Below are 115343 nucleotides of genomic sequence, written 5' to 3'. Positions count from 1 at the left end.
ATTTGCATTTGGTTGGAGAATGAATGAGGAAAACTTCATGAAAGCGATTTCGTGGATTGATAATTTGAAACTTCGTTTATCTTGGGGTATCAATGGAAACCGGAGTATCGGACGTTATGCTGCTTTGGCAAATTTGGATTCGGAGAAATATCTGCATAACGGAAGTACAGTTATTGGGATTTATGCCACTCGTCTTCCCAATGAAAACCTGAAATGGGAGAAGACTGAAGCATATAATATAGGCTTTGACTTTGCAATTCTGGGTAATCGTTTGAATGGAACAGTGGAGGCTTATTATATGTCTACAAAAGATTTGCTGTTAACCCGCTCTTTGCCGGATATTATTGGTTTTTCCGGAGTAACAACTAATTTGGGAGAAGTTCGTAATAAGGGTTTTGAACTGTCCTTAAATTCAGTTAATATCGATCATAAGAATTTCAGATGGTCTTCTTCTTTCATTGCTTCTCTTAACCGGAATGAAATTGCCCATCTGTATGGTGAAATGGTAGATGTGCTGGATAAAGATGGAAATGTAATAGGACAGAGAGAAGATGATGATATTCAGAATGGATGGTATATTGGACATGCTTTAGATGAAATTTATGATTATAAAATTTTGGGAGTATGGCAAGAGAATGAACGTGAAGATGCTGCCAAGTATGGTAAAGAGCCGGGTGATTTTAAAATATGGGATGTAAATAATGACGGAGAATATCTTCCGGAAGATGATAAAGTATTTCAAGGATATAAGCGTCCTCGTTTTTCATTCGGTATTGGTAATACGATGGAGTTCTTTAAATGCGTGGACTTTTAATTCTTTATTCGCTCAGATCTTGGACATAAGTCTTCTAATAGTCATTATTCTCATCCAACAGATTATTATTATGACCGCGTAAATGCTTATAAATATGATTATTGGACTCCGGAGAATCCTACCAATGAATTTGCACGCTTAGGTTCGAATACAAAATCTCCGTCATTCAATGTTTATAAAAACCGTTCGTATGTACGTTTGCAAGAAGTTTCGTTAGCTTATAGAATACCTAATAAGATATCTTCTAAATGGAGCGTCTCTAATGCTCGTGTTTATATAAACGTTTCTAATCCTTTATTGATAACAGGATGGAATTATTGGGATCCGGAATCCTTATCTCCGGCACCGCGTACGTTTACTTTTGGTATTAATTTCTCATTATAAAAGTATAGATATGAAAACACAAATAATATTAAGGAAGGTACATTATGCATTCTCTGCATTTTTGTGTACTGCATGTTTGGTTTCTTGTAATGATTGGCTAAAGCCGGAACCTTTGTCATTCTATTCTCCTGAAAATACCTATGTGACGAAAGAAGGATTAGAGGGCGCTTTGGTGTCTTGTCGTGCAATGATACGTCCGGAGTTTATAGGCAATAATTCTTATGCCTGCACAGAGTTGATGACTTCTGATGTTGCTGTAGCTGGCAATATCGTTGCTCAAACTTTAAAAAACTTTGAAATTCAGCTAAAGCCGGGTGCTTATGGAGATTCTCAGATTGGTACTTTCTGGAGTAAAGGCTATAGTGCTATTCAGAAAGCAAATACAATAATATCTCGTGTACAGGCTGCGGATGAGATAACTGAAAATGATAAAAATACAATTCTGGCTGAAGGGTATTTTCATAGGTCTTATTGGTATTATAAACTGGTGAATCAGTTTGGAGATGTACCCTTTATTGATAAAGAAGTCACAACTCCTAAATTAGATTTCTATTCGCATACACGTAGTAGTATTTTGAAACGTTTACGAGAGGATATGATGTTTGCCACCCGCTATCTGCCGGAGAGTGCTCCTCATGGTGCTGTTTCCAAGGCAGCAGGAAATCATCTGCTAGCTAAAATATGTTTGGCATGTTGTGATTTTGACGGAGCTGTCGCTGCTACTACTGCTGTCATAGATCATAGTCAACATAAACTGATGGAAAAAAGATTCGGGGTCAATATATCGGATGCTCAATATAATATAATAAGTGATCTTTTTAATCGGGAGAATATCAATTCTTCTGAAAATCTGGAAGGCATCTTCCTGGTTGAGGATAAACGATTGACGGAAGGGGGAACCTCTACCGGGTCTTATCGGATGAGAGATCTTGTACCTTGCTGGTGGAATGCAAATACTAACAATGATCCGGATGGTAAACGTGGCACAATGGATAAAGCGGCAGGGCAACCCCAAATAGGACAAGTGGGACGCGGAATCGGTAGAATCAGGACGACTAATTATTTTAACTATGAAATTTGGGACTCCAAAGAAGATTATCGCCATACAGCTCCGAATTGGTTGAATATGGAGGATATGGTCTATAATAATCCGGCATCTAAATATTATGGTCAACCTTTACAAAAAAAGTATTGTGTAGATACTATCTATGCTTGGAGTCCGATGATGCATTACAAGACTTTTGTACCTGAAGATAATAAACCTGATACTCCTCAGGGAGGATATACAGATTGGTATGTATTCCGTTTGGCTGAGACCTATTTACTGAGAGCTGAAGCTTATTATTGGAAAGGAAATCTGGATGCAGCCATGAATGATATTAATAAAATCCGGATGCGTGCTAATGCAAAAGAGCTAACGAACTCTCAGCAAGTAACTATTGAATATATACTGGATGAGCGTGCTAGAGAATTGTTTTTTGAAGAGCCTCGGAAGACGGAATTGACTCGTGTGGCTTTTATCATGGCAGAAAAGGGATTGAATGGGTATTCACTTAGCGATATTTCAGAGAAGAATTATTACTATGACCGAATGATGAGATATAATAACTTCTTCCGTGAAAAGATCAATCATAATGGCATCAATATTTATACCATTAAGCCTTATCATATATTATGGCCTATACCGGAGAATGCGATTGCTTCTAATTCCAGAGGTCGTATAAATCAGAATTTAGGATATCCGGGAGCCGATCAGAATGTACCGGCGCTTGAAGTTGAATAATAAATTATTTAAAATCATGAAGAAAATTTTAGTTCTGTTTTTGTTTTCAGTAGGTTGTAGTTTATATGCTCAGCAGTTTTCAGCTGACATGAAGAAAACTGATATTATGAAAGTCTGCGATGCAGTAGCCAAATGGCAGATCAATCATCAAAAAGAGGTGAAACATCATCCCTTGGATTGGACAAACGGTGCATTATACCGGGGGATAACCGAATGGGGGAAGGTCTCCGGCAATGAGACATGTTATGACTTTGTACGTGAAATTGGTGAGAAATACAATTGGAATATGTGGGATCGTGTTTATCATGCAGACGATATTTGTGTGGGACAGGCATTTATTGAAATGTACCGCAAACTGGGAGATAAACGGATGTTGCAGCCGGTGATGGAGCGGGCATATTATGTGGCAACTCATCCTTCGAAAGCCCCTTTGTTGAAAACGGATGCAGTGGGAACTTTGGAACGCTGGTCTTGGGCGGATGCATTGTTCATGGCACCGCCGGTATATGCGGCTCTGTATACAATGACAGGGGATGATGTTTATTTGAATTATATGAATAGTGAATATAAAGAATGTGTAGATTCATTGTATGATGAAGAATATTCACTTTTTTATAGGGACAATAAGCGAATTCCTATGCGTGAGAAGAACGGAGCCAAACAATTTTGGGGACGTGGTAACGGTTGGGTGTTTGCCGGACTTCCTTTGATTATAGATAATCTCCCAATAGATTGTGACTCGCGTAACTACTATATTCAACTGTTTGTGAAAATGGCTGAGGCTGTACGTAAAACCCAATGCGAGGGCGGTGACTGGCGCACAAGCTTGCTGGATCCGGATTCTTACGATATGCCTGAGAATAGTTGTTCTGCTTTTATGTGCTATGGAATTGCGTGGGGACTCAGAAATGAATACCTGGCAAAACGTACTTATAAGCCTGTGCTTGAAAAAGGTTGGAAGTCATTAGTCAAAGCCGTACATACAGATGGTAAGTTGGGATATATACAACCTGTAGGGGCTGCTCCCAAGGCTGCAGGACGTGATGCTACTGATGTATATGGTGTCGGTGCTTTCCTATTGGCTGGCAGCGAATTATACAAACTGATTAAGTAGTTGATCCCCCTTCCCTGCCCATACGTTTCTCTATTAATAAAACTATATGGATGTGGAAGGGGATTTTTTTCTTATGTGTTGGCGGGAGATTCTGTTATCGTCCGAACTGTATGGCGAAACCTATATTGAAGAACGTAATATTGTTCTTGAACCAACTGTGATCTATTCCGTCATCATAATCATCCGGATTGTAAAGTCGGGCATCCGGATTGGCAAACCAGTCTGCCGTCAGAATATCGGCACGAAACACTCCGGATATTTTTTTCGAAATATAGAATTCGTAACCCATGCCGATTGACAGGCCGCAATATCCTCTATTGAAAAGAAATCCTTTCTTGGTATTTCTCTGGTATGTACGCTCCTCGTAGTTCATATAACCGATACCGAATGAAAGGAAAACACCTTGATTGCCATTACTCCATAAGTAACGGTAGGTGATGTTGGGATGTATGTAATGTAAATGCATCTTATCCGGAGAATGAGCAATTCTCAGGTAATCATACTGAAGTCCCAAAGCGAAATTCGGCATGAAGTAATAGCGTCCTTCAGTCGTTAGGTTATATCCCGCACGATTTCCGTTTTTGTTAAAGAAGTCATTACGATTTCCATCTACATACGGCAAGGTCAGTCCTCCTCCCAATGATACACTAAATTCTTGCGGTAAAAGATCTTGTGCTTGCAAGAGTGAGTTTGTGCAACTCAGGGAGACAATAAGGAAAATGATGAATTTTTTCATGCCTGATTCGTATTTATCGTTTTACATATAGTTTGTCAATCAAATCTTGCCGTCCGATGCGTCGCAATTCGTTGATGATATTCTTCCGTTCTTCCGGTTTATACCAGAAGAAGAACTGACGTTGAGCTAACTTTTCCCGTGGAGTTTTGGCACTAAATACAGGTTCCAGAGTATAAGGGTGGAAGCCGGTGTACCATGCTTCGGTGGCCACAGTCATTGGGGTAGGGGTAAAGTCTTGTACCTGTTCCAGTTGGAAGTCAAGACGTTTGGTAATGACGGCCAGTTCTGCCATATCTTCTTCCCGGCAGCCGGGATGGCTGGAGATGAAGTAAGGGATGAGCTGTTGCCGCAATCCTTCTTCGCGATTGATGCGGTCGAATATCTTTTTGAATTCCTGGAACAGGCTGAATGAGGGTTTGCGCATGATGCTCAACACTCGTTCGCTGGTATGCTCTGGAGCTACTTTCAGACGTCCACTGACGTGTCGGGCTATCAATTCACGGGTATATTCAGCAGTGCTTTTATTGGTTTCCGGATCTTTGCTCCGATGCAATAACAAGTCATAGCGTACACCACTTCCGATAAATGACTTCTTGATGCCGGGCAGTGCATCCACAGCATGGTAAATATCAAGTAATGGGCGATGACTACTGTTCAGATTCGGGCATACTTTGGGATGAATACATGACGGACGCTTGCACTTCTTACAAAGGGCTTCATCATTCCCCCTCATGTGGTACATGTTGGCCGAAGGGCCTCCAAGGTCGCTCAGGTATCCCTTAAAGTCAGGGAGTTCCATTAATGCTTTCACCTCTTTCAAGATACTCTCTTTACTACGGCTGACAATGAATTTTCCCTGATGCGCCGAGATAGTACAGAAAGCACAGCCACCGAAGCAGCCGCGGTGGATATTAACGGAAAACTTGATCATGTCATAAGCCGGAATACGTTTGCCTTTGTATTTGGGGTGAGGCAACCGAGTATAGGGCAAGTCGAAGGAGTGGTCAAGTTCTGCTTCCGTCAGCGGAGGATAAGGCGGATTGACAACGATAGTCAGGTCATCCACTTCCTGTGTAATGCGTGAGGCTGCATATTTATTGCTCTCTTCTTCAATATGGCGGAAGTTGGCAGCTTGTTTTTTCTTATCTTTCAGACACTCTTCGTGAGAGTAAAGGCGGATATCTCCTTCTTCCGGCACAAATTCCGCTGTCTTGCAAAGATAGGCTATTTGTGAGATGTCATATTGCAGGGGCAAGCCGGTATCAGCCTGCTGCTGCATTCTTTTTGCCAGTTCCACAAGTGGCTTTTCTCCCATTCCATAGATCAGTAAGTCGGCTCCACTATCTACGAGGATGCTTTTGCGTACTTTATCCTGCCAGTAATCGTAGTGCGTCAATCGGCGCATACTTGCCTCAATGCCTCCCAAAACAACCGGAATGTCGGGATAGAGTTTTTTCAGGACTTGGGTATAAACGATGGACGGATATTCCGGTCGCATATCCGGGCGGGCATCCGGTGTATAGGCATCATCACTACGAAGACGCTTGTTTGCCGTATATTTATTGACCATAGAGTCCATGCAGCCGGCACTGATACCGAAGAATAGGCGGGGACGTCCCAACTTTTTAAAGTCACGTAAATCGTCTCGCCAATTGGGTTGAGGCACAATCGCTATGCGCAAGCCTTCCGCTTCGAGGATGCGTCCCACGACGGCAGCCCCGAAAGAAGGATGGTCCACATAAGCATCTCCGCTGAACAGAATAACGTCCAGTTCGTTCCATCCGCGCAATTCCACTTCTTTTTTGGTTGTGGGCAACCAATCAGTCAGTCGATATTCTTTCATGCTGCAAAGATACGCATAAAATGAGGTTCAACCAGAAAATGTGCAATTTTTACATTTTATGTGTTATTATATTAAGTACTGTATCATAATTAAATGATAATTTAGGGGCGTGAATTGATACGCGGATTACGCGGATAAAGCAGACTAACGCGGAGTTAAGTGCTATGCTGTACAAGTCATCTGCGGATGAAAAATTAGGATTCGTGTTCGTCTGTCTATTCCGCGTAATCCGCGTATCAATTCACACCGCTAAATGCCCATTTATAGTACAAACTAATAATGAATATCTACTTAGAAAAATAAGTTGGTACATCAGATAACTTATCTTCCACCAAACATAGCGTAGCTTTAAAATCTGCTGTTTGTTCTCCATATTTACTTCCATTAGTAGAATTTATTTGTCAGTTATCGTTTTGTGCAGAGATATGAGATAATGATGTCTGGATTGAGATTTCCCCATCGTGCGGTGCTTGATGAAAAAGAATGCAAGGAATCCTTATTAGGAAAATGCAAATAGAAAGCGTATGTGGAAAATAAAAAGGATATTGCGTAGTGATGCTCTTATAAAAGATTCAAAATATCCGTTTAAGGTGCGTTTTCAATCAAATAGACTTTTCGGAAACGAACGGAATATACCGGAAAGTAGCGGATAAAACCTTTTTCAGAGGAAACTTACGCTCATATTTCGGGTAAAATAACCTTTTATCCGGTAGGGCTACACCCTTTTAGGCATATAGCTACACCCTTTGGGGTACATGGTTACACCCTTTTGGGCAAATGGTGTAGCCCTTTTTTCAGCCGCACCCCTCCTATATTTAGATCCGTTTCCGCTGCGGGGAACGGCAGTTTCCCCTCATGGAAACTCGCGTTTCCCTTAATGGGAACGCTTGTTTCTCCTGCAGGAAACGCTTGTTTTCCACCGTGTAAAAGACTATAATTGACTTGTTGAGAGAACTGGAAGGCATGTTTAAAGTGAAACTGTTCAATAACCCTTCAGTTGATTTGATCTGTGAAGCCTCCTTGCAACCTATTATCATGTATTCTGAACATCAGCGCATCATTCAGGTAATGGCAAACCTGATTCATAATGCGATTAAGTTTACCAAATCAGGTGAAATACGCTTTGGTGGCCACATGAAGGAAACGGATACCGTTCATTTTTATGTGTCCGACACCGGGATTGGAATACCGGAAGAAGAGCAACAAGAAATATTTACCAGCTTTAAGAAGTTGGATCGTGAAGTGCCGGGAACTGGTTTAGGCCTGACGCTTTCGCAAACTATCATTCGAAGCCTGGGAGGCAAGGTAGGGTTGGAATCTGAGGTAAACAAAGGGTCTACATTTTGGTTTGAAGTGCCTTTGCTTATGCGATAGGGCCTACTATTTACTTTATGCGGAAGGAATCCAAAAAATTGATAACATCCGGGTGATTAGCTTCGTCCCTGTATCGAAGTAGAACCTGAAGAATATATAATTTGCGTTTGATATAAAATGCACGGCAAAGAAATGTACGGTAATTAATCCCGTTTATTCCGGTGTAAGTAAAAGCTATGCCTTCGGGATTTCCGGATTTCATTTCTTCTTTTTTGAGTAGTTTACCTTGGGAAGTGGCATTGATAATCATGTGCATCAATTCTCTCCAGAAATACTCTTTTTGTTCGGAAGATATTTCTTCTGGCAGTTGGTCTGTATTGTAACATATTTCAGATATTTCATATACCTCTATAGGAGATACACTTACCTGAGAGATTACCTCCAGTTCTCCCATATATCCTGTTTCGGATTTCTTTGGGGCTTCGCCAGAAACTACTACATGATATTTGATTCCAGCTTCCGGAGAATCTGTTTTTTGAATCTTAGGGGTGAAGGGAAAGTTCATGGTATAGCTTAGGCTGTCGGTACTGATGCTTTTGATCTGATTATTATAAAGAGTTATCTGGAAACTGCGTATGAATTGTATCAAGTCAGCATTATATTTTTCATCTTTTTTGCATATAACTTCTAGTGTGTAAACTTTGTTCTTACCCGATCCTATGTAAAAATGAGTGTATTCTCCGGTCTTACTTTGCAGTACATAGCAATTGAATGGAATCATTCTTCCTTGCATGATATCCTTTTCTATGAGTCGCAATCCTTGACTATGAAGTTTAAGAGTTGTCAGTTCTTCTTCTTTGTATTCGGCATAAGTGCTGTCAGTCGGGTTAGAGGATTCCCACACCGTGATTTGATATAATTTATTAGGATGATCTTTTTCGTTTATAATATTTTCAAAGCTATAACACGTAGATTCTCCTTCAGTCAGAGTACTTGCTGTAGGAGTCTGATAAAAAGAAGCTATAAATCCTAATTTGTCCATCTTGACAAGATGCCGTTCGGGAATATCTTGTGCGCTTAATGGGGTGGCTACAATTATTATCAGGAGTGGAAGGAAAAAATAGAGTGTTTTCATGTTTCTGATGTATTAGCTTGAAGTATAGTCGAATAAAAAAGACGGGAAACATCACTGTAATGTATCCCGTCTGTGTTTGTATAGGGGCATTGAAATTTCTTTTATGAAAAAAGTTGCGGATTAACTATTACATCTTGAACTGCAAGATCATCCGTTCTTCGTCGTATATTTCTCGGAAACCAATGCTCTGTTCCGCGAGGTATTCCTTCAAATCCTGGAAAGCCTCAGCGTTATTCATAATAATTTCCAACCTCTCACCCGGCGCGGTTTCGCACATAGCTTTGACTGCCGGGATGAGAGGACTGTAAAGTTTTTGACCACAGGTATCGATTGTTTTCATTTCATGATTCCTCTTCTATGGGTTCCTGCTTGGAAAGCCATTCCAGATAGAGCTTGATCAACTGTTGTAATCCGAAGGCTTTCATGTTGTTGTGGTATATCACGTCGATGCAGAGGTCGAGCAGATCTTTGCTGTCCTCCTCTTGTGATGCGATGAGGGAGCGGATATTCAGTCTCAGTTTCTCCAGAACAGACTCGTCTACAATGCCGTTACTGTCAATAAGATGACGGAAAAGGCCGTATTTCTCAATAGTAGCCAGATTTTCTTCGGATATTTCTAAACTGCGGGTACCGCTGGGGTTTGCTTGTATAGTGTACATAGTTTTTTTATGTTTTAAAGGTTTATACTCTGAGAGCAAAGATAAGTTTTTCACCACAGATTATGCATACTTTCATTGATTATTCTTCCTTTTTTTATTTTTATTTGCGTGAATCTGTGGTGAGGAATTGCAGGATAGAGGCCATGATAGCATTACGATCCATTTCCTTCTCGATACTTTCAAAAGGAAATCCCATGACGAAGGTGCGGTAATTGCCCTGATAAGCAATGGCAGCACTTTGATTGCCGGAATTATACGTGAATACGGGGAAAGCACCACCTGTAGGAAGAATACATTCCGGGGCAGTTACGGGATAAGCATATTCGTTGGGCAGGCGGGGGATACTGAATGTACGTCCCAACCCACTGATATTTCCTGAATAGCTGTCGGTGATAGATTGTCCGTAGGCGTATTTCAAAAGATTCTGTGTAAACTCCCGGTCGCCTTGCGAGTTATTCATATCGCTACCGATGTAGGAACCGCTAATAAGTAGATTACCACCGGACTGACAGTATGATGTCAATGCGCGTTGCATGGGGGAAGAAAAGGTTTTATAATACGTGTTACGAGCCGGGTTACTTTGACGATCTTCTTTCTCTAGTCCAAGAATGTAATCCACAATATTATAAACCTCCAATGGGACGCGCCCGTTTTCTACAGCTTCATCGCTGCATGATACAAAGCTATAATTACCGGCTGCTTGTATTGCTTTTCCGTGTATGAAAGAGTAGTCGAAGGTATTTCCGGCAATTTTTAATCCTTCCCACTCGTCGCTGCTGCGTCCCAACTCCTTTCCCGTTTGCTTGCGGGAGAATTCGGTTTGAGCGCCGCAAAGAGAAATGTCATATAGATAAGGTACGCCCGGATCTTTTGTTAAATCAAATCCGGCTTCAATAGGAGTATCGATGACTGCTGGTCCACTGATACGGTCGAAGCCGTTGACAATCAGTATACGTCCTTTTTCCTTCTTGGCTTTATAAGCAGCAAGAATCTCGGACGGAAAACTTTCTCCCCCCCGATTGGCTGCGGTTACTTTAAAAGAGTAGACAATACCCGGTTCTATTTTGGCTGTATAAGAAGGGCTGCTGACACGTACGCCATTATCAAATCCTCCGCGTCCGATGCGGGTATAAACAATGTACTCACGTGGTTTGGCTGTAGGTTCCAGTTGATCCTCCTCACCCTTCCAGGAGAGTTCCAATGTATTCTTTTTATCGCCGAAGCGGATGGAAAAGTTGCTTACGGGAAGTGGTTGCACTACATAATCCTTGCCATGCTGATTGCAAAGGTATTGCAGAATAGCTTTATAAATGGAACGTCCTACGGTAAACTTAAAGTTGGGGTCGTGACCGAGGCGCATATCGGCAAAGTTCTGATGTGAAAGCAGTTCGATGATAGTAGAAGGCACTGCCGGAAGGCGGGTTTCACTATAATTACGGTCCCATAAGCTACGGCGTGTCCAGTCTATGGCATAGTTGGAGCGGATATCCCGCTGGAGTTGGGTGAGTATGATATCGGAAAGGTCACGCGAGGCATACCGATTGGTACCACCAGCAAGCAATCCTTTATTGAATTTGGTAGTATAGATGCCGAGTGTTCCGACAATTTTGTCTTCTTTGCTGGTACCGGCATCGCTGTGTAATGCCATTGCCATTTCGAAGGGTACTCCCAGTCCTTGCTCTTCTGGGTTGAAGATGGAACCTCCCGACAGATAATTAATCATTTTGGAACGAGAGTTTATATCATCGGACATATCATCTTTCCCTTCACGTCCACTATAAACGGGGTAGGGCATACCTGCCCATTGTGCAAAATAGCGGGAGCCTTCCAGATATCGGGGTAGTCCGCTGGTTTCTCCACCACGTGCGATATTTCCCATTCCTCCACCAAAACGTACGGCATCGGCACAGACAACGCCTTTTTCTTTGCTTTCATTACTTAGTACTACCATGCCGTAATCGTTTTTGCCTTTATCAAAAGCAAATGTTCCAAGATATACCCAGGTGCCTCCTCCGATTTGTTGGTTCACTTTGAATTCAGTGACACCTCCGTTGTGAAATACGAGATATTTGGCATCGCTTACACTGTTTGGCAGAGTTTGATAAGACACATATACGGCATATTCCCCCGTTTCAGGAATGTCAGGCACCCATTCGACAAAAGCCTTGTCCTTTTTCTTTTCGGTTTGGGCATAGCGGGCTGTCCCGGTAATGAAAGGATTTTCGTTATCTTGATATACTCTTTTCTGTTGGGCAAATCCTGGTTGGTTTGTCTGTTGCCAACGTGCTTTCCGGCTTTTGACTTCTAAATAGAGGGAGCCTTGTCCGCCATATCCATTCAGGCTTCCGTCATTGTCGACGATGACTTCCTGTTTTTGTGTATCCCGTTCACGGGGGGTGAATACATTGGCTCCGGCATTTTCCAGCATGGGTATGAGGTAGGGTAAAATGAATGATTGTGTGAACTGGTCTTCTGTTGTACAAAACAGGCGTGGACGTTGCCATCCCCATGTATTTTTGTCGTTGATATAATATTTTCCATGACTTTGCCAAAGGGCGATATGTCTTCTTTCCAATCCACGGGTAATTTCGTATGGACGTGAGATGCGGGTTACCCACGGATTGCTTTTGTATTCCAGCTTATTAAATAGACGTGTTTTGTCTTCCTTCCCTTTCCGGTAAAGATTTGGAATGAGGTCTTCAATGCTTCGTCCGTTTGCAAAAAGGGTTATTTTGAAATAACTTATCGGTCCTGGCAAGATTTGTCCCAAATGCCGATAAATGGCATCTACTGTTACTGGTCGTAAGGGCTGGTAGGCAAAGCGTTCGTTTGTATAGATGAGCAACCTCTTTTTTCGGAAGTCGATACGGAAACTGTCCAACTTGTAAGTACCTATATTTATCGTATTGGTGGTATATTCTTTAAAGAAAGCTTGTAGCCGTTCTTCTACATTTTGTTCGATTTCTTGTGCCGGAAGAAGTGTTCCATACAACAAAAGTAAGATGCTGGTTAGAATTATTTTTTTCATACTTATGGAATGTTCAAGTTTGTAATGTCTGCTTCTATGTGGCAGTAGTACATACAAAAGTACATAAAAGAAGATTGCATTGTTTATTGAATTGCTTTCTTTTTGATATATTTTGCAAATCTGTATTTCAGAAAACGTTCCCGATGATTTAGTTGTAAATTATTTGGTTTGGTAAAGATTCGGTATTTGCAATGTTGTTGAATTCATACATAATACTTATGAAAAAAATATAGCATTGCTTGGTTGAAAACGCGCAGACAGAAATGCATCCTTTTTTTTATCCTTACATTTTTTCATGAAATCGTTTCCGATGATTTATCCCTGTTTCTTTGAACAACCTGTTTCAAATCCTTAGTTTTGTCTTGCCAGCCAGTTTCCGGCTGTAATTGTATAATCACTAAATTACCAAAATTTATGCAGAAAAAGACACTACTCCCTCAATCAGTTCACAAATTAAAACGAATTTGGATATTATGTTTGATAAGTCTGTGCATTGCACCATTAAATGCGCAAACTTTATACAAAATTGAGATGCCCAATTACATCCTGCAAGCATCAGGCACAAACACAGAGACTTTGTACATCAAAAACAAGGAATCTGAAAACCTGATTCAACTCGGAAAACTAAAGTTCGGATGGACACCTGCCATCACAATGGAAAATACATGCAGTTATGAAATCATTGAAGTAAACGGATATCAGGCCATCCGCGCCACCTACACTTTTCCTTCATCTGTACCTTCTTCCATTACACTGACCGGAACCTTCATTGCACGTCCCGACCGGGTAGACGTCCAATATTCGGTTTCCGGTGTTCCTACCGGATATGTCACCAACTGGGGAGGCTCACAATTTCGCTTCATACTCTCCAACAAGGCAAATACCCAAATATTGCCAGAGGCCAAACTCGGCTTATGGCAACGGGATGTGCAAGGAGGATTGCCCATTGAAGCCGCAGATTCCAATTTCTTCCCATTCCTCGTAAAAGATAAAATAATATGTCTGGCCTATGGTCCTGAGAATAAGGCTAATTCCAGTTGGAAGGACGACTGGTACAGGCATACCGTCTTAATTGATAATAAAGACGGTTCCTATTCCACGAAGTTCTCCGTACTGGTGGCTTCTTCGGACTGGCCGTACGAAGCCATCTGTGCCCAATGGAAAGGACGTCCCTTTGCATTAACTCTCAGCACCGATAAACCTTACAATTGGTGGGAAAATGCATCCGGAACATTAAGTGTAAAAGCAAATCTGGCCAACACTTCCCAAGAGAAGAAAAATTGTACACTCAAATATTGGATCAGAGACTATGCCGGAAATTATGTTGTCAATGAAAGCCGTTCACTTACTTTAGAAGCCGGTCAGCTACAGGTCTATCCCATTGAGTTCACCCCCGAAAGCGAAAGAGAAATCTACTTTATAGAGGCTTCCATCGAGGATGAAACTGGCAAGGAGCAAGTATTTCACAGAACGAATATAGGGCTCCTCCCCCCACACGAATTCACATCTACTTCTGATGAAAACATCATGGGACTTTCCGCTTACTGGGCTATCCCCGACTCAACAGAATTGAAACGGTTACTCAACAGAATGGGGGTCAGATGGGTAAGAAACGGAATTAACAGCAGTTTCAAGAATATTGAAGCAATGTATCATAACAATATCGACTGGACAAAAAAGTGGAGTGATACAGAACGAGATAAACAAATCCGAACCTGCTTCCAAGAAATAGTGAAGAACGGAAACAAAATTTGGGAGTTCGGCAATGAACTGAATATGAGTTCTCCTGATATAGGTGGAGCCGGTGAAGGTATCGGAAAAGCACTATTGGCCGAGTCTTATGTGAAATGGTTAAAAGCTATCCGCAAGATACAGTCGGAAAAAACGGAATGGCAAAAAATTAAAATTATATCTTTCGGTTTTGCCGGTACTGACGAAGTATTCCTGGAAAAACTCGTCACACTAGGAGGTTGGGAATTGCTGGATGGAATAGCACTTCATCCAGGAAGAGGTAACTTTACTCCCGATTATCCTGTAACAGTTCCATGGAATGAATTTGAGAAACCTTCTTCAGGATATCAATACTGGAATTACTACGGTTCCATCCGTATTCTCAAAAACTTCATCAAAGCACATGGAAATGATAAAGATTTATACCTGACGGAAATCTACGCACTTGACTTTCCGAACCATTCATGGAATGACACTTCCCGCGAATCAGCCGAGAACGTGGTCCTCTCATTTGCACTTGCCGCTGCTGAAGGAGTAAAGAATGCACTCTATTACCAGCTATTCAATTCAGTATGGAACAATCAATTAGGCGTGAGAGAAGACAACCGTGAATATTTCTTTGGTCTAATCAACCGCGATCTAAGTTTCAAGCCTTCCCTCATGGCCTACTGCAATATATCCGAAGCGTTGGATGGGGCTCGTTTCAAAGGATGGATCAAGTTTAGTGAAAATAATCCTTTCAGCAAAGGAATCATGTTCGATACGCCTAAAGGTCCTATGAGTATTATTTGGGATAGAATAGAAGGCGATATACTTCCACGTCCCAATGGGAACAGTTCTCCGGAACCTTGGATCAGTTCATGGAATATACAAACGGAACTGACTTTGCCCTGCAAAGAAGAAAGCATTACGGTATTGAATGCCATCGGACAAAAAGAATCAATCCCGGTGAAAGACCATAAAGCTACAATAACTCTAACTGGAGCTCCTGTTATTATTTACGGCATGGATGCCTCTCAGATGCAGCTTCACGGAGATGCCCCGACCAGCATAGAGAACCTTTATGTCAACGGGAAAGATCTACGAATAAGTCCCAATCCAGTAAAGGATCGATTGTTCATCAAAGCTAATTTTCATTCGGACATCGAGCAAATGCATCTCTCTATATATAATGTAATCGGGCAGCAGATTGTAAGTCAATCAATTCCTGTATCAGGTAATACCTTGGAATACAGCATAAACGTGACCGGAATCAATGCAGGAATCTATTACGCAGTCTTCGACATAAATGGTGTCGAACGTATAACCAAGAAGGTTATCAAGCAATAGAACAGTTTATATTATCCTTAAGATAGAAGTGTTACACAAAGCAATCTTTTTGCTTGGCTAACACTTCTATCTATCTTGTGGGTCATGCCCCATATGCCTCGGTGTTAGGTCACTTTCTGAACCATTTATCTGCAAACTTCACATACTGTTTCCAGTCATATTGAGTGATGTCGTGCCTGCCAGAACGAATGTGGTAGGCGATACTACCGTCTTGTAGAGGAGTATCGCTTGGAGGCATCTCTTTGGCATCTAGCCCCTTTGCTCCGAATATAAACTCATATACCGGAGTAGCATGTACTCCGGATAGGAATTCTCCTTTAGGGTCGGCCCATTGATCTTCGGTGGCGCTGGCAATATAAACTGGACGTGGGGCTAAAAGAGCTATCAACTCATGCTGGTCAAAAGGAAGCGTGTTCTCTTTGCTGTTGTATTTCCGGAAGTTGCGACAAAACCAATGGGGAAACTGTTGGTTGACGGCTTGAATGGTTTCTCCGATTGCACGTCGGGAAAGGGCGGCCCCTCCGCAACCAGAGCAATTGGAGATAATCATAGCAAAACGTTGGTCTGTGGCTCCTGCCCATAAGGCGGCTTTACCATGCCGTGAATGTCCGAACACGGCTACTTGGGATGTGTTGATATCTTTGTCTGTTTCGAAATAGTTCATCGCACAGCTCATGGCCCATGCCCACGCGGCTATGGTTCCCCATTCGTCGTTAGCCGGATGATGTTGTCCTTTTTTGTAGAATAGAGGGTGAACTCCATTTTTAAATGCATCATCAAAATCGGGGTCAATGTCTCCGCGATAGATAGTGGCAAGGGCGTATCCGTTTTCCATTAGCATCTCAATGGGCCATCGGGCAGCTGCAATGCCTCGGGGAGGCAGTCTCTTCCATAAAAATTCTTTTTGTTTTTCGGGAGTTGGATAGGATATACCGGGATCTAGGCTGATGGTATGGTTACCTTTGAAGTTTAATCCGAAGAATAGAGGAACTGCTCCTGAACGCTTGTTCGGAATATATATGAGGACTGTAAAGTAGTGTTTGTCACTTTTTGTCAGGTAAACCGAAACTTCCTTACGTGTAGCTATACCGCCTAACGCATTTTTGTCTTCTGTCAGAATTTTGAAGTGCATATCTTTCGGATGTTTAGGTGCTTTGCCGAACATTTCCGTTTCGAAGAGTCGGAGTAGTTCCGGCCTGCGTTTTTGGTTCCATTGTTTCAGGGTATTTATAGTGCTTCCGTTTTTCATTATCAATGGATTAGGTAGGTCGTAATTCGGAATGTTTTCTTCTTCATAATTTGCTTTAGAAGCAAGATATCTGAAGATAGTGTCTTTAGGAAGACTTTCAGCCAACACCGTAAGTACAAAACACTGTAAGAAGCACAATATTCCTGTAATCTTTTTTTGAGTATTCATAGTAAATAGTTTATATTATTCTTAATCTTTTAAACTTTATGGTATCCTTGATTAATGATAAAGCTGAATTCGTGATGCATCTATTCCGTATATTACGCAAGGAGCACCAGTCAATTCTATAGTTACTTGATTATCGGTAGTAGGCACTATCTGTTTTTGTCCGATGGCATTCAGTAAGGTGACCTCTGGAACATTGCTTGGCAATGTCAGTCTCTTTTTTGTTTTCCATGAGCTTACCCAAGGTTCCGGAAAAATATCTCCGTTGGGATGAGTCAGGATATTTCCTTCTGTCCTGTCCCAAAGTACAGCCATGCTTCCCCGAGGAGTATCAAATAAAATTCCTCTGCTGCACGGATGCTTTTCGTCCATCCGTATCCAGCCTTTGAATGTGGCTTTATCCAATACTTCAGCCGTGTTGCAAAAGGCCATCAAAGAAGGCTTGAAGCTTAAATCTCGGTTGATCATCCCAAAGAAATACTCCCGGTTAGTGGCATTTACTCCTAAATGGTCGAACCATACGGAGTTAAATAGCTGATAGTAAAGCGCATTCTTTACTCCCTCTGCCGCTGCAAGCGCATATGATAATAATAAATTCTCCGCCGCCTCGCGAGGGGTGTCGTTCCATGAATGATTGGGATAATCAAGCGCATATATTTCGGTGAGGTACAAATCTTTGTCGCCTCCATGCTTTTGTATGAAGTTCTTGACTACTCGGATAGAACCGTAATAATTCCAGTATTGATATCCGAAAGCGGGCTTCTTGAAATCTTCCCAAGGAGCGATTACCGGAAAATCAGGTGTAAAATTACCTCTGCCCGGATGCAATGCGATTCCGTCCAGTAAGTCCCATCCTCCTAATTCTACAATCTTTTCCAGGAAGACCTCATCTGCACCTGCTATTCCGAATGAGATAATCTGAATGTTCTGCCATTCAGTTTTTTCTTTTTGAACTTTGCGTATGGCTTTCAACCACTCTATATATGCTTCGGCCAAACTAGCCTTACCAATGCCTTCACCGGCACCGGCAATGTCCGGTGAACTCATGTTCAGTTCATTGCCAAATTCCCATATTTTGTTCCCATTCTTCACAATCTTTCGGAAAAAGGAACGTATCAATTCTTCCCGCTCTGTATCTTTCCATTTCTTCTTCCAGTCTATGTTATTGTGAAATGTGGCTTCTATGTTTTTGAAACTGCTGGTGATTCCGTTACGTACCCATCGGACTCCCATCCGGTTTAATAAACGTTTTAGATTCATGGAATCGGGAATGGCCCAATAGGCTGAAAGCCCCATAATGTTTTCATCGGGTGTGGCTTTAAACTCATGAGGAGGCAATATAGCCAGACTTGTCCTCGAGAAAATCTGTTCTTTTCCGTTTTCATCTTCAACGGAGACTTCTACAAAATAAATTTCCCGTTCTGTGTCTGCTGTAAATTCAATGGGGTGAACTTGTACTTCTCCTGTTTCTAAGAAGTATTTTTTGGAGTCATTCACTATGTAATTTCCGTCATAGTCACGAATCCAATACTTAAGTATGCATTTTTGTGGAACTGGTGACGTATTGATGATTTTAGCTTGTACGCCGATTGGAGCAGTTGCGTCCTCCCACCAGTTATAGACTTTCTCTGTGGTGAGTGTTAAGGCAAATGGACGTTTCTGCCATTTTGCACTGATAGCTTCGTAAGGCCATCCATAAGGAGGAAATAGGATTGAGAACTGAGTGAAATAGTTGCCGTCTTCTTGACGAGGTAGAATCGTATGTCTGTAGTCCTCGCTTTGCCAATTTGAGTCGACTTTGTTATCGGCTCCATAAGTAAGGCAAAGCAAGCGGTTTTTTATCAAAAACGGGAATATTTTGGCATCGGCTGTTTCTAACGGAAGTCCTCCTTTAGCATCCCGCTGCCATATCCCCAATTTGGCTTCCGGAAGTTTTTGAGTACCGGCGTTTTCGGGCAGGCAGAAACGGAACTGACATCCTTTCCAGTCAGCCTTATACTTTTCGGGAACTCCTGAAAGCAAATACTGTACGTCCACCCGGTCTTGATGCACTATGAATGTACCTGTAAGTTTCATCGAAGTCGGTACTGATGGAGGAAAAAAATAATGGATACGAATGGCACTTGCCCCATTCACCTCAGTTATTTCATATTTACAATTGTTTTTGAGTTCCAGTTGAGGCCACTGGCCAAGTTTCAGCTCGCCAAGTTGTACTAATGTCTCCGATTGTTTGTTTTGCAACAGCAACCTTCCTTTATCTTTGGATGCTATTCTTAAAATATAATTGGAAGATTCAATCTTATAGTTTGCCAGCATTTCTATGGGTGTTATACAGAAATTGATTATCAACAATAGTAACCATTTTCTTTTCCATTCGGCAAATGAAATGTTATATGAAAGCTTGTACATATCTTTATGCTTTGTAAATTATAAAATTTACCCCTACTACAAATATATGTGGCAGGGGTAATTCTTCATAAAAGTGAATATCCACGATTAATCTTTCATGAACTGACCTTCTTCGGGTACCTGCAAGGGAGTTACATTATTTTCACAACCTAAATAACCATTATTTTGATTAATGTGCCCATTGGTGTTGGCTCTGATATCTTTGTTAGGAATAGGCCATAACATGTGATGAACACTCATGGTGTATTCAGCAAATCTGTTCTTTACACCTTTGTTATAGAAATTGTTATGTTGACTGATCCAGTCGAACCAGAAATTGTATCCGGCATCTTTCAAGTTGCTGGCTCCCTTTGGACCACATAAGTTTTCCATTTTGTAGGTACGTCCGTTGAATATTTCACAAGGTTTACCTGTCAGTGCGTATGTATAAGCGATACGAACCAATGTAATGTGACGATGTTCTTCGTAATAAAGTTCACGTGCACGTTCGTTCAGAATTTCACCGATATTGATGTTTTGAGCAGTCAGCGGATCGGCGCCTGCACGGTTACGGACTACATTCAGCATATTGGCTGCTTCACTCAGATTATCTTTCCAATAATAGCATTCGGCAAGCATCAGGTAAACTTCGGCACTACGCATCAGGTAAATAGGGCTTGAACCACCTTTCCATTGACCGCTACCTGCTGTCGGATCCGGAATATAAACTTTGTAGTGCGGCCATGAAAACCAGCAGCGGATTGAATCACCGCAAGACATATTCACTGGTTTTACTGCCTTCTTTCCATACCAGGGATCATTAGCTTTCTTCAGGGCCGGGTCATTATAAATTAGGTCTTCCATACGTCTCCAGCTATCGTGGTTGTAGCGGCCACGTAAGTCATTTTTCTCTTTCTCTGTCCAGATGGTATATTGGAAGTAGTTGGTGGGGCGTACACGGGCAATGCCTCGTCCATATGTTTTGTTCACGTCTTCCACAATGCCGGCTGTAACGTCTTTGCTGTCGGGAGTGACGGCGAAACCAGTTTTACCACTCGGAGTTTTTACTACGTTATTATTCCACATAGGAACACAGTTAGCCATGATTTCTGTTTTTGCAGAACCTGTGCCACTGGCATTATTCGGTTCGGATACACCATATAATATACCTTCTGTGTTGGCCGGATCACTTTTGGCTTCTACGCTATGCAGATCAAACATCAGGTTGGGATGATTGTTTTTAGTGGAAGTAAAACGGTTGACCATCAGTGGGTGTTTAGCTACGATTTCATTTCCAACTTTGATAGCATTGTCGAATTCTCCCAATGACATATAGACTTTCATCAACAGTACGCCACAGGCCGATTTTGTGGTGTGTCCACGGTCTACTTGTTCGGGTACCCATTGGTATGCAAATTCCAGTTCTTTTTTCATACGACGCAAGATGCTCCAACGGTCACATGTATTAAAATCATACCGTGGGTATGTGACTTCGACATCAATGAAGGGGACATCCCCGAACTGGTTGATTAGTCGCCAGTATCTGTAACAACGTTGGAAGTAACCTGTACCTAATACTTTGTTCTTTTCAGCTTCATTCACGAATTTTGTATCTTTCATACGTGAAAGTACTACATTCGTATATTTTATTTGATTCCAGTTCTCATCCCAGTTATGTGATGTCAAATAGGAGTTTTCTGCATTATTAAAGTTCGCATCCGGCATTAATTGGCGATCCATATCCTGCAAGGGGCCTGCTTTATCAGTCGTTCCGCTGATGCAGAGGTCGGAGAAGATAAGTTCACAAGTATATCCACTTCCGTTTCCAAAGTATTCATGACGCATGGAACGCTCGGCTGCTGCCAGAGAAGTGAGCAGACCGTCAGCATCAACGTATGCATTTTCAGGAGTGAGGAAAGAGAGGGGTTTAGGTTCCAACCAGCTTTCGCTACATCCGGTTAGTAGTGCCGTACATAAAGCGGCACCACTGATAGTTTTGAATATTCTGTTCTTTTTCATTGTTCTTTCAAATTAGAGTGTAAAGTTAATACCGAAATTGAATGTTCTTCCCATTGGGCTGTTTGATTCAGGATCCCAGCCGTCGTAATGAGGAGCAAAGACTGCTACATTATGAATGGATGCGTTGAAGCGTAAATCTTGGATACCCACAACTTTTGTCCATTTTTGTGGCAGGCGATATGAAACTGTGATATTGTCCAAACGGATAAATGACTTGTTTACATAATGTGTTCCTAAATTCTTTGAACCGATACGTGCATAGTCATTAATCGGATTTTCCGGTGTCCAGTAAGGCTGATCGTAACTGCAACTGATAGAAGCATCTAAGTTATTGTTGGCGGCATCAGCATATGAACCATGGTGTCCCCATAAAGAGTATAACATGAATGAAACATCCAAATCGTTGAACAATTGGAAATTGTTACGTAATGTCCAGCGGAAGCGGGGAGTCGTATATTTCTGATGTCTCTTGTCATCCTGATCCAATTTCCCATTTTCATTGAGGTCCAGATATTTAAAGTCACCCGGCTGACAACCATATTTTGCAGCTTCTTCAGCTTCATCTTGTTGCCATACACCATCTCCTATATAATCCCAAATGCGGTCTGGGTCCTCACCAATAAACCATTTGTTAGTGATATCATCGTCTTCCACCTGACCGATGATATTACCGTCAGCATCAAGAATATTCTTCATGTTACCGTACAAGTGCTTAATCTTACGGCGGTTGAGTGAAAAGTTGCCTGTAGCACTCCATTCAAAGTTTTTGCGTCTCATGATGTTGGCATTCAATGTTAATTCAAAACCTGTATTCTGGAGTTGTCCCATATTACTCAATACTTTGCTAAATCCAGTGATAGGTGGAATGGCACGGTCCATTAGTAAATCATTGGTCATTTTCTTGTATACTTCGATAGAACCACTTAAAATATCTCCGAAGAGTCCGAAGTCCAAACCTATATTATATGATTTAGCACGTTCCCATTTTAACTTGCTATTTGGCATTTTTTGGTTCAATGTATAAGTTGTGGTATAAAACTTACCACTTCCATCGATCCAACAAGTCGGATTAGAAGTCAGTTCTGCGAGAGCGGCATAGATACCAATGTCTCTATTTCCATTTTCACCCCAAGAGAAGCGTAATTTACCATAACTTAGCCATGAGGAGGTTTTCTTCATGAATTTTTCTTCTGTGAATACCCATGCCAAAGCAACGGCAGGGAATGTAGCACGTGGGTTCATCATACCGAAAGCTGAGTAACCGTCACGACGAACAGAAGCAGTCAACATATATTTATTGCTAAAGGAGTAGAAAAGACGTCCCATCAAAGCATCACCAGTAGTGTATTGGTCAGTACTCAATGCAGTAGGATTGTTGCCCAAGTGGATACCATGATAGCCTAACGCGTCACTCGGATTGTATCCTTTGTTAGTACTCTTAGTCATCCAACTTTGTGATTTTTCGGCGTTGACTAGGAAAGTAGCTTCTACTTTATGTTTATCGAAGAATTCATATTTCCAGTTGAAGACATTGTCTACCTGCCAGTTGAAGGCTTTATTATGCTGGCGGAAGGAGGAACCACCTTCTCCTGCCCAAGCATCATTCTTGGCTGATTTGTGCTCAAAACTTTCGTTCCAGGCCAAGCGCGGAGTAAAGTTCATCTGGTAAGAGAAACCGAATGGTAAATTCAGGCGTCCGTAGATAGTTCCGTCCAGATTCATGTATACCTGTTTCTTATCTGTATATTTACGGTCATAGAATGGGTTGGCGATGGTGTTTGAACCATTAGGATAGTGCTGGTTAGCACTTTCTGGATTGTTAACATCATTACTACAATACGGAGAAAACCATGTCAAAGCTTTAGTATCGACAGCAATAGCACTTTCGTCACGGCTGGAGAAGTTCATATTCAATCCCACTGTGATATACTTGCTGACATTGGATTCCAGATTCAGGCGGGTAGTGAAACGGCTAAACGCATCACCATCTTTGATACCTTCATTGTCCATATAGCCAATGGACCAATAGTATTGGTAATCTTCACCTTTTTTGCTAATGCTGACGTTGTAGTTTTGTTGTACTGCATTGTTTAACATCAAATCTTGCCAATTGGTTAGTTTACCATTGAAATAATTATTGATTTCAGGGGTAGATAGGTCCAGACGTGACAACCATTTCGTTATTAGTTCTTCTTCTGATACAGACGTAACTTTATCCTTCTGGTCATAATTGTACCAGTCTACTTTATCTATTCCATTAAGCTTCCTTGGATCGGTATACATTCCCGGATATTGTTCAAGGTATTCATCCGTTTGCCTACCGATTTCGTATGCTTGACGGAAATCAAGAAATTGCTCGGCGTTTCTGAGTTTGCGGCTCTTAATAGGAGTGACTAATCCCCAACTTGTATTGACGTTAATCACAGGCTTGCTGCCTGCTATACCTTTCTGTGTAGTGATAGCAATGACTCCGTTTGCTGCTTTTGCACCATATACAGCAGCAGAACTGGCATCTTTCAGTACGTCGATTGAAATGATGTCGTTGGGGTTCAATTCGCTAAGTTCGCCATTATAAATAACTCCGTCTACAACAAGTAACGGTTGTGAACCGGCTTTTAAAGTACCTTTACCACGTATAAGGAAGTCGCCGCCACCTTTTGCTTCGTTGTTGACTGAGATGTTCAGACCGGCAGCATTAGCACGCAATAAGTCGTGCATATTACGGGGCATTTCTGCTTTTAAGTCGGTCGGACGAATGTTTGAAATAGCACCGGTTAAATCCTTCTTTTTAGCTGTACCATATCCGATAACTACAACTTCGTCAAGTGCTTGAGCGTCTTCCTGCATTGTAATGTTCAGATTGCTTTGCTGCACTTTGACTTCCACATCTTTGTATCCGATATAAGAAAGAACCAGTGTTTGGCCGTTTTTTGCGGTAATGGTAAAGTTACCATTCATATCTGTGATGACACCGTTATTGGTACCTTTTACCATGACAGTAACGCCAATAAGGATTTCTCCCTTGTTATCTACTACATGCCCTTTTATTGATATATTGCCCGTTTGTTGTTCCATAGCAACACTATGAATCTGCGTTGAAAGGGATGTCGTAATAAAGGGCTGACCAGCTTGTACTGTGCCAATGCCCAACAAAGCAGTCAGAACTACTGATTGGGCCAGACGATAGCATCGTGTGTGACCTTGCTGCCACATGCATGGATGTGATAAATTGTTTTTCATATAACTGAATAATAATTAGTATTTAGATATTTATTAGGCTTTTACTGATTGCAACTTTATGATTTTCAACCTCAAAATTGCTGGATAATAATGTTGTTTCTATTCTGCTCATTTTAGATTTGTTTTATGTTATATATTGAGTTACACATGCAAATCTCTGAAATAATATGATAACTTATGCAAAGAATGATGAAAATCATCGGGAACGATTTTGTAGGTTTTTAATGTTAATAGCTTGTTATATAGTTGATTATTCCTATATAAAAACATACTTTTGCATACCTTGCACAGAAAGATGGTTAGCTTTAGTTAAGGAAAACGTTCCCGTCGATTTTGCAGATAATGATTCTATATTATTCTATAATATTGTGATATTTGTCATGTTGTTGAACTTTTAAGTAATTAATATGATGATATATTTATTCCTTTTTTGTAAACCTCGTCTACAGCGAACAATCTTATTGTCAGTTTTAGTTTTTTATTCTTTAGTGCTGTGTGCGCAGTCTTTGGATTATGAAAGAATGAACCCTCATCCTCGTTTATTATTAACGCAAGGAGGAGAAGAAGCTGTGAAGAGGTCAATAACATGCTTCCCATCGTTATTGAAGGTTCATGAGCGTATTTTGAAAGAATCTGATGAGATACTCATTCAACAAATGGCGGAACGAGTTATGGAAGGGAAGCGGTTGCTGGGTGTTTCCCGTTTGGCATTAAAACGGATTTTCTATCTTTCATATGCCTATCGCATGACGAAGGAAGAAAAGTATGCTTATCGTGCGACACAAGAAATGCTTTCGGTAAGCCGTTTTCCAGATTGGAATCCATCTCACTTTTTGGACGTGGGAGAAATGGTGTTAGCATTATCCATAGGTTATGATTGGCTTTATGAGTATTTGGAACCGGAAATACGTTCTATAGTACGTGACGCAATTGTAGAAAAAGGTCTGGATGCCGCTGCTCCTGATGAATGGTTTTACAGAGCGGTATCTAACTGGAATTCTGTTTGTAATGGTGGTTTATTGTGTGGTGCGCTTGCAGTTTTTGAGGATGTGCCGGATAAGGCAAAAAAAATTATAGAGAAGTGCTTGTTGACTAATCCTAAAGCTTTAGTGGCTTATGGACCGGATGGAGGATATCCGGAGGGCTTTCATTATTGGGGATATGGTACCAGTTTTCAGGTGTTACTTATTGCTGCCCTTGAAAGTGCATTGGGGACAGATGCCGGGCTATCCGAATATCCCGGTTTTTTGGAATCAGCTCGCTTTATGGAATTTATGACAGCTCCAAGTGGCGAATACTTTAATTTTTCGGATGCTGTTAATGGAGTGAGATGTAATATGATGATGTTTTGGTTTGCTAAGAAAATGGGGGATTTATCTTTACTATGGTTAGAAAATCAATATTTAGAGGATCCTTCAGTTAGTTTTGCAGAAGATCGTTTATTGCCCTGTCTGTTGATTTTTTGTGCTCATCAGGATTTGAGTAATATACAACCGCCTTCCTGTCGTTTTTGGCATAATGGTGGAAAGACACCGGTTTTTATTTATCGTGGCGGATGGAATAGTAAAAAAGATAGCTATCTGGCCGTAAAAGGAGGTTCTCCCTTAACTTCTCATGCGCATATGGATGCCGGTTCGTTTATTTATGAAAGGGAGGGAATACGCTGGGGGATAGATCTCGGTATGCAAAATTATTTAAGTTTGGAGAGTAGAGGAGTAAATTTATGGGATCAGTTTCAAGAAGGCCAACGGTGGGAAGTGTTCCGTCTTGGTAATATGGCACATAATACGCTTACGATAAATAATAAGCGGCATTTAGTGAATAGTTATGCTCCCATAAGCAGAATATATAAAAGTGAAGATAGGAAAGGGGCAGAAGTAAATCTTACAAGCGTTTTTGCTGATGATATGGAAAAAGTTGTCCGCATCATTTATCTGAATGAAGAAGATGATCTGATTGTGAAAGATGAACTGGTTACGGGAGAAAAAGAGGCTTTGGTAACTTGGATTATGGTAACACCGGCTGAAGCAAAAATCATCGGTAAGAATCAAATAGAATTGGCTAAGGATGGACACCGAATGTTGCTTACCGTGGCTGCACCGGATGATGTTGAAATGAAACTTTGGTCAAATGCCCCCCTCCATGTTTTTGATGAACCTAATCCGGGAAGTATGCGTGTAGGTTTTGAAACTTATCTTCCTGCAAACCGGAAGAATTTGTTGAAAGTGACATTAAATCTTATCAGATGAATTATTTGTTAATTAAATTATAAAAAGGATTTATGAAAAAGAAATGGCTCTTATTAAGTTTAATTGGTTTCCTTGTTTCGTGTTCGAAACAGGAATCAATGGATGCATTGACGGCACGTGTATTTACCGTTGCTGAACAGCAGTATTTGACAATGGATACTCGTTTGGAAAGTACTACTTTACCGCAGTCCATAGCTCCGGACAGTACATTCAAATCTTCGACAATTTATTGGTGGTGTAGCGGGTTTTATCCCGGTTCACTCTGGTATATTTATGAGTATACTCAAAATGAAGCCGTGAAGACATTGGCCGAAAAGAATACGTTGAAACTGGATCCTATTCAATACGTAACCAATGACCATGATGTAGGTTTCCAGTTAAATTGTAGTTATGGTAATGGTTTTCGTCTCACGGGAAATGAAGATTATAAGAAAGTTCTTTATCAAGGGGCACAATCATTGGCGACCCGCTTAGTTCTGTAACTGGAGTAACCCGAAGCTGGGATTTCTTGCGCCGTGGTTGGAAATACCCTGTTATCATTGATAATATGATGAATTTGGAATTGCTGATGTTTGCATCGAAAACCTTTGATAATGATACTTTGGAATATATAGCTCGTACACATGCAAATACTACCCTTAAAAATCATTTCCGTAAAGATTATTCTTCTTATCATCTGGTAGATTATGATCCTGAAGATGGACATGTGCGTAGCCAGCAAACAGTACAGGGTTATGCCAATGAATCATCATGGGGGAGAGGGCAAGCCTGGGCACTTTATGGCTATACAATGATGTTTCGCATGACCGGAGATGAAAAGTATTTGGAACACGCAGAAAATATTGCCGATATGCTTCTTTCACGTCTTCCGGTTGATGGTATTCCTTATTGGGACTTTGATGCTCCTAACGGTAATGAATATCGCGATGCTTCAGCCGGTGCAATAATGGCCTCTGCTTTTGTAGAGCTGAGTGGTTTTGTTACAGATGAGAAAACAGGACAAAATTATCTCTCAATAGCTGAAAAACAACTTCGAACTCTAGCTTCACCTCATTATCTTGCTGAACCGGGAACTAACTGTAATTTTATTCTAAAGCATAGTGTCGGTAATCTTCCGGAAAATAGCGAAGTAGATGTACCGCTTTCTTATGCCGATTATTATTTCTTAGAAGCATTGTTGCGTTATAAAAAGGCTGTGGAATAAGCTTGTAAAATCCTTTCTCTCGAAGAGTGGGCTTGTTTAAGGTTAACGCTTCGAGAGAAAATGCATTTAACTCCTGTTCTTTTCCTAATATATATCCGCCAGATATGCACGCTTTTTGCAGGGTTATGAACACAATCCAACTCCTGATCCGCATAAATAATATTAAGTTTCAGAGGTTAAGCCGCCGCATCGCCACTTTTATCCCTTTTCGCTGCGACGGTTAAGGAAAATTGTAGTAGGTACTTATTCTTTCCACCATGGAGAAAGTTTCTTTCCATCACGGGGAAACTTTCTTTCCACCATGGTGGAAAGAAAGAAACTCCACGGTGGAAAGAATAAGCGTTCGGATGGAAAAGGCTAACCGTTGGAAGGGAAAAAGCATAGGAATGCCTAAGAAAGGAGTTAGCTATTGCATTTAGTTCATTTCTGACGGGTTATGAATCAATTTCAACTCTTGATTCGCATTAATATGAGATTATGCTGATGCACGTTTAGTATGTTGTTGTTTTAAGATGATAGCGATAGGATTTGGACGATAATGTAGCTTCTTAGCTAAAGCCTGTACAGCCTTTCTGGTGTTCAGGCTAATATCTTTTTTATTGGCTAATGCGCGTGATATGGTAGATGGTGCCAGATTGAGTTGGCGTGCCATTTCTTTGATGGTAATTTTAGGTTGTTTACTGACTTCCGTATTATTCTTATGGCATTGTTTAAGTTTCACTGCCATGATATTGGGCTTGTAGTTTAATTTGGTGGCCAATTCCATTACGATTTCTTTTGTCTGCGAATTTACATCCCACTGGTCTGCCAAAGCTCTGGATACAGTGGAAGTAGAAAGATTTAGTGCTTTAGCGATTGTTTTAAGTGTTACTTGAGATTTCATGGTATTTACTTTATTAGGGTTAATATTATTTTCTTTATTGTTGCTGCAAAGTTAGAATGCAATGAATTTTAGGACTTTACGACATGTCTCAGAAACTCCCGGATTTGTGTCATTAAGGAATAAAAGGTATATTTGCAGCATGTTTAGCCGATATATATTATTGATATTATTCTTTTTTTGTTGGTCGAGTGGAAGTGCTCAGCTTTTGACTGACAAATTGTTCTTCGAACATTTGACTACCGAGGACGGACTTTCTCATAATTATGTGCAATCCATATATCAGGATAAGGATGGTTTTATCTGGTTGGGAAGTGATAATGGTTTAAACCGTTATGACGGACAGCATATCGATATTTTCAGTACTAATACGCAACCCACTCTTGGAGGTAATAAAATACGCCGTATCATTCAGGACAGGGATAAGAATTTATGGATATTGCATGAAAACGGTTTGGACAGGATGAAATATTCTACTCAGCAAGTAAAAAGTTTCCTGTATGACAAGAACCAAAGTAGTCGTTGGGTTGGGATTGGAGTTGATAAGGGAGGGAGCTTTGTAGCCTATACGGAAAAGAAAATATTCAGATATGATATGGAGAAAGATACTCTTGTGGTTCTGCAAGACGCTCCGGAGGAATATCGATATTCTGCATTTGTGCAGGCTGGTGGGAAATATTACGTAGGCACTCGCCAACATGGCATTATTGTATATGATGAAAACTGGCAATTGCTTGAGCATATTTATCCTAGGTCTATAGAGAAAGGTCCCTTGACTGACGGATTGATAAATGTGTTGCGGGTGGATTCAGAAGGTTGTCTTTGGAGCGTGATTGTAGGTATATGTATCAACAAATATAATCCTCAGACCAAGGAAGTGAAAACTTATAAGCTTTCTTCTACATCTCTCCTTAATAAAGAGATCAGAGATATCATAGAGTTGAATAAGGACTATATGTTGATTGGTACTTTCAATGGCCTGTTTAGGCTGCATAAGGATAATATGGAGGAGGTGATAGTAGAAAAAGGGGAAATCGGAGAAGAAGGAGGTCTGAGTTATTATTCCATATATTCTTTGTTTAAGGATAGGCAAGGAATAGTGTGGGTCGGTACATATGCCGGTGGTGTGAACTACAGTCACAGCTATAATCAGCGTTTCAGATTCTTTGCTCCTTCCCATTTGGCAGGACGCTTCAGGATGGCAAAAGAAGATGCTGATAATAATATCTGGTTCGCGACAGAAGGTAACGGCTTGCTGCGTCATCGTCCGGAAACAGGTCAGGTAGAATCCTTCTGGCTGAATGAAAACAAGCACCACAATGATAATATCATTAAATCAATCTGTATATCGGGTGATACAATCATGTGCGGTAATCAACGGGGAGAAGTTTATAATTATTCTATAAAGAGGAATAAGTTTTCATTATTGCGAAAGTACGATAATACAAATATATTGTATATCTTCAAAGACTCCAGAGAGCATTGGTGGATATCTGTACAGGATCAGGGCGTTTTCTGTCTAGATATGGACTCCGTGCAATTTCCATGCTCGAATTATATTGATGAAATAGATCCCGGAATACTTGTGTTTGCCACCCAGAAGGAAGGATTGTATGTCTATGATCTGAATATAGGACAAAAGAAACAGATAAGCGCGGCAGATTTGGGAGTTCCTGCAGATAAATCGCTTAGTATAACTTCTTTTTGCCGGGATTCGGAGCATAACCTATGGATGACGACTGAGAGACAGGGGCTCTTATCTGTAGATAAACATTGGAAATTGCGAAAGCAACATTTGTCGCATACCAAGGTTCATTCGGATAAACTTTATTTTGTTGCAAAACAGAATGAAGAGAGGTTATGGGTAATTGGTGCACACAAGTTGTATTTGTTCAACTTCAAAGAAAACCAATTACATACTTTTGATAATAACAACGGTTTGCGTCTGACCGATATGGATGCTTCCAGTCTGATAGATTCAGCCAATCGTTTTTGGATATTGGGTAATACCGGATATGTAATGGTAGATAACCGGAATTTTATGTTGAATGATACGCCGGCCTCTGTGATTCTTACTACGTTGCGTATTAATAATAAATTGCAAAGACCTTGTGATGGTTCTGTGTTAGATAAATGCTTGGCTGAGACATCTGTGTTATGCTTAAAACACAATCAGACAAACATTTCGATAGCCTATGCGAGTGATAACCATATATATGGTAATAGCGACCGGTTCTTTTATAAGATGGATGGAGTAGATCCGGATTGGGTGGATGCGGGTAATCGTCGTGAAGTATTCTATAGTAATCTTGCTCCCGGTAACTACCTTTTAAGGATCAAAGCACTTAATAATGATGGAACGATAGGACCGGAAACTCATTTGAAAATTGAAGTGCTTCCCCCTTTATGGGCGCGTTGGTGGGCATTTGTTATTTATGCTGCTATTATTTTCTACATATTGCAACGCTATATTGCCTATAAGCAAAGGAAACAACGGTTAGAGCACGAACTGTATCTCAAACAAATAGAAAAGGATAAATCTGAGGAGTTTAACCGGGAATTGCAGACTTTTTTTACGCAAGTGGCGCATGAATTCAGGACTCCGTTAACTTTGATTTTGAATCCTTTGGACGAGATACAGAAAAAGATAATACATGTTTCCGGAGTAAAAGAAGACTTGCTGTTAATCCGTCGTAATGCCAAACGATTACTTACGTTGGTAAATGACCTGATGGATTTGAGGAAGATAGAGAATGGGAATGGGGAACTGGAACTATCTTCTTTTAATTTTAATGATTTTATTCAGGAGATTTACTACTCTTTTCAGGTTACTGCCCGGCAAAGAGATATAGCATTGCAGCTTTCTCTGCCAGAGACGCCTATATTAGCTACATTTGATAAGGACGCATTAGAGAAAGTGTTCTTTAATTTATTGTCCAATGCTCTGAAGTTTACTCCGGAGGGAGGAACTGTTATTTTGGCTGTTTCCTTGATTGAAGGAGAGAAGCCGAAAATACACATTGAAGTGAAAGACACTGGAGTTGGAATATCCAATGAGGATATAAACAAGATATTCAAACCTTTTGCACTGTCTCATCAGGATTTGCATGGACAGATGGGAGGTAGTGGAGTCGGTCTGACTATAGCAAGAGCTATTGTAGAAAAACATCAGGGAACTATATCGGTCAGACGTAGGGAACCGCATGGTACTTGTTTTTCTATTGATTTGCCGTGGAGATATGATAAATGTTATGAAATGGCAGTTCAAGGCACATTGGATGAGAGTGAAGATGCAGTAGACGATGCTTCTTCTTTTAAAGTTACTTCGATTTCTGAGACGATTTTGTTGGTAGATGATAATATTGAAATTCTGACTTATCTTCAGAAAGAATTGTCGAGAAACTTTAAAGTTGTTACAGCTCAGAATGGACGTGAAGCACTGGAGGTATTAGGCAAAAAAAATGTGTCATTAGTAGTGAGTGATGTCATGATGCCTGAAATGGATGGCATGGAATTATGTACGTATATTAAAGAGAACCCTTCTCTTTGCCATCTTCCTGTCATATTGCTGACTGCAAAATCCATGACGATATATGTTGAAGAAGGCTTCCAGGCCGGTGCAGATGACTATCTTGTGAAACCTTTCAAAGTCTCTACCCTGATAGTCCGTATTAATAATATTCTGAGCGGTCGGAAGAAATTGAAGGAGATTTATGGAAAACAACTCTCTTTAAAGAGTGTAGGTATTGAGTTGGAACCTGCAGATAAATCTTTTGCTGAACAATATGAAGCAGTAGTGAAAACACACCTTTCTAATCCTGAGTTGGATGTGGAAATGTTATGTAAGGAAATGGGAGTGAGCAGGGCTAAGTTATATCGTAAGGTAAAGGCTATTACTAATCTTTCTCCGGCAGAGTTGATTCGTAATATCCGTTTGGAATGTGCTGCTGAAATGCTTCGTACTTCTCAACAGACAGCAACGGAAATTGCTTATCAAACAGGATTTGGCAGTTATAATCATTTTGGTGATTATTTTAAGAGTGTTTATGGTGTTTCTCCTAAAGTATATAAGGAGAAGTATAAGAACACTTAATTTATTCGTTTACAGAGTCGATTGCAAAGATTTGGAAATGTATATTCAGGGATAACAAGATCGTCTAAATAAACTGCACCTCACAATTTTAAACTGCCCCAAAAAGTCAGATACGAAACCTTAGGAGCAGTTCTGTTAAAAAGATAATATCATTTGATTCTTTAGCGATGTGAAATAGATAATGCTTACCAATTATCTGTACGGAACAGGCAAGCCGGTAAGCCGTCCTTATTATAAAGATTTCCGTCCGGATTATTTTCCCAGTTATAGCGTACGGCAACAGGATTAGGGACTTTCGGACTCCAAATAACAATTCGGTTATCTTTGAGTTCTCCCAGCGCCCAGTGGAATTTTTTGTCTTCTCCTGCGATGGCAAAACCTTGCAGACATCCATATCGGCTACGTATTTCTAAACCGGAACCTGTATTTTTGAATGTAATTATGACTTTGTCACCATTGATTTCCATGCGTTCAAACATGGGGCTTTCACTGACAATATCTGAATACCCGTACTCGTAATGTAACGCTTGTAATGCTGCTCTCATACCTACCTCTTGTTTGTTGCGGGGATGAAGGTCATAGGGGTCTCCCAAGTCACTGGTTACGATGAGATGGGTTCCAGGAACTGCCAGAACTTTACTTTGAGCATCTCGCATTTCCGCCCAAAGTGGTTTCTTGTTGATAGAATCGAAGTTGGGAAGCTGGATGATATAAAACGGTAATTCTGAATTCCAGCGGTTACGCCAATCTCCAATCATACATGTGAGCCAATCGGTATAAGGTTCTGCATTTCCTACATTATTTTCTCCCTGATACCAGAGAACTCCCTTAATGGAGAAGGATAGCAGCGGATGGATCATTGCATTGTATACCAATGATGGATAATCATTACGCTTTGCTTCCTTATTTTTTCGTGTAAGGTATTCTGTAGGGGGGAATAGTTTCTCATTTTTGTTATATCGATCGAGTCGTTTTTGTGGCAGTGTATTGGCAGCTTCCAGACTTGTCCAGGTTTCCACGATTGTACCGCCCCATGATGAATTTATAATACCAATAGGTATGTTTGTTTCCTCATAAACCTTTTTAGCAAAGAAATAAGCAACTCCGGAGAAACGGCCTACGTTTTCAGGTGAACATACGAGCCATGTTGCGCTGATTGTATCTTTAGGGGATAATTCCATGCGGCGAGGTATGTTTAAAGTTCGGATTTGCGGATAATTGGCATTCTTTTTCTCCACTTCCGCATTAGTGACGTTATTTACTACCCATTGCATGTTAGATTGTCCGCTACATAACCATACATCTCCGATAAGAATATCCTTGATGCTTATTGGGTTTTCTTTTCCGATGATTTGTAGTTGGTAGGGGCCGCCAGTTTCCAGAGCTTTCAGATTCACTTCCCAGTATCCCTTGCTGTCGGCTTTTACTGTTTGTTTTTGCTCTGCGAATAAGATTTGTATTTTCTCCTTTGGATCAGCCTGCCCCCATATATGAATAGGTTGGTTCCTTTGTAGTACCATTCCATCAGAATAGATGGCTGGTAATGTAACTTTAGCTTGTACGCTTAAAGAAACAAATAGAAAAATAAATAATAAATGTTTCATAGTGAATTGTTTTTGTGCGAAAATAAGTGAATACTATAACATATACAATAGGTATACAGATGAAATTATTGGAAACGATTTCGTATTTCATATTTTAGATAAATATCTTATATATAGCTTTTTAATGTAATATTGAATTTGCAAACGTTCCCGATGATTTCATACATAAACACAAACCTGATTTCAGTAAATGTCTATATTTGTGACGTATTATTTAATTTAATATTAATCAAAATATCACTTAAAACCAATAAATAGATTTATGAGAAGATTTTGTCTGACACTTACATTTCTGAGTGCATTCCTGAGTTTTAGTATAGCTCAGAAACAATATCAGTTAAAGTCACCGAATGGTAAGCTTGAATTAAGTATCGAAGCCGGTGATAAAATTTGTTATTCCTTAAAACATGCAAATACTGCGATTATTGTCTCTTCGCCTATTTCTATGTCATTAAGCAATAATAAAATATTAGGCGTGAAGTCTAAAGTTAAGAATGTACGTAGGCGTGTGGTTGATGAGAATATCACTACTGCCATCTACAAACGGAGTGAGATAAGAAATCGTTGTAATGAGCTGTCTCTTACTTTCAGGGACGGATTCCAATTAGAATTCAGAGCCTATGATGAAGGAGTTGCATATCGCTTCATCGTTACGGAAAATAAACCTTTTAATGTAATAGCTGAAGAAGCTACATTTAATTTTGACGATGATTATATGACGTATATTCCTTATGTGAGAGGAGGAAAGAATAAAAAGGTGGAAGCCCAGTTCTTCAATTCTTTTGAGAATGTCTATACACATGTCAATCTAAGTGAAATGGGTACTAATCAATTGGCTTTTACTCCGGTTGTTGTGGAATTGAAAGATGGAAAGAAGCTTTGTATTGCAGAATCAGACGTGGAGAGTTATCCCGGCATGTTTGTTCGCAATGCGAATCAGTCTAATTCTTTGAAAGGTGTTTTTGCTCCGTATCCGAAAGAAACGATACAAGGTGGACATAATAAATTGCAAAAGCTGGTTACTGCAAGAGAAGATTATATTGCGAAGTGCTCCGGCAGACGAAGTTTTCCCTGGCGCATTGCTATTGTATCTTCTGATGATAAAGAACTCCTTGATAATGATATGGTTTATAAACTGGCTGCTCCCTCCCGATTGGAAGATACTTCATGGATTAAACCTGGAAAGGTGGCTTGGGAATGGTGGAACAGTTGCGGGTTGTCCGGTGTAGATTTCAAGGCTGGTGTGAACAATGTTACCTATAAAGCATATATTGATTTTGCTTCTAAGCATGGTATTGAGTACGTGATTTTGGATGAGGGCTGGGCCGTAAATCTAAAAGCTGATTTATTTCAGGTTGTGCCGGAAATAGATTTGAAAGAGTTGGTTGCTTATGCTGATTCTAAACATGTAGGGCTGATCTTGTGGGCCGGTTACTATGCTTTTGAACGTGATTTGGAAAGAATCTGCAAGCATTATTCAGAATTGGGCATTAAGGGCTTCAAGGTAGACTTCATGGACCGTGACGACCAGGCAATGGTTGATTTTCACTATCGTGGGGCTGAGATAGCTGCAAAATACCATTTAATGTTAGATTATCATGGCACTTATAAACCGACAGGAATGAATCGTACTTATCCGAATGTGATTAATTTTGAAGGCGTACATGGCTTGGAGCAGTTGAAGTTCTCTGGCAGTGAGAAGGTGGATCAGGTTACCTATGATGTGACTATGCCTTTTATTCGTATGATAGCGGGACCTGTAGATTATACCCAGGGTGCAATGAAAAATGGCAATAAACGTAATTTTCGCGCTGTTAATGAAGAACCTATGAGTATGGGAACTCGTTGCCGCCAGCTGGCTGAATATGTAATATTTGAGGCTCCGCTATCCATGTTGTGTGATAGTCCTGTTCTCTATGAACGTGAATCTGAGTGTACCTCTTATATTTCAGATATTCCGACAGTATGGGATGAAACAAAAGCCTTGAATGGAAAAATAGGAGAATATATCTCAATGGCTCGTCGTAAAGGAGATGTTTGGTATGTGGGAGCGCTGACTAATTGGAAAAAGCGTACAATGAAATTTGATTTGTCATTTCTGGGTGAAGGGGAATGGACAATTGAACTTTATAAAGATGGTATAAATGCAGATAAGATAGCTTCTGATTATCGGAAGTCTGTTATCTTTGTTCCCCAAAATCGTAAGCTAACGGTGAATTTGGCAGAAGGGGGCGGATGTGCAATGAAAATTTATAAAAAGTAATAGAGAAATACTTATGAAGGAGAAATTTTTAGGTTGGATTTTATTTCTGATAACGATCTGTAATGGCCAGTACGTTGGTGCTCAGGAGTTACTGACGAATGTATATGGTAGACAATACACTTTTTTGAATGGGAAGTGGAATGCTATTATTGATCCTTATCAGCAAGGTCGGCGAACCTCTATCTATAAGAACAGACCTTTAAGAAATAAGGCTGATTTTAAAGAGTATGAGTTCGAAGGAGGGCTACGTTTGAATGTGCCTTCCGACTGGAATTCGCAGCTTCCAGAACTTAAATATTATGAAGGTACGGTGTGGTATGCCCGTAAATTTGAGGTGAGTAAAAATCAGGATGAGAACCTGTTTCTCTACTTTGGAGCTGTGAGTTACCGTTGCCGGGTCTATCTGAATGGAAAAGAGATAGGTAGTCATGAAGGTGGATTTACGCCGTTTCAGTTCAATATCACTGATTTGGTAAAAGCAGGAGAAAACTTTCTGGCTGTGGAAGTGAATAATACTCGGACGGTAGATGCAATTCCTGCGCTGTCATTTGACTGGTGGAATTATGGCGGCATAACGCGTGATGTGATGTTAGTACGTACTCCTAAAGTATATATCAGCAATTACTTTATACAACTGGATAAATACAAGCCAGATTATATTCATGCAACCTTACAACTGTCAGAGCAGCAAGCGGGCCAGAAAGTGAGAATTGAAATTCCTGAACTGAAAATCGCATCTGAAGTGCAGACTGACGGACAAGGAATGGCGAAAATATCTTTCCGTGCTAAGAAACTGGAACGTTGGTCGCCCCAAAAACCTAAACTTTACCAAGTCACTGTTTCCACTGCAACGGACCATGTGAAAGAGAATATAGGTTTTCGTAATCTTAGTGTGAAAGGGACGAAGATTTATTTGAATGACACTCCGGTCTTTATGAAAGGAATCAGTTTTCATGAAGAGATAGCGCAACGCCAGGGAAGAGCATTTTCAGAGCAGGATGCTGTAGCATTACTTTCTGAAGCAAAGGAGTTGGGTGCTAATTTAGTGCGTCTAGCGCATTATCCACAAAATGAATATATCGTTCGTCTAGCTGAAAAGATGGGTATTATGTTGTGGGAAGAAATTCCTATTTGGCAAGGAATTGATTTTAAAAATGCCGAGACGCGTATGAAGGCGCAAAAAATGTATACGGAAATGGTTATGCGTGACAGGAACAGGTGTGCCTTGACCTTCTGGGGAGTTGCCAATGAAACAGCTCCTTCCGAAGCCCGCAATGCCTTTCTGAAGAGTCTTGTCGAACACTGTCACGAGATGGATACTACTCGTCTGATAACAGCAGCTTTCGATTTGCCGAAGCTGAATCCTGAAACGAAGGCTTTTGAAATGAATGATTCTTTTATCGAAGAGTTGGATGTGGTGTCGATTAATAAATATATGGGGTGGTACCATGCCTGGCCGTCAGATCCTTCGGAAGTACGTTGGAATGTGGCTCTCGGTAAACCGTTGATTTTCTCTGAATTTGGTGGTGAAGCCCTTTACGGGCAATCGGGAGATTCTACTTTAACAAGTTCATGGAGCGAAGAATATCAGGAAAAGCTGTTCAGAGATAATTTGGAGATGTTCAGCCGTGTGGAAAATCTGGCTGGTATTTCTCCTTGGATACTATTTGATTTCCGTTCTCCGTATCGTTTTCATCCTACGAATCAGGAAGGTTGGAACCGGAAAGGGCTTATTTCTGATCAGGGATTCAGGAAAAAGGCTTGGTATGTGATGAAAGAATTCTATAATAATAAGTGATAATATGAAAAAGAATAGTCTTTTGTGTGCAATAATTCTAGGGATTATGGCAACTTCCTTGTCTGCTCAGACAAGGAAGAAGGATTATACCCATCAAGTAGATTCTGTACTGAATCTTATGACTTTGGAAGAAAAAGTCGGGCAAATGATTCAGTATTCCAATAATAAGCTTCTGACCGGACCTTCTCTTGACAGTCGTAATCATACGGAAGAAATCAAACGTGGTGAGGTAGGTTCTATTTTTAATATATTGACTGTAGAGCGTGCAAGGCAATATCAGGATTTGGCTATGCAGTCCCGTTTGAGGATTCCGTTGATTTTTGGTTTGGATGTTGTACATGGGATGAGGACTATTTTCCCGATACCGATGGCTGAAGCTGCCAGTTTTAATCTGGAATTGATAAAAAAAACAGCCAGTGTGGCGGCGGCGGAGACTTCTGCCCATGGGATTCACTGGACGTTTGCTCCCATGGTTGATATCTCCAGGGATGCCCGTTGGGGGCGTTCGATGGAAGGAGCCGGTGAAGACCCTTGGTATGGTAGTCAGGTGGCAAAGGCTCGTGTAGAAGGTTTTCAGGGTACCAATTATAATGATAGAAACACTGTGCTTGCTTGTGCGAAGCATTTTGCTGCTTATGGAGCGGCGGTAGCAGGTAAAGATTATGCCGAAGCTGATATCTCGGAACATACACTTCAACAAGTATATTTACCACCATTCCGGGCTGCAGTAGAAGCCGGAGTGGGCACTTTTATGAATGCTTTTAATGAGATAAACGGTATTCCTGCAACGGCCCATAAGCCTCTTTTAAGGGATGTTTTGAAGGGAGAATGGGGATTCACAGGCTTTGTAGTCAGTGACTGGGGTTCTGTTAGTGAGATTGCCAAACACCGGATGGCAAAAGACAATAAAGATGCAGGACGTCTGGCTGCTATTGCAGGTTGTGACATGGATATGCATTCTATGACTTATGCCAGGCATCTGGTAGATTTAGTGAAAGAGGGCGCTGTAGACATTACTTTGATTGATGATGCTGTAAAACGTATCTTAACGGTAAAATTCGAATTGGGCTTGTTTGATGACCCTTATCGTTATAATTATCGTGAGAAGGAAATCGGAGACAAGAAAGTGAATGCGGTTCACAGGAAAGTAGCCCGTGAAGCTGGAGCCGGTTCAATCGTCCTGCTGAAAAATCAGAATGTTCTGCCTATTGCGTCAACCGTACGTAATATAGCTTTAATCGGTCCCTTGAATAAGGCTAATAAGGATATGCTGGGGAATTGGTCTGCCATTGGCAAGGCAGAAGAGGTGATTTCTGTTTTTGATGGTTTGAAAGCTGCTTTTTCCAAGGCTAAGGTTACCTATATAGAAGGTTATGATTTGGAAACGAATGAATTGAAACCATTACCGGATCTTTCTGGTTATGATGTGCTTATTGTATCGGTAGGAGAGCGTGCCATAGATTCCGGAGAAGCGAAATCGAAAGTTGATATTAGTGTCAATGCCAATCAGCAGTTGATGGTGAAACAAATAAAGGAAAAGGCCGGGAAACCTGTTGTAACTTTGGTTATGGGTGGCCGTCCGTTGATTTTCTCCGATATGGAACCTTATACCGATGCCATTCTTGTGACTTGGTGGTTAGGTACGGAAGCTGGTAATTCTATAGCAGATGTGCTTACTGGTAGCTATAATCCGTCTGGTAAATTGCCAATGACATTTCCCCGTCATGTAGGTCAGTGTCCGATATATTACAATCATAAAAGTACAGGTCGTGCTTGGACACCAAACAATCCGTGGGTAAGCGGTTATATGGATGAGAGTGTGAAACCTGCCTATGCATTCGGATATGGTTTGAGCTATACAACTTTTGAAATTGCTGCTCCTGTGATATCAAAAAAAGAATATAGGTCAGGAGAGTCAGTGGTCGTGACTACTTTTGTTAAGAATACGGGAAAGTATACGGGCAAAGAAACCGTCCAGCTTTATTTGCAGGACGTTGCCAGTTCCGTGACCCGTCCGGTTCTTGAATTGTGTGGAATCCGGCAAATAGAATTGTTACCCGGAGAAACCCGGAAGATTGAATTTACTCTGTCAGAACAGGAACTGGGGTTCTTTAATGCAGATAGACAGTTCGTAACAGAGCCGGGTAGCTTTAAACTTTTTGTCGGGAACAGTTCGGATAATTTGAAAGTTACAGAATTTGAACTTATAGAGAAATAAATGGCATCACATATGATACGCTATGTTTTTGTACTTTTACTTTTCATTTTCATTTTTACTTTGGGATTGAAAGCCGATGATTTATCCATCATCAGGCAGAAGTATATAGAAAGTATATTGTATAAAAACAAATCAGAACAGCAGCTAATACGGCTGATGTGTCAGACTTCGCATGAAAAGATCGTCGGTGATCAGATGGTTGTAGAATTGATGGAACGTTGCCCGATAGAAGTCGGGTACGTTCGTCAATTATTATCAGACTTGAGTGAGGAGGGTAGTTGGAGTGACCTTGATTTTACTAATAGCAAGGCTGCCAGCTGGCTTCCGCGGATCCATGCAGCCCGTGTGCTTGAGCTGACTAAAGTTTATAGTAATCCGGAGCATGATTTTTATAAATCGGCTGAGGTTGCAGAGGCTATCCATAAAGCCATAGGCTATTGGTTTCGAATGAAGCCGATAGCTGCCAATTGGTGGTATAATGAAATTGGTATACCTAAAGTACTGGGAGCTGTGTTTATCTTATTTGAAGATCAATTGTCGACGGAAGAAAAGAAACACGCTATAGAAGTGATGAGTCAGGCAAAGATAGGGATGACAGCTCAAAATAAGGTTTGGTTAGCCGGCAATGTGTTGGTGAAAGGTTTGTTGCTGAATGACCTTCAACTAGTGTGGAAAGCAAGGAATGTTATAAACGATGAGATCAAGATGGCTTATGGTAAATCAGAAGGAATTAAGGTTGATTATAGTTTTCATCAACATGGACCTCAACAGCAGGTCGGGAATTATGGTGCAGCTTATTTGGCTACTATGAGTTTCTGGGCATATATTCTTGATGACACTTCGTTGGCATTGGATGAGGAGCGTTTTCAGATTATAACTAACTATACTAATGAAGGTGTACGGAGAATTCTGTGGAAAAACAAGATGGATGTAAATAATCTCGGAAGACAGCTTTACAAGCAGGCACAGCGAAACAAAGCTTTTTCGAGTTTGTTCTCTGCCAATATGTTGGCGCAGGTGAATAGTAAAGACAGTAATACCTATCAGCTCTTGATTGATGAAAACCTTGGTAATACTCCAACTTCGTTGTTAGGGCAGTATCATTTCTGGAAATCAGATATGACAATCCATCGTTGTCCCACTTGGATGGCATCTGTGAGGATGGCATCGGACAGGGTGATTGGTACAGAGTCGGGCACTGATAATGTAAAGGGGTATTATCTGGCAGACGGTGCTCTCTATACTTATGTGGATGGTGATGAGTATACGGATGTATTTCCTTGTTGGGATTGGCGTAAAGTGCCTGGTGTAACTTGCTATCAAGAAGATAAGGCTGTCCATGTGATGGGATGGCTTGAAAAGCAAAATAAAGGTTCGTTCGTAGGAAATGTGAATGATGGCGTTATTGGTCTTACCTCGATGGATTTAGTAAGGGATGGGCTTTATGCTAGAAAAACATGGATTTTTACACCGGATTATATCTTGTGTTTAGGAGCGGGCATTCGTTCGGATAGCAGTTATCAGGTGAATACTTCTGTAGAGCAGGCTGTGCTGAGAGATGATTTACTACATCTGCATAAAGGGAAGTGGGAGGTTGTGAAGGATTTGAATTTTTCTTGTGAGAATCCCCAGCGCTTCTTTCATCGTCAGACCGGATATATTTTACTGGAAGGTAAAGGGCGTATGTTTTCTGAACATCGTACGAATTTCTGGAATGATATCATGAAGATATATCCTAAAAGTGAATTGCAGACAAAAGATGTATTTACTATCTATATAGATCATGGGATTCTTCCACAAAATGATTCATATCAGTACATAATATTGCCGGCTACCACTCCTAAGCAAGTACAACGCGTTGATTTATCTTCATTCAAAATAATCAGTAATACTAGTCAATGTCAGGCTGTCCAACTGGATCAAGATACATATTTACTTGCATTGTATGAAGCCGGAAGTATTTCCTTGTCCGGTAAACTAAAGTTTGAAAGTGATAAAAAAGGGCTTTTCATTCTGCATACTTATAAGAAGGGGTGGAAAGTATATGCTTCGGACCCAACTCAGACAGAAGCATTTATGGAGGTGACATTTAATGGGGACAAGAGAAAAATCAAATTGCCCGAAGGCGAATATAAGGGAACTGTTGCCATATCCTCCAAATAACCTGTTGAATGAGTCATGGTAGTGAAGAAAATCTTGGTGAGATAGAAATCACACGAAAATGAGGCTGATGAGAATGTTAAATGGAAAAAGGTTGCAGTGTTTTATCACTGCAACCTTTTTCTCTTTATTTCTTTGTTATTGATTTACAACGGAATATATTCTACGAATGCCTCCATTGCTTCGTAAGATGCCAGACCAAGACTGTCATACAATGCAGCAGTACCACGGTTGCGGTCTTCGCTGCGTTGCCAGAACAGACGTTCATCGTTGCCCAGGAACGGTGCACTTTCCATCTGAGACTGGTGTTTCAGGATAGAGTTACGTTTGGCACGGAGTTCTTCAGGACTGATAGGCACTGCCATTTCAATGTTCTCAATTTCCCATTCAGCCCATGCACCGCGATACATCCAGATGCGGCAGTCTTTCAGCCATTTTGCACCTTCTTCTTTTTCCAGGTCGATAGCTGCAAATACGGCATCGGTGCAGACACGGTGTGTGCCGTGCGGGTCGGCAAGGTCGCCGGCAACGAATATCTGGTGAGGTTTCACTTCACGCAACAGGTTACGTACGATTTCCACATCAGCTTCAGTCAGCGGACCTTTCTGAATACGACCGGTTTCATAGAACGGCAGATCAAGGAAATGACAATGATCCAGTGGGATGTTATTGTATGTACAGGCGGTGCGTGCTTCACCACGACGTATCAAACCTTTAATGGTAAGAATATCGCGTGTGTCGATGTCACCGTCTTTTTTCTCTTTCAGGAACTTACGGATCTCTGCATACTTGTCGGTAATCACTTTGTCTTCGCTGTTATTGAAGATTTGATTGAAACCGTTGATAAAGTGCAGGAAACGGATTACTTCTTCGTCACCTACGGCAATGTTACCGGAGGTTTCGTAAGCCACGTGTACATCATGCTTTTGCTCTACCAGACGACGGATGGTACCTCCCATAGAGATAACGTCGTCATCGGGATGCGGAGAGAATACAACGACCCGTTTCGGATACGGTTTTGCGCGTTCGGGACGATAAGTATCGTCTGCATTCGGTTTGCCACCCGGCCAGCCGGTAATGGTATGTTGCAGATCGTTGAATATTTTGATATTTACATTATATGCAGAACCGAACAGAGCCAACAATTCACTTAAACCGTTTTCATTGTAATCCTTATTGGTAAGTTTCAGGATAGGCTTTCCTGTCAGTTGGCACAACCATACGATGGCACTGCGGATCAGTTTGTCGTTCCATTCACATGAAGTCACTAACCACGGACGGTGAATGCGTGTCAGGTTGCCGGCAGCAGAAAGGTCGATAATTACATGGGCATTATTGTGCGTTTGCAGGTAAGATGCCGGAATAGTATCTGTTACTGCACCTTCTACACACTCTTTTACCATTTTGGCCTTATCATCACCCCATGCCATCAAGAAGATTTTCTTGGCAGCCAGAATGGTGGATACACCCATTGTGATAGAGCTGATCGGTGTGCTTTCAATGCTTCCGAACATTTTGGATGCCTCGTTGCGTGAGTCATTGTCCAGCAAAATGAGGCGGGTAGTGGAGTTTAGACGGGAACCCGGTTCATTGAAACCGATGTTACCTACACGACCAATGCCGAGTAATACGGCATCCAGTCCGCCAAAGCTTTCGATGCGCTGCTCGTACAAACGACAATATTCGAAGATAGTATCTTTGGGGATAGTACCGTCCGGACTGAAAATATTCTGCTTGTCGATGTCTACATGATCGAGGAACATTTCTTTCAGGGCATTCAGGTTGCTGTTGATGGCATCTGCTGTGAGCGGATAATATTCGTAAAGGTTGAATATGATAACATTGCGGAAACTCAGGCCTTCTTCTTTATGCATTCGGATGAGGGCTGAATATACATTGCGGGGAGAATTACCGCCCGGCAATGCCAATACGCAAAAACGTCCGGCTTTTTGTTTGTCGCGAATCAGTTGAGCTATTTCGCAGGCAATGTGGTTTGCACCTTCCTCTGCTGATTCGTAGATGTCAGCGGGGATTTTCTCCAGTCGGGTCAATACCGACCTTTCAAATGCATTCTCAGGCCTGTAATACCTGGGGGAGACTCTGTTGAGAGTGATTTGAGAACTAAGATTGGTTTTCATAACTAAATTGGTATTAATAAATTGATTAAAGCTTGTCGCTTCTATGATTTAACAAATATACGAAAAACAAAGTTCACTCATTTAATGGTGTCGGGGCTGTTTTTCGGAACAAGGTGTTTTTTTCTGACACTGTTTCGGGATACAAATGTAGGCACTTTTTGGTAACTATGTACTCACTTCTTTTAGGTATTTTCATTAAAAAGACTAAAATGGAATCTTTTTGTACAAATACATAACCTGTTCGGAGAGGCAGAGATGGGTATGCGTGCCTATTTTTAAAGAGGGTTAATATAAAATGTAGTAGTTACTGTATTTCCTGCACTATCTACCGCTGTCAGCGAGTGTTTTCCGGGTGTGGGTTGCAAAGAAATCTTATGGAAATCCTGCGTCTGCGTCAGATAAGTATTATCAAGATGCCAAAAGATGGTGGTAGCGGGATTACCATGGGCCAGTTCGGCAGTCATATATCCTGGGCTTCCATCCATCTGTTTGGGTAATACAATCCGTGCATTCATGGGCGGGTAGATGAACTGCATTGGTTGGAGGGCATCTTCTCCGCAACCCGGCTTGAAGGGAGGAAGCGGACTGTATTCCGGATGATGTTGTCTGTAATACCATTCCCAGACGGGCGGCAAAGTGAACCAGGATTTCTGGATGGTAGGTTCCAGATTAGCACAATTCTCATAGATACGGTGAGTCTCATCGGCTGAGAGAGTGATGAGGTGATGATAAGGGCAAGCTTCCGTCTTTAATCCGGCGGGAAGAATCAATAAGGTGTCTGTTTCTTCGCAAAATCGGCCTTTCAGGTGCCCGGATTTCCGGCATACTTCAGTCTTAACAAAGACATTTCCCGGACGTTTGAACCATTGTGTAGGAGGAAGCAGGCTGAATATATCAAACAGAACCGGGCCGGCTGTCCGTGCTCCTACAAGACCGGGCTTGCCTTCTCCGGTGGCATTACCCACCCATACACCTATGGCATAGTGAGGAGTGACGCCTACAGCCCAGGCATCGCGGAATCCATGACTCGTTCCGGTCTTCCATGCGATGGGATGCATGGAAGGGATGGATTTCCAGTCTATTTCTTCGGGACGGTTCACTTCGGTTAGAGCATTGAATGTTTGCCATACGGCTCCCGGTTGAAAAATATCCGTTGTCTTTGCAGAAGTGACTGCCTCGGAATTTTCAGAATCTGAAAGCAGTAAACTACATTCCGTTTGTGGAAGTTGCAATAAACTCCGTCCCATGTATGCGTATGTATTGGTTACATCCCATAGGGTGGCTTCCGCTCCGCCTAAGATAAGTGATAAACCATAATGGGAGGCGGGGCGGTTGATTGTCTTCAAACCTATTTGCCTCAGGAAAGTGTGAAACTTGGGAGCACCATATTTTTGCAGCATCGTTACTGCCGGAATGTTTAGTGAACGAGCAAGTGCTTCTGAAGCAGGAACAGCACCTTCGAACTGCAAACTGAAGTTTTGAGGTGTAAAGCCATTAATATTAATGGGTATATCAGGCAGTAATGTATGAGGCAGCAGGCTGCCTTCCTGCAACATGGCATAATATAGAAATGGTTTCAGAATACTTCCCGTGCTTCTGGGTGCCTGAATTACATCTACCTGGTTACCGCTTTGTTTCCGTTTGAAGTTTACATTGCCGCAATAAGCTACTACCTGATTGGTCTGGATATCGATTACCAGAATAGCCAGGTTGCGTATATCACTCCGGTTAAATTCATTACTCCAACGCTCGGCTGCGTTCTCTATCTGGGTTTGAATACCTCTGTCGATGGTTGACACAGAATATTTCCCATTCCGTTCCTGATAGAAGCGACTGACTAGATGAGGGGCTATTTGAGGGAGAGGATGAGGCTCATCGGGTAATGGTTCGCTGATAGCCAGTTCGTAAGTGGAACTATCTATAATCTTTCGTCCATATAATTGTTTCAGCAGACGGTTTCTCTTATTGAGCAATGATTGTCGTGATTTGGAAAGGTGAATCATGGCGGGTGCATTTGGAAGTACCGCCAGCATAGCTGCTTCCGCCCAGGAAAGTTCTTCGGCCGAATGTCCGAAATATCGCCAGGCAGCGGCATCGAGTCCTACTACATTTCCTCCGAAAGGAGCGTGTGAAACGTACATGGACAAGATTTTCTCTTTTGAAGCACGAAATTCAAGTCGGGTGGCCAGGATCATTTCTATGAACTTTTCTCCAAAAGTACGCGATTTGTTTCTTGCCAGACGGATTGTTTGCATGGTGAGGGTACTTCCTCCACTTACAATGCGCTTATTCTTTAGGTTTTGGTAGGCGGCTCTGCCCGTGGAGACAGGATTGACTCCCCAATGGTGATAGAAATGCCTGTCTTCGAAAGTGATGAGACATTGCTTTATTTTCTCCGGAGTAGTGTTCCGGGGCGGAAAACGCCATTGACCGTCAGATGCAATGCGTGCGCCCAGTAATTCACCGTTCCGGTCAGTGACAACGGTGGAGTAGGGCACATGGAAAAGTTGCCGGGGAAGACAAAAGATATAGGCTATCACCAGAATTGTAATAAGTATGAATATTACTTTTCTGGTGATAGACAGTTGTTTGAAGTACTTTATAATCTTAGCTCCCATGAAACGAACTTAACGGCTGACAGTCGTTCTTCCCGCCTTGGTTCGTGCCTGTGCCGAACCGTCATACATGGCTTCGCACTGGATAGCCGGTAAAATGAAATTACCTGCATACGTAGCTTGCAGTCTTATGGTGAACTTTTTCAGCTCGCTGCGACGCAAGTCGAAATAGGTCAATATACGGTCGTCACGAATATCCTGGTAGGTATACTCACGGGTAGGTGTCGCTTCCGGAGTCATCAACCGGTCATTGTAAATCTCCCAACCTGACGGCAGGATATGTGTTAATGCCAGATTACTGTAAGCGGTGGTTCCACTGATATTACCTACGGTGATGACTGCCATAAAGTCTGTTCCCTGCTTGATATCATCTATGGATATCGTCGCTCCGTTCATATCCGTATATTTTACGTCCAGGCGGAGGTTATTGGATATTGCGGGTAACGTGTCATTAAGTAATTGCGTGCGTGTAATGAGGTCCACACTTAATGCACCTTTACCTTCATTCTTTATTATAATATTACCCGAAGCCGGTGAAGTGGACAGTTCCTTTGTAAATACAGCCTTGGCTGATTTTACTACGGGTTGCTGTTTCCCGTTCCAGGTCCAAGTGAAGTCCAGAGTACCTGAAAGTTTCTCAGCCAGACGTCCCATCGCCATCAATGAGAAAGCAGTGGACTGTGTACTGAACCAATTCTCTTCGGCCAAATTCTTGGATACCTTCTTCGCCTGTTGCAATGCCGCCTGGTCGCGGTTCATCAGGAGTAAAGTTTCCAGTATCATAGCTTCGTCACGATCATACGAACCGTAGATGTAGTTCTGTGAAGAATAGGGGGCAATGGTGGTTTCCGCCTTAAATACCAATTCTTCCGCCGGTTTCATCTTACCCGTCAGGGCATAAGCGGCTGCCAGTCTCCATTTGGCTTGCAGAGGCAGGTTAGCTTGTTCTTTCATCCGGTTCATGGCACCCTGCTCAGGTGCACCGGCTAATGCCAGTGTGTACAACCTGTATGCCTGTTGCACTCCCGTTTGCCAGTAACCCCAACTGTCATCTTGATCCGGCATCCGCCAGTTCTGGGCAGCAGCACGTTGGAAGCGTTTCCACTTATTCAGTACATTCGAGTTGACAGCGTAGCCTTTCTCCTGTGCCAGTATGAGGAACATGCCCGCATAAGAAGTAATCCACTCATCAGCACTGGCATTCCCCGGCCAGTATACAAAACCGCCATTCGGAATTTGGCGTGCATAGAGTTGCCGTATCGCTTCCTGTACGTTAGTTTTAATCTTTTGAGCTTCTTCCTCATCCACAGCTTTAAACTGGCTGACGAATAATAGCGGTAGAGCTTTGGAAGTCAGCTGTTCCGTGCAATGATGCTGATAATTATACAGGTAGTCGAACCTGCGGCTGATATCTACCGAAGGAATGCGTGAAACTTCCAGCAGCATACGGCTGCTTGCTGGAGAAGCACCATTCAATGCATAAGGAAGTGTTACACTTTCTCCTTTTTCCACCCATTGACTGTTACGGAAGGTCACTGCCGGATTCGGGTTCCGGACTTCGATTTCAATGGTCTCTTTCGCCTGCTGGCTGCCACCGCTGGCAGTGATATGTATCGTTGCTTTTCCTGTTTTATTTCCGGTCTTTATCTTAAAGTAAACGAGTTGGTCACCCGGTTGACTGAAAGTAATAGATTGTTTATTGGGATCGATTACCTGCACACCTCCACCTGAAGCCTGGATGGATACCGATACACTCTTCACTTCCTTCTCCATGGCGAAAACATTCACCGGAACGGTAATCTCTTCTTGTGTGCTCAGCACACGGGGTAGTGTGGACAACAACATCAATGGTGTCCGCACGAAAGAAGTCTTTTCCGCTTTTCCGTATGCTCCGTCTTGCCCCGCTACCACCATCGTACGTACAGAACCTACGTACATCGGTAGTTTCAGCGTGTGCGTCTTCTGTTTTCCTTTATCCAGATAGAACGGACCGATAAATTTCACTACCGGCTTAAAGCGGTTCGCTTTTGCATCGGCCGGTTTCAATGTCTCATCACCGCCCGTACTGAACAATGAACTGTAGCGTCCGGCAGATGCTCCGAGTACATCGTCATACATATCCCAGGTGCGGATGCCCAATGCTTCGCGGGCATAGAATTCATTCCACGGATCGGGAGTCTTGAAATTAGTCAGGTCGAGTAATCCGTCGTCTACAATGGCCAATGTGTAGGTCATCTGCTTGCCGCTTTTTTCACTGACGGTAACGGTGAAGTCCGTTTCCGGCCGCAGCACTTCCGGCATTTTAATTTGCGGTTGCAATATTGTTTGTTTATTAGTCACCAATACCGGAACCACACCGTACATACGTATCGGCAAATCGTTCACTGTCTGTGCATGAGGTTGCAACAGGCTGATGTGCAGGTAAACGTTCGGCGCCATTTCCGGAGTCACTTTGAAAGAATACTTTGTGTCTCCGTTGTTGGAAACTTCAATCCATTCACGTTGCAGAACGGTTGAACCGTTTTCCAGGGCTACCAATGCACGTCCTCCCGCAGCGGCAGGAATGATGGCTGTTGCCGTTTCACCTATTTCATACGAGTCTTTATCCAGAGAGAAAGCAAGCATTTTAATGCCGCTGGGGTCTGTCTTGCTTGAACGTCCGCGCCAATCCGGCCAGTCTATATAAACAGTTCCACCGGTGGCATGCCCACTTTCCTTATCTTTTACATAAACCAGGTAACGTCCCCAGTCCGGATAATTTACCCGGAATTTGAAGGTTGCCTTTCCGCCTGTAGTCTGTATATTGCCACTGGCTACGGGAGTGATGGAGCTACTGTTGACGTATGTTCCGAATGATTCGTCCCGGTTTTCCCACCACCAGCTCCAGGAGATGCGGTAAATCTTATATTCCAGATTGGAGCGGTTCACTACTTGTCCTTCTGCATTTACGGTGACAATGTCGAATACATGATCTTGGTCTGTCTCGATGTATTTTCCTTTCGGCTGGTTCAGATTAATACCCACATAAGATGAGAATGGAGAGAACGGAATGCTTTGCGTGTAAATACTGGCATCTCCTCCCGGTTCGAATACACGGCTGGTTAAGGTTGCATTCAGCATTCCCGGGGCATTGGTGGCAGCCGGAAGTTTCAACATAAAGTTGGCTTTTCCTTCCGCATCCAATGTTCCGTCGAATACATCGTTTTTCACAGTTGTAAATTCGGTAGCCGGATTATTGAATATGTATTGCCCGTAGTTCTTAAATTGCGTATTTACTTTTGACAGGGACATTTCCACTTTGGTTTTCAACCGTGAAGCTGTGGCGCCTGTCAGCCATGTGGAAGTAAGCATTACGGGCATCTCTTTGGTGGAGGCTTGTATCACTTTCTCCGGCAGTTTCAGATTAATTTTCAGGCGGTTTGGCTTCACTGTTTCTATGCGGAGGCTTTTGTGGAAAGCGGTTCCACCTACTTTGACGTAAGCATTCCATAATCCCGTCGGGTCTTCGGGGCGTGTCGGCAGGTCAAATGTGTAGAAACCGTTTACACCTTGCGTAGAGATCATTTTGGTATAGAATTGTCCTCTCGGATTATACAATTCCAATGCTACGGGGTGTTTATCCGGAATCCTTTTTTCACGGTCTTCCATAATAAAGCTTACATGCAGCGTATCTCCCGGTCGCCATACCCCTCTTTCGCCATAGACGAATCCCTTCAATCCTTTCTGAATGTCTTTTCCGCCTACATCGAACCGGCTGACAGATTGTTCTTCGCCATCTGCCACACGAACGTAAGCTTTCTGCTTCTCTACTTCGGTTACCACAATGAAAGGAACACCTTGCGGAGTGATTTCCGTAAATCCTTCACTATTCGTTTCACCGGTTCCGATGACTTGCAACTGGAAGTTGTAAACAGTTACTTTAGCTTTCTCCATCGGTTTGGTATCTAGGATATTGCTTACGGCAATCCATAGCTTGTTCAGTGAATTCCGTTTTACAATCATTCCTATATTGGAGGCAAATACGTTGCACGATGCTGCCCGGTCAGAGTCCATATAGTAGGAGGGATGGCAAGGATTGTTACGTTCCCGCCAGTTATACTGACTCCAGTCCATCTTTATGTTACCATTATAGTAGAAATAAGTTTCCGGGGTATCCCATTCTGCTTCATTTTCTTCGAAAGTACTATTTCCGCTGACTTTCGTCAATCCCTCTGAAACAGTATTGTCTGCAAAGCTCATCACTTGTTTTTCTGTCCCGCTGCAAGGATAAGCAGAGTATTCTTGCCGGAAAGAAAGTATGACACGGTAGATAGCACCCGGTTCCTGCCGAATCAGTCCGGCAAGGTCTATTGAATAGTCTTCCCATCGGTGTACATCTTTTGTGCTGTCCTTACTCAGCCACAATGTGTTTTGGTAAACCAATCGTCCGGAACGGCGCAGTTCACTGGCGGATGAAAGCGTATTGGTCTGCATGAACATCAGTACATTGTTTTCAAAAATACGGATCACGCTTAAATCTACCGCATAGAGATTGACTGCCCGGAACGGGATGATCAAACTTTTGGAGTCGGGCAGGATAGCGGCTGATGTAGACATACTCACTTGTGGTTTCAGATTCAGTTCGCTGAATGCGATGGAGTGTGATGTTCCGAGCGATTTATCCCGGCTGTTTTTCACTCCTTCATGTATCTTCAAAGTCAGTTTGCTCAGTTGGTTGGCTTCAAAGTAGATGTATACTTTATTATTCTCCACTTGAAATATAGAAGATGATACTTCGGGGATTTCAATCAATCCGTTCAGGTCTTGTGTGGTAGAAACAGGATCGGAGAATACTATTTCAATTCCATTTTCCGGTTCGTCAATGCGTTTGGCAGAGAGGAAACGGAAATCATTCTTGGCAGGGATCAGTACGTTTTCTGCCAGTTTGCGGTCGATTCCTGCAGGACTGCCATTAGCGGTGATTTCCAACTGATAGTCTTCTGCTTCGCGAATGACACCGGCTATTTCAAACAGGTAGCGTGTCGGATGATCTGTCGGAGTGATACTGACCGGATAGCTTTGGCCGTTTCCACCTTTGGCAGAGAGCATTTTCTCAACTGCTTCTTTGGAAGTGGCATCACTGAAACGTACTTCACCTTTCAGCGTCACCAGGTCGCCATGGCTATCTACGTCGATGGTTGTCAGCGGTTCAACATATAGTGTGAAATTGGGCTCCTGTACTCTGAAAGAGAATTTGAATTCTTTCAGGCGACTGTCCACTTCTACAAACCGACCTAATTGGAATGTACCTTCATAGAATTCTCCCGGCTTTAAAGTTCCTGGTTCAGGAACGAATTCAATCGTATTGTTGCTGACCCAATAGGCTTTACCCTTCAGAGATGGGGAGAAACTGAATGGATTTTCTTTCAGTTCATTGTTCAAATCTACCATAGGCTGATCTTGTGTCAGTTCTATGCGTATATTCGAAGTCTGCGAGATAACTCCTCCCGTATATGCATTCACAAAAGGTGCATACTCGGCAGAAGGAACAATATCCTTTTTGCTGTTTGCGCAAGAGGAAAAAACTGCGATAGTCAGTAACAGAAAGAATAGCTTGTCAGCTATACGGTGTTTAGTTCTCATTCGTTCCATAATCTAATTGAAAAAGCGTCCGCATCTTTCCATGCGGGAAATTTTTGTCTAAATTCTCTCAGTACAGAGAGGTCGAGAGTTGCGGTGGTGGTTCCTTCTTCATAGTCGGGCACGCTGGTAAGCAAATCGCCCTTTGGCGAATAAATGACACTGCCGCCACTATATGGCATTTGATTTCCATCCGTACCAATGCGATTGACACCGCAAACATAACTAATATTTTCGAGTGCACGGGCTTGCAACAAAATATCCCACACCCGACGGCGGGGAACGGGCCAGTTGGCAACGTATATCAGAAGATCATATTCATTATTTACGTTCCGGCTCCATACCGGGAAGCGAAGGTCATAGCAGACCAGCAGCAGTATATTCCACCCTCGGTAGGAGATGACAGGGCGTTGGCTACCTGCTGTAAAATGCTCCGTTTCCTGGCCCATGCGAAAAAGGTGTCGTTTATCGTAGTAATAAGCTTCTCCTTCAGGAGTCAGGAAAAAAGCACGATTGTAGCAGGGGAGGGCTTGGAGAGAGGTGCTGCTTTCATCACAGGCTATGTAACTGCCCGTAATAGCCAAATGGAATTCTGCTGCCCACTGACGCAGGGTGGAAATTGTTTCACCTGATACCGGCTCAGCCAGTCTCCGGCTATCCATACTGAAACCGGTAGAGAAAGTTTCGGGCAAGACAACAATCTCCGCTTCTCCACGGAGCTTTATCAGCTTTTCCCGGAGCAAGCGGAGATTTTCTTGTTTATCTTCCCAAACAATATCTGTTTGTAATAGAGTTACACGCATACTATAAAAATCTGTTTTAGTCCTATCCATTGAAGGAAGAGAATTCTTCCTCCTACCAAGTCCGTGTCAAGGCCGTACCAAGTCCATACCAAGTCCGTAGTTATAGATACGGAGCAAACACGGACTTGATATGGTTCGGGTCATATCCGTATAATTTGCGTAATCCTGCAGTTGAAACTTAAATGTTTCCTAAAGCAAAGTTTTTCGGGTTCTTTCCTTTGAAATCTTTATAATAGAGCTTTACCTCGCGCATATCCTTTTCGATATCTCCCGACGGCATGATCGCCTTTGTCGCAGAAATCGTTTTGGTGGTATAATCAATACCTATCATTACAATAGGCACTTGCGCTTTCAATGCAATAAAATAAAATCCTTTTTTCCAATTCGGATTTGCCTTACGGGTGCCTTCCGGTGTAATGGCAAGCTGGAATTTCTTGCTTCTGGCGAATCTTGCCGCCATCTGGTCTACTAATGATGTTTTACGTCCCCGATCCACCGGTATGCCACCCACGGCTTTGAATATTAGTCCCAGCGGAAAGAAGAACCATTCTTTTTTCATCATGAAGCAGGTTTTCCGCCCGATAGCTCCGTAAAATAGTTTGCCGATAAATAAATCCCAATTAGATGTATGAGGTGCTGCAGTTATCACACATTTATCATAATCCGGCACCGTCACGTTTGTCTTCCATCCCAAAATGCGATAGTAGATAAAGCTATATATTGCTTTTTTCATTCCCGGTGCTTACTTCAGATTACCGATAGCGTCAATAATTGCGTCTACTTCCTTATTGAAGTCTTCGCGGAATTTCTTGTAGAAACCTTTTACATTTCCCGGCTCGGTATGGCTGATGCGGCTGATAAATTCATCTTGCATACTTAGGATTTTACCCATCAGTTCGTCAGCTTTTGCTTTATCGGTTCCGGGTACGTATAAGCTATTTACCAAACACTCCATGAACAGTTCACCTGCGATATAATTGACGTTTTTCTTAAGTTCTCTTCTACTTGCCATAATCTTTACGTTTTAAGTGAATAAATTGAAATATTTCCGGTAAAGATAAGTACTTTCCACGGTATAAACCAACATTTCATATTTTTTTTGATGTGCGCTTCCTTTCATAATTCAGAAAAAAACACGAAATTTGCGACGCTTTTGAACGAAACTTTACTAACACCTTTAAATAATTAGATAAAATGACAAAAAGTGCATTGCAAATTGCAAGGGCTGCTTATCAGCCCAAACTTCCGAAAGCGCTGAAGGGTGCCGTTAAGGCGGTAGCTGGAGCAGCTACTCAATCTGTAGCCGATCAGGAAGCTATCCAAAAGTTGTTCCCTAATACGTACGGAATGCCTTTGATCAAGTTTGAGGCTACTGACGAAGTGGTTAACTTCCCTGCTATGAATGTGGGCGTTATCCTTTCCGGTGGTCAGGCTCCCGGCGGTCACAATGTGATTTCCGGTATTTTCGACGGTATCAAGAATTTGAATAAAGACAGTAAGTTATATGGTTTCATCCTTGGCCCCGGCGGTTTGGTAGATCATAACTATATGGAGCTGACTTCAGACATCATTGACGAATACCGTAACACAGGTGGTTTCGATATCATCGGTTCCGGTCGTACCAAATTGGAGAAAGAAGACCAGTTTGAAAAAGGTCTGGAAATCCTGAAGCAACTTGATATCAAAGCATTGGTTATTATCGGTGGTGACGACTCAAACACGAATGCCTGCGTACTGGCTGAATATTATGCAGCTAAGAAGTGTGGAGTACAGGTAATCGGTTGTCCGAAGACTATCGACGGTGACTTGAAGAACGAAATGATTGAAACTTCTTTCGGTTTCGACACTGCTTGTAAGGTTTACTCTGAAGTTATCGGTAACATTCAACGCGACTGTAACTCTGCTCGCAAATACTGGCACTTCATCAAGTTGATGGGACGTTCTGCTTCTCACATTGCATTGGAATGTGCTTTGCAGGTGCAACCTAACGTTTGTATCGTATCAGAAGAAGTTGAGGCAAAAGATATGTCTTTGGACGATGTCGTAACTTACATTGCACAGGTAGTAGCCAACCGCGCTGCTCAAGGCAACAACTTCGGTACAGTTTTGATTCCTGAAGGTCTGATTGAATTCATCCCGGCTATGAAACGTCTGATCGCTGAGTTGAACGACTTCCTTGCTGCCAATGCTGAGGAATTCTCTCAGATTAAGAAATCTCACCAACGTGATTATATCATCCGCAAACTGTCTCCGGAAAATTCTGCTATCTATGCCAGCCTGCCCGAAGGCGTTGCACGTCAGCTGACGCTGGATCGCGACCCGCACGGAAACGTACAGGTATCTCTGATTGAAACAGAAAAACTGTTGTCGGAAATGGTGGCTACTAAGCTCGCTGCATGGAAAGAAGAAGGTAAATTTGTTGGTAAGTTCGCTTCTCAACATCACTTCTTCGGTTATGAAGGCCGTTGCGCTGCTCCGTCTAACTACGATGCTGACTATTGCTACTCACTGGGTTATACAGCTGCTTCTCTGATTGCTAACGGCAAGACTGGTTATATGTCTTCTGTACGCAACACTACAGCTCCTGCTGACCAATGGATTGCAGGTGGTGTGCCCATCACGATGATGATGAACATGGAACGCCGTCACGGTGAAATGAAACCGGTTATCCAGAAAGCTCTGGTGAAACTGGATGGTGCTCCATTCAAGGCATTTGCTGCTCAGCGCGATCAGTGGGCTATCACTACAGACTATGTATATCCGGGACCGATTCAGTACTTCGGACCTACAGAAGTTTGTGACCAGCCGACAAAGACTTTGCAGTTAGAGCAAGCTAAATAAATCAGCAAGCTAACGAAAAGTGAATAAGAAGAACGCAAATTACATGAATTACACAAATTTGAATAATCTATTTGCGTAATTTGTGTGATTTGCGTTCTATTTTAACTAATGCATGGCAACTAAAACTAATTCTACACCTCGTCGAAAACCAACTTCCCGTTCTGCTGTACCTGCTGCACGCCGCGGTAAGAAAAAGAGCAAAGAACGTATCATGCCCACATGGTTGCGTACTATACTTGCTGTTGGGATTATTGCTGTGTTTTCTGTCGGGTTTTATTGGTTTTTCATTCGCCCGTATGCTTATCGCTGGAAGCCTTGTTATGGTCAGAAAGGATATGGTGTCTGTATGCCCTGTGACTATGAAGTGCATGGCATTGATATCTCCCATTATCAAGGTAGTATAGATTGGGTACAACTGACATCTAATAAAACAACCAAATTTCCTATCCATTTTGTCTTTATGAAAGCCACTGAGGGTGGTGACCATGCTGACGATACTTTCCCGTTCAATTTTGATCAGGCACATCGTTATGGTTTTATCCGTGGGGCTTACCATTTCTTTTCTCCCAAAACAGATCCCCATAAGCAAGCTGATTTCTTTATCCGTACGGTTCAGCTTATTCCCGGTGATCTCCCCCCTGTACTTGATGTCGAAACTATTGGTAAAAGTACGCCCCATGACCTGAAGATTGCCGTTAAAACCTGGCTCGACCGTGTAGAGTCGCATTATGGTGTGAAACCTATTCTTTATACTTCCTATAAATTTAAAAGCCGCTATCTTAATGATTCGGTATTCAATACGTATCCCTACTGGATTGCTCATTATTACGTAGATTCCGTCAAGTACGAAGGTCCCTGGCACTTCTGGCAACATACTGATGTAGGCAATGTTCCGGGCATTAAGGAAGAAGTTGACTTGAACGTATTTAATGGCTCATTGGAACAATTGCAGGCTCTCACTTTACAAAAATAATTTGGTTGAAAGTTCTCTCTTTTTATATCTGATGTTTTTTAGCCTTTTTTCCCCGTGTAAACGATAAGATTGCCATAGTTGTTTGTTTTAATCATAAGGTATTAACGGGTTTTACATAAGGTATGATTCTGTTTTCTCTTAAGGAACATCCTGTTCACTCTTAGGAATAATTGGATGTCAACCTTGCTTGAAGAGGTTGTGTCAAAACTCTGGCACAACCTTTTTTATGCACAAAGCCCAGACTTTCGCAAGCCCGGGCTTTGCTATTCCCCAAAGTTTTTGTATCTTTAGGCATAAAGTATTTCGTTATGGCAAAGTTACATTTTCGTCCTTACATTCCCAACCAAACCGTTCTTTTTCCTCAAAGAATTGATGAAAACATTGCGTCGAACGACCCGGTTCGCATAGTTAACACAGTTGTTGATACTCTCGATCTTGAAGGTTTCAATAAACTTTATAAAGAAACCGGCCGCTGTCCTTATCATCCTAAAATGATGCTTAAGGTAATTATCTACGCCTACATGAATAATATCTATTCGTGCCGTAAAATAGAGAAGCTTCTCTTGCGTGACATTCATTATATCTGGCTTGCCGGTAATGAGCATCCGGATTTTATCACCATCAATCGTTTTCGTAACCGTGTAAAGGAGGAGATAAATAATGTATTCACCCAGTTAGTTCTTGTCCTTGCCGACAAAGGTTTCATCAGTCTTGAGGTGGAGTATATCGACGGCACTAAGATTGAATCCAAAGCCAACAAATATACTTTTGTCTGGCGCAAGAGTGTTGAAAAGCACCGCACGAAGTTGCTGGACAAGATTCGTATCCTTCTGGAACAGGTGGACGAAGCCATTGCACAAGAAAACTCCGTAAAAGACACACCCGCCCAATTCACTCCCGCCATGCTCTCTGACATAGTGGATGAACTTAAAGAAGTCCTAGAACACCAGCCTGCGACAAAGGATAAGGAACAAAAGAAAGCCCTGCGCGAAAAGAAGAAACAGCTCAAGGAACTTGAAGGGTATCGTGACAAGCTGATGGAATACGACAATCATCTTGACACTCTTGGAGAACGTAATTCCTATTCCAAGACTGATCCTGATGCCACATTCATGCGTATGAAAGAAGACGCCATGAAGAACGGGCAGACCAAGCCCGGATATAATTTGCAAATAGGTACTGAAAACCAATTTCTCATAGACTTCCGACTGTTTCCCAACCCTACCGATACACTGACGCTCATTCCTTTCTTCCACTCCTTCCAACATCGCTATAACCGCTTACCCGCTGTCGGGGTGGCAGACTCCGGTTACGGCTCAGAAGAAAATTACCGGTTCATGCAGGAGAACGGGATAGAAGCCTTTGTCAAGTATAACTTCTTCCATAAAGAACAGCGTCCCCGTTATACTCCCAATCCGTTCCATGCGGAAAGTCTCCATTACAATACAGAAGAGGATTATTACGTTTGCCCTATGGGGCAGCGCATGAACCGTATAGGGACCAGACGTGACAAAACTGCAAGCGGATACATCACCGAAAGTGCACGTTATAAAGCACAAAATTGCGAGGGTTGTCCTTTGCGTGGCAGTTGCTTTAAAGCCCAGGGAAATCGTATTATAGAAGTCAATCACCGGTTAAACCAATACAAACGGCAGGCACGGGAAAAATTGCTCTCAGAGGAAGGTATCAAGCATAGAGGCAGGAGGTGTATAGAACCGGAAGCTGTGTTTGGACAAATGAAATACAACATGGCATACCGCCGGTTCAGACATAAAGGAGAAGACAAGGTTACGATGGACTTTGCTTTCTTTGCTATAGCTTTTAATATCAAAAAAATGTGCGCTAAACTACTAAAAGCAGGAAAGGGAGGGACTGCACGCATTATATGTATTCTTATCAGAACAATTATGACGCAATATACGAGGAATATAGCCGCGTATTACCAAATTAGTGAAAAAAGAGTCGCATAGAGAAAAAAACATTTAAATATAAAAAAAGGAGATGTGCCTTAGTTTTGACACATCTCCATCAAGCAAGGTTGACAGGCCTGTTGACCAAGGTTAACACCCAATAGGATTTACTATGAAGTTGTAAAAAGAGTAGGGCAAAGTCAAATGCTTCCTTGTCTGTTGTCTGATTGTGTAGATATGAATCAGACGGTGCTTCATAGTAGAACACAAATTACGCAAATTACACAAATAAAGTGCTGCGCTACTGGATGAGTAAGTGCTAAAGTTTGAACTTTACTGCTGCCCAACGATTTTTCTCCTGATGGTGTACAAATTGCAATCCATTACGTTCAGCTTCTGCCTGAATCAATGGAATGTCATCTACATAAAAACCGCTCATATACAGTTCTGAGCCCGGATGCATACAGCGCACATATTGTTTCATGTCATTTAGCAGAATATTACGGTTGATGTTGGCAATAATCACATCAAACGGACCTAGCCCATTCAGAGAAGAAGCATCCCCTTGTGATACGGAGATTTTGTCTACATGGTTCAGTTCAATATTTTCAAGGGAATTGCGTACACACCATTCATCAATATCGATAGCGGTGCAAGGTGCAGCACCACGCATGCGGGCAAGAATGGCAAGGATAGAAGTACCGCACCCCATATCGAGTAAAGACTTTCCTTGCAGGTCACTGTCCAGCAGTTCACCGATGATGAGACTGGTAGTTTCGTGGTGACCCGTACCGAAAGCCATTTGCGGATTGATTACGATGTCATATTCAGTTTGGGGAACATCGTGATGGAAAGTGCTGTGAATGACGCAACGGTCACCAATAACAATCGGTTGAAAGAAATTCTTTTCCCATTCCTCGTTCCAATCTTTGTCTTCAGCTTCTGTAAAAGTATATTCAATTTTTGTATCCGGTAGGGGGAATTCAGCAATAGCTGTTTTTACAGTTGTCTCATCATACAAATCCTTTTGTATGTAGGCAGCAATACCGTCTTCTTGTTCTACAAAACTCTCAAAACCTGCATCACCCAGAATGGCGGCAAGCACATCGTTCACTGTTTCAGTGCAAGGGGAAGTGCGGAAAGTAAATTCTAAATATTTCATTGGAATACAATATATTGTTAAATACAAAGAGGGTCCCGATGAGGTGAACCGGTTTCTTTGTATATTTGTTTATTAGGCGCAAAGATAGTGCAAATCGAATGCAGAACTTTCATGCTTGCATGAAAAAGTTATGTTGGGGTGCAGCTTATCTTCTTTAAAGATAGGGTATTTAGGGAAATCCCTATAATCATTTGGGGAAATTCTCCTGCAGACGGTAATTCCCATCGCTATCTTTGTGACGTGATAAAATAGATAAATGTAAACCAATAAACCACACCCATATGAAAAAGATTGTTTTTTTATCGCTTTTTGCCTTGTGCCTCCCTTGGATGGTTTCGGCGCAGAGCATAGATGACGACCTTTACTACACTCCTTCTAAGAGTAAGAAGGAAAAGAAACAGGAGAAGAAAAGAACATCTGCTCCGGCTGAAGAGATTGTAGTAAAGTCGAATGCACCGACTACGGTTTATACGTCGCCGGGGAATACTACGGTTGTAGTTCAGGATCGTAAAGGAAATACACGTGATGTAGATGAGTATAATCGCCGCTATGATTCACGTGAGAATGACTTCGTAATGGAGGACGATACCTTATATATCAAAGAAAAAGCTGTGCCCGATCCGGAAGGGGAATGGGTAAACGGCTTCGATGGTTCGGAAGATGATTATGAATATGCTATGCGTATCGTACGTTTCCGTAATCCTCGTTATGCAATAAGTATCAGTAGTCCATACTATTGGGATGTCGTTTACGGTCTGGATACATGGAACTGGAACGTATATACTGATGGAATGTATGCTTATGCTTTCCCTACTTTCTCTAACCGTTTGTGGTGGGATTGGCGTTATAACTCCTATGGATGGGGAGGCTATCCTTATTATGGTTGGGGAGGTTACTCACCTTATTATAGTTACGGCGGCTGGTCCTATGGTTGGGGCGGCTTCTACGGTGGCTGGAGTTGGGGATGGGGACACCATCACCATCATTACTATCCTGGAGGCGGTTGGTATCCCGGCGGTGGACACTGGGGAGGTGGCCATTGGAATAGCGGTAGCGTATATACAAACAGACGTCATGATGGAACACGTTATTCCAACGGAAATCGTGTTTCTACTGCACAAGGAACTACACGCCGGAGTTCTGTAACGAATGGTGGACAAACCGTACGTCGTTCTTCGGATGCTACTTCCGTAAGACGCAGTACCGGTACTTCAGGCAGTACAACTCGCAGGGTGGTAGGTACCCGTTCAGGAAGTGAACGTCCGGGAATGAATACCCGAAGAGATGCTGCTTCTTCACGGAGATCGACTTATACTCGTCCCAGCAGTACGCGCAATAATTCATATAATAGTAGTAATGTGGAAAGTGTTCGTAATAGTGGAGGAACTTCTACCCGTTCTTCTTCTGTAGGAACTACACGTCGTAGTAGCACTTCTACACCGACTTATAATAGAGGTAGTTCGACTAATCCTACCAGAAGCTACTCTAATGATTATAGCAGACGTTCTAATAACAATAGTAGTACTACTCGTTCTTATAACAGTAGTCGTTCTTCTTCAAACAGTAGTTACTCTTCCGGTAGTAGCTCACGTTCGAGCAGCTATTCATCCGGTAGTAGTGGAGGAGGTTCTTCCAGTCGCTCAAGTGGTGGTGGCGGTGGTTCCACTAGAAGAAGATAACCGTATGGAGTGTTTACCATAAAAGAGAAATGAGTATGAAAAAGAAATCAACGATAATGGCTTTGGCTGTGCTCGTAGCGACAAGTGTGAGCGCACAGACTGTATATGATGCAGCAAATATAATAAGTAAAGATTTGAACGGAACCGCCCGCTTTGTGGGTATGGGTGGTGCAATGGGAGCTTTGGGTGGTGATATTTCTACTATTGGAACAAATCCTGCCGGTATTGGTATCTATCGCAGTAATGATGCAATGGTTTCATTTGGCTTTTCCAGTATGGGAGTCGAGAGTAAGCTAGGAAGTAATACATTTAATAGTGATAAAAACCGTTGGAATTTTGACAATGCAGGTTTTGTATTCTCTACGAAGCTCGGGAATGTAACGACCTTGCGTTATGTCAACTTTGGATTTAACTATCATAAAGCAAAATCATTCAATCGGACAATGACGATGGGAGGGCAATATAGTTTGTCGCAGACAGACTTGATGGCAAGCCAGGCGAATCAGATGTATGGTGCGGGAATGGATCTTCACCAGTTGACAGAAAACAATATTCTTCCGTATGATCAAGATAGAGTTGGCTGGTTAGGTGCTTTAGGATGGGATGCCCGTTTATTTGAAACAGATGACGATCCTAATAATCCTTATTATAGCTTAGGTATTAGCCCTTATGCTACTTATAAGTCTGTAGAAAGAGGTGGAGTGGATCAATATGATTTTAATATTGCTTTTAACTTTAATGATCGCTTTTATTTTGGTGTTACCATCGGAGCATACGATGTAAATTATCGTAAGTCTTATTTCTATGGCGAAGATATGAAAGAAGGTAATGACTATAGTATAAGCAGTGAAAATCGTATCAATGGTGCAGGTTGGGATGCTAAGTTCGGTTTTATTCTTCGTCCTATGGAAGACTCTCCTTTGCGCCTTGGATTAGCCATCCATACGCCAACCTTTTATAAACTGACTTATACTACCAGAGCAGCTATACAATCGAATATTTGGTATGTGAATAATGAAACAGGTGAAGAGTTTCAGGAACATCTCTCATATGATACTTATTATGAATTGAATGATAAAGATATGAAGAGCGAGTTTGAATTGCGTACTCCGTGGACATATAATTTAAGTATAGGTTATACAGTGGGAAGTAATTTGGCTTTAGGCGCTGAATATGAGTATCAGGATTATTCAAAAATGGCTTTCTATTACCCGGAAGGTGATAAAATGGAGTATGAGAGTGAAGAAGCAAAAATTAATAATAAAGGAGTGAGTACTTTCCGTATTGGTGCTGAGTATAAGGTAATCCCGGAATTTGCTCTTCGTTTGGGCTACAACTATAGCTCTGCTGCATTTAAGAATGATGCGGTTAAGACACTTCCTTATAATTCATTGAATGTAGATACTGACTTTGCAAATACGAAATCACTGAGTAATTATACGTTAGGTATTGGTTATAGAGGTTCTTCATTCTATGCTGATCTGGCTTATAAGTATTCTACTCAGAAAGCTGATTTTTATCCGTTTGCTTTGCCCGGTAATAATGGTAATTATGATGTACCGGCAGTAACGAAAGTAACAAACTCTCGTAGTCAGGTGCTATTTACTTTAGGTATGCGTTTCTAAACGAACAACAATATAAAGCAAATAACCTTTCATTGCAAATACCTTGTGTATTAAACCCAAGTCCCCGGAAACGATTGCAGCGCTCCGGGGACTTCTTTTTTTAATGCTTGAAAATAGTGCTTGGCAAGGAATTAATAGGCTATTTTATCTTCCTTATCAGCCCATGCTTCAAAAGCTTTGATGGCTTCGTTGTGTAGCAGTACTTCTGAGGGGAGTTTGCGATCGGCAGGTTTTAGAGCGATCTCATCATAAATGAAAGAGTCATCAAAACCTATATTTTTGGCATCAGTCTTATTGTTTCCGTAATACATTCTCTCCAGTCGTGCCCAGTAAATAGCGCCGAGACACATGGGACAGGGTTCGCAGGAAGTATAAATTTCGCATCCGCTGAGGTTGAAAGTACCCAACTTTGTGGCTGCTGCACGAATAGCACTGACTTCAGCATGTGCCGTAGGGTCACATGAGGCTGTTACGCGGTTCGTTCCGGTAGCTATAATTTCTCCATCTTTGGCAATCACAGCACCAAAAGGGCCGCCACCATTAGCGACATTCTCCGTAGAGAGTTCGATCGCTTTTCTCATTAATTCTTCTTTGGTCATAATGAAATGATTATTTTTAGTGTTACTGACAAAGATAACAATGTTTTTTATATTCTCCAAGATTGTGAACCTGATTACAGGAGACAACTAAAATCATCTCTTGAAATGAAAAAGAACGTCCCCTGAAATGAATTTTTTCATCTCAGGGGACGGATTATTTTATCTCGTGGGACAGATTTTCTTATCTTACGGGACGATTTACCAGTACCAACCTATACCTATAGAAGCCGGATAGAGTTCAGGGCCTTTGTTCTTTTCAAACAAGGAAGTTAGTGCAAAACGGGCATTGAATCCCAGGCAACCGTAACCGGCTTGCAACAACAGGTTCATTCCAAGTGGATGGGTGTTCAGTTTATCGCTCAATGTGTGTTTCTTATTATCATATTTGGCTCTGGATTTAACCCCCATGCGCCATTCCACTTCCGGACCGACTGCGATGAAAGCACGGCTACTGCCAAATTTGGTTTGCCATTCCAAACTGACAGGTAGGCGGAAAGCCCAATAGCGCAGCCAACTCTTTTGATAATCTACATCGTTGGCTTGTCGGCAAACAGTGATGCCATCGATTTTTTCGAAACCATAGTTATCATCTAATTTGTAGACGATGCGTGCAAGTCCGAGAGTCGTAGTTAATCCCCAATGATTGTCTCGTGTAATAGCTACGCCGGTATTGAACATATTAATTCCCCATTCCCAAGACTTAGAGCCAAGTTGCGGTACTTTGGCAGAATATTGAAACTTGCTGCTCGCCAGTTTGTTGAAACCGAAGTAAATGGCAGGGTAATGCGGATCAAAGCGATAGTAGCCTTTCTTTTTCTTTACGAAAGGTACGGAAACTGTGGTGGTTCGCTCAATGCTGCGCCCGTCCAGATACACACCTTCAAATACCTGAGTATTTTCTATGGTGTCATTTTCAGCTTTCGATTCATACATTTTTACTTTGATTTTACCGTCACGTTCTTTAATAACCACCTTCCGTCCGTTGAGGTAGAGGGTTGTGTCTTGCGGGATGCTTTCTTGTGCCACGACTGTCATTGAAGTCATGATCAGAAATAAAAAGAGTATTCGTTTCATAAGTTTTATTATTTGTGATTTATAATTTTCAATCTTAGTCTTTGCTGAATATCAGTGTAACAAGGTCATCGCTGTCTATTTCTCCTTCGATATAGATAAGCGTAGCTTCGCCTTTCTTCCCGAGTCGGAACAATATGAATCGATTGGTTTGGTCTTTTACCGGAGGCAGCTGATAGTATCCCGATTGAATGCGTCCATCTGTGACTACCTCTTTGATCTTTTTGGCATATTCCCGATCGGCTTCCAGACAACGGTAAATGTCAGGTAATGCTTTTTCGGCTTTCGACAGCTTTAGGCTTTGGTAATGGGTTATGTCCCATGTTTTGGATAACATCTTCGATAATTCCACATAAGTGGCCCCTTTCTCATTACCGTATTTCTGAAATACGGAAGCTATTTGTAGCCCCTTTTGGGCGTACATACCGGTGCTGAGTAGAAACAGCAGGCAGCATAGCAGGGTACGAATGAGCTTTTTCATAATCATATCTATTGATTTTTATTATTCAAACATCAGGTCAAGTACTTCATCTTCCGTAGTCCGCATATCACGGAAAGCGGCAAGAGCTTGTTCACGTACGAGGTTCTCGTCGGTGTATTGTTTACCGTCGATGATGACATAGTTATCCGGAGTGGCATGAAGATAACGTTGTGTACCTGCAATACCGATAAGTAATAATAGTCCGGCAGCTATTCCCCCGGTCATATAAATGAAGCGTCGACGGAAAGAGAGTTTTTTAGCAGGGATGCTTTCTTTCTGGAATGCTTTTGCTTCTTGATCCAGACAGGCAAACAGGGGACGGTATACTTGTAGGGATTCTGGTATATTCTCTTGTGTGAAGAAACGGCGCAATTCGCGTTCTTCGTCACATGAGGTCTGTCCCTCGAAATAGCGATCTATTAATTCTTCTATCTTCATGCTTGTTTCCTCCTTATTTTTTCTTGTATGGTTTGCATGTAAATTTCCCTCACTTTCTTTCGTGCTCTCGACAGGTTACTTCGGATAGCCTCCGGATTACAACCTGTGATGTCGGCAATTTCTTCTGTTTCGTACTCTTCGATATCCTTCATCCGCATGATGGTGCGCTGCAAGTCGGGCAGTGAATTGATAATCTCATGCATCAGGCGAATTTCGTCTTTTATTTCAAGCAACCGTTCCGGTGTTCCGCTGGGGGTGGCATCTTGCACATATTCCAATGGTACGTTGGTTGTATGTTTAGTACGCCACATATCCATACAGAGATTATGTGTCATGGTCATGGCGAATGCTTCAATACTTCGGTACTGTTCCAGTTCAAGCCTTTTATTCCATAGCTTGAGCAGGACTTCCTGTACGGCATCTTCTGCATCGTCCGGACTTTCGGTCAACTTCCGCGCATAATTCAATAGTTTATTGCGGAGGGGTAGAACGGATATTTTAAATTGTTTGAGTTCCATTTACATAACTAAGACGAACGTGTAAAGCGAACGTGACATCAAAAATAAAAAAAAGTGTTGCGCAAAGCAATTTTTTATTTTGCTTTGGCAACACTTGCCATTTTGGGAGAATATGAATTACTTGAGTGACTCCATATCACTTCATGCAATTACAAAGTCAACCGGATAGAGGTTATGCTGTTACCAGACAACAGAACATATACACCTTCACCGGATTCCGGTATCTCAGTACTGATAACTTCCATATTTTTATTTTCATTTGTTTCAACGGCACTTGCACGCTTCGTTCCTGCCAATGGTATTTCTACACACTGGGTGGCTTCGGTGAAATTCAGCAATACAACCGTTACTTCATTTCCTGCCTCATTGATGTAGGCTGTGGCACATATCCCTGTATTATTCGTGACAGCTTTAATGCGGGTAGTACCTGTGGCATACTGTGCGTAATGGGCCATGATGTAACCATTCTTAGCTATTTCACCTTCATCCACCGGGCTGCGTTTGTCGTTATCGCCCATTAATCCATAAAAGCGCTTTAAATACCAGTATATGTATGCACTGCAATAGCCTTCCATGCACATGTGGATTTCTTTGCCAAGATGGTTGAGACAGTATTGCCACTTTTGGAATTCCCATGCTGACGGATCATCTGATTTTTCTCCGTCATTAAAGAGGTGTTCCGTCATCCACCACGTCTTTCCTTGGATGCGGGGATAGAGACCGCAGATGTAATCGTGACGATTTTTGACGTATCCATTATCCAAGTCTGTAAAACCTTGATAAAGGTGTCCGGCAATAATATCGGTCTGTGCAAATGCTCCGGCATCGTTGATTATCGGATCCGTGTATTCGGGCTGCGTACCGCATGCTTCGGGAGACATCAGTCTGACTCCGGTTTCACGGATTTTGGCGCCGTATTGCTTCACAAAATCCACTACTTCTTGGGGAGTCCAGTAAGTAAAGTCCATGTCCGGTTCATTCTGAACAGATATGGCATAAAGGTCTACTCCATTCTGCTTCATGAAATTGATATAACGGATAAGATGGTCGGCGTATGCCTCATAGTTCTCTTTTTTGAGATGTTTTACTTCTTTGCCGTTCACCTTAATTTGCTCGGAGAGAGCATCTGTACAGTCCCACGGACATGCAAAAACTATTGCTCCATTGGCCTGTGCCGCTTTAGCCGCTTCGACATCAGCATTCCAATCAGATTCGTTGGGATAAACCATCAGGCGAAGGATAGAATAGCCCAATCCGCCTTCACCATACATTTGGTTTAATTGCCGGGCAGAAATGAGGTTTCCGCCACACCAAATTTTAGGATTATACATTCCACCGAATCCTGCTATCGGCTGATATTTCACTGTAGGGTCAATATTGAGTGTAACAGACTTGAACGCCGGTTCCTGTTCTATCAGTAAATCAGCAGTCTGTTTGTTGGCTTTGTCAGTAATGTGGATAGTTTGTGTACGCTGTTTCATCGAAGTGTTAGCATTACAAATCACTTTAATTTTTGTATACTGTTTTTCTCCATCATTACTTCCACCCGACATCGGAGTTATACTTTTTACAATATCTCCCTGTTCGAAGGTTATCTCCCAGGAAGTTTTTGCCCATTCTACAACTATCTCCGTCTGATTTTCACCGGCACTCACTGTAATTGACTTTTTTAGGAAGAGCGCATATGCGCCCTTCCCGTTATCATCAGTCTCCGCATTATTATTATCAGAGCATGCCCAACATGACATTCCCATCAGAAAAATGCATAAAGTTCTAATAAGTTGTTTCATTATACTTCGGGTTATTTCAATCCTTCAACTATTCCTTCATACATTCCATTTCGATTGTATTTCGAAGTCCAGGGGCAAATCTTGTCACCGGTATTGGTTTCGGTAATACTTGAAATGGATATACCATATTGTTTGTCTGACGCAATAGTTTTCCGATATTCTTTCATGATGAAAGCCATATAGTTGGCGGCGGCACTCCGTTCATCATCAGTCAGTTTACCGGTCTGGATGAATTTACCCTCTGCATCTTCCACCATCATGCTGAGGTCGGATACACGTATCAGTTTATCGGTCTGTGCCAGCTTGCCGAACAATTCGGAAATCATCTCTTCATTGGCTTTCTGGGAAGTGGCATCTTTGGAATAAACCGCATGAAGAAGGATGTTGTATCCGTCAATACGGGTTACATCATCTGCTTCCCAGGATTTTACCAATGCAATCAATTCATCGGCTTTCTGTCCCATCTCATCAGATTGATTGAATGTATTGCTGACGAAGAGGTTGAGATCAACTTTCGCTGTGTCACGAGCTTGTTTTACGGCTGTGCGTGCATATTCTACTTCGCCCAAGTATTCACCCCAGTTGAAGGTGTTGGCATCTATGGTCTTGTCAAGTGGTTCACCTACAATATTCCATACTTTTACAGATTCACCACCGGCATTTACTATACCACCGATCCATTTATTCATCTCTTCCGTAAAGATGTCTTTTTTCTCTTCGGGAGTTTTTTCGATGATGGTATCATCGGCTTTCCAATGGAGGTTGATATTATCGATGTAAGCATGCCACTCGCCCGAGCCTGAACCTACGGCCAGCTCTATTTCGGTCAGATCCTTCATGGAATTGGGAATAGCGATCTTTCCACCTCCCGCAGTTTCACCTTCTTTCAGGAATGTGATATAAATTTTGCCTCGTCCCCATTTGTTAGCTTCACAACCGAAGTTGAACGGTCCTTGGCCACAGTTGAACTCTTGTCCATTAATTACCACTCTCATGCCGGAACCCCAGCCGCCTTTACCATCAATTAAAAACATATCGAGAGATAGTCCGGTATAATCACCCAAGGTTCTGCTCTCTTGCAATTTAATTTTGAACTTAGGATAAGTATAAGATGCCAGATTTCCTGCAGATCCTACATGTAACACTTTCCCACTTTGACCTTGAGGGTCATTCTCTACAACTGAAGAGTTGCCATTGGTCATCGGATATTCTTTGCCCAGTTCATCTTTTTCGAAGTCGATTTTAGTAACACCGGTGGCAGAGACTTCATAATTCATCACAATATTGTCAAGAAAATATTGTGCGCCTCCCGAAGCCGAACCGACAGCCAACTCAAACTCTGTAAGACTCTTCAAGCTTTCCGGCAATATGAAGCCTGGAGCTGTAGCACTATTCAAGCTGATGACTGCTCCGCGATTCCAGGAGTTGGAATTACAACCGATTCCTTGGGCATTTGTGCCTACGTTAAATTCTTGTCCGTTAATAAAGACTCTCATACCTGCACCCCATAACCCGTCTTGATTCACAATACGCATATCAATGGTCAGATTGACGTAGTCGCCCAGTTTTCGGCCTTCCGGTAACTTGACGTTGAACTTAGGATGTGAATAGGCGGCCTTGTTATCGTCGGTACCTACATGGAGGGCTTTACCGCTCTTTCCATCCGGATCATTTTCTACTACAGCCTGACTTCCTCCGGTCATACCGTAAACTGTACCGATTTCATCATTCTCGAAGTCGCAAATCACAGTTTTACCTTTTTCGGGTACGAAGGGGATAATAATAGGCTGTATCAGTTCATTATAGTAAGCGGTGCGTTGTCCTTGGTTGGAACAGAGCGTACCACCATAAAGTGTTATGTCCGTTCCTTTGATGGCATCGGACAAAAGTTGCATTCCACCAAAATCGTAGGAATTGTCTTCTTTCAATGAACTGATGGGTGTGAAAGAACCACCGACATCTATACCGTCAAAGTTGCTCAGAATGGTACTGTAAGCAATGTCTTTCTTTAAAAAGTCTGTTGAAGACATGTTTGCCGTAAGCTTAAACGGTGAACCGGCATCGCGGGTAATATACGATTTCAGCAAATCAAAGCTGGCCAAGTATTCACTATTGGCCACTTCTTCAGGTTTTTCTACCTGAAGGTTACAATTGTATTCATCGGTGCATGCCATAACCGTTATACATATCATGGCAATACCGATTATCTTATGATTAAAGTATTTCATGTTCTTTGGTTTTTAACGTTTATACCAGATAATACTTATCTTATTTCTATTTCGAATGATTTACCGCCTTGTACGGCACGGCTACTCAACACCAATGTATCCTTGGTGGCATACTGCATGTTCTTGGTCTTGAAGTCGACTGTATAGTCCAGGTAGATAGCGTCACGATCTTTGCCGCCAAGGCTATTCTTTTCACCCTTTTTTACGAATTTGCCGGTACCTGAGATAGTGAAGTCATCAGAGGTACTACCTATTGTGCAACTGCCGTCTTCTGCAAAAGTCATGCTGAGGTTGTAATTGAAAAGATTGCCCTGTGCATCTTTTGTTGATAATGATAAGATGTTATCTTTCAAACTTTCGGTTGTGATCTTTACTTTTTCATCTTTCTCTACATATTGCTGATGGCGCACTAATTGTGATGAGACTCCATTTATGATAGCTTGATCCACTCCACGACGCAGGTATTCGCCATGCCAAGGATTGACATACTTCACCGCATACAATATGAAGTTTTTGGGCTGTATGCTCCAGTCACCGCTATTCGTCAATATGGGATTTTGCACAGCGGCTTTACCCTGAAGAATGGAGTCCGCGCCTTGCACACCCGTCATCTTCAACGGAATCACATAGTAATTGCCAAGAGACCTCTTGTCAGCGAAAAATGCATCGTTGAATTGCACTTCCACACCGCCCATAACTTCACCCTTGGGAATATTGATCCGGTTGGCAGCCAATGTATAATAAGAAGATGGCATAGGAGTAACAGGAATGTCACTACCTTTGAAGTACAGGTTCTCGCAAAGTGACTCATCTACTTGGGTATCAATAATCACATTTTTACGATTAGTGTAGCCGCCACCCCAGGCAGCCTTGATGGATACTTTGTGCTGATTATCCAAAGAATTGTCAAGGAACTCATCCTCACCTAATTCAATGGTACGTAAGCCATATTGGCTGGCAAAATATACAGTTTGATAATCGAAGTCGGGAAATTCATTGTCTGAACTTTCACATGCTGTGAAAGACAAGAGTAATGAAGCCAGTCCGATATATGCTAATTTCTTTTTCATATCATTTTTATTAATAGTGTTCACAATTATTGCTTATTTCCATCCTCTATTCTGGATAAGGTTGCTGTACTTCAGTATCTCAGAGTTGGGGATAGGGCAACAGTACATATAGTCTTCATACGAACGTTCTTCTACGGTTATCTTCTGATAGCTGTTACCGCTCCAGTTGATGCCATATACCGATTCGTTCAGGTTTGCTTTCCATCGACGGAGATCCCAGAAACGAAATCCTTCGAAGCAAAGTTCCAATCGACGTTCATTGCGGATCAGTTCACGCATTTGTTCTTTGCTGGCAGCACATGCTTCCAGATAGGCATCATCGGCACCGCCTACTCCGGCACGTTTCCGGATGGCTTTGATTATATCGTAAGCGGAGAAGCCTTTTCCATTGGCATTTTTCGGTCCCCAAGCTTCATTGGCAGCCTCAGCATAAATCAGGTACATTTCTGTATAGCGGATGCGGGGAGTATAATGCGGCTGTTTGGAAATGGATGCCGGATTACAGTTCACATCCATGCGCAAGCGTTTTCTCATGTAATAACCTGTTCGAGTCGAACGGTTTTCAGTTACGTTAACACCATCCTGATTTCCTTCATTGATGTTGATTGTTATACTCTTCTCACTGATTGTACTTCCATTGTAAAAGATGTATTTGCCTAAACGGGGGTCGCGTCCCGCATAAGGATTGTTGGCATCGTATCCGCTGGCTGTTACGTCACTGATAGGGTATCCATTGCTCATAGGAAATGCATCCACCAGATTCTGTGACGGATTCATATAACCATTTCCATATAAACTTGGTGGGAAATTTTGTGATTCCTGGTCGTTATCACCACTACCTTTGTTACCTCTCCATAAGATTTCATTCGGATTGGCACCGTCCTGAATGGTATTTACAATGGTAGGAGAGTAATATTCCACTCCATCGGAGGCTAATCCTGATATGCCTCCTTTATAGTCTATCACAGCAGCGGCGGCATTGGCTGCATCTGCCCATGTGGCGGCATTGGCAGCATCCTCGAAAAGAGGACTGGCGGCCAGTATGGCTGTGCGTGCGCGGAAAGCGCGGGCTATGATTCCATTATACAACTGACGTGCTTTTGCACCCATAACAGTGTTGTATTTTCCGACATCTGTTGTGAGATTTTGGAAGTCTGTAGGAACGCTTCCCGAAACATCTTCATATTCATAAGGAAGCCTTCTTTCTGCTTCGGAAAGGTCATTGTAGATTTGTTCTACACAAGCCTGAAATGAAGCGCGAGGCTGGTTGAAGTTCGATTCTACAGTTTGAGGTTCCGTAAATATGGGTACACCAAGCAGTTCGCCGTTTGCACCGAAACCGGCATGGGCGCGAAGCAGGTAGAAATAGAACATGCCACGGAGTCCGTAGGCTTCGCCGATGAGGCGTTGTGCGAATAGTTTGTTTAATTCTTCATCATCCGACCATTTTACGCCTTCCACATTCGCCAGAAAGAGGTTGATGTACTGAATGGCACCATAAGAGTTGGTCCATTGATTCTGCGGATTATACGAACTTGAGGTCCAGGCACCGGTAGCCATTTGCAGATACACGTTACTTGGCTGATTGGTTACGGCGTCATCCGTGCCATATTCGCTGTTGTCGTAATAGCCCGGAATTAAACTGTATACATTGTGCAGTATTCCCCGTGCGTATTCGGCGTCATTATGCATGTTTTCCACGCCTTGAAAGTTTTCGATGGCCGGTGAAAATAAGTCATCACAACCAGTGAGCATCAGGGCACCTATTATAAAAGGTATAATTTTCTTTTTCATAATCTTCTTCTTTATTAATCAATAAAATCAGAATGCAGCCTTGAAACCTGCATAGAAGTTACGGCATTGGGGAGAACCGGTACTCAGCTCCAGATGTTTTCGCTCTTTAGAGATGGTAAGCAGGTTGTTGCCTCCGCAATAAACACTTAAACCACGAATAAATGTTCCTTTGAAAGTATTTTCGGGGAAGTCATATGTTAACTGCGCTTGATTCAAGCGGAAATAGTTACGCTTGTACATCCAGAAAGTGGAGTTGCGGTAGTTATTGTCTCCATTGGTTGTTGTCAGGCGCGGGTAGGTGGCCACATCTTTGGTCTCCTCAGTCCAGCGACCCCATACTATTTCTGAAAACTTGCTTGTGCCGCGGTTCCAATAGTAAGAGCTACTTTTGTAGTCTATTGCTCCAGTCTGTCCCGATCCCATGGCAAACAATGAAAAATTCTTCCATTTTACGGTTAGGTTCAATCCGAAAGAGAAAGGAGGGGCGGCCCAACCATTCTTTCCTAATTCAATTTGGTCTTTGTTATCGATTACGCCATCCTCGTTGATGTCCTTATATTTCAGGTCACCGGGTTTTACCGTACCAAATGTCTGTCGGGCATGGTTATCGATGTCTGTCTGATCTTGGAAGAACCCTTCACATACATAGCCGTAAGAGGCATCAAGTGCGCGGCCTTTACGGAACTGATAATCTTCATCATAAAGTTCATCACGTCTTAGAGCTTCAGAAGAGTATACCATACCGTTGAATCCAAGTGTTACATTAAAGTCACCGAATTTTTTGTTGGCACTCAGCGAGAAATCAAAACCACTACGTCTGTCCTCGTTGTAATTGATCCAAGGCATGAAGGAGGAGTTGCTGCCTAAAGCGAAGTATGCAGGATGAATAAAAGATGCACCTTGAGTAAGCAGTCCCTTTGTATCTTGCTTGAAGTAGTTGGCGTTCAATCTTAGCAGGCGATTGAATAATGTTGCATCAATACCAGCACGGAATTCCTTGCGTGTAATGAAGTCTAGATTAGGATTGTCACCGCGTTTGGAAACCGGAGTCCAGCCGCCAGCAGTGCCATCATGCCATTGTACATAGTAACCTTCTTTGGAGAAAGTACCTTTATACAAGTAATAATTGGAGATGTCGAGATCTTGATGCAGTTTGGCATAAGAAGCGGTAACTTTCAAGTCATTTATGAAATCCACGTTTTCCATAAACTTCTCTTTGCTGATTCTCCATCCTAAAGTGACTGCCGGGGAGAAAGCGTTGCGTTTGCCTTCGGGTAACTTGGCTGAATGGATTACAGCACCGTTAAAGTCAATGTAATACTTGTGATTATAGTTATAAGATGCGCGTAAGCCTAAGTTTACATTGCTGGTGCGGTGATAATCACTGCTTTCATGGTTTTCATCGGCAGATTTCTGAGTCTGGTAACCCCAGCCCATAAATGTAGCCGCTACGTTGTGGAATTTTTCAAAAGTACGGGCATAGTCAAACTGTGCACTGAACGTCATTGTCTGGTCGTAGGTGGACTTGCCGATATATTCGTTCGGATCTTTTTTGTCTTCATTGTGTTTTTTCAATGCGACAATCATGTCTTTTCCGTTCACTTGAGCCCAGGTAGGTTCGTAAACAGCATAGGTTTCTTTGAAAGCTTCCGAATAGTAGGAAGTATAGTCTACGCTATAGGAAGTCTTAAATGTCAGACCTTTCAAAAGAGAGCCCAGATCAGCGGCAAGGCTGACATCGAACATAAACATGCGTGCCTTTTCCTTGACATATCCGGCAGCCAGAAGATCGGCAAAAGGATTGGTCATGTCGGACGATGTTCCTCCAAGCAGATATTTGCCGTCAATCAGGTGATTACTGTTGGCGATATATTCCTGTATTTGAGAGACATTGGTATCCATCATGTCAATGGGTAATAACGGAGCAAACCAGTTGGGACGCAAAGTGGATGCGACTCCCCAAAAGTTTCCGCGACCTGCATACTGATTCGTATAGACAATTGCTGCATTCGTAGTAGCCTTTAGCCATGAAGCAAGTGTCATATCCACGTTACCGCGCACATTGAAACGCATATTGTAGGCATTCTTTGATTCACCATATTTCAGCAAGTCGTTGCTATAATCCATACCGAAGTTCAGATAATAATGTGTGCGTTCATTACCTCCATATACTTCACCGGTCATGTCGGCGTTATAGTATGCCTTTCGCAAGTAATCCGAACTATAGAAGTCAATGTTCGGATACCGATAAGGATTGGCTCCCATGGCGGTGTTATAAATATCTGATGTATTGTATTTCTCCGATAAACCGTCATTGCGGCAAGCCTCGTTGTAAAGGGTCATGTAGCAGTCCGAATCCAAATATTTTGGATAAGACTTGGGAATATTGATACCTGCATTGCCCCGCACGTCGATATGCATCGGTTCATTTTTACCTCGTTTGGTGGTGATAAGAATAACGCCTTTTGCTGCGCGGCTACCATAAAGAACTACGGCGGCGGCATCTTTCATTACCGAAATATTCTCGACTTCCGAAGCGCGTACATTGCTTGCGCTGCGAGGTACTCCATCCACTAGGATAAGCGCTTCTTGTCCCCATATGCTGCCGGTGTATCCACCTATTAGGCTTTCCAGACCAACTAAGCTGCTGGAGCTATTTACCTTTTTAGTCAGTTCGGACGTGTTGACCGTAGAAATGGCATGTGTCAAATCTTTCTGGGCAACCGTACCGAAAGCCACATTCACCAGGCTATCTTTGTTTTCTTCTTGCGCCTGAATACTCCCTGCATGGAACAGAGACATAGCGAAAACAGTACAGCCAATATATATAAACTTTCTATTCATTTTTTTGCGTCATTATTAGTTAATACGTCAAGATTACCATCCGGGATTCTGGTAGAACCCTTCATACATGCTAACATCCTTTTTAGGGAGCGGATACCAATAGTGCCTGTCGGTATATTTACGCTCAATCAATACTACTTCACGCAAGTTTTTGATAGCATTTTCTTCCGGTGCGTCATAATTATAGTTATTAGGATCGGCACGGTCGAATTCAATCTTGGTCTTCAGTGTGTAAGGATATTGGGTGAGAAGCATCCAGCGGCGAAGGTCGGTAAAACGGAAACCTTCGAAGGACAGCTCTACGGCACGTTCGCGGCGTAATTCGCTCAGGAAGTCAGCGGTGCTGCCTAGAAACTTTTCGAGTACAGGAGCTACCCCTGCACGCTCGCGAATCTTGTTCAAAGCTTCTTCGGCTGTAAGTGAGTAAGTTGCGGCTTTGCCTTTCGGACTATTGTAGCCTACAGCTGTAGCTTCGGCATACATCAAATAAACGTCTGCCAGACGCATAAGGCTGAGAATCATAATGTTGTTTTCTTTGTAACCATCAAATGTGTTCATTAATTGCGGACAAAGTTTGCTATTCATATAAGCAGTGAAACAACCTTTCTTTTCGTTCGCCTCTTCGCTCTCCCGGCCTCCGGTGAACAATTCTGCCGTTCCACCTGCACCACCGGTATTTCTCCATTTCACACCATCGAACATAATGGTCTTGTAGAAACGCGGATCACGATTTTTCCAAGGATGTGTAGGGTCATAACCCGATTCTGCATCTGCTTTTGTCATATCATTAATCGGATAACCGTTCTGCATGCCATAGTAATTCACGTAGTTGGCTGTGGGATAGCTTTTGATACCCGAAGACTCAATGGATTGTGGTCGGAAATCATTAACCATATTCCAGCGCCAGCGAAAACTATAATCCTTGATATTCTCCATAAAGATGGATTCCTTTACTCCATTCAGTTTGCCGCTGGAGTTGTGTAAAAGGAAAATATCGTTGTATTCGGAAAAGTCAGCCAGTTCATAACGGTTGGTTGATTCGGTAAGGGCAAGTGCCTGTCCGAAAGCATCGGCAGCCCGTTTACACAACTCTGTGTTGTATTCCTTTGAACCTCCGGAAACCCAGTTCATCAACGGGCTTCCTGCCCAGAGTAGAGCCTTGCCTTTATAGGCCAAAGCCATAATACGATTGATGCGCATATTGTTCTTGCCTAATGTTGCTTTACCGGCGGTGGTTGCATCCCAGTCTACAGGAAGCAAGCTTGCTGCATGTTCAAAGTCAGCAACACATTTTTCCGCACACTCTTGCCAACTGAGACGAACCAATGTGGGGGTCACGTCCGAAGGTAACACTTCATCGATATAGGGCATACCACCCCACCATTCCATCAGCATAAAGTGAAACCATGCACGGAAGAAGTAAAGTTGTCCTTCTATGAGGTTGCGTTCTTCCTCGGTGGCACCTATCAGATTGTTAAGATTGGCGATGCCGATGTTGGCTTTACGGATAGCATACCAAGAGTTGGCCCATAAGTGACCTTTGTCAGTTCGGTTTCCTGAACCTGCGGCTCCTTGATTGTTCGGGTAACCATAGTAAGTAGTTGTCCAACCCCAAAAGTCACCGTTGTCTACACTGCGAGCTTGCATACGCAATTCCTGTGGTTCCCAATATTCTTCTTCACCATAGTTGAAGCAAGTATGTCCGGCATCTTTGTTATTGGAAACTACCGGGATGCAGTTATAAAGTTCTTCAGTGAAACCCTGGAAATTTTTAAAATTTTTGTAGGGGTCGTTTTCCTGATAGTCGCTTTCCGGTGCTTTGTCCAAATAGTCGGTACATGAGGTCATCCCCATTATGCCAGTCATTGTTATGGCTGACATCACAATTAGTTTGTTGATATATTTATTCATATTCATCTCTTCGTTATTATAAGGTTATATCGATACCAAGATTAAAGCGACGTACCGTTGGGTAGGCACCGTCCGAAGAGCCTGTACCGTAGTTGGCTTCACGGTCATCCGGCATGTCGGTCCACATATAGAGATTATCGCCGTTTAAGTAGAGACGGCAGGAATTGACGCCTATCTTCTTCAGCCAATTGTTCTTGAAAGTATAGGATACTTCAACATTCTTCAGGCGAAGGTAAGCACCGTCGTACCAGTAGCGTGTTCCGGTAGCGGCTGGGTCAACAGTAGTTCCCCAGCGTGGAGTGGGGAGGGTGGCATTACCTCCCGGTGTCCAGTATGCACCTTCTGCATATGCTACGTGGGCTGTGGAACGGAATGTCGGAAAATTAACTTCACGGGTCACATTGGTTACGCCATAGAATTGGGCGAAGCAACTGAATCCTTTCCATTCAAAACCGAGAGAGGCATTGTAGGTATTCTGTGGCGTGCTGGCATACTGATAAGGAGCACGGTCGTCAATATTAACTATGCCGTCGCCATTAAAGTCGATGATGTTGTAGTCACCCGGTAATTTCATATCATTTCCGGTTGTCCAAGTACTGCTGCCTATCACATCGTCCCAAGTGCCCAAATTACCATGGTCTATGTATGAATAGACTTGATTGATGGTATGTCCGACCCCTTTCTGATAAGCAGGCAGCAAAGGAGCGTCATCCCTGAACTTGATTTCATTGATGGCATGAGTCATACTGGTGTTTAACCAAGCACGCAAACCATTGTTGAAAATATGGTTCAATCGCAGTTCCAATTCGTAACCATGGCTATTGACTTTACCTAAATTAGCTTTAGGGGCTGTTGCACCGAAATAGGAAGGAATAGCACGGCTACCACCATCAACTATAATGTCTGTGCGGACATCGTTAAATATATCTACCGAACCTGCTATTAGTCCGTTGAAGAAAGCGTAATCCAAACCAATATTGCGTTTCTCTACTGTCTCCCAAGAAATATTCGGGTTACCCAGTGAAGAAGTTTTCCAGAAAGTATAAGGAGAATTGTCAGGATTGATGCTCCCCATAACAGTGTTACCTCCATTACTTAATTGATCCTTGTATAAAAAACGACCACCGACATTGTCGTCGCCAATACGTCCCCATGAACCTCGGATTTTCAACATGTCTATGAATTTAAGATTTTTCATGAATTTTTCTTCACTAATCATCCAACCGATTGAAAGAGAAGGGAAGAAAGCAAAACGATAATCCGGACCAAATTTTTCGGAACCATTATAAGCACCGTTTGCTTCAAAGAAATAACGCATGGCATAATTATAAGTCAAACGGAATACCCAGTCTTCTCGATAAATAGGGAACATACTGCCACGTGCCTCTTTTAATCGGCTGAAAAGACCGAGAGCGGTTACTTCGTGCTTCCCAAAAGTGCGGGCATAGTCTAATTGCATAGAGTAGTAAAGTTTGCGATAGGTGGATCCCATATTTGCACTACCTGATTGTTGTGACCAATAAATAGGGTTGATAACTTTGTCAAGCCCAGTACCTGTATCAGGATCAAATTTGTAAACATATTCACCAGTGTCGGAATTTACCCATAGGCGTTGTGCATCGTTATACATGTCATTGAGTCCACGGTTATTCTCTACAAATGTATAATCCATAGAAAAATTAGCCTTGAATCTAAGTCCTTTGGTCAACATAGTCAAATCTTGTTCCAGGATAAAGTCAGTAGTCATTTTAGTGGTAGTTCGTTTTTCTTTACCACCAACTGCTAAACTGTAGGCCGAGTTGGGCACATCGGCATCGCGTGGGGCATACCAACCCCACATGCCATTGGAATAGATGGGACGCATGGCATCGGGAGCGGACTTATAAGCTGAGTTCCAGAAACCGGTGTCGTTGTCTCCCATATTCCAAGGTAGCTGGCGTTGTGCATTCGATCCGAACAAGTTAGTAGAGAATTTGGTGGTTTTAGTCAAATGGAAATCCAGGTTGCTGCGCACATTGATGCGGTTATAGCCGAAGCCGGAGTTGTAGCCACGTCCGTTTTCGAAGCTTTTGAATAAGTCTCCTTCATTCACGAAATCCACAGCTGCAAAGTAATTCACTACTTTTGTACCGCCCGATACGTTGACACTGGTATTGTAGGACATGGCTACTTTTTTGAAGAGTTCCTTCTCCCAATCTACGTTGGGATAGCGATCCCACTCTTCAGCGTTGGCCGGATGACGATACTTGTCAATGATGGCTGCCGGTGTATAGTTGGCCCATCCGGCAGGATTGAGAGCAGCTTCGCGCTCAATGGAATTATTCATTAGATAAAATGTATCGTAAGCGTCATATTTTTCAGGGAGCTTCGATACTACTTTAGCCGTCATATTAGCCTTGATCTGTACATTGGCCTTTCCTTCCTTACCACGTTTGGTAGTAATGAGAATTACACCATTAGCACCTTTCACACCATAAACGGCAGTGGCTGATGCATCCTTTAATACCGAAATGTTTTCCACGGAGGAGATATCTACAGAACTCATTTCACGCTCGATACCGTCTACCAACACCAAGGGTTCACTGTTGTTCCATGAACTCTGTGTGCGGATAATGATTTTGGGGTCTTCTGCACCGGGCATACCGGTAGAACTGGAAGTGATTACACCAGGAAGATTACCCGTTAAGGCGGCTCCTAAATTATTTACTCCGGCTCGTTCAAGCGTCTTTCCGGAAGTCTGTGTGATAGCTCCCACTACCGATGCTTTTTTTTGCTGTCCATAACCTACTACGACTACTTCGTCCAGTAGCTGTGTGTCATCTTTCAGAATCACTCTGATTATTCCTTTGGTAGCCTTTACTTCCTGTGCCTCCATACCTACAAATGAAACAACAAGAACAGATTTCTCATTGGGCACAGTCAACACAAAATAGCCGTCTATATCTGAGATCGTACCTATTGAATTATTACCTTTTACAACTACCGAGGCTCCAATAATAGTCTCTCCATTGTCGTCTAAGACTGTTCCTTTCACTGTGATTCCTTGTTGTGCCGAAGCTGTCAGACAGCTGAAAAGCATCAAAAGAAACAAGTAAGGAATCCTTTGAATTTTCTTTTTTACATTTTTCATTACCATTAGTTTAAGATAGTTAATAACTATGTTTTCTCTGATGTCATAAAGTGAGGTTAACTATTGTCATACATACTTTTCATAACTTTGTTCGTTTTTAAGATTAATAAATAATGATAAGAACCTTTTTAATTTCTAAAGCAAAAGTATAAAATATAATAATAGTAATAAATATGTTGCTATTGCAGAAAGATTAACTGATGTTGCATTCTGTATTAGGGGTGTATCATGGACTTTAACTGATGTAACACAGCCTTATTCTTTTAACTCGTAATATGTATGAAAGTATCTGTAACTGTGATCTTTGGCAGGCTTTCGGAAGGTGTGTACCTTTACAGTATTATTAATCTAACCCGTTGGCGGAATTAATGGTTTATTTCCTATACCCTAATAGAGACCAAGATCGGGGTTGGACAGTACTTGGCCCGTACCAACTCCGTAGTAAATTCGGTTAGAAGTACCTCTATCCGGAGATGGTACGGAGCAAATAGGTATTTGAACCCTTTTTGGTACGGCTCTGGCAGGATGCCGGACAGCTTCTAATTCCGCAAACGGGTTAATCTAATTTATTTCTATATGATGAAAATGTCATTAAAAACATGGATTGTCTGCCTGCAATTTTGCTTCACTGTGGTTTCGACCTTGCAAGCGGCGGATAAGTTTGTCTCTTTCATTCGGGAAGAAGGTACGTTGGAGCTTGTAACATCTCAACAAAGGAGTTTCAGTATTTTATGTGCTGATGAGGAGCATAAAGGAGTATTAACGGCTGTGCATAATTTGCAGGAGGATTTTTATAACGTGGCCGATATACGTCCTGCATTAGTGACCGATACAAAACGGGAGGGAAATACGGATGGGCAAAATGTACGTATTCTTATTGGCTCTTTTGATGAATCTCCATTCATAAAACATTTGGTGAAATCAAAGAAACTGGATGCCCGCGAATTGAAAGGCAAGAATGAGAAGTTTATAATTACCACAGTGAAAGATCCGATAGAAGGATTTCCGGGTGAAGTGTTGTTGATTGCCGGTAGTGATAAGCGTGGAACTATCTATGGCATTTATGAGTTATCCCGTCAGATAGGGGTGTCTCCTTGGTATTGGTGGGCGGATGTTCCGGCGGAACGGCATGAGGAACTCTATATAAAGAAAGGTGTATATACTGATGGAGAACCGGCAGTGAAGTATCGCGGTATTTTTATTAATGATGAGTGGCCTTGCATGGGAAGTTGGACTACGGAACGTTATGGTGGCTTCAATAGTAAAATGTACGTGCATGTGTATGAGTTGCTGCTCCGTCTGAAAGCCAACTTCCTATGGCCTGCAATGTGGAGTGCTGCTTTCTATGCGGATGATCCCATGAACAGTCCATTGGCTGATGAGATGGGAATCATAATCGGTACTTCACACCATGAGCCTATGGCGCGTAACCATCAGGAGTATGCTCGCAATCGTAAAGTGTATGGAGCTTGGAATTATCAGACAAACAAAGATGGCATCGGCCGCTTTTTCCGTGAAGGCATAGAGCGTATGCGGGGTAAAGAAGAAGTGGTGACCATTGCTATGCGTGGTGATGGTGATGCGCCGATGGGAGCTGATACGGATACGAGATTGTTGGAAAATATAGTGAAAGAACAGCGCAGCATCATAGCCAAAGTCACGGGAAAACCTGCTTCTAAGACTCCACAATTATGGGCACTTTATAGTGAGGTGCTGGAATATTACGATCAAGGTATGCAGATACCGGATGATGTAATGATTCTGTTATGTGATGACAATTGGGGAGATGTTCGTCGTCTGCCCGCCCCGGGGGCTAAACGTCATCCCGGTGGTTATGGTATGTACTATCATGTGGATTTGCATGGTGCCCCGCGTGCTTACCAGTGGTTGAATATGACTCAAATCCAGCATATGTGGGAACAGCTTTATCTGACGTATGCTTATGGTGTGGATAAGATGTGGATATTGAATGTAGGTGATTTGAAACCGAATGAGTTTCCTACGGATTTCTTCTTGAAAATGGCATGGAATCCTGATGCTTTTAATGCGGGTAACCTGATGGATTATACAAGAAAATTTTGTAGCCAGCAATTTGGTAATGAATATGCTGACGAAGCAGCTCGGATTTTAAATCTTTATTGTAAGTATTGCGCCCGTGTGACGGCGGAGATGCTGGATCACGAAACCTATAATTTGCAAAGTGGTGAATTTAAAGCTGTGGCCGATGAGTTTCTGGCATTGGAAGCACATGCAGTCCGTCAGTTTGCTTTGCTGCCGGAGAATAGGCGCGATGCTTATAAGGAACTGGTATTGTTTCCTGTGCAGGCTATGGCTAATCTTTATGAAATGTACTATGCTACCGCCATGAACCGGCAGTTGGTTGCTGAAAATGATGTGCGTGCCAATGCTTGGGCGGATCGTGTGGAGTATTGCTTTCGGAGAGATGCGGAGCTATGCACCGATTATAATAATAATATTGCCGATGGCAAATGGAAACACATGATGGATCAGACCCATATAGGCTATACTTCATGGGATGAACCGAAAGGAGGAAATATAATGCCGAAAGTAACCCGTGTGGATATTTCCCGGAACGGAAGTATCGCAATGGGTGGTTATGAATATGAAGAGAACAGTGGTGTAGTGGTAATGGAAGCGGAACGTTTTGCTACATCTATGCAGGAGCCGGGTACGCAATGGACTGTTATACCGGACTTGGGACGTACACTCTCCGGACTTTCACTGATGCCATATACCAAACCGGTATCCGGTGCTTCATTGACCTATCAAATTCGATTAAAGTCTGACTTGTCCGGTGTGCGTGTACGCCTGATATTGGATAGTACCCTACCTTTTATTAAAGGAGGGCATAGTTATGCCATTCGTTTAGATGACGGTAAAGAACAAATCGTGAATTACAATTCAGACCTGACTTGGGCTAACTGTTATTCAAAAATGTATCCTGCGGGAGCGGCACGGGTGATAGAGTCAAAAGTAACTTTTCCTGATGTCACTCTGGAGGCCGGGGTACATACTCTGACCATTCGCCCTCTCAGTCCGGCGATAGTATTGCATAAGATTATAGTAGATTGCGGAGGTGATATGCCCGGTAGGCTTAACCTAACGGAAAGCCCTCGGACAAGAACTTTAAAATAGTTATGTAAAAGATGCTATCTTTTTTATCAAAAGTAGGCATTTCTTGTTGCAAAAGTTGGCATCTTTCATATCAAAAGATGCCATCTTTCGTTTTATCCTGCCCTATATGGCGTTCCATATACTCTGATGGTGACATGCCATACATTTCGCGGAATGCCGTAGCGAAGTAAGTGGGATGCGCAAAACCGGTTAATGTAGCTACTTCTGTTATATTATGACGTTTGCCGGCCAACAAGGAGGCTGCCTGCTTCAGACGTAAGTTACGAATGAGTTGTTGTGTAGTCTGATTCGTGAGTCCTTTGAGTTTGCGATGTAGATGTACACGGCTGATACCTACTTCCGTACTGATCATTTCAACGGTTAATGCCGGATTGCTTAAATTCTCATTGATAACGCGCATGACACGTTCCATAAGCCGGTCATCGGGAGATTTTACTTCTGGGATTGAGATTTGTTCCTCTTGATTCTGACGGCCGCTGAAGGCATTACGCAATTGTTCCCGGCGGCGGATGATGTTTAGGACAGTTTTTCTTAGCAATTCAATGCTGAACGGTTTCATCAGATAAGCATCAGCACCGGTATCCAACCCTTCCAGATTATCCTCCTCGCTGGTACGGGCGGTAAGCAGGATGATGGGTAGATAGTTGATGTTCACATTCTGCCGTATCTTGCGGCAGAGTGTCAGCCCATCCATTTCAGGCATCATCACGTCGCTGATTATCAGATCAGGCGTATGGTATAATATCGATGCCAATGCTTCTTTTCCGTTACAGCATTCGGTCATGTAGAAATCATTGCCCAGTTCACGGCAAATGTAGTGGCGAATCTCTTCATCGTCTTCTACTACAAGCACATGGCGGCGACTGCGGGCACGGGCTTTGTCGTTGGCTTCTTCATCGTTGTCATAAAGCAGTGGGGAAGCTATGCTGGCCGGTTCTGTAGCCGGAATATTTATTATGGCGTCGGGGGTCGTTGTCTCTTCTATTTCTTCCTTTTTCAAGTGTCCGTTTCCCAGCGGTAGCCGTATGATAAACCGGGAACCCGGTTTTCCTTCGCCATTGTCTTCCACATGAATATTTCCGTGATGCAGTTCCACTAAAGAGTGCGTGAGATGAAGTCCGATACCTGTTCCTACATTTGAGTTGTTCTGGCTGTTGCGTATCTGGTAGAATCGTTCGAATATGTGTTCCCGTTCAGTGGAAGCAATACCGATACCGCTGTCCGTAACAGTGAGTTCGACGTATCGACGCAGAGGTGCATTGGGGGGAAGGCTGGTATCCTCACCCGTGTTGAGGCTGATTTCCACTTGCCCGTTTTCAGGAGTGAATTTGCATGCATTCGACAGTAGGTTCAGGATGATCTTGTCAAAATTCTTAGGATCTATCCACATTTCTATTTCAGGAGCAGAGGTGTGGAATTTTAAATCGAGTTTCTTGATCCTTGTCTGTTGCTCAAAGGTTTCTAACAGGTTGCGGGTAAAACTAACAATTTCAGCCTTTTTAAATATGAGGGACATCTGTCCTTTGTCTATTTTTCGGATATCCATTAATTGGTTTACCAATTGCAGGATGCGTTCGGCATTCCGTTGTATAGTATTGTAGAGCTTTCTACATTCTGCATCCTTATCTTTTGCCATCAGTTGTTGCAATGGACTGATGATAAGCGACATTGGAGTTCGTATTTCGTGGGAAATATTAATGAAGAACTGTAGTTTTGCTTCGTTAATTTGTTCGGAATGAATGTGTTGCAACATCTTTTGATGCATGCGGTAACGATGGTACACTTGCATCACAATGAATCCGATGATTGATAGTGTCAATAAGACGTATATTAATTTGGCCCAACCTGATGCCCACCATACCGGATCTATCTGGATGATGATTTCTTTCTCTTCCGAGTAGGCTGTATAGTTTTTGGCTTTCATCCTGAAGTGATAAGTACCCGGTGCCAGATCACTGAAAGAAACTCTGTTGACGCCCGGTGCTAAAGCCACCCAAGTGACTCCATTCATGGAATAAAAATAGGTGATCCGTTCCGGATTATAAAATTCCATAGCTGAGAATTCGATGCTGAACGAGTTGTCTCTATGACATAAATGGAATCGGCTGGCTTCTTGTACTGCTGTTTCTATAACTTCGTGGTTACCGGAACGCGTGCCTTTCTTAACAGCTTTGTTATGGATGTAGAAGTCGGCAATTCTAACCTCGGGCTTTTTGACTTCTGTAGTGATTTCTGCTGGTCGGAAAAAGGTGATGCCATTGATACCTCCAAAGATGAGATATCCATCTTCATCTGTACAGGCAGCATTTTTGCTGAATTCATTTCCTTGTAATCCATTTCCTGCATAGTAATTGATAAAGGTACCTGTTTCCGGATCCATGTTTGTGATACCGTAATTGGTGCTTATCCATAATCCATGTTGTTTGTTGCCTTGAATGGCACAAATGGTATTGTTGGGCAATCCATCGTGTGTAGTATACGTTTTGGAGTTTCCGCTTTTCTCGTCTATATGAATGAGTCCCTTGGTGGTGCCTGCCCAAATGTCGCCTTGTTCATCTTCGAAGAGGGTCAGTATGATACTGCCACTGAATATTCTATTTTTTCCATAGGTCGAGGCGAAATTCATAGTGGGTACGTCCAGACATCCTAAGCCATCGTATGTGCCGATATATAACTTATTGTTGCGGGTATACAGTAAGGAGGCTACCCAGCGGTTGTGGAGTACATTGTAATTCTCCTGATATTCTTTTCCGCTTTCAAAAGTATCGCATCTGTTGACTTTTCCGGTTTTTAGGTCTATGTAAAACACCCCTCCGCCCATGACGGCTACCCATAATCGTTCTCCATTCTTGTCTGATGTCAGATACGATATATTTTTCACTTCATTTTGATGATGGTCCTGTAATTTATAGTATCGGCACAGGCCAGTTTTGGGATCCATCTCTGCCAGTCCTTCCAAAGGCGAAGCCAGCCACAATCTGCCGTCTGCTGTCTGGTGGATATGGTGGATTGTGGACGGCACAGAATTGGAGTTTTTTTTGTGCTCAAAGTGCAGGGAAGGTTTATTCTTTCCTTTTATACCATATATACCGTCATTTGCAGTTCCGAGCCATAAAGTTCCTTCACTGTCTTTACATATTGCTTTTATGCTGTTAGAACCGATCTTATTGGTTGTTGCAGACTTGTAGCCCATGTATTTGAATTGATTTGTTGTAGCCGGGAGAAGTATTACTCCTTTACCATTGATACCCAGCCATAAGTTGCCTGCCTTGTCTTTTGTGATGGCATGTACATCGGCTTTGCTGAAATCGAAAGTACTGAAACTGAACTCGCTTTCCTTTATCTTCTGTGTGTGTATGTCATATACTTTAATGCCGTAACCTATGGTTCCGATATAGATTTTTCCTTGTCCGGCAGCATATATTGTATTGATGGGCAGGTCGGGAAGTATCGGGCAGGAGATAGGGGTAAAAGTATCTTTCTGCTGGTTGTAGATGAATATTCCTTTATTTATGTTACTGGCATAGATATTTCCTTTTTCATCCAGACAAATAGAAGTGACAATATTCCAAGCATTCTCTTTTCCGATGAAATAGTGATGGGCTTGGCCTGATCCGTCAACACGGTATAATCCCTTGCCTTCTGTAGAAACCCATAGGTTTTCGTTGTGGTCTTCGAATAGATATGTTATGAAAAAGCTGGGAACCGGTAGTTGTGCCTCTTTGATAAGAGGTTCTGTTTCTCCTAATGTTAAAGAGTAAATGCCATGACCGGAAGTACCTATTAATAACTCTCCATTTTTTCGCTCTAGGATCGTACTGATATGTGCGCTCATGTTTATTCCTGTTTGGTATAGGATAGGGATTTCTTTAAAGAGGTCTGTTGCCGGGTCGTAAAGTTGTAGTCCGCGTTGTGTGCCTACCAGGAAGTTCCCTTTGCTGTCTTCGAAAAGTATCCGTACATTGTTATCCACTAATGAACTGTCATTTTCTTCTTTATGTTTGTACACGCTGAACTTGGCACCATCGTAGCGATTAAGTCCGTCTTCGGTGGCTATCCAGACAACTCCGTCTTTGGCTTGATATATTTGATTGATATTGCTGTTTGATAATTCACGGTCTACTGTAAATAGTTTCTCTGATTGACCGTATCCGTATGCTGCAAAGAAGAGAAATAAGATGGGTAATAGTGTTTTCATGATTACGTTGGGGTTAGCAATTGTGATACAAAAGTAATTGAAAACAGATATTCTCGCAAACATAATATGGAGGAAAAAACCTTTATAAAGGGGGATGTAACGTATAGCAAAAGATATGTTACATTTCGTGGGATAACTTGAGAGGGGATGGATTGTATTATAGCAAAAGAGGTTACCAAAATGGCAACCTCTTTCCCTAAAAATACTAAGAAGGATTATTTCTTGAAGTAACGGTTGTAAAGTCCTTCGAAACCTTTACCGTGGCGAGCTTCATCTTTAGCCATTTCATGAACAGTGTCATGGATAGCATCCAGATTCAAAGCTTTTGCGCGAGTAGCAATACGCTTCTTGTCTTCGCAAGCACCAGATTCGGCATTCATTCTCTTTTCAAGGTTAGTTTTGGTATCCCATACACAGTCGCCCAACAGTTCTGCGAATTTAGAAGCGTGTTCTGCTTCTTCCCAAGCATAACGTTTGAAAGCTTCAGCTACTTCGGGGTAACCTTCGCGGTCAGCCTGACGGCTCATAGCCAAGTACATACCAACTTCTGTACATTCGCCCATGAAGTGATTATTCAGGTCTTTGATCATTTCGTCATCACAACCTTTAGCTACACCGATTACATGTTCGTCAGCAAAAGAAAGAGGACCATCTTCTGTAGTTTCTACAACTTCTACGAATTTGCTTGCAGGAGCTTTACACAACGGGCATTTCTCAGGAGCGGCATCACCTTCATATACGTAACCGCATACAGTACATCTAAATTTTTTCATTTTCTTTTTGATTTAATTGAATTAGTTATTCGTTTGTTCTTATAATAAAACGTTAGTCTTCTTTACATTGTTTACAGATTCCTTTGTAATAATAGTGGATTTCCTGCACTTCGTGTCCATCCATATTTGTATCTACCACTTGTCTTACAGTGTCATTACACGCCAGATCATAAACTTTACCACAGCGTTTGCACAGGAAATGTGCATGTGGAGTAGTGTCGGCATCATAACATGTGTTACGCTCATCAATGGTCAGCGTCTGTGCAGCTCCTTGCTCGCTCAAAATTTTCAGCGTGTTGTAAACTGTCGTTTTTGAAAGCGTTGGTATAGTAGGAGACAGTGCTGTATAAATCTCGTCTACCGTTGGATGCGTGCGGTGCTCCATAAGATATTTCATGATGGCAATGCGCTGCACCGAAGGTTTGATATTATGCCCTTGCAATCGTTCTACTACTATTTCCATATTTTCTTAATTCAAACTTGTAATAATTACATTTTTATTTCGCTTGCAAAGATAAAGACTTCTTTGAATTTTCCAAAAGATTTCTAATCTTTTTTGTTGTCTTGTTGTTAATAGTAGTTCTATTTTTAATTAACGGGTTGGTAAGGGAACTCTATCCAGAACTCGGAACCTTTATTCACTTCAGAATGTATTCCGACAGTGGCATTCATCTTTTCTGCTATCATTTGGCAGATAGACAAGCCGAGTCCTGTGCCTTGCTTGAAGTTGTCCAGCTTTACAAAACGCTGAAAAATGGTTTGTTGTTTATCGGGGGAAATACCACAACCTGTATCCCGTACATAGAAACGGATTTTTTCGTTTTTGGGAGGATAATAACCAATGGTAATGCTTCCTTGATTGGTGTATTTGATAGCATTGGAGAAGTAATTTCCAAGTACTTGCATCAGACGGTTCTTTTCAGTATGGATATAGCATTTCTTCATACTGAATTCTGTTACACATTTCACGTTTGCCGGCATCCTGAAACGGAAAGTATCCTCAAGTTTACGGATACAGCTGTTTACGTCTACATCGGTGTAGCAGAAGTCCAGTAAACCGGCTTCTATTCTTGACAAATCGAGGATGTCGTTTATGAGTTGTAATAACAGGTAATTGTTATCTTCTATAATTCTGATGTATTCATGATTTTCCGGTGTGTCTGTTGTCTCAGCAAGAATGCTGGAAAAACCAACAATTGCATTGAGCGGAGTACGTATCTCATGACTCATGTTGGCAAGAAAAGCAGACTTTAACCGGTCGGATTCTTCGGCACGTTCCTTAGCTTGAATGAGTTCCTTTTTATGTCTTTGGGAATGGATATGGTAGAAAATATACAGAGCGATGAGTAGGGCTATGAATAAGCCTGTCATCCAGATATAAGTTTTATATTGTTGGTAGAAAGTAGGAGGCTGAAAGAAATAAACTGCATCTTTCGGATATAAGTTTTCGGGAATTTTACACCACTTCAGATCGGCGAAATTGAGATAAGTTTGTGGAATTCCACCATTTTGATAAGGAATGGAAGAGGCGGCTTCGCCTGATAAAATACGCCCGATTAAAGACATTACTGTGTTCGTGAAATCATGGATGGAGATATAATGCCCGCCTACATATAAGTTTTCTTGAAGGTTTAAATCGGCTAATGTGAATACCGGAACTTCCAGGAAGCTGGGAAGTATTTTTTTAAGGTGGTCCGATAGATAATAATTCTTATTGCTTCCATATTGTCGGAGCCAGGCATAATAGATGACCCCGGTCGTTTTTTTGTAGCTGGTAAGTGTGTCCAGTAATTCTTCAGTGCTTATTTGTTCAGAGGATAAAAGCTCCAGTTGCAGATTTGGAAAATCTTTTTGCATCACCTCTTTTATTGCCTGACGAGTAACAACGCTGATATAGCGATTATCGGAAATGAAAGCGATTCGTTTGACTTCCGGTTGAAGTTGCCGGATGAGTTCAAGAGTTTGCTTGATGTAATATGGCTGTTCCAGTACAGTGATATTGTAGTTTTTATTGAATTCCTCAATGGGAATACTGTTTTCTTCTGTGAGAGGAATCTTACTTAATAATGTTTGCAGGTCGGCTGGAACCCTTTTGCGGGAATAACAAAGAATAACAGGGATGTCTTTCCAGGGGCCATCGAAAATAGGTGCGCTGACCAACCATCCCGGGTCGCCAACAATTATGACTGCTTTTGGTGGAGTAGGATATGTCTGTAATATATTAGCTTGAGCTTGTCTGACCTCTTCTTCGCTTTTTAATACCGGGACCGTGAGAAAATAATTGTGTAGCTCTATGTTTTTATTATAGGGAAAACGTTTTTGGATTTCATTCAGAAAACCATGTATCCAAGCTTCTTCGGCATTGACGGAGCTAAGGAATAACACGTATTCTTTTTCTTTAGCAGAAACGGAAAGGCATTCGACTAATAATATTAGTGAAAGTAGCCATTTATGGAGTGAACTATGGAGCTTCATGAGTTTTGTATAACGTGCTTTAAAATGTGGCTAAAAGTACAAATAATCCGGGATATACGAAGTGAAAGAAATGATTATTTTGTGTTTGTGGATAAATAACTGTATTTTTGCCGTCAAATTTTATAAATGACATCCTTATGAATTACGGATATGTAAAGGTAGCGGCGGCTGTGCCCCGTGTGAAGGTGGCGGACTGCAAGTTCAATGCCGGAGAAATAGAAAAGGAGATAATCATAGCTGAAGGAAAAGGTGTGCAAATCATAGCCTTTCCGGAACTGTGTGTCACAGGATATACATGCGGCGATCTGTTTGCTCAGCAACTGCTGCTTGAAGAAGCAGAAATGGGGCTGATACATATTATAAGTAATACACGACAGCTGGACATAATAGCTATACTTGGTATGCCGATAGCGATGAATGGTGTATTGCTGAATGCAGCCGTCGTAATTCAGAAAGGAAAAGTGCTGGGTGTGGTACCTAAGACTTATCTTCCTAATTACAAGGAATTTTACGAGAAACGCTGGTTTACATCTGCTGTTGATGTAAGTGAGACTAGTGTACGCCTTTGCGGCCAACTGGTTCCCATGGGAGCCAATTTACTGTTTGAGATGGCAGATACGACATTCGGCATTGAAATCTGTGAAGATCTGTGGGCACCTATTCCGCCCAGTTCCTCACTGGCATTGCAAGGTGCTGAGATACTGTTTAATCTTTCTGCTGATAATGAAGGAATTGGAAAGCATAATTATTTGCGCTCTCTGATTAGTCAGCAATCGGCACGTTGTATTGCCGGTTATGTATTCTGTTCGTGTGGCTTCGGAGAATCCACTACTGACGTAGTGTTTGCCGGAAACGGTTTGATTTATGAAAATGGCAGCTTAATAGAATATAGTAAACGCTTCTCTTTTGAGGGGCAAGTTGTTATCGGTGAGATTGATGTGGAACATTTGCGTATAGAAAGGCGTGTAAACACAACGTTTGCTGCCTGTCGGGCACATTGTGCACCGGAGGAAGCAGTACGTGTTTCTACGGAATATGTGAATAGTAAAGAACTGAACCTGACGCGACGTTTCGATCCGCATCCGTTTGTACCGCAAGGAACTGCTTTGAATGAGCGTTGTGAAGAAATATTTTCGATACAGGTTTCTGGTCTGGCACAACGTCTGGTGCATACGCGCGCTAAAAGTGCGGTGGTTGGTATTTCCGGTGGATTGGATTCTACCTTGGCACTGCTGGTATGTGTAAAGACCTTTGATAAATTGGGATGGTCCCGCAAAGACATTATAGGTGTGACGATGCCGGGTTTTGGCACCACTGACCGTACGCATACAAATGCGGTGGATTTAATGAACTCTTTGGGGATTACCGTGCGTGAGGTCAGCATCAAAGAAGCTTGTATTCAGCATTTCAAAGATATAGATCACGACATCAATGTACACGATGTGGTCTATGAAAATGCCCAGGCTCGCGAGCGCACACAGATATTAATGGATATTGCCAACCAGACTTGGGGAATGGTGATAGGTACGGGTGATCTTTCAGAATTAGCGCTGGGATGGGCAACTTATAATGGCGACCATATGTCCATGTATGGTGTGAATGGAAGTGTTCCTAAGACATTGGTCAAGCATTTGGTGAAGTGGGTGGCTGAGAATGATATGGATGCAGCTTCTCGTGCAACGCTACTGGACATTGTCGATACTCCGATAAGTCCGGAACTTATTCCGGCAGATGAAAATGGGAATATCAAACAAATCACGGAAGACTTGGTTGGTCCGTATGAATTGCATGATTTTTTCTTGTACTATTTCCTGCGTTGTGGTTTCCGCCCTTCCAAGATATTTTTTCTTGCAGCGCGTACGTTTAAGGATATGTATGATGAAGAGACCATTAAGAAGTGGTTGCAAGTATTCTTCCGCCGTTTCTTCAATCAGCAATTCAAACGCTCTTGTTTGCCGGACGGACCTAAGGTAGGTAGCATTTCTATCAGTCCACGTGGTGACTGGCGTATGCCGAGTGATGCATCATCAGAAATGTGGTTGAGGGAAGTGGAAAGTTTGTAGTGATGATATAATTTATTGATTATCAATAAATAGCATTTACATGTAATTTACCCCATAATGTAAAAGCATTTACCGCAGGATGTAACGACCTTTACCGCCTATTGTAACGGCTTTTACCTCGGCATGTAACGGCCTTTACCTCGGCATGTAACGATCTTTACTTCAGCATGTAAATGGAGTTACCGTGTGGAGTATACAATAAAGGAGTTATTATCTGCTGGAAGGCTGGTAATATTTACGGTAGATCGATTGAAATTCCTTGCTGTTGCAGAAGGTTTGTAACCATGAATTAAGACTGTCTAATAAAACAGGCGACTGTTTGCTGACTCCCCAAGAATAGAATTGTGTGAAACTGATATCTGTATTGATATCTATTTGCGGAAAACTATCTGAAACGATACGGGCAATACTTTCATCGCATACGGCATAGTCAATGTCACCATGGGCTACAAGAGCTATCAATTGTTCCGAACCGTATTTGTCTATTTCCTTAATATATATGGTATCTCCAATCTCGTTTCCCAGATTATGGATACGCAGGATGGATGGTGATCCTTTCACTACGTGCAAGGTTTTTCCAGCTAAGTCCAATTGACTTTTAACGAATATGGAATCAGTGGGGGAAGTAGCTTTTCTTTGTACGAGAATCTGTTTGTTCAGCACAATCGGAGTCGTAAGTAATAAGGAATCTTTCAATTCACTGGTAGCCAGAATGCCGTAAGCAATGACATCAAACTCTCCATCTGCCAGTCCTTTGAGTCGTTTATCGAAACTCATTTCCGGAGTGATAGCAGCTTTCCAGCCATGATCACGTGCAAAAGCTTCTATTAATTCATAGTGGAAACCGGATAAGGTATCTCCATCTACGTAAAAGCTGATGGAATTATACTCCGTAGCAGCGCGGATAATTTTCTCTGTAGCTATTTCTGCATAATCACGAGGATGTCCATGCTTCTTCTCTTTCTTTAAAAAGAAAGTAGTAATACAAGCAGCTATGATCCCCATTGCTACATATTTCAGAATATTGGCTTTCGATATTTTCATAAGGAAAGAGTTTTAATCGTAGAAGTTCCACGAAACACCGATTCTGAGAAGGCTCGGATTAATGGGGTAATGTGGTACAAGGAAAGAGTTACGTGTACCCATACCCTGATTTACGTGAGAATACATAGCGAAGAGGCGGGTACGCTTCAGATGCAGGTTGGCATAGACATTCACTATCGGATAGCCGCCGATTTCTACCTGGTCATTTTCCGGTTGCAAATGGAACTGCTGAATGGAAGGCGTGTAAGCCGGTGCATTGTATTTGGTAAAGTATCGCACATCAGCACCCAGTTGCACGGTAAGTACCTTTTTAGCTAACTTGGTCAGGAGATACAAATTAGAATATACTGAAATTTGTGGCAGAGGCAGAACCGTTTCATTACTTGACTTCTGCCAGGTTACTTCATTATCTAAATGGAAAATACCTGCACGGAAATTTTGTTTCAGCGTGGCCGAAAGTATTTGTATGTTACCGCTATTCTGTTCAGGTACGGCCTTTTGGTTGAGATAGGTGTAATTCTTTACATTTTCTACTCCGGCACGAAGATTGGTTCCCCAACGGTCAATATTCAATTCGCCCTCTACGCGGGTACGGAATTCTTTCTCCATGTTGTCATTATCCCAAACGTGCAAGTTGGAGTGATAATGGCGCATATAGAAAGAAGGCAATGTGTTTTTCACGAAGCCTCGTATTATCAGGTTTACCGTATCTTTCCAAAGACGGAAATTCAAATCCATATTTCCATTTACGCGGAATTGTCCCATTGCTTTGTCCATAATACCAACTTCACCGTCTATAGAATAGTGTAGAGTTTTACCTTGTCGTTTAGCCAATTCACCACCCACATAGATTTCTTGTTCGGTGAAACGGTCTACTGTCATAGAGTCTGCATTCATCAGGTCGTAGCGACTGAATTTATGGGATATATAGCCGGTAAGTCCGGCTTTAGCATATCGATTGAAACCTTCCAGCAAGGCTATGCCAAAGACATTCTTTACGCTAAATGCTGTGGTAGAGTCACGACTGACTCCTTGTTTGTTATAGTAAGCGTTTTCGTCTGGTGTAGACACAGATTGATATTTGTGACGCGCCCGTTCTATCTTAAAGGTGTGGATGAAACTTGTGACCGGAACAAATTCTTCGACAAAGTTAGTATCTTCCGGAAGAGCATGGTTGCTATTGAGACTGTCCAAACTGAGATTATCTCCCATTGCGAGATTATTAGCCGGGAGGCTGTCGGTAGCTAAACTGTCGGTAGCTAAGCTGTCGGCAGGTGCAATACTGGAAGCAATAGATGTCGTTGGTGCTGCAGGGGAAAAACGCTGTTGGACACTGTTATTCTGGGCTTCTTCTTTCAATACTCTTCGTTTGAAACCTAATCGGTAACGTTGCGTAAGGTAGACATAGAAATCTTTATTACGGTTTGAGGTCTGTTCCATCTTCACAGGAATGGTGGTGGAACTATATTCTTTCTTACCTTCTGCCATTGTATCAGGCCGGGTGATGTAACCGTCATTTGCTATACCACCGTTTTCGTTCATTTTCATGAAGAAGTTGTTATAAACTGCCTGTATTTGATAGCGTTCACCAATGTAACTTCCGAATAAGCCGGCATTGAAATGTGAAGTGGACTGATTGGCATAATAACCACGTCCATATAGATAATCAAAATTAAAGCCGAATGCTAACCGCTTGTTTACATTGACAGAGAAATAAGACTTAAACCGTTCTTCACCATTAACCTTATTACCGGCTTTATAGTAAGTCAGATTGGTATAGGGTACATTACTATTAGTGAAAAACACTTGATCGGGACGAACAAAGAAACTGGAGTATGGTGCCATGAAGAGGGTCGGTTCGTCGTCTTGGCGATTAAAGAAAATACGGGAGAGACGAGGTGAACCCAGATTACCCAGGAAGTTATATTCTCCAGTCATACCACCTACCAGATTCGTATTTTGGAAATTCAGAGCAAGCGTATCTGCAGGAACAATGGTCCGGTTCCCTAAAGTTTCGCTTAATTTCCACATATAAAGCTTAGGCGGAATGCTTTGAACATCAGTACCGGTATCCAGGCTATCCGGCTGCGTTGATGGGTCGACCTGGTTTCCATAGCGGTCACGGTTGTCCAGCGTATTGAATGGCTGCTGTGCCTGTACTGCCAGCAATCCCAATACGAATAGAAGTATGTATGTTAGTAGAATTCGTCTCATAATTAGGCGCAAAGATACAATAAAAAATTATTCGCTTGCGGAATTCAGCCTTTTTTGCCTATTTTTACAAACATACCGTCTTATAAGCGAATCTAATTGTGAGGAGTCTTATGTCTTTGATTGTATAAAATAAGCCCTTGCAAAAAATGATTGCAAGGGCTGACTTTTATTATAAGGGTCAATGGAATTATACCTCTTTAATCAATTCCATACCTTTTTTAATCGCTTCTTCGTTCATCGGTATCAAGTGATGATGGCGTTCGGGCAAGGTCTTCTTCAAGCCTCTGAGTACACTATCCAGTGTAACCATCGGTTTCAATTTCAGCAATCCCCCCAGTACGATCATGTTGAATGCTTTGGCATTATTCATTTCATTGGCTGCATCCATTGCGTCGATACGATACACTTTGATATCCTTACGCGTCGGCGGGTTGATGATACCATATCCGTCGTAAATCAGGATACCGCCCGTCTTTACCTTACTTTCGAATTTCTCCAGTGAGGGCTGGTTCAGAATGATGGCAGCATCGTACTTGCTCAGGATAGGAGAGGAGATTTTCTCATCGCTTACGATCACCGTAACGTTAGCTGTACCACCACGTTGTTCCGGTCCGTAAGCGGGCATCCAGCTCACTTCCTTATTTTCCATCAGTCCCGAGTATGCCAAAATCTTTCCCATGGACAATACACCTTGTCCACCGAAGCCTGCTATAATGATTTCTTCTTTCATTGTTCTTAGTCTTTTAGCATGTGATTATTTATCTTTCAAGTCACCCAGCGGATAGAACGGGAACATGTGCTCTTCCATCCATTTGTTAGATTGCGCAGGTGTCTGTTTCCAGCCGGAGTTACAAGTAGAAACGATTTCTACCAGGTTGGAGCCTTTGCCTGCCAGGGAGTTCTCAAATGCTTTGCGGATGGCTTTCTTTGCTTTGCGGATAGCACCGACTGTTTGTACACTTTGGCGGGTAACGTAAGCGGTTCCTTCCAGTTGTGCGGCGATATCTGCCATTTTCAGCGGATAACCGTGCAAATGAACATCACGTCCGTAAGGGCTGGTAGAAGTCTTCATGCCGACTAGGGTAGTAGGAGCCATCTGTCCCCCTGTCATACCATAAATGGCGTTGTTGATGAAGATTATGGTGATGTTCTCACCGCGGTTCAGTGCATGGATTGTTTCTGCCGTACCGATACATGCCAGGTCACCGTCTCCCTGGTAAGTGAATACCAGTCTGTCCGGCCACAGGCGCTTGATAGCAGTGGCAAGAGCGGGTGCACGTCCGTGTGCAGCTTCCTGCCAGTCAATATCCAGATAGTTATAGATGAACACGGCACATCCCACGGGGGAGATACCTACTGCTTTGTCTTCCATGCCCATTTCTTCGATTACTTCGGCTATCAGCTTGTGTACCACACCGTGGCTGCATCCCGGACAGTAGTGCATGGGATTATCGTTCATCAGAGTCGGTTTTTTATAAACCAGATTCTCAGGCTTGATAATATCTTCTTTTGTCATAATCACTTCTCCTTATCTGTTGGTGAACCGTATAAAAAACTCCATCAGCTTAACGAATATTGCTGCGCCACAAACGTAGATGAACAGTTTGAAGTCATCCTTTGCAACGAAATATACGATGATAGCTGCCAAGGCAAGTATCATAAAGAGTATATTCAATACGCTTCTTATCTTATCAGGGTTCATTTCTCGATTAATTTTTCTTTCAGTGCACTTACAATCTCTTCCGGATCGGGTACGATACCGCCGAGACGCCCGAAGTGTTCTACTTTTACTTTACCATTCACAGCGAGGCGTACATCTTCAACCATCTGTCCCGCATTCAATTCGGTAACCAGCATGCCTTTCACTTTTTCAGCATAGGAAGCAATGGCTTTTGTGGGGAAGGGCCAAAGGGTAATGGGGCGCAGTATGCCGACTTTGATACCTTCTTCGCGTGCAAGTTCCATTGCTTTTTGTCCGATACGTGCCATAGAACCGAAGGCGATAATCAGGTAATCGGCATCTTCACAATTGATTTCTTCGAAACGTACTTCGTTTTCTTCAATCAGTTTGTATTTAGCCTGGAAGCGGATGTTATTCTTTTCCATCTCTTCTGGTTTCAGTTCCAGAGAAGTAATGATATTGGGCTTGCGTCCGTTTACTCTACCGGTAGTAGCCCACGGGCATTGCTCGATAACTTCTGCATCTGTACGGCGGGGCTTTTGCGGAGGCAATACAACCTTTTCCATCATCTGGCCGATAACACCATCAGCAAGGATAATAGCCGGGTTGCGATATTTGAAGGCAAGATCAAAGGCCAATCCAACGAAGTCAGCCATTTCCTGTACGGAAGCGGGAGCCAAAGTAATCAGACGGTAGTCACCATGACCTCCACCCTTAACAGTCTGGAAGTAGTCTGCCTGACTGGGTTGGATTGTTCCCAATCCGGGACCGCCACGCATTACATTTACAATCAAACAGGGTAATTCGGCACCTGCCAAGTAGGATATACCTTCCTGTTTCAGACTGACACCGGGGCTGGAAGATGATGTCAACACCATTTTCCCACTTCCGGCACCGCCGTACACCATATTAATAGCTGCCACTTCACTTTCTGCCTGTAGCACCACCATACCGGTAGTTTCCCAGGGTTTCAGTTCGGCAAGAGTTTCCAATACTTCCGATTGCGGAGTAATAGGATAACCGAAGTATCCGTCCGCTCCGCAACGGATAGCTGCGTGGGCGATGGCTTCGTTTCCTTTCATTAATACAACTTCTTCTGCCATATTCTACTGATTTACAGATTTATTCAACTTTTACTTTATAAACAGAGATACATCCGTCCGGGCAAACCTGGGCGCACGACGCACAGCCGTTGCAGGTATCTTCCAGTATTTGGTGGGCATAGTTATACCCTTTTACGTTCACCTCTTTGGTGAGGGCTATTACATGCAGAGGACAGGCTACCACGCATAGATTGCAGCCTTTGCACCGTTCGGTGTCCACTACGATTGCTCCTTTAATCTTTGCCATAATTTACGTTACTTTTATATGTTATTGATTGTACATATCCTTATTGAAGAAATTCAGGATATCCATTGCCATACGATAGGCTTCGCGGGCAGGGCTGTCGGGATTAAGGTCGATAGCATACTGGTAGTTGTTCAAAGCCAGCTGCCAGTTACCTTGTTTGCGATAGGCATTTCCCAGGAGATAAAAAGCTTCGTCCCGGTCGGTAGAGTCGGTGATCAGATATTCATCGAGCTGCCGGATAGCTTCTGCTACATCTCCTTGATTGATAAGCTCTTTGATAGTTTTCAGTTGCTCCATATCGTATTGAGTTCCGGATTATTGGAATACAAAGATAGTTTTTATTTAGAGACAACGAATAAGTATTCTGTGAAAAATAAGAAAAATGGGGAAATAAAAAGCCCGAAGTTGAATGAAATTCTGTCAGAATGTCACAACTTCGGGCTCGTATGATATAAAATATGGTTTTGTTACTTTACGAGTTTTCCATTTATATAGAGATTTTTGAACGTAACGTCTTTAGCTCCTTTTATGTCATTTCCATCTTTGGCAACATTATTAAAGTGGGAGTCTTCAACACTGATATTGTACACATGATCATTGTCGTCGAGACCGATAATGAGGACACCAAGCTTGCTTTTCTCGCAAGTCACATTCTTCAGATGAACGTTGCGGACAGTAGGAGTGAAACCACGGTTACAGTTCTCACGATTCTCGTATTGAAGGTTGATGCGCAGCACGGCTTCGCGACACTGTCCTACGGTGACATTACGTACGAATACATTTTCAATCAGTCCGCCACGGCAGGTGCTGGTCTTGATGCGGATAACACGGTCGAGGTCTGGACTATCCATCTTGCAGTTTTCTACATACAAGTTGCGATATCCACCGGAGATTTCGCTACCGATGACTACACCTCCATGTCCTTTCTTCATATAACAGCCGCGTACAATGATGTTTTCGCTGGGGATACCCCATTTGCGTCCATCCTGGTTACGTCCGGACTTGATAGCAATACAGTCATCTCCGGTATCGAAAGTACAGTTCTCTATCAATACATTTTTGCAGGATTCAGGGTCGCAGCCATCACCATTGGGACCGCGATTATAAACGTATACACCGCGTACAGTGAGACTTTCGCAGAATAACGGGTGAATAACCCAGAAAGGAGAATTCAATAAAGTTACATCTTCTATCAGCACTGTATTACATGAGTATAGGTTGATGAGTTGCGGACGTAATCCGTCTTCAGGTGTCATTACGCGTTTATAAATAGGAGTGGAGGTTTCACCGTACATCAACAGGCGTTCCCGTCCTCCGTTGCGTTGTGCCACCATGCCCTCTTTCCAGCCATAGCGGGGAGCGCCACACATAGGCCACCAGGTTTCGTTGGAGCCTTGTCCGTCGATAGTCCCTTTGCCGGTGATGGCGATATTTGTCTCACCGTATGCATAAATCAACGGGTGGGCATTATAGCAGTCTATTCCTTCCCAGCGGGTGATAACTCCGGGGAAGTAGAGGCTCTGATCGGTTGAAAATCTCAATACGGCTCCTTCTTCTACATGAAAGTTGACGTTACTTTTCAGTGTGATGGGACCTGTGTAGAATGTACCTTTGGGAACTACAACCGTGCCACCGCCATTCAGGCAACATGTTACGATAGCCTGGTTGATTGCCTCATGGCAGGGAGCATCCGGGGTGTCGGGTTTGGCACCGAAGTCCGTAATGAGATACGTCTGTTTTGGGAAAGATGTTTTCTTGATTTGTTTTTCAATCTTTGCACTCTCCTTGAAAGCCTTATCGAAATCTATCGAGTTGGCTGTTGCCAATGTGGTCGAGAGAAGCAGGGAAATAATTCCGAGTACTTTTTTCATGCGTTTCCAGTTTTACTTTTAATGGTTATTAGATATGTGGGCAAAAGTACGGAAAGTGACTCTATTAGAGGGAAGAGTTTTTGGCATAAAATGTGTAAAATTTGATGTGTTTATGCTTCTCAGCTCTGAAGAAGGTGTATAAACTAAAAACACTTGCAAGTATCGGTTCCCGCACCTGCAAGTGTAATTTCAAATTGGGATGATTATCTAACCGGTATCTTCTCAATACGTTTCTGATGACGTCCCCCCTCAAACTGTGTGCTGAAGAATTCTCTCATAATCATATCAGCTTCTTCGGTGCTGATGAAGCGTCCCGGCATGACGAGTACGTTGGCATCATTATGCTGGCGAGCCAGATGAGCTATTTCCGCTGTCCAGCAAAGTGCGGCACGGATGCCCTGATGTTTGTTCAGTGTCATGCTGATACCTTCACCACTTCCGCAGATAGCAATACCCGGGTAACACTCTCCGGCTTCAACGGCCAATGCCAGGGGATGAGCAAAATCTGCATAGTCGCAGCTCTCCGTTGTATAGGTTCCGAAGTCTTTGTATTCCCATCCTTTAGTTTCCAACCACCCCTTGACGTATTGTTTCAATTCAAATCCGGCGTGGTCGGAACAAATTCCAATTGTTTTCATTTTCTGTTGTAGTATGATTGATTTAGAGGCTCTATAATGGGATATCAGGTGAAAAATATTTCGCCCCTACAAGCCTGTTACAACCTGTAGGGGCGAATAGTCATTCGCCCGGTATGCACCCAGGGCTTTTTATAACATTGCTTTTACTTGCTTATAAACATTCTCAGCAGTAAAACCTAACTTCTGATCCAGTACTTTGTAAGGAGCTGAGAAACCGAAAGATTCCAATCCCCAAACTTTACCGTGAGCACCTACCAAACCTTGCAGGTTTACAGGCAGACCGGCTGTCAGACCGAAGACTTTTGCGTCAGCAGGGATGACACCTTCCTGATATCCCGGAGCCTGGCTGCGGAACAGACCTTCGGAAGGAGCAGATACGATACGTACTTTTACACCGTCTTTGCGCAATAATTCGGTTCCTGCCACCAGTGTAGATACTTCTGAACCTGAAGCTACCAATACTACATCCGGGTTTTCATCAGAACCTGCTACGATGTAAGCACCCTTAGCAGCCTGAGAATAGTCGTTTCCAGCAGGCAACATAGCGATGTCCTGACGAGAGAAGATCAAGCCGGTCGGAGTAGTAGTATTCTCCATAGCCAGTTTCCATGCAACCGTTGTTTCTTCTGCATCTGCCGGACGGAGAACCAACATAGAATTGTGTCCTTTATGGTTTTTCAGTTTTTCCATCAGGCGGATCTGAGCTTCCTGTTCTACCGGTTCATGAGTAGGACCGTCTTCACCTACACGGAATGCATCGTGTGTCCAGATGAACTTCACGGGAACTTCCATCAGTGCAGCCATACGTACGGCAGGTTTCATGTAGTCAGAGAATACGAAGAACGTTCCACAAGCCGGAATCACACCACCATGCAGTGCCATACCGATACAACAGCAAGCCATTGTCAACTCGGCAACGCCAGCCTGGAAGAATGCACCGCTGAAATCACCTTTCTTGAAAGCATGGGTCTTTTTCAGAAAGCCGTCTGTCTTATCTGAGTTTGAAAGGTCAGCGGAAGCAACGATCATGTTTTCTACTTGAGTAGCAAGAGCACCCAATACGGTAGCTGATGCAGCACGTGTAGCAGCACCTGCTTTTTGCTCGATAGCTGCCCAGTTTACTTCAGGAGCCTTACCAGAGAAGAACAGGTCAAGTTTTGCAGCCTTTTCAGGATTAGCCTTTGCCCATTCTGATTTAGCAGCATATTTCTTAGCCATAATTTCCTTCAGTTCGGCAGCACGCTTTGCGTACAGTTCCTTCACTTCGGGGAAGATTACGAATGGATTCGTCGGATCACCACCCAGGTTCTTGATGGTATTTACATAAGCATCACCACCTAGAGGAGCACCGTGAGTCGCACAGTTAGCTTCGTAACTGCTACCATCTGCCTTGCGTGCACCCTTACCCATTACAGTATGACCGATAATCAGGGTCGGACGTTCGTTTTCTGCTTTCGCTTCGTTCAAAGCGCCACGGATAGCGTCGGGATCATTACCGTTGATCTTGATCACCTTCCAGCCCCAAGCTTCGTATTTCTTGGCAGTATCTTCGATGGTTACGTCTTTGGTTTCAGTAGAAAGCTGGATGTCGTTGGCATCATAGAACATGATGAGGTTATCCAGTCCCAGTGCACCTGCGATACGGCCTGCACCCTGAGAAATTTCTTCCTGTACACCACCGTCCGAAATATAAGCGTAGATGGTTTGCTGCATCACTTCTTCGAAACGGGCTTTCATGAATTTAGCTGCGATAGCTGCACCCACTGCAAAAGTATGACCTTGACCGAGCGGGCCGGAAGTGTTTTCAATACCACGCATGATGTCGCGTTCAGGGTGTCCCGGAGTGGGGCTGTCCCATTGGCGGAATTCCTTCAGTTCATCCAGTGTGAATTTGCCTGCCAATGCCAACTGAGAGTAGAGCATCGGTGACATGTGGCCCGGGTCCAGGAAGAAGCGGTCACGACCTTCCCATGCTGGATTTTCGGGATCATACACCAGAAACTCAGAGAAGAGTACATTCACAAAATCGGCACCACCCATGGCACCGCCTGGGTGACCGGAATTAGCTTTCTCAACCATAGAAGCAGCGAGGATACGGATATTATCCGCTGCACGGTTCATAAGTTTGTTGTCGTTCATATTGATATTTATTTGATTTGAATACTATAATAAAGCAGGTTGAAGTGTCACTTGTTAATTTTAACAGCGACAAAGATAACTCTTTATGCGTAATTCGCAACATAGAAAGAGCCTCTTTTTTTGCGGTACTTCCACCTGCTTCTTGTTTAAAATACAATAAGTCTTTTCGACTGATTTACTGTAACTCTATAGTAACAATAGACTTGGCTGGTAGTTTTATCTTCAGTACGCCTTTATTGATTTTTACCTCTTTGAACGGAGCTAATTTTATATTATTAGGGTTCTCAAAAGAGTTGTAATCCGTCAGGTTGGCAGAAGTTAAGATTTCACCAACGGCTTTCTTAGCCTTTACATCTGGCAGGTTGATAGTAACTTCCTGTGCATTGTCGGCATCAATATTAGACATTGAGATATGTATCTTGCCGTCCTTGTCTTTAGAAGCTGTGGCACTTACCATAGGTACTTTGCGATTATCGCGTACATCCATGATCTCGCAGTTCAGATCGAGTGGGAGGTAAGTGGCATCCTGGTGTACATTGTACATCTTGAATACATAATAAGTGGGAGTCAGCACCATATCTTTACCTTTTGTCAGGATCATGGATTGCAATACATTTACTATCTGGGCAATATTTGCCATTTTCAGACGGTCGGTGTATTTGTGGAAGATATCGAAGCTAAGAGAGGCGACGAAAGCGTCACGCAATGTATTTTGCTGGTAAAGATGTCCTGGGATAGTGCCGGGTTCTTCATCCCACCAGGTACCCCACTCATCGAGCATGAGGGCTACGCGCTTTTTAGGATCATATTCGTCCATGATGGCGCAGTGCTTTTTGATAACGTCTTCTATCTCACGGCACTTACCCATTGTCCAGTAATAGTCGTCTTTGTCGAACTTAGTGGCTGCTCCCTTACTTCCGCTCCAGCCGGTTACGGTGTAATAATGGAGAGAGAGTCCATTCATACGTCCACCTACGCGGTCCATTAGAACTTTAGTCCAGTTATAATCGTAATCGCTGGCACCACTGGCAATCTTAAATAGATGGTTGCCGTCGTAGTTGCGGCAGTAAGTGGAGTAGCGGCGATATAAATCAGCATAATATTCAGGACGCATGCTTCCGCCGCAGCCCCAGCTTTCGTTACCTACACCGAGGTATTTCACTTTCCATGCTTTGTCACGACCGTTCTGGCGGCGAAGTCTTGCCATCGGAGAGTCTCCTTCGGAAGTCATGTATTCTACCCATTTTGCCAGTTCTTCTACAGTGCCACTACCCACGTTTCCACTGATATAAGGTTCAGTACCCAGCATTTCGCAGAGGTTGAGGAACTCATGTGTACCGAAACTGTTGTCTTCAATTGTGCCTCCCCAGTTATTGTTTACCATTTTGGGCCGGTTCTCTTTCGGACCGATACCGTCCATCCAGTGATATTCATCGGCAAAACAGCCACCCGGCCAGCGAAGTACGGGAATCTGGAGTTCTTTCAATGCATTGAATACATCGGTACGATAACCTTTGATATTGGGAATATCCGAATTTTCTCCTACCCAAAGTCCACCATAGATACAGGTACCCAGATGTTCGGCAAACTGGCCATAAATTTCTTTGGGAATAACTTGTGTGCCTTGGTCGGCATGAAGCGTGATCGTTGCACTTTTTTGTGCGGACAGCGATACGGATGCAGCTAAAAGAACGCTGCTGAATAATAGTTTGTTTCTCATAATGGTTATTAGTTATATGATGTTGGTAATGTTATTTAGTATAAATCATGGCTCCACCCATCGGTTGTATTTCGATGGTAAGGATACCTTTTTTGTTGACGGCGCCTTGTGAAAGACTGGCAGTGCGGGCTTCGTTATCATGGATGATGGATACTTGCTGATTCATCAACCACGGTAAAGACAAATTCAGTTTTATGGATTGCTCGGTGGCGTTGGTGGCGGCAATGTACCATTGATTACCGTATCGACGGGCTATAACGCAATATTTGCCGGGATAGCCGTCAATGAAGCGCGTTTCATCCCACACGGTAGGTACTTTCTTCATGAAATCGAGAATAAACTCCGGTTGTTCTGTCAGGTTGTTGGGAGTGATGCCGAAATGCTGGATACCTGACTGGTAGAGAACGGATGTAGCAATCTGGAAGGCATCGGTCGTTTTACGAAGTGTACCGTTGACTCCATCTTTGGAGAAATGTTTGTTGAAAAATACACCGCCGAAGTCCATAGCTGACACTGCATTGCGGATGAAGGGGTACAATGTGCTTCGTTGAGCTTCTTTGTCGGCGTGATATTGCCCGAATACCAAATTCTCAGATACCAATGCCGCTTCACTGCTCATGTGATTCGGATACATGCGTTCCCAGCCGCGCGGCAAGGTACAACCGTGGAATACAACAGCGATTCCATATTGGTTGGCATCGGTCAGTATGTCTTCGTAGAGTTTCATGGTGGCTTGTTTATCACCGCCAAAGAAATCTACCTTAATGCCTTTTACACCCAGGGCTTTCATCCAGGCCATTTCTTTCTGGCGGGCTGGTGCACTGTCTAAACGATGTTTTGGACCTTGCGGAGCGTCATTACAGCTTCCGTTGGAGTTGTACCAGAGAAGAACATCCACTCCCTTTGACTGGGCGTAGGCAATGAGCGAGGGCATATTCTCATAACCGATTTGTTTGTCCCATAATGCATCAATAAGGATATATTCGTATCCCATGGCAGCTGCAAGATCAATAAAAGTCTGCTGATCCTTATAATTACAACTGGCATCTTGCCAGAGTATCCAGCTCCAGGTAGAACGACCGGGTTGATATACCTGTGTCGGTTCATAGAATGGGCGTACATTGTCGTAGGCAGAGGTAGTCTCAACAATCGGTTTCAAGGTCTCACCTACGGTAATGGTTTTCCAGGATGTCAGGGAGGGGATAGATGCTGCAATGGTTGCATCACCTACACCGCCATTCTCTGCTTTTTCCGGAAAAGCAATGGTGTACAAGCCGTCTTGAGTTCCTTCGCTGAGCTTTGTTCCTGCATAATGGCTGCTTACACCAGTCTCGGAAACTAACACCCATCCATCATTACCTACATGAAAGAGAGCCGGGAATGTATAGCCCAGTTTGTAACGTGAAGGCGTACCAATAGCCTCATCCAGTGTATATTCTTCTTCATAGCTTGGTTTAGTACCCATCCATCCGTCTCCTGCAGGAGCTTGGGGAGTAATGAAAGTTGTGGTGTATGAAGGAAAATCGAATCCGGTTGTTTCTTTCTCAATGATGCAGTGTGTATGCTTGGGAGAGGAAATCCGATAGGCTTGTGCAATATCATTGTTGCTTACCCGGAAGATAACTTGTAAAGTATCCCCCTTTTCATTCAGATAGTTGCACACCAACTCATTGGCTTGGTAGTGTACACGGCTTACCTTTGCATGCGGCATTGTGTAAGTCTCATCAATCGTACGTACCTGATGCCCCAGCTGTTTCAGTCTTGCGGAGAAATCTCCGATGCTGGTTTTCAATCCCAACGGAGAAGGCTCCAGGAATATTTTATTGTTATAATGAACGGAATAAATGGGATTTCCGTCCTTTAACTCCACATTTACTTTTAATGCACCGTCCGGTCCTTGCACTTCCTGTGCTGTTAGGGCACTTGAAATTGCCAGGAGGGCGGAGAGTAAAACAATCTTCTTCATGTTCTTTTGCTTTATGATATGTTTCTGACTGAGCTTATTTTATTTGAGTAAGCGGACTTCATAAATAGCAGGTGTCCACTCTGTTCCGTCGGGGCTGAAGCGTATCGGATAGCTGCCTGCACTTAACTTTTGGGGTAAAGAATAGCAGAGCGTTATAAAACCCTCTTTATCAGGTTTGCTGATCGTAGGACTAACGGTCAGTTTTTCATTGTTAAGAAGGATGGCTACCTTGTTATGATTCTCTTTCCGTATAGTGATCATAAGCTGGGCGGCTTCCTCTTTTACTTTGAGGTTATAGCTAAACCAACCTTTGGCACGCCGGAAGTGACGGTCTTTATTGATTCCAGTTTCTGCCTGTTCATATAGAATACCATGATCCGATTCAGGCTGTTGTTCCCCGGGGAAAATGAGATCTACAGTCTGGTTGGCAAGTTCCATTGCTTTACGCTCGCTCAATGCCACTTCTTTGCGGATACTTTCTACTTCAGCTTCGGTTACCTGATGGAAATAAACGGCATAACGGGAATCGTGAAGACGGAAGAAAGGAATTAATTTCAGCGCTTCTTTCTGTGCCGGATAGACGCTACCGGTATAGGTAAATGCAACCAGGTCATCGTTTATCCTGCGGAGTGATTGAGGCAGAGATGCGGCGGAACCTATCAGCATCGGTATTTCTTGCATGGAAATCTGTTTACCATGGGCTATGTGTCCGCCACGGCTGTCATCTGCATAAAGCCCGTCCATATTCTCTGTCCCTGTGGGGCTGGCAAGTACGATGGGACCATACATGAATGCATAGAAATTCTCCCGATCCGGTATTTGTTCCAAGGCAACCTGCATGGGCATATTTAGTGTGATTTCATCTCCGGCTTTCCATTTACGGTGGATGGTCAGGTACTCTCCCGGTTGGGCATTCGTTTCCTGTACTTTACCATTGACGGATACGCTGGCTCCTTTAGCCCAGGAGGGGTAACGGAGTTTGAGGCTGAATGCTTTCTTCCTGCTCTTTTCCACGCGGAAGCGGATTTGCTCTTCGTCGGGAAAACGGGTTTCCTGTACCAGTGTTACCTTTTTCTCTTGCCAGGTCAGGCGGGAGGGGATGAAGAGGTTTACATAGAGGGTATCGTTCGTATGGGCGTAAATAAACTCTCCGTATTTTGTGTGATTCTCCAATCCGGAACCGACGCAACACCACATGGATGTTTCCGGCTGCGAATAAACGCGGTAGTGTCCCGGACGCATAGGGGTGAAGTAAACAAATCCACCCTTCTCAGGCTGTTGCGAGGCAAGAATATGGTTATATAAGGCGCGTTCGTAATAATCGGCAAAACGAATGTCGGGAGAAGTTTGGTAAAGCATCTTCGTTAGGCGAAGCATGTTGTAAGTATTGCAGGTTTCCGGACCTTGTACATCATTCAGCATGGATGTGAAGTTGTCTGCCGGATGAAAGTGCTCACGTACACTGTTGCCACCGATGCAGACGGAACGATGGTTTACCACGGTGTTCCAGAAGAAGCGGGCGGCATGATCCCATTCGGAAGCATGATTCCAGTCTTTATCATCTTGTGCAAGGTCGGCGATACGTTTGTAGCCGATAACCTTCGGTATCTGTGTGTTGGCATGCATGCCTGTCAGGCGGTCTTCATCCTTCACAAGAGGGTCCAGAATCAATTTATGGGAGAAGCGGCGTGCCAGTTCCAGGTATTTCTTGTCACCTGTGATTTCGGCAACATCAGCGAAAGTTTCGTTCAGTCCGCCATGTTCACTGCGGAGCATGTCTTGCATTTGCTGGTCGGTGAGTCCGGCGGTGATGTCTATCATCCAGTCGGTGAGGGCAATTAGCATTTCACGGGCAAGGTTGCTTCCGGCGTAAAGGTAAGCGTCGCGCAGTCCGGCATAAGTTTTGTGTATATTGTATAGGGGTACCCATTTGCCGTTTAGGTCGAAACCTCCGGCGCGGATATTACCGGCTTTAATTTCTTTCCAAAGTTGCAGGCTTCCGGGAGTTCCTCCGATGAATCCGGTGCCTACGGCTTGCTGTGCACGATGTAGTTCGGCGAGCATATAGTTCAGCCGATTGTATATGGCTGTGTCTCCGGTAGCGGCATACATCATGGAGAGTGCGGAAATGTAATGTCCGCCGATGTGTCCGTCCAGTCCGGTGTTTTCCCAGTTGGTATAACTTGGCGCTTTGGGCGTCAGTCCGGCTTCGCGCAGGAAAGGGGCGAGCAGGCGGTCGGGCTCCATGGCCATGATGTAATGCAGGTCAGTCTGTTGAGCTTGCAGGAAGGGGCTTTCCAGCAGCTTAACGTCTTGCAAAGGGAAATAGGAAACTTCTTGTTGGGTTTGAGCTTTCCCGGTCAGGAGAAAACAAAAAAGGAACAGGTAAGTAATAAGGATCGATTTCATATTATATTATATTTGAGGTATAGAGTTTATTTGCTTACTGACGACAATGTTTCGTCAGAGCTGACGATGATGCTTCGTTAGGGCGGGCAACTATGCCTTGCCTAAACGAGCAACGGTACTTTGCCTGAACGGGCAACGGTGCTTTGCCTGATTCAATGCATTGTCCGAGCTTGTAGAACGAATGTATGGGGAGTTGCTTCGGTGCCAACAGCACCCACGTGGCAGCCGAAGCTTCTCCCTCTACTATTACATTCGTTTATTCCTTGAAGTAGGAATTACTTTTTGAATTTCACTGCCGCTTCTTCGATGGGCAGTGCTGCCTTGTAGTTTTCGATGTATGCGTTAAAACCTGCTACATCCTCGGCTGTAGGCGTTATCTCAACACCTGCATCCCCACCAAACACCTGCTCGTCCAGGAAAGCGTCGAGAGGTTGCTTCTTTTCGTTGTTCACAAGGAATGATCCCAGCAACGCAATACCCCATGCACCACCTTCACCGGCCGTTTCCATTACGGAAATGGGTGAGTTCAGTGCTGCTGCAAGTACTCTCTGGCCCACATTTTTAGTCTTGAACAAACCTCCGTGTCCTGTGATTCTGTCAACTTTCACCTTTTCTTCTTTGAAAAGAATGTCATTACCAATCTTGAGGACACCGACAGAAGCGTACAAGTGCGTCCGCATGAAGTTCGCAAGGCTGAACTTGTCATTGGCCGAACGTACAAACATCGGTCTTCCATCTGCAAATCCTGTTACAGGTTCGCCTGAAATGTAATTGAATGAAATGAGACCGCCACAATCCGCATTGCCTGTCAGGGCATGGTTGTAGAGTTTTCCATATACTTCGTTCATATCTACAGGTATACCCAGCAGTTCCTGGTATTCCTTGAACAGGTTGATCCATGCATTGAGGTCGGACGTACAGTTGTTGCAATGTACCATGGCTACGGGACTTCCATCGGGAGTAGTAACCATATCGATCATTTCGTAGGGCTTTGACAGATCTTTCTCCAATACAATCATGGAGAACGAAGAGGTACCTGCCGATACGTTTCCTGTACGCTGCTTCACGGCATTGGTTGCCACCATACCGGTACCGGCATCTCCTTCGGGCGGGCAAACCGGTATTCCGGCTTTCAAATGACCGGACACGTCGAGCATCTTAGCGCCTTCCGGTGTCAGAAAACCTGCATTTTCACCGGCCGGCAATGCTTTGGGAAGAATATCCAGCAACTTCCAGCCGTATCCCTTCGGAGCGATTAACTCGTCGAACTTAGCCACCATTTCAGCGGAGTAGTTCTTGGTAACCGGATCTATAGGGAGCATACCCGATGCATCGCCGATGCCCAATACTTTTTGACCTGTTATCTGCCAATGGATAAAACCTGCAAGTGTTGTCAGATAATCGATATCTTTCACATGTTCTTCGTTGTCCAGAATAGCCTGATACAAGTGAGAAATGCTCCAACGCAGAGGAATATTATAAACGAACAGCTCTGATAAAGCAGCTGCAGCCGCACCCGTATTGGTGTTTCTCCAAGTACGGAAGGGTACGAGAATCTCTTCTTTATCATTGAATGCCATATAGCCATGCATCATGGCGCTGACACCGATTGCCGCCAAGGTTTCTATCTCTATATCATACAGGCTCTTCACGTTTGAACGAAGGTCGGCGTAACAATCTTGCAGTCCATACCAGATGGCCTCAACGCTATATGTCCAAAGTCCGTCCACCAACTGGTTCTCCCAGGTGTGACTTCCTTGAGCGATAGGCTTGTTTTCCTGGTCAATCAAAACAGCCTTGATTCGGGTGGAGCCGAATTCTATGCCAAGAATGGCTTTACCTGCTTCGATGGTTGATTTTGCGTCTGGTTTCATAATTAACAAAGCGCTTTGTTCAACATGTAATATACTTCATTCATGCGCAGTTCTTTCTTGAACTCGCTGATAGTTGTATTTTCATCGATAACTACCATTTCGATACCTGCCATTTCTGCATAATCTTCCCAATATTCTACTGTCAAGTCGTAAGAGAAGCTGGTGTGGTGAGTACCACCTGCCAGAATCCATGCAGCAGCACCTACTTCGAGGTTCGGCATCGGAATCCACAATGCGCTGGCAACGGGAAGTTTGGGCAGCGGTTTGCTCTTGATACATTCCACCTTGTTCACGATGAGGCGGAAACGGTTGCCCAAGTCAACGATAGTAGCGGCTACCCCTTCACCTTGCTTGCTGGTGAATACAAGACGTGCTGTTTCGCTATCGATACCAATGGCAAGACGGTGTACTTCCAGTTTCGGTTTTGCTTCGGCAATCAGCGGGCAAACTTCCAGCATGTGTGCCTGGAGGATAGCGCTCTTTTCACCGTCGAAGTGCAGTGTGTAATCTTCCAGGAAAGAGCATCCTTTCGGCATACCTTGGCTCATGAACCAAGTGGTACGATACAAAGCGGCAGTTTTCCAGTCACCTTCCGCACCGAAACCATACCCTTCTTCCATCAGACGTTGAGAAGCCAATCCCGGAATCTGATCAAAGTCACCGAGGTCGTTGAAGTTGGTAGTAAATGCTTTTGCACCTGTGTCTTTCAGGATACGACGGAGAGCGATTTCTGCTTTTGCAGAGTTCCAAACTTTGGTATAAGCTTCAGTTCCGGTCTTTTCCAGTTCAGGAGCATGGTCGTATTCTTTGAAGTAAGTATCTACCATTGCCTGTACATCTTTGTCTTCCACTGCATTGTAGTACTTCATCAGGTCGTTTACCGGACAGTAGTCTACGTGGTAACCCAAAACTTGTTCAGCAGATACCTTGTCACCATCAGTTACGGCAACGTTGTTCATCTGGTCACCGAAACGGATAATCAGCATATCCTGAGCGTCAGCCCATCCGGCGCAAACACGCATCCATGTTGCAATCTGGCCTTGTGCTTTTTCATCTTGCCAATGGCCTACCACTACCTTACGGTTTTTACGCATACGGGTTACAATGTGGCCGAATTCACGGTCACCATGAGC

Annotated in this window: 67 protein-coding genes and 2 pseudogenes (2 of these 69 cut by a window edge); 19 read left to right on the top strand and 50 right to left on the bottom strand. The window is 42.8% G+C overall.

Annotation, left to right across the window (positions count from 1 at the left end):
• From BACINT_RS13395 to BACINT_RS13385, 3 genes are all read left to right on the top strand, one after another.
• A protein-coding gene (locus BACINT_RS13395; RefSeq protein ID WP_181982165.1) for a SusC/RagA family TonB-linked outer membrane protein crosses the window boundary here: on the top strand, positions 1-814 show its 3' end. Its footprint begins 1865 nt before the window's first position; 814 of the gene's 2679 nt are visible here — the last part of the coding sequence; its start codon lies off the left edge, out of view; the stop codon is at positions 812-814.
• Positions 815-1208: 394 nt separating this feature from the next.
• On the top strand, positions 1209-2981 hold the full coding sequence (locus tag BACINT_RS13390) for a RagB/SusD family nutrient uptake outer membrane protein (protein WP_007663968.1): 1773 nt from the start codon (positions 1209-1211) through the stop codon (positions 2979-2981).
• A gap of 16 nt (positions 2982-2997) precedes the next feature.
• On the top strand, positions 2998-4095 hold the full coding sequence (locus tag BACINT_RS13385) for a glycoside hydrolase family 88/105 protein (protein ID WP_021967997.1): 1098 nt from the start codon (positions 2998-3000) through the stop codon (positions 4093-4095).
• Positions 4096-4189: 94 nt separating this feature from the next.
• On the opposite strand, the gene BACINT_RS13380 is transcribed toward BACINT_RS13385, so the two are convergent.
• Both BACINT_RS13380 and BACINT_RS13375 read right to left on the bottom strand, forming a co-directional pair.
• Positions 4190-4831, bottom strand: a complete 642-nt coding sequence (locus tag BACINT_RS13380) for an outer membrane beta-barrel protein (protein ID WP_007663965.1) — start codon at positions 4829-4831, stop codon at positions 4190-4192.
• 13 nt (positions 4832-4844) lie between these two features.
• On the bottom strand, positions 4845-6674 hold the full coding sequence (locus BACINT_RS13375) for a YgiQ family radical SAM protein (protein WP_007663962.1): 1830 nt from the start codon (positions 6672-6674) through the stop codon (positions 4845-4847).
• A gap of 939 nt (positions 6675-7613) precedes the next feature.
• Here BACINT_RS13375 and BACINT_RS13370 point away from each other — a divergent pair.
• Positions 7614-8048: pseudogene (locus tag BACINT_RS13370) on the top strand (sensor histidine kinase); the annotation flags it as partial.
• A gap of 10 nt (positions 8049-8058) precedes the next feature.
• Here the strand turns inward: BACINT_RS13370 and BACINT_RS13365 are convergent.
• The 4 genes from BACINT_RS13365 to BACINT_RS13350 form a co-directional block, all read right to left on the bottom strand.
• Positions 8059-9123 carry a hypothetical protein gene (locus BACINT_RS13365; protein WP_007663958.1) on the bottom strand — a complete coding sequence of 355 codons (1065 nt, stop codon included), beginning with the start codon at positions 9121-9123 and terminating at the stop codon, positions 8059-8061.
• 127 nt (positions 9124-9250) lie between these two features.
• On the bottom strand, positions 9251-9463 hold the full coding sequence (locus tag BACINT_RS13360; protein WP_007663956.1) for a sulfurtransferase TusA family protein: 213 nt from the start codon (positions 9461-9463) through the stop codon (positions 9251-9253).
• A gap of 1 nt (position 9464) precedes the next feature.
• Positions 9465-9782, bottom strand: coding sequence for a hypothetical protein (locus BACINT_RS13355; protein ID WP_007663951.1), 318 nt, complete (start codon positions 9780-9782; stop codon positions 9465-9467).
• Positions 9783-9882: 100 nt separating this feature from the next.
• Positions 9883-12810 (bottom strand): golvesin C-terminal-like domain-containing protein, encoded by a 2928-nt coding sequence (locus BACINT_RS13350; protein WP_007663950.1) that lies wholly within the window; start codon positions 12808-12810, stop codon positions 9883-9885.
• Between the two features lie 414 nt (positions 12811-13224).
• On the opposite strand from BACINT_RS13350, the gene BACINT_RS13345 reads away from it, so the two are divergent.
• Entirely contained in the window at positions 13225-15870 is a 2646-nt protein-coding gene (locus BACINT_RS13345; protein WP_007663945.1) for a T9SS type A sorting domain-containing protein, read from the top strand.
• 109 nt (positions 15871-15979) lie between these two features.
• Here BACINT_RS13345 and BACINT_RS13340 read toward each other — a convergent pair whose 3' ends face one another.
• The 4 genes from BACINT_RS13340 to BACINT_RS13325 form a co-directional block, all read right to left on the bottom strand.
• Positions 15980-17287 carry a glucuronyl esterase domain-containing protein gene (locus tag BACINT_RS13340; protein WP_007663944.1) on the bottom strand — a complete coding sequence of 436 codons (1308 nt, stop codon included), beginning with the start codon at positions 17285-17287 and terminating at the stop codon, positions 15980-15982.
• A gap of 51 nt (positions 17288-17338) precedes the next feature.
• Complete coding sequence (locus BACINT_RS13335) at positions 17339-19693, bottom strand: hypothetical protein (protein WP_007663943.1); 2355 nt, start codon at positions 19691-19693, stop codon at positions 17339-17341.
• 87 nt (positions 19694-19780) lie between these two features.
• Complete coding sequence (locus BACINT_RS13330) at positions 19781-21691, bottom strand: RagB/SusD family nutrient uptake outer membrane protein (protein ID WP_007663941.1); 1911 nt, start codon at positions 21689-21691, stop codon at positions 19781-19783.
• A 12-nt stretch (positions 21692-21703) separates the two neighbouring features.
• Positions 21704-24931 carry a SusC/RagA family TonB-linked outer membrane protein gene (locus BACINT_RS13325; RefSeq protein ID WP_232288765.1) on the bottom strand — a complete coding sequence of 1076 codons (3228 nt, stop codon included), beginning with the start codon at positions 24929-24931 and terminating at the stop codon, positions 21704-21706.
• 407 nt (positions 24932-25338) lie between these two features.
• Between BACINT_RS13325 and BACINT_RS13320 the strand changes: the two genes are divergently transcribed.
• The gene (locus BACINT_RS13320; protein ID WP_081450318.1) at positions 25339-27180 is read left to right on the top strand and encodes a heparinase II/III domain-containing protein; all 1842 of its coding nucleotides are present in this window, start codon (positions 25339-25341) and stop codon (positions 27178-27180) included.
• Between the two features lie 32 nt (positions 27181-27212).
• Positions 27213-28384 (top strand): annotated as a pseudogene (locus tag BACINT_RS13315) (glycoside hydrolase family 88 protein).
• A gap of 475 nt (positions 28385-28859) precedes the next feature.
• Here BACINT_RS13315 and BACINT_RS13310 read toward each other — a convergent pair.
• Positions 28860-29267, bottom strand: a complete 408-nt coding sequence (locus tag BACINT_RS13310; protein WP_007663930.1) for a LacI family DNA-binding transcriptional regulator — start codon at positions 29265-29267, stop codon at positions 28860-28862.
• A 205-nt stretch (positions 29268-29472) separates the two neighbouring features.
• Between BACINT_RS13310 and BACINT_RS13305 the strand changes: the two genes are divergently transcribed.
• Positions 29473-33357, top strand: coding sequence for a hybrid sensor histidine kinase/response regulator (locus BACINT_RS13305; protein ID WP_232288764.1), 3885 nt, complete (start codon positions 29473-29475; stop codon positions 33355-33357).
• A gap of 185 nt (positions 33358-33542) precedes the next feature.
• On the opposite strand, the gene BACINT_RS13300 is transcribed toward BACINT_RS13305, so the two are convergent.
• Positions 33543-34961, bottom strand: coding sequence for a sialate O-acetylesterase (locus BACINT_RS13300; protein ID WP_007663928.1), 1419 nt, complete (start codon positions 34959-34961; stop codon positions 33543-33545).
• Between the two features lie 262 nt (positions 34962-35223).
• On the opposite strand from BACINT_RS13300, the gene BACINT_RS13295 reads away from it, so the two are divergent.
• The 4 genes from BACINT_RS13295 to BACINT_RS13280 are packed head-to-tail and all read left to right on the top strand — an operon-like array spanning position 35224 to position 43403.
• On the top strand, positions 35224-37224 hold the full coding sequence (locus BACINT_RS13295; protein ID WP_007663927.1) for a glycoside hydrolase family 97 protein: 2001 nt from the start codon (positions 35224-35226) through the stop codon (positions 37222-37224).
• 13 nt (positions 37225-37237) lie between these two features.
• A complete protein-coding gene (locus tag BACINT_RS13290; protein WP_007663926.1) occupies positions 37238-39022 on the top strand; it encodes a glycoside hydrolase family 2 protein in 1785 nt (594 codons plus the stop codon).
• Positions 39023-39026: 4 nt separating this feature from the next.
• A complete protein-coding gene (locus BACINT_RS13285; RefSeq protein WP_007663925.1) occupies positions 39027-41240 on the top strand; it encodes a glycoside hydrolase family 3 N-terminal domain-containing protein in 2214 nt (737 codons plus the stop codon).
• A gap of 12 nt (positions 41241-41252) precedes the next feature.
• Positions 41253-43403, top strand: coding sequence for a polysaccharide lyase family 8 super-sandwich domain-containing protein (locus BACINT_RS13280; RefSeq protein ID WP_232288763.1), 2151 nt, complete (start codon positions 41253-41255; stop codon positions 43401-43403).
• Positions 43404-43546: 143 nt separating this feature from the next.
• Here BACINT_RS13280 and BACINT_RS13275 read toward each other — a convergent pair whose 3' ends face one another.
• The 6 genes from BACINT_RS13275 to BACINT_RS13250 all read right to left on the bottom strand — a co-directional run bounded on the left by BACINT_RS13275 (position 43547) and on the right by BACINT_RS13250 (position 55587).
• The gene (locus tag BACINT_RS13275; RefSeq protein ID WP_007663923.1) at positions 43547-45538 is read right to left on the bottom strand and encodes a glucosamine-6-phosphate deaminase; all 1992 of its coding nucleotides are present in this window, start codon (positions 45536-45538) and stop codon (positions 43547-43549) included.
• Between the two features lie 275 nt (positions 45539-45813).
• A complete protein-coding gene (pbpC, locus tag BACINT_RS13270) occupies positions 45814-48156 on the bottom strand; it encodes a penicillin-binding protein 1C (protein WP_007663922.1) in 2343 nt (780 codons plus the stop codon).
• A 9-nt stretch (positions 48157-48165) separates the two neighbouring features.
• On the bottom strand, positions 48166-53775 hold the full coding sequence (locus tag BACINT_RS13265) for an alpha-2-macroglobulin family protein (RefSeq protein WP_007663920.1): 5610 nt from the start codon (positions 53773-53775) through the stop codon (positions 48166-48168).
• Positions 53772-54575 (bottom strand): amidohydrolase, encoded by an 804-nt coding sequence (locus BACINT_RS13260; RefSeq protein WP_044155040.1) that lies wholly within the window; start codon positions 54573-54575, stop codon positions 53772-53774. The genes BACINT_RS13265 and BACINT_RS13260 overlap by 4 nt, the downstream gene beginning before the upstream one ends.
• Positions 54576-54753: 178 nt before the next feature.
• Complete coding sequence (locus BACINT_RS13255; RefSeq protein ID WP_007663916.1) at positions 54754-55308, bottom strand: 1-acyl-sn-glycerol-3-phosphate acyltransferase; 555 nt, start codon at positions 55306-55308, stop codon at positions 54754-54756.
• A 9-nt stretch (positions 55309-55317) separates the two neighbouring features.
• Positions 55318-55587, bottom strand: a complete 270-nt coding sequence (locus tag BACINT_RS13250) for a hypothetical protein (RefSeq protein WP_007663915.1) — start codon at positions 55585-55587, stop codon at positions 55318-55320.
• A gap of 182 nt (positions 55588-55769) precedes the next feature.
• Between BACINT_RS13250 and BACINT_RS13245 the strand changes: the two genes are divergently transcribed.
• The 3 genes from BACINT_RS13245 (at position 55770) to BACINT_RS13235 (ending at position 60359) form a co-directional block, all read left to right on the top strand.
• The gene (locus BACINT_RS13245) at positions 55770-57416 is read left to right on the top strand and encodes a diphosphate--fructose-6-phosphate 1-phosphotransferase (protein WP_007663913.1); all 1647 of its coding nucleotides are present in this window, start codon (positions 55770-55772) and stop codon (positions 57414-57416) included.
• A 112-nt stretch (positions 57417-57528) separates the two neighbouring features.
• Positions 57529-58389: a glycoside hydrolase family 25 protein gene (locus BACINT_RS13240; protein ID WP_007663910.1), complete on the top strand. Its 861-nt coding sequence runs from the start codon at positions 57529-57531 to the stop codon at positions 58387-58389.
• 308 nt (positions 58390-58697) lie between these two features.
• Positions 58698-60359, top strand: a complete 1662-nt coding sequence (locus BACINT_RS13235; RefSeq protein ID WP_007663909.1) for an IS1182 family transposase — start codon at positions 58698-58700, stop codon at positions 60357-60359.
• A gap of 259 nt (positions 60360-60618) precedes the next feature.
• On the opposite strand, the gene prmA is transcribed toward BACINT_RS13235, so the two are convergent.
• Positions 60619-61461, bottom strand: coding sequence for a 50S ribosomal protein L11 methyltransferase (gene prmA, locus BACINT_RS13230; protein ID WP_007663908.1), 843 nt, complete (start codon positions 61459-61461; stop codon positions 60619-60621).
• 281 nt (positions 61462-61742) lie between these two features.
• Here prmA and BACINT_RS13225 point away from each other — a divergent pair, with 281 nt between their 5' ends.
• Both BACINT_RS13225 and BACINT_RS13220 read left to right on the top strand, forming a co-directional pair.
• Positions 61743-63140 (top strand): hypothetical protein, encoded by a 1398-nt coding sequence (locus BACINT_RS13225; RefSeq protein WP_007663907.1) that lies wholly within the window; start codon positions 61743-61745, stop codon positions 63138-63140.
• Positions 63141-63175: 35 nt separating this feature from the next.
• Positions 63176-64765: an OmpP1/FadL family transporter gene (locus BACINT_RS13220; protein ID WP_044155246.1), complete on the top strand. Its 1590-nt coding sequence runs from the start codon at positions 63176-63178 to the stop codon at positions 64763-64765.
• Positions 64766-64896: 131 nt separating this feature from the next.
• Here BACINT_RS13220 and BACINT_RS13215 read toward each other — a convergent pair whose 3' ends face one another.
• The 12 genes from BACINT_RS13215 to BACINT_RS13160 form a co-directional block, all read right to left on the bottom strand.
• On the bottom strand, positions 64897-65364 hold the full coding sequence (locus BACINT_RS13215; RefSeq protein ID WP_021967750.1) for a nucleoside deaminase: 468 nt from the start codon (positions 65362-65364) through the stop codon (positions 64897-64899).
• A gap of 198 nt (positions 65365-65562) precedes the next feature.
• Positions 65563-66438, bottom strand: a complete 876-nt coding sequence (locus BACINT_RS13210; protein WP_007663904.1) for a hypothetical protein — start codon at positions 66436-66438, stop codon at positions 65563-65565.
• Between the two features lie 34 nt (positions 66439-66472).
• Positions 66473-66916, bottom strand: coding sequence for a DUF6108 family protein (locus BACINT_RS13205; protein ID WP_044155243.1), 444 nt, complete (start codon positions 66914-66916; stop codon positions 66473-66475).
• A gap of 21 nt (positions 66917-66937) precedes the next feature.
• Complete coding sequence (locus BACINT_RS13200) at positions 66938-67354, bottom strand: hypothetical protein (protein ID WP_007663902.1); 417 nt, start codon at positions 67352-67354, stop codon at positions 66938-66940.
• Positions 67351-67872: an RNA polymerase sigma factor gene (locus BACINT_RS13195; protein WP_007663901.1), complete on the bottom strand. Its 522-nt coding sequence runs from the start codon at positions 67870-67872 to the stop codon at positions 67351-67353. Before BACINT_RS13195 ends, BACINT_RS13200 begins: the two co-directional genes overlap by 4 nt.
• Before the next feature lie 149 nt (positions 67873-68021).
• Complete coding sequence (locus tag BACINT_RS13190; RefSeq protein WP_007663900.1) at positions 68022-69662, bottom strand: glycosyl hydrolase; 1641 nt, start codon at positions 69660-69662, stop codon at positions 68022-68024.
• An 11-nt stretch (positions 69663-69673) separates the two neighbouring features.
• The gene (locus tag BACINT_RS13185; RefSeq protein ID WP_007663899.1) at positions 69674-71890 is read right to left on the bottom strand and encodes an endo-1,4-beta-xylanase; all 2217 of its coding nucleotides are present in this window, start codon (positions 71888-71890) and stop codon (positions 69674-69676) included.
• Between the two features lie 35 nt (positions 71891-71925).
• Positions 71926-72960, bottom strand: a complete 1035-nt coding sequence (locus tag BACINT_RS13180; protein WP_044155037.1) for a DUF5627 domain-containing protein — start codon at positions 72958-72960, stop codon at positions 71926-71928.
• A 33-nt stretch (positions 72961-72993) separates the two neighbouring features.
• Positions 72994-74754, bottom strand: coding sequence for a RagB/SusD family nutrient uptake outer membrane protein (locus BACINT_RS13175; RefSeq protein ID WP_007663897.1), 1761 nt, complete (start codon positions 74752-74754; stop codon positions 72994-72996).
• A gap of 27 nt (positions 74755-74781) precedes the next feature.
• Entirely contained in the window at positions 74782-77598 is a 2817-nt protein-coding gene (locus BACINT_RS13170) for a SusC/RagA family TonB-linked outer membrane protein (protein ID WP_007663896.1), read from the bottom strand.
• A gap of 33 nt (positions 77599-77631) precedes the next feature.
• Positions 77632-79509, bottom strand: coding sequence for a RagB/SusD family nutrient uptake outer membrane protein (locus BACINT_RS13165; protein WP_044155242.1), 1878 nt, complete (start codon positions 79507-79509; stop codon positions 77632-77634).
• Positions 79510-79525: 16 nt separating this feature from the next.
• On the bottom strand, positions 79526-82645 hold the full coding sequence (locus tag BACINT_RS13160) for a SusC/RagA family TonB-linked outer membrane protein (RefSeq protein ID WP_007663894.1): 3120 nt from the start codon (positions 82643-82645) through the stop codon (positions 79526-79528).
• 570 nt (positions 82646-83215) lie between these two features.
• Between BACINT_RS13160 and BACINT_RS13155 the strand changes: the two genes are divergently transcribed.
• Entirely contained in the window at positions 83216-85795 is a 2580-nt protein-coding gene (locus BACINT_RS13155) for a glycosyl hydrolase 115 family protein (protein ID WP_007663893.1), read from the top strand.
• A gap of 70 nt (positions 85796-85865) precedes the next feature.
• Here BACINT_RS13155 and BACINT_RS13150 read toward each other — a convergent pair whose 3' ends face one another.
• The 4 genes from BACINT_RS13150 to BACINT_RS13135 all read right to left on the bottom strand — a co-directional run bounded on the left by BACINT_RS13150 (position 85866) and on the right by BACINT_RS13135 (position 93241).
• Positions 85866-89993 carry a hybrid sensor histidine kinase/response regulator transcription factor gene (locus BACINT_RS13150; RefSeq protein ID WP_044155036.1) on the bottom strand — a complete coding sequence of 1376 codons (4128 nt, stop codon included), beginning with the start codon at positions 89991-89993 and terminating at the stop codon, positions 85866-85868.
• Between the two features lie 215 nt (positions 89994-90208).
• Positions 90209-90766, bottom strand: a complete 558-nt coding sequence (locus tag BACINT_RS13145; RefSeq protein ID WP_007215010.1) for an NADH peroxidase — start codon at positions 90764-90766, stop codon at positions 90209-90211.
• A gap of 52 nt (positions 90767-90818) precedes the next feature.
• Positions 90819-91229 (bottom strand): Fur family transcriptional regulator, encoded by a 411-nt coding sequence (locus BACINT_RS13140; RefSeq protein ID WP_007663890.1) that lies wholly within the window; start codon positions 91227-91229, stop codon positions 90819-90821.
• 125 nt (positions 91230-91354) lie between these two features.
• Positions 91355-93241 (bottom strand): sensor histidine kinase, encoded by a 1887-nt coding sequence (locus tag BACINT_RS13135; protein ID WP_007663888.1) that lies wholly within the window; start codon positions 93239-93241, stop codon positions 91355-91357.
• Positions 93242-93378: 137 nt separating this feature from the next.
• Between BACINT_RS13135 and BACINT_RS13130 the strand changes: the two genes are divergently transcribed.
• Positions 93379-95304, top strand: a complete 1926-nt coding sequence (locus BACINT_RS13130) for an NAD(+) synthase (RefSeq protein WP_007663886.1) — start codon at positions 93379-93381, stop codon at positions 95302-95304.
• Positions 95305-95514: 210 nt separating this feature from the next.
• On the opposite strand, the gene BACINT_RS13125 is transcribed toward BACINT_RS13130, so the two are convergent.
• The 15 genes from BACINT_RS13125 to araA all read right to left on the bottom strand — a co-directional run.
• Positions 95515-96348 carry a transporter substrate-binding domain-containing protein gene (locus BACINT_RS13125; RefSeq protein ID WP_007663885.1) on the bottom strand — a complete coding sequence of 278 codons (834 nt, stop codon included), beginning with the start codon at positions 96346-96348 and terminating at the stop codon, positions 95515-95517.
• Positions 96349-96360: 12 nt separating this feature from the next.
• Positions 96361-98562 (bottom strand): putative porin, encoded by a 2202-nt coding sequence (locus tag BACINT_RS13120; RefSeq protein WP_007663884.1) that lies wholly within the window; start codon positions 98560-98562, stop codon positions 96361-96363.
• A gap of 187 nt (positions 98563-98749) precedes the next feature.
• Positions 98750-99292, bottom strand: coding sequence for a 2-oxoacid:acceptor oxidoreductase family protein (locus BACINT_RS13115; protein ID WP_007663883.1), 543 nt, complete (start codon positions 99290-99292; stop codon positions 98750-98752).
• 24 nt (positions 99293-99316) lie between these two features.
• The gene (locus BACINT_RS13110) at positions 99317-100078 is read right to left on the bottom strand and encodes a thiamine pyrophosphate-dependent enzyme (RefSeq protein WP_007663882.1); all 762 of its coding nucleotides are present in this window, start codon (positions 100076-100078) and stop codon (positions 99317-99319) included.
• Positions 100079-100260: 182 nt separating this feature from the next.
• Positions 100261-101346, bottom strand: coding sequence for a 3-methyl-2-oxobutanoate dehydrogenase subunit VorB (locus tag BACINT_RS13105; protein ID WP_007663881.1), 1086 nt, complete (start codon positions 101344-101346; stop codon positions 100261-100263).
• 19 nt (positions 101347-101365) lie between these two features.
• Positions 101366-101593: an indolepyruvate ferredoxin oxidoreductase subunit alpha gene (locus tag BACINT_RS13100; RefSeq protein ID WP_007663880.1), complete on the bottom strand. Its 228-nt coding sequence runs from the start codon at positions 101591-101593 to the stop codon at positions 101366-101368.
• A gap of 21 nt (positions 101594-101614) precedes the next feature.
• On the bottom strand, positions 101615-101890 hold the full coding sequence (locus BACINT_RS13095) for a tetratricopeptide repeat protein (RefSeq protein WP_007214998.1): 276 nt from the start codon (positions 101888-101890) through the stop codon (positions 101615-101617).
• 170 nt (positions 101891-102060) lie between these two features.
• Positions 102061-103464, bottom strand: a complete 1404-nt coding sequence (locus tag BACINT_RS13090; RefSeq protein WP_007663878.1) for a glycoside hydrolase family 28 protein — start codon at positions 103462-103464, stop codon at positions 102061-102063.
• A gap of 203 nt (positions 103465-103667) precedes the next feature.
• Entirely contained in the window at positions 103668-104102 is a 435-nt protein-coding gene (gene rpiB / locus BACINT_RS13085; RefSeq protein WP_007663877.1) for a ribose 5-phosphate isomerase B, read from the bottom strand.
• Between the two features lie 129 nt (positions 104103-104231).
• Positions 104232-106241: a transketolase family protein gene (locus BACINT_RS13080; protein ID WP_007663875.1), complete on the bottom strand. Its 2010-nt coding sequence runs from the start codon at positions 106239-106241 to the stop codon at positions 104232-104234.
• A gap of 175 nt (positions 106242-106416) precedes the next feature.
• Complete coding sequence (locus tag BACINT_RS13075) at positions 106417-107961, bottom strand: alpha-N-arabinofuranosidase (RefSeq protein ID WP_007663872.1); 1545 nt, start codon at positions 107959-107961, stop codon at positions 106417-106419.
• 31 nt (positions 107962-107992) lie between these two features.
• The gene (locus tag BACINT_RS13070; protein WP_007663871.1) at positions 107993-109927 is read right to left on the bottom strand and encodes a glycoside hydrolase family 97 protein; all 1935 of its coding nucleotides are present in this window, start codon (positions 109925-109927) and stop codon (positions 107993-107995) included.
• Positions 109928-109966: 39 nt separating this feature from the next.
• Positions 109967-112336 (bottom strand): beta-L-arabinofuranosidase, encoded by a 2370-nt coding sequence (locus BACINT_RS13065; protein ID WP_007663869.1) that lies wholly within the window; start codon positions 112334-112336, stop codon positions 109967-109969.
• 275 nt (positions 112337-112611) lie between these two features.
• A complete protein-coding gene (locus tag BACINT_RS13060) occupies positions 112612-114210 on the bottom strand; it encodes a xylulokinase (RefSeq protein WP_007663867.1) in 1599 nt (532 codons plus the stop codon).
• Positions 114211-114212: 2 nt separating this feature from the next.
• Positions 114213-115343, bottom strand: the 3' portion of a protein-coding gene (araA, locus tag BACINT_RS13055) for an L-arabinose isomerase (protein ID WP_007663865.1). 378 nt of this gene lie beyond the right edge of the window; only the last 1131 of its 1509 coding nucleotides appear in the window; the start codon falls outside the window, past its right edge — the gene reads right to left on this strand; its stop codon occupies positions 114213-114215.

Source organism: Bacteroides intestinalis DSM 17393, from assembly GCF_000172175.1.
Lineage (GTDB): Bacteria > Bacteroidota > Bacteroidia > Bacteroidales > Bacteroidaceae > Bacteroides > Bacteroides intestinalis.
The sequence above is the reverse complement of the archived record's forward strand: the minus strand, read 5'-3'. Positions and strand labels throughout refer to the sequence as shown.

Bases quoted from the DNA above. Each gene is read 5' to 3' on its own strand.
- BACINT_RS13390 (WP_007663968.1), top strand. From the start codon at position 1,209: ATGAAAACACAAATAATATTAAGGAAGGTACATTATGCATTCTCTGCA.
- BACINT_RS13385 (WP_021967997.1), top strand. From the start codon at position 2,998: ATGAAGAAAATTTTAGTTCTGTTTTTGTTTTCAGTAGGTTGTAGTTTA.
- BACINT_RS13380 (WP_007663965.1), bottom strand. From the start codon at position 4,831: ATGAAAAAATTCATCATTTTCCTTATTGTCTCCCTGAGTTGCACAAAC.
- BACINT_RS13375 (WP_007663962.1), bottom strand. From the start codon at position 6,674: ATGAAAGAATATCGACTGACTGATTGGTTGCCCACAACCAAAAAAGAA.
- BACINT_RS13365 (WP_007663958.1), bottom strand. From the start codon at position 9,123: ATGAAAACACTCTATTTTTTCCTTCCACTCCTGATAATAATTGTAGCC.
- BACINT_RS13360 (WP_007663956.1), bottom strand. From the start codon at position 9,463: ATGAAAACAATCGATACCTGTGGTCAAAAACTTTACAGTCCTCTCATC.
- BACINT_RS13355 (WP_007663951.1), bottom strand. From the start codon at position 9,782: ATGTACACTATACAAGCAAACCCCAGCGGTACCCGCAGTTTAGAAATA.
- BACINT_RS13350 (WP_007663950.1), bottom strand. From the start codon at position 12,810: ATGAAAAAAATAATTCTAACCAGCATCTTACTTTTGTTGTATGGAACA.
- BACINT_RS13345 (WP_007663945.1), top strand. From the start codon at position 13,225: ATGCAGAAAAAGACACTACTCCCTCAATCAGTTCACAAATTAAAACGA.
- BACINT_RS13340 (WP_007663944.1), bottom strand. From the start codon at position 17,287: ATGAATACTCAAAAAAAGATTACAGGAATATTGTGCTTCTTACAGTGT.
- BACINT_RS13335 (WP_007663943.1), bottom strand. From the start codon at position 19,693: ATGTACAAGCTTTCATATAACATTTCATTTGCCGAATGGAAAAGAAAA.
- BACINT_RS13330 (WP_007663941.1), bottom strand. From the start codon at position 21,691: ATGAAAAAGAACAGAATATTCAAAACTATCAGTGGTGCCGCTTTATGT.
- BACINT_RS13325 (WP_232288765.1), bottom strand. From the start codon at position 24,931: ATGAAAAACAATTTATCACATCCATGCATGTGGCAGCAAGGTCACACA.
- BACINT_RS13320 (WP_081450318.1), top strand. From the start codon at position 25,339: ATGATGATATATTTATTCCTTTTTTGTAAACCTCGTCTACAGCGAACA.
- BACINT_RS13310 (WP_007663930.1), bottom strand. From the start codon at position 29,267: ATGAAATCTCAAGTAACACTTAAAACAATCGCTAAAGCACTAAATCTT.
- BACINT_RS13300 (WP_007663928.1), bottom strand. From the start codon at position 34,961: ATGAAACATTTATTATTTATTTTTCTATTTGTTTCTTTAAGCGTACAA.
- BACINT_RS13295 (WP_007663927.1), top strand. From the start codon at position 35,224: ATGAGAAGATTTTGTCTGACACTTACATTTCTGAGTGCATTCCTGAGT.
- BACINT_RS13290 (WP_007663926.1), top strand. From the start codon at position 37,238: ATGAAGGAGAAATTTTTAGGTTGGATTTTATTTCTGATAACGATCTGT.
- BACINT_RS13285 (WP_007663925.1), top strand. From the start codon at position 39,027: ATGAAAAAGAATAGTCTTTTGTGTGCAATAATTCTAGGGATTATGGCA.
- BACINT_RS13280 (WP_232288763.1), top strand. From the start codon at position 41,253: ATGATACGCTATGTTTTTGTACTTTTACTTTTCATTTTCATTTTTACT.
- BACINT_RS13275 (WP_007663923.1), bottom strand. From the start codon at position 45,538: ATGAAAACCAATCTTAGTTCTCAAATCACTCTCAACAGAGTCTCCCCC.
- pbpC (WP_007663922.1), bottom strand. From the start codon at position 48,156: ATGGGAGCTAAGATTATAAAGTACTTCAAACAACTGTCTATCACCAGA.
- BACINT_RS13265 (WP_007663920.1), bottom strand. From the start codon at position 53,775: ATGAGAACTAAACACCGTATAGCTGACAAGCTATTCTTTCTGTTACTG.
- BACINT_RS13260 (WP_044155040.1), bottom strand. From the start codon at position 54,575: ATGCGTGTAACTCTATTACAAACAGATATTGTTTGGGAAGATAAACAA.
- BACINT_RS13255 (WP_007663916.1), bottom strand. From the start codon at position 55,308: ATGAAAAAAGCAATATATAGCTTTATCTACTATCGCATTTTGGGATGG.
- BACINT_RS13250 (WP_007663915.1), bottom strand. From the start codon at position 55,587: ATGGCAAGTAGAAGAGAACTTAAGAAAAACGTCAATTATATCGCAGGT.
- BACINT_RS13245 (WP_007663913.1), top strand. From the start codon at position 55,770: ATGACAAAAAGTGCATTGCAAATTGCAAGGGCTGCTTATCAGCCCAAA.
- BACINT_RS13240 (WP_007663910.1), top strand. From the start codon at position 57,529: ATGGCAACTAAAACTAATTCTACACCTCGTCGAAAACCAACTTCCCGT.
- BACINT_RS13235 (WP_007663909.1), top strand. From the start codon at position 58,698: ATGGCAAAGTTACATTTTCGTCCTTACATTCCCAACCAAACCGTTCTT.
- prmA (WP_007663908.1), bottom strand. From the start codon at position 61,461: ATGAAATATTTAGAATTTACTTTCCGCACTTCCCCTTGCACTGAAACA.
- BACINT_RS13225 (WP_007663907.1), top strand. From the start codon at position 61,743: ATGAAAAAGATTGTTTTTTTATCGCTTTTTGCCTTGTGCCTCCCTTGG.
- BACINT_RS13220 (WP_044155246.1), top strand. From the start codon at position 63,176: ATGAAAAAGAAATCAACGATAATGGCTTTGGCTGTGCTCGTAGCGACA.
- BACINT_RS13215 (WP_021967750.1), bottom strand. From the start codon at position 65,364: ATGACCAAAGAAGAATTAATGAGAAAAGCGATCGAACTCTCTACGGAG.
- BACINT_RS13210 (WP_007663904.1), bottom strand. From the start codon at position 66,438: ATGAAACGAATACTCTTTTTATTTCTGATCATGACTTCAATGACAGTC.
- BACINT_RS13205 (WP_044155243.1), bottom strand. From the start codon at position 66,916: ATGAAAAAGCTCATTCGTACCCTGCTATGCTGCCTGCTGTTTCTACTC.
- BACINT_RS13200 (WP_007663902.1), bottom strand. From the start codon at position 67,354: ATGAAGATAGAAGAATTAATAGATCGCTATTTCGAGGGACAGACCTCA.
- BACINT_RS13195 (WP_007663901.1), bottom strand. From the start codon at position 67,872: ATGGAACTCAAACAATTTAAAATATCCGTTCTACCCCTCCGCAATAAA.
- BACINT_RS13190 (WP_007663900.1), bottom strand. From the start codon at position 69,662: ATGAAACAACTTATTAGAACTTTATGCATTTTTCTGATGGGAATGTCA.
- BACINT_RS13185 (WP_007663899.1), bottom strand. From the start codon at position 71,890: ATGAAATACTTTAATCATAAGATAATCGGTATTGCCATGATATGTATA.
- BACINT_RS13180 (WP_044155037.1), bottom strand. From the start codon at position 72,960: ATGAAAAAGAAATTAGCATATATCGGACTGGCTTCATTACTCTTGTCT.
- BACINT_RS13175 (WP_007663897.1), bottom strand. From the start codon at position 74,754: ATGAAAAAGAAAATTATACCTTTTATAATAGGTGCCCTGATGCTCACT.
- BACINT_RS13170 (WP_007663896.1), bottom strand. From the start codon at position 77,598: ATGAATAGAAAGTTTATATATATTGGCTGTACTGTTTTCGCTATGTCT.
- BACINT_RS13165 (WP_044155242.1), bottom strand. From the start codon at position 79,509: ATGAATAAATATATCAACAAACTAATTGTGATGTCAGCCATAACAATG.
- BACINT_RS13160 (WP_007663894.1), bottom strand. From the start codon at position 82,645: ATGGTAATGAAAAATGTAAAAAAGAAAATTCAAAGGATTCCTTACTTG.
- BACINT_RS13155 (WP_007663893.1), top strand. From the start codon at position 83,216: ATGATGAAAATGTCATTAAAAACATGGATTGTCTGCCTGCAATTTTGC.
- BACINT_RS13150 (WP_044155036.1), bottom strand. From the start codon at position 89,993: ATGAAAACACTATTACCCATCTTATTTCTCTTCTTTGCAGCATACGGA.
- BACINT_RS13145 (WP_007215010.1), bottom strand. From the start codon at position 90,766: ATGAAAAAATTTAGATGTACTGTATGCGGTTACGTATATGAAGGTGAT.
- BACINT_RS13140 (WP_007663890.1), bottom strand. From the start codon at position 91,229: ATGGAAATAGTAGTAGAACGATTGCAAGGGCATAATATCAAACCTTCG.
- BACINT_RS13135 (WP_007663888.1), bottom strand. From the start codon at position 93,241: ATGAAGCTCCATAGTTCACTCCATAAATGGCTACTTTCACTAATATTA.
- BACINT_RS13130 (WP_007663886.1), top strand. From the start codon at position 93,379: ATGAATTACGGATATGTAAAGGTAGCGGCGGCTGTGCCCCGTGTGAAG.
- BACINT_RS13125 (WP_007663885.1), bottom strand. From the start codon at position 96,348: ATGAAAATATCGAAAGCCAATATTCTGAAATATGTAGCAATGGGGATC.
- BACINT_RS13120 (WP_007663884.1), bottom strand. From the start codon at position 98,562: ATGAGACGAATTCTACTAACATACATACTTCTATTCGTATTGGGATTG.
- BACINT_RS13115 (WP_007663883.1), bottom strand. From the start codon at position 99,292: ATGAAAGAAGAAATCATTATAGCAGGCTTCGGTGGACAAGGTGTATTG.
- BACINT_RS13110 (WP_007663882.1), bottom strand. From the start codon at position 100,078: ATGACAAAAGAAGATATTATCAAGCCTGAGAATCTGGTTTATAAAAAA.
- BACINT_RS13105 (WP_007663881.1), bottom strand. From the start codon at position 101,346: ATGGCAGAAGAAGTTGTATTAATGAAAGGAAACGAAGCCATCGCCCAC.
- BACINT_RS13100 (WP_007663880.1), bottom strand. From the start codon at position 101,593: ATGGCAAAGATTAAAGGAGCAATCGTAGTGGACACCGAACGGTGCAAA.
- BACINT_RS13095 (WP_007214998.1), bottom strand. From the start codon at position 101,890: ATGGAGCAACTGAAAACTATCAAAGAGCTTATCAATCAAGGAGATGTA.
- BACINT_RS13090 (WP_007663878.1), bottom strand. From the start codon at position 103,464: ATGAAAAAAGTACTCGGAATTATTTCCCTGCTTCTCTCGACCACATTG.
- rpiB (WP_007663877.1), bottom strand. From the start codon at position 104,102: ATGAAAACAATTGGAATTTGTTCCGACCACGCCGGATTTGAATTGAAA.
- BACINT_RS13080 (WP_007663875.1), bottom strand. From the start codon at position 106,241: ATGAACGACAACAAACTTATGAACCGTGCAGCGGATAATATCCGTATC.
- BACINT_RS13075 (WP_007663872.1), bottom strand. From the start codon at position 107,961: ATGAGAAACAAACTATTATTCAGCAGCGTTCTTTTAGCTGCATCCGTA.
- BACINT_RS13070 (WP_007663871.1), bottom strand. From the start codon at position 109,927: ATGAAGAAGATTGTTTTACTCTCCGCCCTCCTGGCAATTTCAAGTGCC.
- BACINT_RS13065 (WP_007663869.1), bottom strand. From the start codon at position 112,336: ATGAAATCGATCCTTATTACTTACCTGTTCCTTTTTTGTTTTCTCCTG.
- BACINT_RS13060 (WP_007663867.1), bottom strand. From the start codon at position 114,210: ATGAAACCAGACGCAAAATCAACCATCGAAGCAGGTAAAGCCATTCTT.